A 113833-nucleotide genomic window follows, 5' to 3' on the forward strand; every position below is an offset into this window, starting at 1 on the left:
CGGAAAGGTTGCGCCCTTCGCGTTGACGGCCGGCGGATGCGGGCTCGGCGCGATCACCGGCCTCACCGTGCAGCTCCCGCTCTATTACGAAGCGGTCTACCACCTCAGCGCCAGCGAGGCGGGGCTGGCACTGATACCGCTCGCGGCCGTCTCGACCTGCGGCGCGGCGATTGCCGGCCGCACCATGGCGCGCGCCAGGCACTACAAGCGCGTCGCCATCATCGGCACCTCTTGGGCCGCGATTTGCGCACTGGGCCTCACGCTCACCACCTTGCCGCTGTGGGGGCTTCTGACCTTGATGGCCGCGTTCGCGCTCGGGCTCGGCACGACCTTCCCGGTCTGCGTGGTCTCACTGCAGAATTCGGTTGCCCGTCCCCAGGTCGGCACCATCACCGGCGCCATGAACTTCTTCCGCTCGCTGATGTCCTCGTTCACGGTCGCGGCGTTCGCGGCGATCCTGCTCATCGCGCTCGGCGCCGACGTTCCGCTCGCCGGCGAGCATCACGGCGCCGTCAGCGCGATTCCCGCCGACGACATGCGGCACGCCTTCCGCTACGTGTTCGGTGCCGCCACCGCGCTGATGACCACCGCCGCGCTCTGCCTGATCGCGATGGAGGAGCGGCCGCTGGCCGGCCCCTCCACGGTGCCACCCGTCGAGATGGCGGAGTAGGGACCGCTCATCGCGGCCACGCTGCGGAAAGCTGCTCTTGCACCGCAAGCGGATCGTGAATTCGGTGAACGCGCCGGCTCGTCGGCCCCGCGGATTCCCGCCGGCAAGATATGGTTCACGAACGGTTCCGGCCATCTTGGGCTGGGCCCGGCGCGGTGAACGTCAAAGGAGAATTTAACGCTTGCGCCTTACCTTGCGCTCGCCATGAGTGACCAGGCCGTGCACAGCGAGGTTCAACAGTTTTCGGCGCGTGCGGCGCTCCCCTGGCTGGTGAGCCTTGGCGTCTATACCCTGCTGCTGATCCTTGGCCCGCGGCTGCTCAGTGATCCCGACAGCTATTCCCACATCGAGGTCGGGCGCTGGATCATCGCGCACGGCACCTTGCCGGCGAGCGACCCTTACTCCTTTTCGATGCACGGCGCGCCCTGGATCACCTTCGAATGGCTCTCGGAGGTCATCTACGCCGGAGCCTACATTTTTTTCGGCTGGCCGGGCGTCCTGGTCGTGGCCGCCGCGGCGATAGCGCTCGCCTTTGGCCTGTTCACGTACTTCCTGTTGCGCGAGCTTTCGCCGACCCAGACGCTGCTCATGGTGATCGCGGCCGTCATCCTGTTGGCGCCGCATATGCTGGCGCGGCCACACGTCCTCGTGCTGCCGGTGATGGTGCTTTGGGCGGGAGCCCTGGTACGCTGCATGGATCGTCGCGGGCCGCCGCCATATTGGGCCCTGCCGCTGCTCATCGTGTGGGCCAATCTGCACGGCAGCGTGGTGCTGGCGCTTGGGCTGATCGGCCCTGCGGGGCTCGAGGCGCTGCTGCGCGAGAAGCGCAGCGAATGGCCGCGCGTGGTCCTGCGGTGGCTGCCATTCACGGCCCTCGCGGTCGCAGCGTCCTGCCTGACGCCCTACGGGCCGGAGCCGCTGCTGATGCCGCTGACGACACTCGGCCTCGGCCCCGCGCTCGGTTGGATCTCGGAATGGCGGCCGCAGGATTTCAGCCACGTCGGTTTCTTCGAGTTGCTGCTGCTGGCCGGCATCTTTGCGCTCTCGCGCGGCATGACGCTGCCGGTCGTGCGGGCATTGGTGGTGATCGGCCTGCTCCATTTCGCGCTGGCGCAGATCCGTAATGCGGATCTGCTCGCCATGCTGGCGCCGCTCTATCTGGCGGCACCACTCGGGCGGGCGTTCGGCGGACCGGCCGGGGACGATGCGGCCGGCTCGTCGCGCGGGCTGAACCTGGCCGCGCTCGGCGTGTTGATCGTGGTGAGCGGGGCGGCGCTGGCGCGTGACATACGGCCGGCTTCGGTCATCACCCCTCAGGCTGCCATCGCGCAAGCCAACCTCGCCGAGGCGGGGCCCGTGCTCAATGATTATTCCTTCGGTGGCTATTTGATCTTTGCCGGCATTCCCACCTTCATCGACGGTCGCGGCGAGCTGTACGGGGGAGCGTTCATCAACCGCTACAATCGTGCCCTGGCGCTGGTCGACCTCGGCGATTTTCTCAAACTGCTCGACGAATACAAGATCGGCGCGACGCTGCTTGCGCCGGAGACGCCGGCGATCGCGATGCTCGACCGGCTCCCCCAATGGCAGCGCGTTTACAGCGACGACGTGGCGGTCGTGCACAAGCGGCGAGATACGTCGCCCAAATAGGTCAAGTGGTCCCGAAGGCGGCGTATTGGCCGCCGAGCCACACACCGCTCAGGGCCTCTTCGAGGCGCCGCGCCGGTTTGGTGTCCCAGGGCAGCAGCAGGAAATGGCGCGCACCGATCTCGTGCAGCCCGCCGTCGGCCATCAACTTTCGGGTTGTGCCGGCACCGAGCAGGACCGCGTCCCGGTCGAACTCGCAACGCGCGACGGCAAGGCGCGTCAGCGGGTTGTACGGATTGTGCTCGATGACGCAGACGAGCCCCCCGGGGCGCGTCACGCGCCGCATCTCGGCGATGAATTGCGTCCATTCGGCCGGCACGACGTGGTGCATCACGCAGATGGCCGTGACCAGATCGAAGCTGGCATCGTCGAAAGGAAAGCTGCGACCGTCAAACTCGCGGTAGTCGACCCCGCCGTTGACAGCGCGGGCCTGCGCCAGGCTGGCCGAAGAGACGTCGATACCGCTCAAGCGGCCGACCATGCCGTGCAGCAGGGGATGAAGGCTGCCCACGCCGCAGCCGACGTCCAGCATTTCCGGCCTCTTTGCGTCGAGCCGTTGCGCGATCAGATTGGCCAGCAGATCGGCCTTCGCGCGCATGAAGAAATCATGCGGCAAGCCGGAGAAGTCGATCGAGGATTGGACCACGTCACGGTAGTTGTCATGATAACCGTCGAAGAGCTCAGCCATGCCGGGTCACTCGTTGACGGCGTGGATCGCGGGTGCGGCCGCCGCCTCGTTGCGATCGAAGCCGGCGCGCGTCTGCACCACGTAGAGCGGGCGGCGTTTCACCTCGGCATGGATGCGGCCGACGTAAAGCCCCACAATGCCCGTCATCAGCATGTTCATTCCGCACAGTAGGGACACGACGACCATCGTCGAGGACCAGCCGGTGACGAGATGACTGTCCTTGCTGAGCCACAACAGGATCACCCAGCCGCCGTAGAGCAGTGCCAGGCCCGAGACCGTCAATCCGCACCAGATTGCCAACCGCAAGGGCAGATCGGAAAAGCCGAGCGCGGCGTTCATTGCCAGCCGCACCATCTTGAACAGCGGGTATTTGGTCTCGCCGGCTGCGCGCTCGAGGCGGTGGAAGGCGACCTCGGTCTGCCGGAAGCCGAGCCAGGCGATCATGCCGCGTACGAAGCGGTCCTGCTCCGGCATCTGCCTGAGTGCGTCGAGCACCTTGCGGTCGATGAGGCGGAAGTCACCGACATCGGCGGGGATGCCGACCGAGGACATTTTGCCGAGCAGCCGGTAGAACAGATGCGCGGTCGCGCGCTTGAAAGGGCTTTCGCCCTCGCGCGACAGGCGGCGGGCGTGGACGATGTCGTTGCCTTCCTGCCATTTCGCGATCAATTGCTCGATCACTTCGGGCGGATCCTGCAGATCGGCATCCATGACGATGATCGCCTCACCTTGCGCGGCGTCCATGCCGGCGGTGATGGCGATCTGATGGCCGAAATTTCGCGACAGGCCGATATAGCGAAAGCGCGGGTCGCGCGTGGCGAGCGCCCGTAGCACGATCGAGCTGGAATCGCTGCTGCCGTCGTCGACGAAGATCGCTTCTGCCGGCCCGTCGAGCCGGGACAAGACCAGGTCGAGCCTGCGCAGCAGGACCGGCAGCACGGCTTCCTCGTTGAACACGGGGATGACGAGGCTGTAGCGGATCGACGGGAAAGTGGCCGCCATGCGGGAGAGTCCAACTCGTTGCAGGGGCGGAAGTCTATGTCGGCGGTGGTTAAGGCGGCCTTGCCGCAACCGTTAAGGTATGCGGCGCTGGGGTGGAGTCGGACTGCGGGGAGGGCTATCGCGACGGTGCGGCAATGCCGGATTAACCACGCTGGCAGCCGCGGCCTCGGCCTACGACCTGCGGCGGATCTTGTAGAGAACAAATCGCTCCGAGGCGTCCAGCGCTTCCAGCAGCTCCGGCAGCGGGTTTGCGACCCGCGGCCCAAGGACATAGAGATAGTCGTAATCTTGGTGCCAGGTGCGGACAAACGGCGGAATGCCCGTCGGCGGCGGGCCTGCCGCGATCGCGGTCAGCACGCCCAACGGCATCGGTCCTCCATAGGGAATGGCAAGTCGGCGCACGGCCTCGCGTGGCCGCACGGGCTGCTTGCCCGCTTCCGTGAAGAGATTCGGCACGAACGCGTTGGCATAGTGCACGGCCAGCGTCGGCGCATAATACATTGGATATGAGGTGAGGTCGGCGAATGGCGGATCTCCCTTGTCGTCCGTGCCGGCGACGAGGATTCGTGAGCCGCGATCGATCTTGTGGAACGACTCGATCATGGCCGCATAGTCGGTGCGGTAAGGCAGCCACACCGTGAGGACGACGACGAGATTGATCAGTGTGATGCCGCTGATCGTGGCGAGCGCAGCCATTCGCGATGCTCGACTGGGCAGCGACAGCGAGCAGAAGGCCGGCAGGATCAGAGCCGCCGCGGGAATCACGCGGAGGTCGACGAACGAGGTCCCGAACAGCTTCGAGGGAATGACGACGTAGAGCAACGCAAAGCCGATCGCGAGCCAGATCCCCGCCCGTTCGAGCTTGAGGACGCCGCGTCTTGCGGCGAAAAGCAGCGAGATCATCAGCGCCAGACCGGTCGCCGCCCCGACCGCCAAATTGTAGCCGTTCATGATGCGCAGCGGCCAGATCGGCTTGAATTCGAGGAACCAGCTCGTTCCGTCGCTTCCGATCGATCCCGCGGTGATGCGCATGATCCCGAACAGGGCGAGCGCCGGTATCGCCAGCGCGCCGAGCCGTGCGGCGGCGACCCGGTACGAGATCCGCCGGTGGGGCATGCGCGAGAGCTCGTAAAGGCCAAGCGTTGCGCCGTAGATGCCGAGGGAGAAGAAATGCGCCGCAAACAGCGCAGCGACGAAGACCATGTTGACGACGAAACGCAGGGGCCATTGGCGTTCCGCCAGCATCAGATAGATGGCGATGCCCCAGAGAGCGAGGCCCAGTCCGAACTCGAAGTTCACAAAACCCCAGCTGAACGGCAGGCAGTAAAGGAAGGCGAGCGCCGCAAAGCCGGCGAGATGGACACGTCCCTTCCGGGCCCATTCGAGCAGCAGCGCGCCCCCGACGATCAATGATTGGCTCAGGAGCAGAAACAGCCGCGTGGCGGTCTCGACGCTCATCAGCCGCGCCATCTGCGGGACCAACAGATCCATTCCGAGGTTGGGATAGAAGGCCCAAGCCACCTCGTAATGCGGATTGGCGTCGGGGGTGCCGTTCTGGCTCAGAATGTACATGCGGGCAAGGTGATTGGGATAATCGACCATCGCGGGGATAGGGGTCAGCAGCACCGGGAGAAACGAGACGACCGCCAGCATCGCAAAAACGGCGATCGCCACGGATCGCTCCGAGCCAGGAGGAGCCGACATTGTCAGGATCGGCTTGTCTGAAGAAACCATGTCATCGGGCCGCTGGTTTTGAGCCTACGCTCTGCAATGGTGCCGCTGTACGACCCAACGCCATACTGCGAACATCGTAAACATCAAACCTCATGCAGCGGTTGCGGCCATGGCCGTGCGCTCAACGCTAACGGAAAGGAAATTTCCGCGAGGCAGCGAGCTTGCCAACCGCCACAGCCGCAGGTCGGGTTGGCCCATGGCTCACAAGCATCCTATTTGCAGTTTTTGCAGATCGTCAGCTTTCGTTTCAACGCCTCGTCTTCCTGATCGACCGATGACTGCCCTGTATCCAGATTTAATCTGGAGCCGCTTGCTGCGCGTGACCTCACAGGCGGCGTCGGCTGACTGGACGTGTCATTGCCGTCGACGGTGCCCACGCTGAAGCCATCGTAGTCGGCGGCCGGATTCGGCGCCGGCGGAGGACCGCCGATCACGGGTGTCGAAGCTTCCCTGCCGGAGACCGCCGGGGTAGTTCCGGAGCTTTTGACGCCCGCGCGTGGCGGCGATGCATCCGGCGCAGCAAGTGAGACCGGCGGCCCAGCCGAAGTCTGTCCTCTCGCGCTATCGTGCGGCCAGACGCCCACAAACGTGAGGCTGAGAGCCAGGAACGCCACGCGTCTCATCCGCATCCTTCAAGCAGTTCTGGTTCATCAATTGACAGCATGGCTCGTCGAGCCGCTGAAGAGTATCAGGACTCGGATGATCGTCAAAGCGCCGGAGCCCAAATGGAGCGCAGCGTCATCCTGACAACCACATCCGCAACGGATGTCGCTGCGCTTCCATACGGGCTACGATCCGTTGCGTTGCCCGACGGGCGAAACACGCTAGTGCTGGGTCAACCATCATGGCTCAAAATATTCGTATTTACAGAAATTCTGTTTTGCCGTACAACCCGAAACAGCTCGGCCCGCTACAAGGGGCGTTTCGCGACCGTCACGGGACGCGGGCCGGGATGCGGTGGCCTCGACGGCGTCGGCGCGCTGGGCAGGTTGCAGGGCGGGAATCCCGTGAGCAGCCGGCTCTCGCGATACGACACGGCGCTGACAGCGTCCTCGTTCGGCCTCGACGGTGAGCGCACGCCAGCCATCGGGGGACCGGCGGGGATGTGCGCGGACGGAGAAGTCGTGTGGTCCTGACGCCCGGGGTCTGTGCGTCAAGTCCCAGCGGTGATGTGGCGGCCCGACCGGGAGCGCGCATCAGTCATCCGCGGGGCGACGGGGGCAATAGTGCATCGCTCCCCGAGGAGAGCACGAAGGACACCGTTAAAACCATCCGCGCAGGGAAGGCCGGGATGTCCCGGCGTCACCTGTGGTCCACCCGTGCGCATTTATCCGCACACGGGATCTCGGGTGCCAGCCGGCGCCCGGCCTTCCCTGCGCCCTTTCTTCAAAGAGGGCTGAAGACGACAGCAAAGCTCGGGCGAAAGCCGTCGCGAGAACACGAACCGCGTGTCGGTATGGGCGTGTCTGTATGGGAATGTCGATTGGAAAGAGGAGCCGCATCTGCGGCGCGCTGCACGCGGACTCACGCTGGTCGGATTGTGGCGCGTCGGCCAAGCCGGCTATTTCACCGCCGTGCTGACCGAGTTGAACTTGCTGCTCAGGAGCGCGCTGCCCGTGTTGTTCACGGCGGTGATGATCGCGAGCGCGATGCCGGTGGCGATCAGGCAATACTCGATGGCGGTGGTACCATTTTCGTCGGCCAGAAATGACTTGAGCAAAGTCATCGTCAACTCCTGTTCATCCGTCCAACGTAGGCTGGTGCCGTTTTCGGAATGGTAAATTGATTCACTAATGTTTGCGGGGGCGCGTCAAAACGAAGGTCGGATGGTCCTCACCTGCCGTTTGATATGGTGTCATCGATTGACTTAAGGTTTCGTCACTCAATTCGCACGCATTTGGCGATGGCGCCGTCCCGTCTCAGGACGAAATCGGGCGTCCCGGCGCGGCCTTGCCGGGACGTTTCAGCACCGCGGTAAGGCATCCGACCAGATAGCTCACCACGCGCGGCTGCGCCCGCGCGGTGCTGACGGCGGGGTTCTCTTCCTCGGCCGTGTCGTTCACGATGCCGATGTAGTTCTTTCTGGTGTCCTGCTGCTGCACGAGCCTGCAACCCGGGTTCAATCGAGCGGCGACCATGCTGCGCACAGCAGGAATCGACGGTTAATTTTGTCTTCCGTACGATTACGTGTCGCCCCCGCGACCGCAGGCGGGCGCTGAAAGCGATGGTGCGGTTTAACGGATTGTTGAGGCTGTTCTTGGGCTCCACGCCGGACTCACCCGCGCTGACCGTCCGCGTTCAGCGCCCGCAGCATCGCGATGCGGGCGAACGTCATCCAGCCGCCGCCGGTCTCGGCGGCGTTGATCAGGGTCTCGATCGCGGTCTGCCAGTGGCTCGCGTGCTGCGTATCCTCACGCAGTCGCATGATGTGATCGGCAGCCTCTTGCAGCGTCCGCAGCTTGCGCCCGTCACGCAGGGAAATCGGTTCGTCGAACGCAGCCGACCACGGCATGTCAGGTCGGCCGGTCGGCGAGGGGAGACATCACGGCGTGATGAGACGATGCGATGCTGCTAGCCGGCCTTCTTCGCTCGCACCGGCGCGCGCACCGGCTTGTCGGCTTTCTTGGGAGCGGCCTTCGCAGCAGCGTCCTTGCCGCCCTTGCCTGATATTGGCAGCAGCATCTCGCGCTGGCCTTCGACGCGCTTCTTCGTCTTCTTGCCCTTGACCGTGTCCTTGGCGGTCTCTTTGGCGACCTTGGCCGCGGGGCTCGCGTCCTTCTCGTTTGCGATGCTCTTCTTCAGCGCGTCCATCAAATTGATGACGTTGCCGGTCTTCGGGGTGGCCTTCGCGGTGATGGGCGCGCCGCTGCGCTTCTTGTTGATGAGTTCGATCAGCGCACTCTCGTAATGGTCCTCGAACAGCTCGGGCTCGAACGCGCCGGACTTCTTCTCGACGATGTGCTTTGCGAGGTCGAGCATGTCCTTGGTCAGCTTCACGTCCTGGATGTCGTCGAAATAGTCCTTCTCGCCGCGGACCTCGTAGGGATAGCGCAGCAGCGTCCCCATCAGGCCGCTCTCGAGCGGCTCCAGCGCGATGATGTGCTCGCGGTTGGTCAGCACCACGCGGCCGATCGCGACCTTGTCCATGCTGCGGATGGTCTCGCGGATCACCGCATAGGCGTCGTGACCGACCTTGCCGTCCGGCACGAGATAATAGGGGCGGATCAGATAGCGGTTGTCGATGTCGGCCTTCGGCACGAATTCGTCGATGTCGATCGTGTGGGTCGAATCGAGCGCGATGTCGTCGAGCTCGTCCTTGGTGACCTCGATGTAGGTATCGGTGTCGACCTTGTAGCCCTTGACGATGTCCTCGGAGGTGACCTCGTCACCGGTCTCGGCGTCGACCTTGAGGTACTTGATCCGGTGGCCGGTCTTGCGGTTGATCTGGTTGAACGAGACTTTCTCGGTATCCGACGTGGCCGGATAGAGCGCGACCGGGCAGGTCACGAGCGACAAACGCAGAAAACCCTTCCAATTGGCGCGGGGGGCCATGGGCTACTCCAAACGCAACAGGGACAACTGACGAGGATACCATCGGGGAACAACGAATCATAGCAAGGCGGACTGCGAAATCTTGCAACTGCGTTAATCGGCCGCCGGGCGCGTGGTTGCTGCCTGCCCCCCGTAAATGCCGGAACATCATATCCAATCACGCGTTGCCACGGGACATCACGCCGCAAGGAGGTCGCGGCCATCCGACGCGACAGCCAGAGATTGAGGTCACCATGGCAACCACGCGAGACCAACGTCAGATCGTTGAAACTGCGACCGAGGCCCGTCAGGGCGAACCCGGGCCGTCAGTGGCCGCGCTGCTCGCCATCTCGACCGGGCTCGCGATCCTGATCCTCGCCGTCATCTGGTTCGTGTTCTTCCGGACCTGACGGCCGAGGCCACGTTCGCACCTATCGACTCGCCGCGTAACGCGGCACATTGCGCCCGCCATGCCGTCGGCTCGTCCGGTGGCCTGGCGGGCGCAGTCGCGTCGCAGATCGTAAATGACGAAAAAGTAACGCGGCCCGGTTCCCCGTGTTCATATTCAGTTCACGCCGGAATTGCTCATCTGGCGCGGTGTTTCATGCGGCCTATTTCTGGAGAGAAGCGTGCGCCTGCTCGTTGTTGAGGACGACCCCGATCTCAATCGCCAGCTCACCAAGGCCCTGACCGACGCCGGCTACGTCGTCGATCGCGCTTTTGACGGGGAGGAGGGGCATTATCTCGGCGACAACGAGCCCTATGACGCCGTGGTGCTCGATATCGGCCTGCCGAAGAAGGACGGCATCTCGGTGCTGGAGGCTTGGCGGCGCAACGGCCGCACCATGCCGGTCCTGATCCTCACCGCACGCGACCGCTGGAGCGACAAGGTCCAGGGCTTCGATGCCGGCGCCGACGACTACGTCGCAAAGCCCTTCCACCTGGAGGAGGTGCTGGCGCGCATCCGCGCATTGCTGCGCCGCTCCACCGGCCATGCCCAGAGCGAGCTGAGCTGCGGTCCCGTCACACTCGACACCAGGACGGGCCGGGTCAGCGTCTCCGGCAATCCCATCAAGATGACCTCGCACGAATATCGGCTTCTGGCCTACCTGATGCACCATTCCGGGCGCGTCGTCTCCCGCACCGAGCTGGTCGAGCATCTCTACGATCAGGATTTTGACCGCGACTCCAATACGATTGAAGTCTTTGTCGGCCGCATCCGCAAGAAGCTCGACGTCGACATCATCCAGACCGTCCGTGGCCTCGGCTATCTCCTGACCCCGCCGACTGCGCCGGGCGCTTGAAACGTCCGGGCTTGACGGGCGGCCCGACAGGGGCCTTGTTCCGGTCATGACGTCTGACGCCATGCCACCCCGCGCCTCCGGGATCATTCCGATGCCCGCCAGCTCGCTTGCGAACCGCCTGTTCCTGTCGGCGACTGCGTGGCTCGTGGTGATCCTGGCCATCACCGGCGTGGTGCTGTCGTCGGTCTACAAGAACGCCACCGAGCGCGCCTTCGACCGCCGGCTCAATCTCTATCTGCGCACGCTGATCGCCGAGGTCGCCACCCCCGACGAGCCGCCGGACCGCCAATTCCAATCACTCGGCGAGCCCCTGTTCGAGCTGCCGCTGTCCGGCTGGTACTGGCAGATCACGCGCACCGACACCGAAAAGCCGGAGGTGCGCTCCTCGCGCTCGCTCTGGGACAAGAAGCTGCCGAAGCTGGAAGAGCAGGGCACCGAGCTCCCCGCCGCCGGGATCCGGATCGCTTATGTCGACGGTCCGGAGGGACAGAACCTGCGCATGGTCGAGCGTCCCGTCGATCTCGGCGCGGACGGCAAATTTCTCGTCAGCGTCGCCGGCGACGACACCGAGATTTTCGACGAGACGCGCAGTTTCGATTACTACCTCGGCGGCACCTTCACCGCGCTCGGCATCGTGCTGCTGCTGACCACCGTGTTCCAGGTCCGCTTCGGCCTCGCGCCGCTCAAGCGCATCTCCGAATCCATCGCCGACATCCGGTCCGGACGGGCGGAGCGGCTCGAGGGCGAATTCCCGGTCGAGATCGCGCCGCTGGCGCGCGAGACCAACGCGCTGATCGATGCCAATCGCGAGATCGTCGAACGCGCACGCACGCATGTCGGCAATCTCGCGCACGCGATCAAGACGCCGCTCTCGGTGATCGTGAATGAAGCTGGCGCCCACTCCGCCGATCCGTTCGCGGCCAAGGTGATGGAGCAGGCGCACGTGATGCGCGACCAGGTCGCCCACCATCTCGAGCGCGCGCGCATCGCGGCGCGGGTCTCGGTCGTTGGGACCGTGACGGAGGTCGCGCCCGCCATTGAGGCGCTGCGGCGGACCATGGAGAAGATCCATCGCGACCGCGGCATCGTGGTCGAGGCCGAGGCCGATCCGTCGGCCAAATTTCGCGGCGAACGCCAGGATCTGGAGGAGATGGTCGGCAATCTCGTCGACAATGCCTGCAAATGGGCGGCCTCGCGCGTTTTCATCGAGGTTCTGGTGGAGACGCCGCACCAGGCGGGTGCGGGCCCGCGTCTGCGGATCATCGTCGATGACGACGGCCGCGGCCTGTCGGAGGCCGAGCGCGCCCAGGTCTCCCGGCGCGGTCAGCGGCTCGACGAGTCCAAGCCCGGATCGGGGCTGGGGCTGTCGATCGTGGTCGACCTCGCCGCGCTCTACGGCGGCAGCCTCTCGCTCGGCGGCGCGCCGACCGGAGGCTTGCGCGCCGAACTGGTGCTGCCCGGAATATAATCCTTTGTTCCCAAGGGGTTATTCGCCGCGATCGGCACCCGTTGGGAGCAGACCGGAGGCATTCGGAGCCACGTCCTAAACGGCTTCTTAAGTGGGGACCTCCTAAGATCGCGCCCGGACGCATCCCATGTACCGCCATTTTACCGTGCATTACCCGGACGCATGAGCCAGACATCGATCGAGCGGCTGAGGGAATACCTCGCGCAGCTCCCGCCGCAGTCGCAGGCGCTGCTGATGCGGGAGTTCGAGCGCGCGCTCGAGCGCGGCCAGGACACCGCCGTGGCGACCCTCGTGCTCGAGCAGTTGCGCAAGATCGTCCGCAAGACCGAAGCCGACGACGCTCCGCCGCCACGCACGGACGACCTGTCGCGGGTGCTGTTCCAGGTGCTGGAACCGTTCCTGGTCGAGGCGGGCGTCCCGATCCGGGTCGGCCAGATCCGCCGCTCTTCGCTGCATCCGATCTGGCAATGGCTCGGCCGCGACGGCGCCGCGGACAAGCTGAACGAATTCGAGGCGGCGCTCGCGCGCATGCCGGCCGACAGTGCAGGGCAGGTCGAAGCGCTGGCCTCGAAGCTCCAGGCGGTGGCCGCGGAGGCCATCTTCGAGCTGACGGGCCCGGGCGGCGGCGACAAGTCGCGCGCGCTCGCCCGTGTGGGCCCGCCGAACGTGATTGAGGATCTGTTTTCGGTTGGGGCGGTGCTCCAGGTCCGCGACGCCATCGCCACCCTGAACGAGAAGCTGCCGCGTTCCCTGCGCGCTTTCGGCGATCCCCAGATCGCCTCGGTGACGTCGGCGCTCAATATTCCCGTCCTCCAGACGCCGCAGATGCTGCCCTTCGCGCTGTCGATCGTCGTGCAGCGGATGACCGCGCCGTGGCAGATCATCCGCCTCGCCATCAAGATTGCCGCGTCCGACGACGAGATCCGCGTGGCGGCAACGCCTTATGGCGTCGCCGTCACGATCGCGCTGCATGATCTGTCCTGTGTCGCCGCGATCCTGCGCATGGACATCAAACGCGGCCATTTCGACAACGTCGCCGGCAATCTCAAGTCGCTGCACGACGGCGCCCGCGGCCTGCGCACCGAGCTCGACCTGCGCAACGATTCCGCCTGGGGCAAGCAGTTGACCTCGATCCGGGCCGACATCTCCAATGCGCTGCAATCCGAGATTGACAGCGTTCCCGGCCGCGTCCGCCGCATCCTGCGCCAGCGGGCCGAGAAGGACATTCCGCCAGGGGCGCGGATCGACAGCACCGAGGTCGAGGAAACGGTGGCGCTGATCGATTTCGTCGCGACCTGCCGCAATTACGCGAGCGAGCTCGCGATCAACGAGGTGACGCTGCGCACCTATTCCGACCTTCAGCAATATGTCGAGCGGTCGACCGAGCAGCTTGTGCAGTCGCTGCGCGGCGCCGATCACAAGGTCCGTATCTATCGGCAGCAGCAGGTGCAGGCGGCGATTCGATTCTGTCAGGTGCTGTTCGGCGACGATTACGCCTCGCTGATGAGTCGCGCCGCGGAGAACGCCGCCGCGGGCGAGCGCAAATCGTCGCGCGCGAGCTGATCCAGGCGCATATTTTCGTGATCACAATTTGAGGTTGACGGTGCGGGTGACGGGCCCTACGGTCGCCGTGCAAGTTTTTGGAATTTCTATCTGTGGGCGCATGAAACCCGTTATTAGCTCCATCGAAATCGAGAACCGCGTCCTCGTTGCCAAATATCAAAGGCTGATGGTCGGCGCGAAGATGGTGCTGGTCGAGAAGGCGAGCGGCCGGCAGCTCCCTGAGACCGTCACCAGGGTTGCTTCGACCGTTCCCGTCGGTGCGTTGCGCATCAGGTTGCCTGACGCAATCGAGCCGGGAACTTACTTCCTGAAGGCCTTCAACGGGCACGGCGAGGACGCGGCTCAAAGCGCGGACTTCGAGATCGGCTAAGCCGTTGGATTTTCACCGTTTCGGGACTGTGCGCGGTCGCGGCGAATTGACAATTGTCAATTGCCGCATCGTCCGGCCGTGGTGTAAAGCCACCTGTGGGCGCGGCTTGCGCGCTGCCGGAAGCTTGCCAGATGACGCTATGGTTCGTGTTCGCGCTGATGACGGTCGCGGCGATTTTCGCCGTGCTCTGGCCGCTCGGCCGCAGCGGGCGCGCGCAAAACCAGGGCAGCGAGGTCGCGGTCTACAAGGACCAGCTGGTCGAGATCGAGCGTGATCTCGCTACAGGGCTGATCGCAGCGCCCGAGGCCGCGGCCGCGCGCGTCGAGATCAGCCGCAGGCTGCTCGCCGCTGCCGGAAGCGAGCTTGTGTCGGAGCCGAAATCGAGCCTCAAATGGCGCCGGGCCGCCGCCGTGCTGGCGCTTGCCGGCCTGCCGCTGGTTGCGATCGGCGTCTACATGCCGCTCGGCTCGCCCAGGCTTCCGGACTTTCCGCTGGCGCAGCGGGAGCGTGGATCCGGCATGGCGCAGTCGCTCGAGAACATGGTCGTGCAGGTCGAGCAGCATCTGGAAAAGAATCCGACCGACGGGCGCGGCTGGAACGTGCTCGGGCCGGTGCTGCAGCGGCTCGGTCGCTTCGACGACGCGGTGCGCGCCTATCGCAATGCGCTCACCTACAATGGTGAGAGCGCGGAGCGCCGGTCCGATCTCGGTGAAGCGATCTCGGCCGCGGCCGGCGGCGTCGTGACCGCCGAAGCCAAGACCGAGTTCGAGCGCGCGCACGCGCTCAGCGCCGACGATCCGAAGGCGAACTATTTCCTCGGTCTCGCCGCCGAGCAGGACGGCCGCAAGGACGATGCTGCCAACATCTGGCGCGCGCTGCTGGCGAAAGCGCCGGCGGATGCGCCGTGGCGCCCTCTCGTCCAGACTTCGCTCGCGCGGGTCGGCGGTGGCGGCGCGACGTTGCCGGCGCTGTCGGATGAGACCCTCGCTGCCTCCAAGGACATGAACGAGGGCGACCGCAACGCGATGGTCCGCGGCATGGTCGAACGGCTCGCCACGCGCCTCAAGCAGAACGGCGACGACGTCGAGGGTTGGCTGCGGCTGGTGCGCGCCTATCTCGTGATGGGCGATCGCGACAAGGCGGTGGGCGCATCGACTGATGCCCGCCAGGCGGTTGCCAGCGATGCAGCGCGGCTGCGCCAGCTTAATGAAGGCCTCAAGACACTCGGGCTCGACGGATGACGATGTCAGGGCGAGACGAGCAGGGAACGGATACGCCATGACGCGCAAGCAGCGACGTATGACCATCATCGGCGGCTCGCTCGCCGTGCTCGCGCTCGCGGCCGCGCTGGTGCTCAACGCACTGCGCGACTCCATCGTGTTCTTCTCGACGCCGACCATGGTCGCCGAGAAGCACGTTGCGCCCGGCAAGCGGTTTCGCCTCGGCGGCCTGGTGCAGCCGGGATCGCTCCGGCGCGGCGACAATTTGGCAGTGACGTTCGAGGTCGCCGACGGCGGCGCCAAGCTCCCGGTCGCCTTCAAAGGCATTTTGCCTGACCTGTTCCGCGAAGGGCAGGGCGTCGTGGCCGAAGGCGCGCTCGATGACAACGGCGTGTTCAAGGCCGACACCGTGCTCGCCAAGCACGACGAGACCTACATGCCCAAGGACGTCGCCGATGCCCTGAAGAAGCAGGGGCACTGGAAGGACGATTACGGCGCCCAGGCTTCCGGTGGCGCCAAGCCCGCGGCCACGACCGCGCAGGGCAATTCGCAGGGAGCGGTGCGGTGATTGCGGAAGCAGGACATTACGCGCTGGTGCTGGCACTGGCGTTGGCACTGATCCAGTCCATCGTGCCACTCGTCGGTGCCCGCTTGCGCGATGACGCGCTGATGAATGTGGCGCGCTCCACCGCGCTGGCGCAGCTCCTGTTCGTCGGAGCGTCATTCATTGCGCTTGTGACGTTGCACGTGAACTCGGACTTCTCCGTTGCCAACGTCTATGAGAATTCCCACTCGATGAAGCCGCTGCTTTACAAGATCACCGGCGTGTGGGGAAACCATGAAGGCTCGATGCTCCTGTGGGTGTCGATCCTCGCGTTGTTCGGCGGATTGGTCGCAGCCTTCGGCAACAATCTGCCGTTGTCGCTGCGCGCGCATGTGCTGGCCGTGCAGGCGTGGATCGCCAGCGCCTTCTATCTCTTCATCCTGGTGACCTCGAACCCGTTCCTGCGCATCGCCAACCCGCCGATCGAGGGGCGCGATCTCAATCCGGTGCTTCAGGACATCGGTCTCGCCGTGCATCCGCCGATGCTCTATCTCGGCTATGTCGGCTTCTCGATCTCGTTCTCCTTCGCGATCGCAGCGCTGCTGGAGGGGCGGATCGACGCGGCCTGGGCGCGCTGGGTGCGGCCGTGGACGCTGGTCGCCTGGATATTCCTGACGCTCGGCATCGCCATGGGCTCGTACTGGGCCTATTACGAGCTCGGCTGGGGCGGCTGGTGGTTCTGGGACCCGGTCGAGAACGCCTCGCTGATGCCGTGGCTTGCGGGCACCGCGCTGCTGCATTCGGCGCTGGTGATGGAGAAGCGCAACGCGCTGAAGGTCTGGACCATTCTCTTGTCGATCCTGACCTTCTCGCTGTCGTTGCTCGGCACCTTCCTGGTGCGCTCGGGCGTCATCACCTCTGTGCATGCTTTCGCGACCGATCCGACCCGCGGCGTGTTCATCCTGTTGATCCTGTGCCTCTTCATCGGCGGCAGCCTGTCGCTGTTCGCGGCGCGCGCGACATCGTTGAAGCAGGGCGGCCTGTTCGCGCCGATCTCGCGCGAGGGCGCGCTGGTGCTGAACAATCTGCTGCTCACGGTCGCCTGCGCGGTGGTGCTGTTCGGCACGCTCTATCCGCTGGCGATGGAGATGCTCGCCGACTTCAAGATGTCGGTCGGCGCGCCGTTCTACAACCTCACCTTCGCCCCGCTGTTCACGCTGCTGCTGCTCGCCGTGCCGTTCGGGCCGCTGCTGGCCTGGAAACGCGGCGATCTGCTCGGCGTGACGCAACGGCTGCTTGCGGCGGGCGTTGCCGGGCTCGTCGCCGTCGCCATCGTCTGGGGCTGGGCGCGCGGCGGCAGTGCGCTGGCGCCGCTCGCAATCGGGCTCGGCATCTTCGTCATTGCCGGTGCCGTCACCGACATTGTCGAGCGGACCGGCCTCGTGCGGCTACCGTTCGCAACGGCGCTGCACCGGGCACGCGGTCTGCCGCGCTCGGCCTGGGGCTCGGCGTTAGCCCATGCCGGCCTCGGCGTCGCGCTGATCGGGATCGTCTGCGAGACCACCTGGAACAGCGAATATATCGCGACCATGAAACAGAACGACGTCGCCCATGTCGCCGGTTACGACGTGAAGCTCGACGGTTTGTTTCAGCGTCAAGGTCCGAACTACCGCGAGATGATCGCCGAGTTCAACGTCAGCCACGATGGTGAGGCGCTCAGCGTGATGACGCCGTCCAAGCGCAACTTCACCACGCGCGGCTCGTCGACCACCGAGGCCGCGCTGCTGACGCGCGGCGCAAGTCAGCTCTACATCTCTCTCGGGGACACCACTGCCGAGGGCACCATCGCCGTGCGCATCTATCACAAGCCGCTGGTGCTGCTAATCTGGTGGGGACCGGTGCTGATGGCCTTCGGCGGCGTGCTGTCGCTGTCCGACAGGCGCCTGCGGGTCGGCGCGCCAAAACCGGCGCGGGCCAAGCAGCGCCTGCAGCCGGCGGAGTGATCCGATGCGCCGGATGATGGTCGCGTTCCTCGCGCTGATGCTGCTGGCTTGGCCCGCGGTCCATGCCGTGCAGCCCGACGAGATCATGTCGGACCCTGCGAAGGAATCGCGCGCGCGCGACTTGTCGCGTGAGCTGCGCTGCATGGTCTGTCAGAACCAGTCGATCGACGATTCCGATGCGCCGCTCGCACGCGATCTGCGGCTCCTGGTGCGCGAGCGCATTGCAGCCGGCGACAGCAATTCGCAGGTGCTGGATTTCCTGGTCGCGCGCTACGGCGAGTTCGTGCTGCTCAAGCCGCGCTTCGAGCGCCAGACCATGCTGTTGTGGCTGCTCGCGCCGCTGCTGCTGACTGGCGGCGGCTTGGCGCTGTGGCTGCAAATCCGCCGGCGCGCGCGAAGCGGCGCAGACGTGCCGGCTGCGCCGCTCACGCCCGAGGAAGAGGCGCGGCTCGCCGCATTGATGTCGGACGAGGCCACGTCGCGCTAGCTATTTCGCGTCGCGAGGTCGACACGCGAAAGGCGCAAAGCGCGGTCCCCGGAACCTCGTTAAGTTCCTGCGGAATCACGACTTTCGGGCTGCGATAAACTGCCGCATCGCGTTGCCCCTTTATTACAAAAGTTTAACCCCGCCGCCAGCGCACGGTAAGGCGGGAGCCCCCATCTTCAGGTTCGTAAGGTGCCGCCGCCAGGCACCAAATGGATTTCAAGGCCCTGGAGATCTCTGCATGACCGACCGTCCCGACCTCACGAACCTTCCGTCCTACCGGCAGCCCCGCCGCTCAGTTTTCTCGGCCCGCAGGATTGCGCTGATGGCTTCGGTCGTCGCTGGCCTCGGGATTGCGGTCCACGGGTTCAGCCCGTCGACTTCGCCCTCCGAGCTGTTCTCCAGCCCCGCACATGCGCAGGTCAACAACGAGGTCCGCAAGGTCGAGCGTCCGATCGGCTTCGCCGACATCGTCGAGCGCGTGAAGCCGTCGGTGATCTCGGTGAAGGTCAACATCAAGGAGAAGACCGCGAGCAACGATGACGGCGATGACGCGCAGTCGCCGTTCCAGCCGGGCTCGCCGATGGAGCGCTTCTTCCGCCGCTTCGGCGGTCCGGATGGTGTTCCGGGCCTGAAGGGTGGCGGCCGTGGCCGCGTCGTACAGGGCCAGGGGTCCGGCTTCTTCATCTCGGCTGACGGCTTCGCCGTGACCAACAACCATGTGGTCGACGGCGCAGACAAGGTTGAGGTCACGACCGACGACGGCAAGACCTATACCGCCAAGGTCATCGGTACCGACCAGCGCACTGATCTGGCTTTGATCAAGGTCGAGGGCAGCTCGAACTTCCCGTTCGCCAAGCTTGCCGATGGCAAGCCGCGGATCGGCGACTGGGTGCTCGCGGTCGGCAACCCCTTCGGCCTCGGCGGCACCGTGACCGCGGGCATCGTCTCGGCCAGCGGCCGCGACATCGGAAACGGCCCCTATGACGATTTCATCCAGATCGACGCGCCCGTGAACAAGGGCAATTCCGGCGGTCCGGCTTTCGACACCAATGGTGAGGTGATGGGCGTCAACACCGCGATCTACTCGCCCTCCGGCGGCAGCGTCGGCATCGCGTTCTCGATTCCCGCGAGCACCGTGAAGAGCGTGGTTGCGCAGCTCAAGGACAAGGGCTCGGTCAGCCGCGGCTGGATCGGCGTGCAGATTCAGCCGGTGACATCCGACATTGCCGACAGCCTCGGCATGAAGAAGGCCGAAGGTGCGCTGGTTGCAGAGCCGCAGGCGAATGGTCCGGCGGCCAAGGCCGGCATCGAGTCCGGTGATGTGATCACGTCGGTCAACGGCGAATCGGTCAAGGACGCCCGTGAGCTCGCCCGCACCATCGGCGGCCTGGCGCCCGGCGCGACCGTGAAGCTCAACGTGCTGCACAAGGGCCAGGACAAGGTCGTGAACCTCACCCTTGGCCAGCTTCCGAACACGGTCGAGGCCAAGGCCGACACCGACAAGGACAGCGGCAAGAGTGCGAGCAAGGGCACCGATGTGCCGAAGCTCGGCATGACCGTCGCGCCCGCCGATTCCGTGGCCGGCGCCGGCAAGGACGGCGTCGTGGTCACCGAAGTCGATCCGAAGAGCGCCGCCGCCGAACGCGGCTTCAAGGAGGGCGACGTGATTCTCGAAGTCGGCGGCAAGAGCGTGAGCACCGCCGGCGACGTCCGCGACGCCATCAACATGGCCCGGACCGACAACAAGAATAGCGTCCTGATGCGGGTGAAGAGCGGCGGCCAGTCGCGCTTCGTCGCCGTGCCCATCGCCAAGGGCTAGCCTCAGGAGGCTTACGAGATGAAGGGTGTCGCCCGGCATCGGTCGCCCCCGCCGACGGCGCCCTTCGGGGAAGCAGCGCAACGTTTGCTTCCCCTGTCTACCTTCCGGTGGAATACGCCCCCCTCCGTCGGAAGGCCTAGGGCGGTGAGGTCCCCCCAGCTTCACCGCCCGCCTTTTTGCCGACCCAGGTTCTCGCCCAAGTTATGGCCCAAGTCCCGTTCGCTTGGCTTGCATGCGATTGCCGCCCGCGCCATGTTCAGAGAAGGTTGACCCCCTTGACCGCCGCCGAACGCACGATGCGCCTCCTCATCATTGAAGACGACCGCGAATCCGCCGACTATCTCGTGAAGGCGTTTCGCGAGGTCGGTCACATTGCCGACCACGCCGCCGACGGCGAGGAAGGCCTCGCCATGGCCGAGAACGGCGATTACGACGTGCTGGTGGTCGACCGCATGCTGCCCAAGCGCGATGGCCTGTCGGTGATCGGCGCGCTGCGCGACAACGACGATTCGACGCCGGTGCTGATTCTCTCCGCGCTCGGACAGGTCGACGACCGCATCAAGGGCCTGCGTGCCGGCGGCGACGACTATCTGCCAAAACCCTATTCCTTCGCCGAGCTCCTGGCCCGGGTCGAGGTGCTGTCACGCCGCCGCGGCGGTCCGGCCGAGGACACGCTCTACCGGGTCGGCGATCTCGAGCTCGACCGGCTCTCCCATCGCGTCGCCCGCGGCAAGGACGAACTGACGCTGCAGCCGCGCGAATTCCGCCTGCTCGAATACCTCATGAAGCATGCCGGTCAGGTGGTGACGCGCACCATGCTGCTGGAAAACGTCTGGGACTATCATTTCGATCCGCAGACCAACGTGATCGACGTCCACATTTCGCGGCTGCGCTCCAAGATCGACAAGGGTTTTGAGCGGCCGCTGCTGCACACGATCCGCGGCGCCGGGTACATGATCCGTGACGGCATTCGGTAAGTGGTGCCGGCACCCCATGGTCGACCAACTAGACCTCTTTAAGTTAAGACAAACGGTTGAGCATGAAATCGATGAGTACGTTTATCATGTGCCTGAAGGTGCATACGGCAATTCTTGGTCTCACGAAAAAGTGGAACGGGAGCTTCGTACGTTCAGGGAAGCCCTCGTTGATCCCTATTGGATAGAGGTTATAGACGACGACAAGAAGAGAAAGTGCTGTGTTGCGGTCGCGGACGACAAGAAAAGCTATCTGCTAGTTTTTGATCCTGAAGCTCAAACATTCATGCTTGTTATGAAGAGTAAGCTGAGCAGTGATCTGACTAGCTTTGGCGTGGATGGCGATGCAGTTGGCTGCTTTTTGTCACGTTAGGCGAGGTGCATGATCCGTGACGGCATTCGGTAAACTCGTCCGCACCACGGCATTCCGGCTGACGCTGGTCTACCTGCTGCTGTTCGCGATGTTCGCGGCCTCGCTGCTTGCCTATTTCGCCTGGAATACGCGGCGGCTGATCACCGAGGAGATCACGCAGACGGTCAATGCCGAGACGTCGGAGATCAACGAGATCTACGGCCGCCGCGGCTTGCGTGCTCTCGTGCTCGCGATCGAGTACCGGGCGCTGCGACCGGGCGCTAATCTCTACCTCGTGACCACGCCGACCGGGCAGGCGATCGCCGGCAATGTCGGATCGCTGGCACCGGGCGTGATGGCGACGCGCGGCTGGACCGAGACCGCGTACCGCCGGATCGAAGACGCCGATGACCGCGACCATCGTGCGCTCGTGCGCGTCACCGAGCTCGAAAATGGCTTCCGGCTGCTGATCGGCCGCGACCTCGCGGAGCGGCGGCGGCTGTTCGGCATTGTCGCCAAGGCGGCGCAATGGTCGGTCCTGATTGTCGTCGTGCTCGGCCTCGGCGGCGGCATCTTCGTCGCGCGCCGGGTGCTGACCCGTATTGACGCGATGAGCGGCACTGCTCATCGCATCATGACCGGTGACCTCAGCGAGCGGCTGCCGGTGGGGCGCAGCGGGGACGAGCTCGACCGCCTCGCCGAAAACCTCAACGCCATGCTGGAGCGGATCGAGGCGCTGATGGCGGGGTTGAAGGAAGTCTCCGACAACATCGCCCACGACCTGAAGACGCCGCTGACGCGCTTGCGCAATCGCGCCGAAGAGGCGCTGGCGAAATCGGGCGGCGAGGCCGATTACCGCGCCGCGCTGGAGCGGACCATCGAGGAATCCGACGGCCTGATCCGCACCTTCAACGCGCTGCTGATGATCGCGCGCGCCGAGTCCGGACAGGCGCGCGGCAACATGGACGATTTCGACGCCGCCGAGGTCGCAGGCGGCATCCACGAGCTCTACGAGCCGCTGGCCGAAGACGACGGCATGACCTTGAAGGTCAAGTGCGAGCCGACTCCGGTTCACGCCAACCGCGAATTGATCAGCCAGGCGCTCGCCAATCTGGTCGAGAATGCGATCAAATACGGCAAGCCGGTCGCGCAGATGGCGGGAACCGTGGTCAGCATGGACTCCAGGCAGATCACGATCGAGTCCAGGCGCGAGGGCGACCAGGTGCTGCTCAGCGTCACCGATCGCGGTCCCGGCATCCCCGAAGCCGACCGCAAGCACGTCGTGGAACGCTTCGTGCGGCTGGAAGCGAGCCGCACGCTGCCGGGATCCGGCCTCGGCCTCAGCCTCGCCGCGGCGGTTGCGACATTGCATGGTGGTGAGTTGAGGCTGGGTGACGCCCAGCCTGGTCTCGTCGCCACGCTGGTGCTGCCGGCGCGCGCAGGGGCCGGCGACAGGGTTGCTCCGCCAATGCCGGATGTGCCACAGAAGGTGGCATGAACCACTCCGCGCCGGGAAACGCGGACAAGCATGGTGAGAGCCTGGCCGCACGCTTCGCGGAGGCTCCCCATATTGCCGCTTCCACAACCGACGAACGACGTTTCGAAAACTGGCTGGCCGAGCTCGAGCCGGCACAATCGGCCCGTCTCGGTGCCCTGCTGGCTCATCCCTTCGCGCGGAACATCCTGGCCGGAATCGCGCAATTCTCGCCCTATCTGTTCGAACTGGTGCGCGCTGATCCGCAGCGCCTGATCCGGCTGCTGGAATGCGATCCGGATGTGCATCTCTCCACGCTGATCGCGGAGGCGGGCGGCGCGGTGCTCGCGGCATCCGACGAAGCCGAATTGATGCGGCTGCTTCGCCGCATGAAGGCTGAGGCCGCGCTCCTGACCGCGCTGTGCGACATCGGCGGGGTCTGGCCGGTGATGCGGGTGACCGCGGCGCTCACCGATGTCGCGGTGTCCTCGGTGCAGGCAGCGCTCCAGTACCTGCTGCGGCAGGAAGCCGCACGCGGAAAACTCTCGCCGCCCAATCCCGAGGCGCCGGAGCAGGGCTGCGGGCTGATCGTGCTCGCGATGGGCAAGATGGGCGCAGGCGAGCTGAACTATTCCAGCGACATCGATCTCATCGTGTTCTTCGATCCCGATCACACGACGCTGGCAGCGGATATCGAACCCCAGCCATTCTTCGTGAGGGTGACGCAGGGGATGGCACGCATTCTCCAGCAGCGCACCTATGACGGCTACGTCTTCCGCGTCGATCTGCGCCTGCGTCCCGACCCATCCTCGACGCAGGTGGCGATTTCACGAGACGCCGCGCTGAACTATTACGAGCGGGAAGGGCGTACCTGGGAGCGCGCCGCGATGATCAAGGCACGCGCCTGCGCCGGCGATCCCCGGGCGGGCGAGGCGCTGCTTTCGGAAATCGCTCCCTTCGTCTGGCGCAAGCATCTCGACTTCGCGGCACTTGCCGACGTTCACGACATGAAGCGGCAGATGCAGACCTATCGCGGCCAGAGCGAGGTCGCGGTCGAAGGGCATAATGTCAAGGTCGGGCGCGGCGGCATCCGCGAGATCGAGTTCTTCGCCCAGACCCAGCAATTGATCGCCGGCGGCCGCCATCCCGAGTTGCGCGTGCGGTCGACGCTTGCTGCGCTCGGTGTGCTCGCCTCCAGCAGCTGGATCACGTTCCCGGCGCGCGACGAGCTGACCACGGCGTACGAATTCCTGCGTCGGGTTGAGCATCGTCTCCAGATGATTGCCGACGAGCAGACCCACACGCTGCCCGAGGACAAGGAGGCGGTCGAGCGTTTCGCCTGGTTCTTCGGCTATCCGGATCGCGAGGCCTTTGCCCGCGACCTCTTGCACCAGCTCGAGATCGTCCAGGGCCACTATGAAAAACTGTTCGAGGGCGACGATCCGACCGGAACAGCCAAGCTGCCGGCGCACGACTACAGTGCAGGCCCCGACGATCCGCGGCTGCTTCAGCACCTGGCGACGCTCGGCTTCAAGAAGCCTGCCGCGGTCGCGCAGACGCTACGTGACTGGATCAATGGCGACTACCGCGTGTTCCGCAATGAGCCGACGCGAAACGCATTCGTCGAATTCGTGCCGGCCCTGATCGATGGTCTCGCTCATGCCGAGGAGCCGGATCGGGCCGTCGTGGCATTCGATCATTTCCTCGGGGCGCTTCAGCGCGGCGGCCGGCTGATCACACTGCTCGGCCAGAACCGCGATCTCGTCGCGCTGGTGGCGCTGGTGCTGGGTGCGGCACCGCGGCTCGGCGACATGCTGGCGCGGCAGCCGCAGCTCATGGACGGCCTCATCGATCCGCGCTTCTTCGGCGCCATGCCCGACAGGCAGGAATTGTCCGGGCGGCTCGCGACGACGGTGCAGGATGCCGGCTCCTACGAAGAGTTCCTCGACCGCCTGCGCCTGTTCGGGCAGGAGAGCCTGTTCCTGATCGGCACGCGCATTCTCTCAGGCACGGTCTCGGCGCAGCAGGCGAGCACGGCCTTTGCCGACGTCGCCGAGGGCATCGTCCATACCGTGCACGGCCTCGTCGCCGACCGCTTCGCCGCCCAGCACGGCCGGATCAAGGGGCAAGAGACCGCGATCATCGCGATGGGCCGGCTCGGCAGCCGCGAGATGACCGCGTCGTCTGATCTCGACCTGATCCTGCTCTACGATTTCGACGGCGACAATCCGGACTCCGACGGTTCGAAATCGCTGCAGGGCGCACACTATTTCGCCCGCTTCACCCAGCGCCTGATCAGCGCCTTCACCATACGCACCAATTACGGCGTGCTCTACGAGATCGACATGCGGCTGCGCCCCTCGGGGCGTGCCGGCCCCGTAGCGTCGAGCCTCGTCTCCTTCGCGGATTACCAGGCCAACGAGGCCTGGACCTGGGAGCACATGGCGCTGACGCGCGCGCGCGTGGTGTCGGCTTCGGACGAATTCAGGGAACGGATCGAACGCGTCATCCGCGAGGTCCTGACCCGCCCCCGCGACCAGGCGGTTGTCGCCACCGACGTCGCCGACATGCGCCGCGCGATCGCGCAGGAGAAGGGCGAGAGCGACCATTGGGATCTCAAATATGCCGCCGGCGGCATGGTCGACATCGACTTCATCGCGCAATATCTCCAACTCGTGCATGCTCGGGAGAAGCCGGGGATTCTCGACGTCGGCACCATGCAGGTGCTGGAAAATGCATGGAGGCTTGGCGTGCTCGCACAATCGGAGACCGAGATATTGCGTGCCGCGGCGCGGCTCTATCATGATCTGACGCAGATCCTGCGGCTCTGCGTCAGCGACGGCTTCAAGCCTGATACCGCCGGCACCGACCTCCTGCGCGTGATGGCACGGGCCGGGGACGCGCCGGATTTCTCCTCGCTGGAGGCGCGCGTGAAGGAGACGCAGGGCGAGGTGCGGCGCGTGTTCAGGGCGCTGCTGGAAGGGAAGTAGCCGGCTTCAGCGAGGTGAGCGCCTCGCGCACGTTCGGCTCCAGGCCCGCGCCGCCGGCATCGAGATGGGCGAAAATCGCGCGCTTCATCCGTGGGTCCCAGAACTTCTTGATGTGGTCGGCGATGCCCGGCACGGCCTTGTCGTGGCCCTGGCTGCGGAAGAAGGTGCCGATCTGGTTGGCCATGTAGACGAGGCGGTCAGGCGACGACATCGATAATCTCCGAGGCGCGATGGGCTGCAACGCGGCCGTGGTGCGTGAATATTTCAAACCCGTCGCCGCGGGCAATCGCGATCAACGTGATGCCGGCGGCTTCCGCGGTACGCACCGCGAGTGCGGTGGGCGCGGAGACCGCGACCATCACCGGCGCGCCGATGGCGGCGGTCTTCTGCACCATCTCGACCGAGACCCGGCTCGTCAGCAGCACCATGCCGCTGTTTGTATCCGCCCGGCTGCGCGCCAGCGAACCCGCGAGCTTGTCGAGCGCGTTATGGCGGCCGACATCCTCGCGCAAGGCGGCGATGCCGTTCGCTGGCGACCAGAACGCCGCGGCATGGACGGCACGGGTCTGCATGTTGATCGATTGCAGAGGCGAGATGGCCTGCATCGCCGTCATGATCTGTTGCGGCGTGAAGATCTGGCCCTGCGGCACGACCGCCGCAGGCCGTACGGCCTCCGCGATCGAGTCGATGCCGCAGATGCCGCAGCCAGTCGGGCCGGCGATTTGGCGACGGCGCTCGCTGATGCGCCCGGCATCGTCCGAGGCCAGCCACATGCGCAGCTCGATGCCGTCGTCGAGGCGGACCATTTCGAGCGACTTGATGTCGTCCACCGACTTGACGATGCCCTCGTCCAGGCTGAAACCGACGGCAAAATCTTCCAGGTTCTGCGGCGTTCCCATCATGACGGCGTAGGTGCCGCCATTATAGGTCAGCGCCAGCGGCGTTTCCTCCGGGATCAGCCGCGCCCCCTCGGACGCGACACCGTCGCGCCAGATATCGCGGTCGATGGCCTGGACCGGCACGTGCATGCCGTTACTCCGCGGCCTCGGCCGGCACGATGCGGCGGGAGTGCCGCGCCTGCTCGTCATAGGACTTCTGCCAGTCGGACGGGCCATTCGAGGGCGAGATCTGCACCGCCGTGACCTTGTATTCGGGGCAATTGGTCGCCCAGTCCGAATACTCGGTCGTGATCACGTTGGCCTGGGTGTCCGGGTGATGGAAGGTGGTGTAGACGACGCCGGGCGCGACGCGGTCGGTGATCTCCGCGCGCAAGGTGGTCTCGCCGGCCCGGCTCTTCAGCCTTACCCAGTCGCCGTCGCGCACGCCGCGCTGCTCGGCATCGTGCGGATGGATCTCCAGCCGGTCCTCGGCGTGCCAGACCACGTTTTCGGTGCGCCTTGTCTGCGCACCGACGTTGTACTGGCTGAGGATGCGCCCCGTGGTGAGCAGCAGCGGGAAGCGCGGGCCGGTGCGTTCGTCGGTTGCGATATATTCGGTGACGACGAACTTGCCCTTGCCACGGACAAAGCCGTCGACATGCATCACCGGCGTGCCCTCCGGCGCCTTCTCGTTGCAGGGCCATTGCACCGATCCGAGTTCTTCCAGCTTGGCGTAGGAGACGCCGGCGAAGGTCGGCGTCAGCGCCGCGATCTCGTCCATGATTTCGGACGGATGGCTGTAGTTCATCTCGAGGCCCATGGCCTTGGCGAGGGCGATAGTGACTTCCCAGTCGGCCATGCCGTTCTTTGGCGTCATCACCTTGCGCACGCGCTGGATGCGACGCTCGGCGTTGGTGAAGGTGCCGTCCTTCTCGAGGAAGCTCGAGCCGGGCAGGAAGACGTGGGCGTAGTTCGCGGTCTCGTTCAGGAAGAGGTCGTGGACGATGACGCATTCCATCGCCGATAGCGCAGCCACCACATGCTTGGTGTTGGGATCGGACTGGAGGATGTCCTCGCCCTGCACATACAGACCCATGAACGTGCCTTCGATGGCGGCATCGAACATGTTGGGAATGCGCAGGCCCGGCTCCGGGTTGAGCTTGACGTTCCACAGCGCCTCGAACTGGTCACGCACGGCATCGCCCGAGATGTGGCGGTAGCCGGGCAACTCGTGCGGGAACGAGCCCATGTCGCAGGAGCCCTGCACGTTGTTCTGCCCGCGCAGCGGATTCACGCCGACGCCGGGACGGCCGATATTGCCTGTCGCCATTGCGAGGTTGGCGATCGCGATCACGGTGGTCGAGCCCTGGCTGTGCTCGGTGACGCCGAGCCCGTAATAGATCGCGCCGTTGCCGCCAGTGGCATAGATGCGCGCGGCCTCGCGCAGATCCTTCGGATTGACGCCGGTGAGGATCGCGGTCGCTTCCGGGCTGTTTTGCGGCAGGGCAACGAAGGCCGCCCATTCCTCGAATTCGCTCCAGTCGCAACGCTCGCGGACGAAGGCTTCGTTGACCAGCCCCTCGGTGACGATGACATGCGCCAACGCCGTCACGACGGCGACATTGGTGCCCGGCATCAATGGCAGATGCAGCGCCTTCATATGCGGCGATTCAACCATCTCGGTACGACGCGGATCGATCACGATCAGTTTGGCGCCTTGGCGCAGCCGCTTCTTCAGGCGTGAGGCGAAGACGGGGTGGGCCGAGGCCGGATTGGCGCCTATGATCATGGCGACGTCGGTATTCTCGACCGAGTCGAAATCCTGTGTGCCGGCCGAGGTGCCGAACGTCATCGAAAGACCATAACCGGTCGGGGAATGGCAGACGCGGGCGCAGGTGTCGACATTGTTGTTGCCGAAGCCGGCGCGGATCAGCTTTTGCACCAGATAGGTCTCTTCATTGGTGCAGCGTGACGAGGTGATGCCGCCGATGGCGTCGCGGCCGTATTTCTTCTGGATGCCGCGCATCCTATCGGCGGCAAACGAGAACGCTTCATCCCACGACACTTCACGCCAGGGATCCTCGATCCGCTCGCGGATCATCGGCTTGAGGACGCGCTCCTTGTGGTTGGTATAGCCCCAGGCGAAGCGGCCCTTGACGCAGGAATGGCCGCGATTGGCCTTCCCGTCCTTGTACGGCACCATGCGCACGACTTCCTCGCCGCGCATCTCCGCCTTGAAGGTGCAACCGACGCCGCAATAGGCGCAGGTGGTCACGACCGAATGCTCGGGCTGGCCGATCTCGATCACCGACTTTTCCGTCAGCGTCGCGGTCGGGCAGGCCTGCACGCAGGCGCCGCAGGAGACGCATTCGGAGCCGAGGAAGCTCTCGCTCATACCCGGCGAGACGCGGCTGTCGAAGCCGCGGCCGGAAATCGTCAATGCGAAGGTGCCTTGCACTTCCTCGCAAGCGCGGACGCAGCGCGAGCAGACGATGCACTTCGAGGGATCGTAGGTGAAGTACGGGTTGGACTCGTCCTTCGGCATCCAGGCGGCGTTCACCTCGCCATGGGATTTTGCGAAGACGTGGTTCTCGCCCTCATAGCCGTAGCGCACGTCGCGTAGGCCGACGGCGCCGGCCATGTCCTGCAATTCGCAATCGCCGTTGGCGCCGCAGGTGAGGCAGTCGAGCGGATGGTCGGAGATGTAGAGCTCCATCACGCCCTTGCGCAGCTTTTTCAGCCGTTCGCTCTGGGTGTGGACGACGAGGCCGGGCATGACAGGCGTGGTGCAGGAGGCCGGCGTGCCGGCGCGGCCCTCGATTTCGACGACGCAAAGGCGGCAGGAGCCGAACGCATCGACCATGTCGGTGGCGCAGAGCTTTGGGATCTGGTGGCCGGCGCCCATCGCGGCACGCATGATCGAGGTGCCCTCGGGCACCGTTACCTGGTTGCCGTCAATGGTCAGCGTCACCATCGTTTCCGATTTCGAGCGCGGCGTGCCGAAGTCGATTTCTTCGATCAGAGACATTGTCGTTATCCTATTCCGCGGCCTGGAGCGTGGTCGGTACGGGTGCGAAATCTTCCCGGAAATGCTTCAAGGCGCTGAGCACGGGGTAGGGCGTGAAGCCGCCGAGTGCGCAGAGCGAGCCGAATTTCATGGTGTTGCAGAGGTCTTCGACGAGCGCGAGGTTTTCCCCGACGCGCTCGCCGTTGATGATCTTCTCGATGGTCTCGACGCCGCGGGTCGAACCAATCCTGCAGGGCGTGCACTTGCCGCAGGACTCGATGGCGCAGAACTCCATGGCGAAGCGCGCCTGCTTGCGCATGTCGACGCTGTCGTCGAACACGACGATGCCGCCATGGCCGATCAGACCGTCGCGCGCGGCAAAGGCCTCGTAGTCGAATGGCGTGTCGAACAGCGCGCGCGGGAAGTAGGCGCCGAGCGGACCGCCGACCTGCACGGCGCGGATGGGGCGGCCCGTTGCCGTGCCGCCGCCGATGTCGTCGACGAGCTCGCCAAGCGTCACGCCGAACGCCGTCTCGAACAGCCCGCCCTGGCGGATGTTACCGGCGAGCTGGATCGGCATCGTGCCTCGCGAGCGGCCCATGCCGAAATCGGCATAGGCCTTGGCGCCTTCGGCGAGGATGAAGGGGATCGCGGCGAACGACAGGACATTGTTGATGACGGTCGGCTTGCCGAACAGGCCGTAATGCGCCGGAAGGGGCGGCTTTGCGCGCACCAGGCCGCGGCGGCCTTCGAGGCTCTCCAGCAGCGAGGTCTCTTCGCCGCAGACGTATGCACCGGCGCCGACCCGCACTTCGAGATCGAAGCTGTAGCTGGAGCCGCCGATGTTGTCGCCGAGATAGCCACCGCGTTTGGCCGCAGCAATCGCGGCGTTCATCGCCTCGACGGCATGCGGATATTCGCTGCGGATGTAGATATAGCCCTTGGTCGCACCAACGGTGATGCCGGCGGTCGTCATGCCTTCGATTACCAGGAAGGGATCGCCTTCCATGATCATGCGGTCGGCAAAGGTGCCGCTGTCGCCTTCGTCGGCATTGCAGACGATGAACTTGCGGTCCGCTTTCGCTTGCGCGACCGTCTTCCACTTGATGCCGGTCGGGAAGCCCGCGCCGCCGCGTCCGCGCAAGCCGGACGCTGTCACTTCGTTCAGGATCGCATCGGAGCCGAGCGACAGCGCACGCGCCAGTCCCTTGTAGCCGCCATGGGTGCGGTAATCGTCTAGCGAGCGCGGGTCGATCACGCCGCAGCGGGCGAAGGTGAGGCGGGTCTGGCGTTTCAGCCAGGGAATTTCATCCGCGGCGCCAAGCTGCAGGGGATGTGATCCATTGCTCGCCATCGACTCGAATACGGAGGCAACATCCTCCGGGCCGACCGGGCCGTAAGCGACACGGCCTTTAAGGGTCGCGACCTCGACCATCGGCTCCAGCCAGCAAAGCCCGCGCGAACCGGTCCTGATGATCTCAATCGACAGGCCGCGTTGTGCCGCGACCTGTTCGAGCGCTGTGGCCACCTCATCGGCGCCGACGGCGATTGCAGCCGCATCGCGGGGGACGAATATCCGCATCTTCATCGTTGCGCCTCCGCAACAAGCGCATCGATACGCCTTTCATCGAGCCGACCAATGAGCCGGCCGTCGAACATTGCCGACGGCGCGGTGGCGCACAAGCCGAGGCAGTAGATCGGCTCCAGCGTGACCCGGTCGTCGGCCGTGGTGCTGCCGAGCGACACGCCAAGCTTCGCCTCGGCACGCGCCGCCAGCGCATCGCCGCCCGCCGCCTGACAGGCCTCCGCGCGGCAGAGTTTCAGCACATGGCGGCCGGCCGGCTTGTGGCGGAAATCATGGTAGAACGTGAACACGCCATGCACTTCGGCGCGCGACAGATTGAGCGCCTGCGCCACCATGGGAACGGCCGCCTCCGGCACGTAGCCGAATGCCGCCTGGAGCGCGTGCAGGATGACCAGCGTCGCGCCTTCCTGCTTGCTGTGCTCGGCGATGATCTCGGCGCCGCGTGTCTCGTCCCAACGCTCGTAGCGAGGCTCGTAAACCGCTGTCATTCTTCGTTCTCAAATTGAGCGTCCCTGCATCGCAAACTATTTGGAATCGTTCGAAGATCAATAAAGCTGTCTCATGCTGCGATTGCGAATTCAGATCGATTTGGGAGTGCGATTGATCGATACGAATTCGCAATCAACGCTCTTCTGCGGGGCGGTTTTTACGTGTTGGGAGGGGGAGAGCGTGCTAGCTTGTATGCCACCACAGAATCCGAGGGGACGTCCGGTTGCTCGACAAGCTTGAATTGCTGCTGGCGCTGGCAAAGGAGCGGCATTTCGGACGCGCGGCGGAGATCTGCGGTGTCACCCAGCCGACGATGTCAACCGGGCTGAAGCAACTCGAGGAGATCCTCGGCGTGATGCTGGTCCAGCGCGGCTCCCGCTTCCAGGGGTTCACCCCGGAGGGCGAACGTGCGCTCGACTGGGCCCGCCGGATCGTGGGCGATGCCCGCGCCATGCGCGACGAGATCAACGGGCTGAAGCATCAGCTCTCCGGCGAGATCCGCATTGCCGCAATCCCGACCGTGCTCGGCATGGTTGCCGCGCTGACGACGCCGTTTCGCGCCAGGCATCCCGACGTGCGCTTCAGCATCCGGTCAACGACCTCATCGGAGGTGCTGGGGCTGCTCGAAAATCTCGAGGTCGATGCGGGGCTGACCTATATCGAGAACGAGCCGATCGGCAAGGTGCGCACCATTCCGCTCTACAACGAGAGCTATCGCTTGCTCACCGCGCCCGACGGGATGTTCGGCGATCGCGAGACGGTGACGTGGAAGGAGGTCGGGCAGGTGCCGCTGTGCCTGCTCACGCCCGACATGCAGAACCGCCGCATCATCGACCGCGCGTTGCGCTCGGTCGGCGCGGAGGCGACGCCGACCTTGACGTCGAATTCGCTGCTCGTGCTGTTCACGCATGTGAAGACGGGGCGCTGGGCCAGCGTGATGCCGGCCAAGCTCGCCGAGACGCTTGGCCTTTCCGATACGGTGCGCTCGATCCCGATCACCGATCCCGATGTCAATTACAGCATCGGCATGGTGATCCCGCAGCGCGATCCGATGACGCCGCTGATCGCGGCGCTGGTCAATGTCGCGCGGGAAGTCGCGCCGTCGCTGCAATCGTAGGGTTCAGGCCGCGGCCGATATCCCGGAGGCCGCCTTGATCGCGTCGCGGGGCAGGGTCACGCGCACGACGGTGCCGACTTCGAGCTTGGAGCGCAGCCGCATCGAGCCGCCATGGAGCTGCGCCAGCGAACGGGCGATCGCAAGCCCCAGTCCCGAGCCGTGATAGGTCTTGGTGAGCTGGCTCTCGACCTGCTCGAACGGGCGGCCGAGCCGCGCCAGCGAATGCGGCGCGATGCCGATGCCGGTGTCGGCGATCATCAGCACGATCCTGTCGTCGAGCTGCCGGCTGCGCACCACGATGCGCCCGCCGTCGGGCGTGAACTTTACCGCGTTGGACAGCAAATTGACGATGATCTGCTTGGTGGCGCGACGGTCGGCGACGACGGAGATGGATTTCGCGATGTCGGTGTCGAGCACGAGATGCTTGTCCTGCGCCCGGCCGCTGACCACCCGCAAGGATTCCGCCAGCGTCTGCGCCAGGTCGAGCTCTTCCATGTCGAGCTTCATGCGGCCGGCCTCGATCTTGGACATGTCGAGGATGTCGTTGATGACTTCGAGCAGGTAATGCCCGCTGGTCAGGATGTCATGGCAATATTCCTGGTACTTCTCCGAGCCGAGCTCGCCGAACATGCCTGAGCCCATGATCTCGGAGAAGCCGATGATCGCGTTCAGCGGCGTGCGCAGCTCGTGGCTCATATTGGCGAGGAATTTCGACTTGGTCTGGTTGGCTTCCTCGGCGCGGGTCTTCTCGCGCTGGTATTTCTCGGCGAGATCGGCGAGCTCGCCTGCCTGGCGCTCCAGGGCTGCCTGCGAGCGCTTCAGGTCGATGACGGTCGCGCGAAGGCGCAAATCGTTGTCGACCAACTTCTGCTCATGCTCCTTGATGCGGGTGATGTCGGTGCCGACCGAGACATAGCCGCCGTCCTTGGTGCGGCGCTCACTGATGTGCAGCCAGTTGCCGTCGTCGAGTTGCGCCTCGAAGGTGCGCGCGCCGGGGCCCTGGGTCCCGGTCTCGTTGTGGCGGGTGCGGACCTCCGGCATGCGGCCGACTTCGAGCACGGTCTCGTAGGAGGTGCCGGGGATGACGGCTGAGTCGGGCAGCTTGTGCAGGCGCTGGAAGTGCGAGTTGCAGAGCACCAGGCGGTCGCTCGCATCCCACAGCACGAACGCTTCGGGAATGGTCTCGATCGCGTCGCGCAGGCGCAGATCGGCTTCCACGGTGCGCTCGGCGAGGCTCTTCTGCTCGGTGATGTCGACGGCGATGCCGATCAGGTGCACGCTGGAATCGGTCGCGCCGCGCGTCTTTTCGCAACGGACGCGGAGCCAGATCCAGTGGCCGTCGACATGCTGCATGCGGAAGGTCTGGTCGATGTGGTCGATCTTCTCGGAGATGAGCTGGTCGGCGATCTCGAACAGGTCGATGTCATCGGACTTCACCAGCGCGTTGACCTCGCCGAAGGTGAGAAGCTCGTTGCGGCCGTCGAGGCCGAGCATCGAAAACATCGACTGCGACCAGAAGATCCGGCCGCGCGACAGGTCCCAGTCCCACAACCCGCAGCGGCCGCGGTTGAGCGCGGTGTCGATGCGCCCGCGCACGGCGTCGTTGATCAGGTCGCCCTCGCGGGCGCGGGTCGACTGCCAGTGGAAGGCGAAGCCGAGGATCAGGACGACGAAGCCGGTGGTGGCTGACAGCGTCACCGATAGCGCGGCGTCCGAGCCCCAGATCGGCTCGTTGCGCTCCTGGATCACGGTGACGAAACCGGGCAGCGACTTGATCTGCCGCGAGGTCGCCATCGCGGCGTTGCCGTTCGGCAGCGTCATGTCGGAGATGTTGCCGTCGCGCGGCGGCGCCGCCAGCAGCTGCGCCGTCGTGATCGCGTCGAGCAGGCGGTCGTTGCCGGAGGGATTGTTGTCGACCGGGATGCGGGCGAGGATGCGGCGATCGAGACCGGCCGAGGTGACGATGACGTGGCGGCCCGAGGCGGTGCCCCAGGACGGAATGAGATCGGGCAGCAGCGTCGGTAGGCTCTCGATGTTCTTCAGCCGCTCCTGTCGCGCGGAGGTGAGGCGGTCGATGCGCTCTGCGAGCAGGTCGGCGAGCGCCGAGATGTCGTGGCGGATCACCAGCCGTTTCTGGCGCATCTGGTCGACGACCTGCACGAACGCGCCGAGGCAGATCGTGATCAGGAACGCGATGATGAGCGTCGGCACGGCGCGGCGCAGCGCCGGCTCCGCGATCAGGAGCCGATGATAGGCAGGTTTCGCGATCGATTGCGCCAATCCTTTGATCGAATCGGATTGGACGCACGCGTTCGCGGCGTCTGCACGCGACATGCCTTCTGCCCCCTGGAAAACTAGCTTGCAACTTGAGTGCGGAAGCAGCCCCACGTGGCTTCCGAATCATGCTCGATTTGAATCCAGTTTTCGCGGGCTGTCGAGAGTCAACGAATCGTTAACGCGAATTTATTCTTATCCAACGCGCAGTTTGCGCATCGTGTGTCCGCAAACTTACGTGCGCGGGAGTCCGAAACGAGAACGTTTGACCGCTCGCACATCGGCATCACGCGCGCGGCGGTTCGGCGTGACTGATGACCCGCTTCACGCTCGGGAACGCGCGCCGCAGCGCGCGCTCGATCGCGTCGACATGTTCGTGCACCCTGATCACGCTGATCGACGGCTCGGCGCGGCAGTGGAAGTTGACGATCTCGCCGGCGTCGGTGTTGCGGACGCGGACATTGTGGATGTCGTGGATCTCGCCGCCTGCGGCATATTGTGTCAGAGCTGCGGCGATGGCGTGCACCCGTTCCGGCGCGGCATCGACCCCGAACGGCAGTTCCGGCTCCAATGGCTCGATATGGACGTCGACCTCGACATCCGCGCCGAACTCCTCCTGGATGTTGCGCTCCAGCGTGTTGGCGACGTCATGGGCGGCGTCGAGTGCCATCTCGCCGTCGACTTCGAGGTCGATGCCGACGATCAGCTTGACGTCGAGGGCGTGCACCGTGACGTGGTGGATGGCGAGGCCCGAATTGCGCGCTATCACCATGATGCGGTCGCGTACGGTCTCGTTGTCGCGCGCGACGGGGACCGCGGTGAAGGTGAGGTCGGCATCGCCGAAGGCCTTCTCAACGGCGGCCTGCGCATGGCGCTTGATGTCCTCGACCCGATCGATGGGGTAAGTGCGCGGCACCTTCGCGATGGTATCGATAAACGTGGTCGCACCGACCATGCGCACGCGCAGCCGCTCGACGTCGATCACGCCCGGCACGCTGCGGATCGCGGCCGTGGCCGTCTCATGCGCGCCTTCGGGGGCACGGTCGACCAGCGTCTGCACGGTCGAGCCGGCCATGCGCAGGCCGAGCAGGGCGATCATCACGGCGACCGCGGCGGCGGCCGCCGCGTCGCCCCACCAGAAGCCGAGGGCGGCGAGGATCAGGCCCCCGATCACGGCGAACGAGCCCATCACGTCGGAGGCGAAATGCAGCGCGTCGGCGGCGAGCGCCTGGCTCCGCGTCTCCCGCGCGGCACGGTGCAGGGCGCGGGCGCGCCAGAGATTGACGACGATGTCGATCACCAGCACCACGAATGGCACGGCCGAGATCGTCGGCGGCGGGGTTCCCTCGCGCAGGCGGCTATAGGATTCGACCAGGATGCCGCCGGCGAGCACATAGAGCAGGGCGGTGACGCCCAGCGCCGAGATGCTCTCGAGCTTGCCGTGTCCATAATGATGCTCGTCGTCCGCCGGCTTGTCGGACACCCGCACCACCGCCCAGGTGATGATGGTGGCGACCAGGTCGATCGAGGAATGCAGGGCCTCCGAGATCAGCGCCAGCGAGCCGATCGCGATCCCGACCGCGAACTTGGCCGCGGCCATGCCGCCGCTGGCGAAGATCGAGATCGCGGCGACCGAGGTTTTGTTGTGCTGGGAGCTCATGGCGGGGATTTAGCAGCCCATGGGTGAACATCAAGCTGTGATCCACAGCCGTAGTCGCAAGTGAGTTGCAAGAGCGGGACCGACGATGGCGTCGTTTCTGGAAGGCAGGGACCGATCTCGTCGGGTGGGCAAAGGCGTGCAGCACCGTGCCCACCACCAGGTGTTTCTTGATCAACCGTTTGTGGTGGGCACGCTTCGCTTTGTCCACCCGACGCGACCGGTTCCGAATGCCGTTTACGGCACCGTCACGACGATCTTGCCGAGGTGCTTGTTCGCCTCCATGTGCGCGAACGCCTTGTCGATGTCGTCGAAGGCGAACACCTTGTCGATCGGCAGTTGCAGCTTTCGCGATTCCACCGCGCCCCAGATGTCCTTCCTGACCTCGTCGAAGATCTCGCGGACCTCCTCGATGGTGCGGGTGCGGAAGGTGACGCCGACATAGTCGATGCGGCGCGCCGCGTGCAGGTCGAAGTTGAAATCGGCATGGGTGCCGCCGAGCCGGCCGACATTGACGATGCGGCCCTTGACCCTGGTCGCGGCGAGGTTCTGGTTGGCGATTTTACCTGAGACCTGGTCGATGATGAGGTCGACGCCGTCGCCGTTCGTCGCCTTCAGCACCTCGTCGACCCATGTGGGGTCGGAGGAATCGACGGCGAGGTCCGCGCCATACTCCTTCAGCCGGCCGCGGCGCGTGGCATCGGTCGAGGAGCCGATCACGAGCTTGGCGCCTTTCAGCTTGGCGATCTGCATCGCCATCAGGCCGACGCCGGAGCTTGCGCCCTGGATCAGCACGCTCTGGCCCGCCTGCACGCCACCCACGGTGACGACCGCATTGTGCATGGTCGCGAGCGCGACGGGCAGGGTGGCGGCCTCCTCGAAGTTCATGTTCGAGGGCGCGCGGAACAGCCGGCCGTGATCGGCCAGCGTGTATTCGGCAAACGCGGCGCCGCCCGATCCCATGATGCGGTCGCCGACTTTCACGCCCTTGGCATCCGGTCCGAGCTCGGCGACCTCGCCGGCCCATTCCATGCCGAGCACGGTGCCGGCGCCGCCGGCCGCGCCGTGGGCGTGGCCCTTGCGCATGCCGGTATCGGCGCGATTCAGCCCGCAGGCCCGGACGCGCACCAGCACTTGCGTGCCTTTAGGCTTTGGTTGAGCGACGTCGGAAATCTGAGCGCCGTCAGCGCCGTAGACATAAGCCTTCATGAATTGCTCTCGCTTCTTGCAGTGACTATTCCGCAGCTTGAGCTGTCGGATGAACGATCATGCCTTCGAGCCGGCTGCGGATGATGGCCTCGGCTTCGCGCACGATGCGGGAGATGAGCTCGGCACAGGTCGGGATGTCCTGGATCAGGCCTTGCACCTGGCCCGCCGACCAGATGCCTTCGTCCGAATTGCCAGTGGCATAGACCATCTTTCCGCGGGCCCCCGCGACGAGTTCGCGGATGTCCTCGAACTTGGCGCCTTCCTTCTCCATCGCAACGACCTTGGTCGAGATCTCGTTCCTGGCGACGCGCGAGGTGTTGCGCATGGTCCGGAAGATCAGCTCGGTCTCGCGCTCGTCATTGGCGACGATCTTCTCCTTGATGAGCTGGTGGATCGGGCTCTCCCGGGTCGCCATGAAGCGCGTCCCCATGTTGATGCCCTCGGCGCCCAGCGCCAGCGCCGCGACGAGGCCGCGGGCGTCGGCAAAGCCGCCGGAGGCGATCATCGGAATCTTGATCTTGTTGGCCGCGGCCGGGATCAGGATCAGGCCGGGGGTGTCGTCCTCGCCGGGATGGCCGGCGCATTCGAACCCGTCGATGGAGATGGCGTCGACGCCCATGCGCTCGGCCGACAGCCCGTGGCGGACGCTGGTGCATTTGTGCACGACCTTGACACCGTGTTTTTTGAACTCGTCGACATGTTCCTGCGGCTTGTTGCCGGCAGTCTCGACGACCGTGATGCCGCTCTCGATGATGGCGGCGCGGTATTCGGCGTAAGGTGGCGGCTTGATCGCGGGCAGGATGGTGAGGTTGACGCCAAACGGCTTGTCGGTGAGGTCGCGGCAGCGCGCGATTTCCTTCCTGAGCTCCTCCGGGGTTGGCTGGGTCAGCGCCGTGATGAATCCGAGCGCGCCGGCATTGGCGACCGCGGCGACCAGCTCGGCACGGCCGACCCATTGCATGCCGCCCTGGACGATCGGGTGCTCGACACCGACGAGCTTTGTGAACCGTGTCTGCAACATGATCTTTTTCCCCCTGGGTGGCCGGCAGGCTCTGTTTATCGATTGATGGCGGCAGGATGCCGCCGGGGTCGGGAAAAGTCTATTGCGCGGGCCTGCGGCGGGGGCGGGGCGATCATGCGGGGATGCGGGTGATTCCGCGGGGCGGATAATTGGGTGGCGATGGATGTGGGTAACAACCCCACTCAGTCTCATGTCCCGGACGCGCTGCAACGTTCTTCACGTTGCGGCGCAGAGCCGGGCCCCATGCCCCGCGGATGGTCTGAAAGATGGGCCCGGCTCTGCAGCGCTGCGCTGCGTCCGGGGGCACGGACGGAACAATCTGTTGATCCATTCCTGACCAACTTTCAATCGCAGGCACACCTTCGCTCTCTCGCAGCGCATTCCGCCCGAGCTTTGCTTGATCGCGTCGCCCTCGTCGTAACAAGGGCGCAGGGAAGGCCGGGCGCAGGCTGGCACCCGCAGTCCGTGCGCTGGAAGATGCACACGGGGTGGACCACAGGTCAGCCAATCGCCCGGCCTTCCCTGCGCAATGGTTTACGGCTTACTTCGCGCTCTCCCCGGGGAGCGATGCACTATTGCCCCCGTCGCCTTGCGGATGGCTGATGCGCGTGCCCGGTCGGGCAGCCCACATCACCACAAGACTTGACGCACAGACCCCGGGCGTCAGGACCACACGACTTGGCCGTCCGCGCACGTCTTCGCTGGGACTTCGAGCGCTGGCGTGTGCTCACGCCCGAAGCCATGCCAAGACGCTGTCGGCATCGTGTCGTACGCACGAGAGCCTTTGCTCACGGTTTCCCGCCCTGCAATGCTCGCCGCGCCCGACGCCGTCGCGTCCATCGCACCCCGGCCCGCGGTTCGTGACGATCGCGATCCGCCCCTTGTCTCGGGCCAGGGTGGCTTGCTTGTACGGCAAATCAGAATTTCGGTAAAGTGGAATATTTCTGGTGCGGAGGATTGACAAGCGAGGTGGGGAAATTGTGCGGGGTGTGTTGCCCGACGGTCCCAAAAGGAACGGGACATCTGAGCGTCGGTCCCGGGTATCGCTGCGCTCACCGGGACTACAGCACCGTCGGCGCTACTCCGCGGACAACCGCACCATCTGGCGGCCGCCGTTCGCTTCCCTGAGGCTGTTGACGAAGTTTTCCGGGCGCTGCCAGCGGTTGGGGACCTTCAATCCCATGTACTCAGCGATGTCGCCGATGAAGCCGGTGCAATTGGTGGTCTCGGCATTCCAGACCGGTGAGCTCGCCTGCAATTTCTTGATGTAGGCGAACACGCGTTTGGCGTCGGCCTCGTTGAGATAGACGCGGTAGCTCGCGGTCAGATAGTCGGGATCGAGATCGCCGTAGCTCGCGCCGGTCTCCGACGGCACCCAGGTCAGGTGGCCGAGCACATAGGCCCAGGTGTCGCCGGCTGGCGTCAGGCCAGCGACCTCGACGGCGCGCTCGCTGGTCTTGCCGTACCAGACGAAGGCGTGGCCCCAGCTCGCGGCCGTGCGGGCGCGGAAGTCGACGTAGTACGGACCTTTCTCCGCGCGCGCGATCGGGCGCCGCGTCGATTGCGGCTGAGGTCGTGATGCGGTGTCGGTCGAGGCAAGCGCATTGGCATCGGCCATGCGCTTGCTGGCTTCGTGGGCCGAGGCCGAGGGCGTCGTGCATGCGAGCATCGCCGCCAGGGCAAATCCCGCGAGGATGCAGGATCCCGATCGATCAGGTTTGTTCGTCACGCTGTGCCCCTCGACTGTCGGCCGCTCACGCAGATTTCGCGCTTGGTCTTCTGCGCTTGGTTCGTTGCGCGTCAGTAGCGCGCTGCGACCGGGCCGGGCGCCTTGCCGATCGGGGCCTTGCCAATCGGGCTCTTGCCGATCGGCATCTTGCCGATCGGGGCCTGCTCAGAATAGACCGGCACGGGTTGGCGGCGCGGCAGATCCGCAGCGTTCGCAGCCGTCACCAGAGCAAGCGTAGCACCCACAACAAATACAATCTTCTTCACAGTCATACCCCTAGAAGGTTTGGTCCAAACACGGCACCGCCGTGCCCCCAGACACGCGGCCTAGAAGGGCGACCGAATGCGACCACAGTGCGGCACCCCCGCGACATGTTGGCGGCATATGTCGGGCGCGCGGAGATGTGATGTGTCTGGATGTTTCGTAGTGGCGCCGTGCGCTTCTCAGCGGTCGGCGCTGAGGCGAAAATTCATCTCGATTTTTGCGGACGGCGTTTCGTTCGGAAGGCGCCAGTCCGAATAGCCCGGTGTTGGGTCCGGATCGCCGGAGAGATCGAGCCGCCACGATTGTGCGGGCTGGTTGGGCAGGGTGAGGGTGACGAGGCGGTGGCGTGTCTTGTACATCAGCGAGGCGGAGGTGAGGATCACCTGGCGGTCGCCGTCATGACCGTGCCAGCGGTTGGTCAACTCGGCCACGGTATATCCCTGCCGTTCCTGCACCTCGATCCGCACGTCCTCCCTCGCCGGCAAGGTCATGCCGGCTGGCAGCTTGAACTGGAGCTCGAGCGTCATGAAACCGTGCGAAAGGTAGGGCGAGCGGATGAGCTCGTACCATGCCCACCAGCCGAGCCCCGCGATCAGCAGCAAAAGCGTGAGGGCAAAAGGGAACGAGATGCGGCTGCGTGAGGCCGCCGCGGTGCCGGGCACCTCCCCATCGGGCACAGAGACGCTCTCTCTGACGATGCCGATCCTGCTGAACAGCCATACGCCGACAATAAAGCCGATGACACCGCCGATCGGCCCGATCTGGAAGAAAGCTCCCATGGCGGTGCCGCCATCCCGGTCCGGCCCCGCGAGCGTCGCCACCAGCATTGCAAGCCCGGACCAGCCGGCCAGCATGCCGACGAGACCAGACAGGAGGCCGAGGATGAAGCGCATGTGCGATTGGTCGTGGGGATATTGATCGCGGTTCGAACCCGGTGCCTGTTTCAGGTTGTAGGATGGGTAGAGCGCAGCGAAACCCATCGGTGTTGATCGGGGGCGTCCGGGATGACGGGTTTCGCAAGGGCTCTACCCGTCCTACAAGGTCCGCGCCTTCACCCGATCCGGTTCAGGCTGTTCCGGATCGTCGAGAAGATGCCGCCGATGTCTTTGCGCAAGCCGTCCAGCGCGTTGAAATTGTCGAAGATGCGGGCAAGGCGGTCTTCGACCTCGCGCTTGCTCTTGGTCAGCGCGTCGACGCGCGAGGTGAGGGGGATGTCGCCGCTCGACTCGATCTCGCCGACGGTCTTGGCGAGAAGATCCCGCGTGGTGCCGACCTCCGCGATCAGGGCCTCGATGCCGAACACCGGGGCCTTCAGCGGGACGAGGTCGGCTTGCGACTTCGACAGCTCCGTCTTGAAGCAGTTCAATGTCGCCAGCGTCTCCTGGAGCGCGCCGAGGCGCTGGCGCGACTGGAGAACAAAATCGTTCAGCGCGTTCTGGCGGTCGGCAAGCGTCTTGCCGTCGGCGTCGGTCTCGACACCGGCGAGCGAGTGCTCGAGCTGGGCCTGGCGCTGGCCGAGCTCTTCGAAGTCGAGCCGGATGCCTTTCAGGATGTTGAAGCTGTCGTCGATGCGGGCCAGGCGCTGCTCGATCTCGATCTTGTTCTTCGACAGTGTCTCGACGCGGGCGCCGAGCGGCGTTTCGCCGCCGGTCTCGAGCTCGTCGACGCTCTTGGCGAGGCGCTCATGGCCGATGCTCAGCTCGCCGATCAGGGCGTTGAGGCCGGTGTCGGTTGATCGCAGCGGCACCAGCTCGGCGTGCGATTTCGCCAAATCTTCCTTGTACTGGTTCAGGGTTGCAAACGTTTCCTGGACCGTGCCCACTCTGCTTAGCAGCGTCGATACGTCGCGCGCGATGTCCTTGAGCCGGTCGGCGAGGTTGTTCTTGCGGTCGTCGGTCTCGAGGTCGTGCAGGGAGCGTTCGAGCTGGTTCTGGCGGTCGCGGATCTCGGTGAAGACGGGCTCGACGACGCGGCGCTGATCGGCGACCTTGCCGACCATCTCGCGTACTCCCTGCTGGCGACGGCGGATCTCGGCAAGCTGGTCGTGCATGTCGGTGGATTCATTGCGGCCCTGCTGAAGCAGCGCGCGCTGCTCGATCTCGCCCAGCTTGTCGTGGAGGGCGGAGACGGCCTCCCTTGGATCGCTCTCGATCAGGTGCTGGACGGTGGCATCGAGGTGGTTTTGCAGGGCGTGGGCGACCACGACGTCCTCGCGCGTCTTCTTCAGACGGTCGCGCAATGTGTCGAGGCGCCGGTCCTGGCGCGAGAGCCGCCAGGCGGAGGCGCCGATCAGGGCCAGCGCCAGGGTCAGGATCGCGCCGGTCGAGATGCGCTGCGGGACAGGCAGGCCTCCGAACCAGGCGGGCAGATGGCCGACATCGTAACCGAGCGCCTGCTGGGCGAAGATCGCGATGGCGGCCAGCAGAACAAACCAGGCAAACAGGAAAAACAGCCACATCGTGACTTCCTCACGCCGGCACACATTATCGCCATAGTTGCTATTGGAGAGCGGAACCGAGATCAAGGGCCGCGCGGCTTGCCGGAGGTTTCCACTAGCGCGATCCACGGCTGGTTGCGTCAGCCGATGGGTGGATGGCCTGGTTTTCCCTATTCAGCGTGATGAGTGCGTCATGGCCGGGACGAGCCGGCCATGACGCATGAGGAAGTACGGCAGGACGCCGGCCTATTCGCGCTTTGTCACCAGCTCTTGCCCCAGCCGTAATGGGAATTGTGACCGCCGCCCCATTGGGAGGGGCCAGTGGAGGGGCGCTGCTGGCCGTCACTGCAACGGGGACAGTTGAATGTGGTGTGCGAAGGCGTTTGGGGGGACGCGACAGGGCGGAAGGACGGACGACTCCCATGGTCGGCCCTCCAATAGCGGGCTTCGGCCGAACCGGTCGTGGCCAAGATGGTGCCAACCAGCGCAATGCCGGCCAGAATGCCCGTTATGATCCCCTTGAACATCGTCCTACGTCCCCTCTGAGGTCCAGCGCGGTAGGCGCTGAATAATGAAGGGATCCTACGGCGATGCCGCGAGCGCTTCTGTGCGTTGGGTCACACTCTAGCTACAGCCGAAACTCGTTGGTGAGTTCGCCGATGCCGGCGATCGCGACCGTCACGATGTTCACCGGCTCCTTCATCACGCCGACGCCGACCGAGGTGCCTACGGCAATGAGGTCGCCGGGGAGCAGGGTCATGTCGTGGGAGATCTTGCTGACCAGCACCTGCGCGGTGAAGATCATGTCCGAGATCGGATAGTTCTGCCGCTCCGCGCCGTTGAGGATGGTGCGGACCACCAGCTTGGCCGGATCGAGGCCGGTCGCGATGACGGGGCCGAACGGGCCGTAATCGTCGATGCCCTTGGCGCGGGCCCATTGCGGGAAGGTCGGATCGCTGGTCAGGATGTCGTTGGCGGTGATGTCGTTGACGCAGGTGTAGCCGAAGATGAAGCCGTCTGCTTCCGCCGGCGACACCCGGGCGCAGGTCTTGCCGATGACGATGCCGAGCTCGCCCTCGTAGGTGGTCTTGCCGTCGTAGTAAGAGGGGCGGCGGATCACGGCGCCTGGCGTCGTGATGCTGGTGGTGGCCTTCAGCAGATAGAGCGGCTCCGGCGGTTCGGGCTGGTTGAGCTTGGCCGCGAGCGCGTGGAAATTGTTCCAGAGCGCGACGATCTTGCTGGGCGCGCAGGGCGCCAGCAGCTCGACCTCCGACAGCGCCAAAATCTTGCCGGTGGCTGCATGGCGGCCGAACATCTCGCCCTCATGGACTTTGATGCCTGACGAATTCAGCGTGCCGAAGCCGGTCGCACCGCCATGGCGGAAGCGCAGCCATTTTTTCATCTCGCCCGTCATCACGCCACCGCCAGTGCGCGCGGATCCGATGGCGTCGAGATCCCGTCATAGAGTCCGGCGATGCGGGCGCGCTGGGTCACCATCGCCAGCACGGAGTCGAGCGCGGGGGTGGCGATGCCGGTCAGGCGGCCCATCTCCTGCACCACGGTGACGAGCGGGTCGATCTCCATCGGGCGGCCGCGCTCGAGATCCTGCAGCATCGAGGTCTTGTGCGCGCCGACCTTGCGGGCGCCCTCGATGCGGCGCTCGACGTCGACCCGGAATTTGACGCCGAACGTCTCGGCGATGGCTTGCGTCTCCACCATGATCGCGCGCGACAGGGCGCGGGTGGCCGGATCGGTGCAGATCACGTCGAGCGTTGCATGGGTCAGCGCGCTGATCGGGTTGAAGCAGACATTGCCCCACAGCTTCAGCCAGATCTCGTCGCGGATGCGGTCGAGCACCGGCGCCTTCAGCCCGGCGGCGACGAAGAGATCGGCGAGCCGCTGCACGTCCGAGGTGATCTCGCCGGAGGGCTCGCCGAGCGGAAAATTGTTGCCGTAGACGTGGCGAATCACGCCGGGCGCCTCGATCTCGGTGGCGGGATAGACGATGCAGCCGATGGCGCGCTCGGCCCCGATCTCGCGCCATTGCCGTCCGCCGGGGTCGATGCTCTCCAACGTCGCGTTCTCGTATTGGCCGCCGTGCTTGTGGAAGTACCAATAGGGGATGCCGTTGACGGCGGTGACGATGCGGGTGTGGGGTCCGAGCAGCGGCTGCATCTTCTCGATCACGCCGGTGATCGAGTGCGCCTTCAGCGTGATAATGATGTAGTCCTGCACGCCGAGCTCGGCGGGATCGTCGGTGCAGCGCGGATGCACGGTGTGCGCCTCCTCGCCTGCGCGTAGCGTCAGGCCGCGCTCGCGCATCGCGGCGAGGTGGGCGCCCCGTGCGACCAGGCTGACATCGGCGCCAGCGCGCGCGAGCTGAACTCCGAGATATCCGCCGATCGCGCCGGCGCCGTAGATGCAGATCTTCATGAAGTCCTCGCGAAGGGGCGGAAGCCGGATTTTGGGACGAAAGATCCGTCCGGCTCGGAAGGGTCCGAGCCGGGGCCGGTCGTCGCAGGAGAAGTGTGACGCTTCAGGCCGCTTGCGGCGTGCCGTTGATCGCTTCGTCCATGGCCGTGGCGATGTCGCGCATGCTGACGACCGAGACGAGGCTGTAATCGTCGATGACGGGCAGGTGACGGATGTGATTCTGGTTCATCAAATGGCGGATGTGCTCGATCGTGTCGCTCGACGTGCAGGACACCAGCTGCTGCACCGAGACGAGTTGCGAGACCTTGACGTTGACGGCATTGGCGCCGTGCTCGGCGACGGCGCGCACGACGTCGCGCTCGGTGAACATGCCGACCGCGGTGTTGCCTTCCGAGCGGACCACGTCCTTGACCACCAGTGCGCTGATATTGTTGGCGCGCATCAGCTTGGCGGCGATACCCACCGTTTCGTTCATTCGCACCGTGACAACGCGCGGCGTCTTCTTGCGCAGAATGTCTCCGACCAGCATTGCAACCTCCTTGGGTGAATGATCGCTCAAGTGTGGTATACATAATGCCAATCGTCAAGCGTTCGATTTGGCTGATCCGAAAATTCTTGAGGCAGCAATACTGACGTTTGTCGTCGCGCCGAAACAAACCAAAACAAAAGGGGCGCATCGCTGCGCCCCTGTCTCAACCGTGCAAGTGTGTGGCTGTCACGCCGTCTCGGTCTTGGCGCTACCCGTCGCGGCATTGGCGCTCTCGGCTTCCTTGCCGAGGATGAAGGAGCGGCGCAGGGGCTTGATCACGAACAACGCCATCAGTGCCGCCGTCGCGTTAAGCGCCACCGCGACCACGAACACGGCCTTCCAGCCGTACGTTGCCGAGATCACGCTTGCGAGCGGAACGAGCAGCGAGGCGGTGCCCTTCGCGGTGTAGAGCATGCCGTTATTGGTGGTTGCGTATTTTGAGCCGAAGGTGTCGCCGCAGGTCGCCGGGAACAGCGAGTAGATCTCGCCGAACACGCCGAAATAGACCGCGGTCGCGAGCACGAAGACAACAGGCACGTGACCATAGGCCGACAGCGTCAACAGCATCAAGGCGGCGGTGCCGAACGCGATGAACATGGTGTTCTCGCGGCCGATATTGTCGGAGACGTAGCCGAAGAACGGGCGGCCGAACCCGTCGAAGATTCGGTCGAGCGAGATCGCGAAGGTCAATGCCGCCATCTGGAAGCCGGCAAGCGTCACCGGCGTGTCGGCGATCTTGAAGTCGTGCGCGATCGGCGCGATCTGCGCCGCGGTCATCAGGCCGCCGGAGGCGACCATGACGAAAACGAGGTACATCACCCAGAAAATAGGGGCGCGCAGCACCTGCGGCGGGGTGAAGTCGATCTTGGTCTGCGGCAGATTGAGCTGCTTCTTCTTCGGCGGGATCGAGATCCGCGGCGGTTGGATGAAGAAGGCGAGCACGAACACGATCACGCCCTGGCCGATGCCGAAGGTGAGGAACGCGTGCTGATAGCCGCTGGTTGAGATCATGGTGGCGATCGGCACGATGGTGAGGGCTGCGCCTGCGCCGAAGCCGGCGGCGGTCGCACCGGCGGCGAGGCCGCGGCGGTCGGGAAACCATTTCAGCGCGTTGCCGACGCAGGTGCCGTAGACCGCGCCCGCGCCCATGCCGCCGATGACGGCCGCCGTGTAGAGCAGGGGAAGGCTGTCGGCGTAGGAGTTGAGAATCCACGAGAGCGCGATCATGACGCCGCCGAACATGATGACGATGCGCGGACCGTATTTGTCGACGAACCAGGCCTCGATCGGCACCAGCCAGGTTTCGGTGACGACGAAGATGGTGAAAGCGAGCTGGATCGCGGCGCGCCCCCAATGGTGCGCGTGATCGATCGGATCGACGAACAGCGTCCAGCCATATTGCAAATTGGCAATCATCGCCATGCAGACGATGCCCATGGCGAGCTGAAGCCAACGGAAACCGGTGCGAAGGGGCGCGGCCGTGACGGCGCCATCCGTGCTGGAAATCATCAAGAACCTCCCGAGCGCCTGATTGCTTACGACCTGGGATTGCAAGAGGACCCAGTGTCGCAAATATTGTGGCTTATCGTCGCAAGCGCGGCGGGGAGCTTGGTATACCATATTCCAGATTGCAAGCCCTAACTTGGGCCTCTGGCGACAATTTGCGGAGTTCCGTCCGCACCAGCGGGATCGCGAAGCTTCGCGTAAAACGAAAACGCCCGGCCGTGGGCCGGGCGTCATGCGCGGGAAAGCGCTTTTGGGAGCGCGTCAGACGGTCGATTTTGCGACCACGATCTTGCGCCAGGGCTTGAGCACCGCGATCGCCAGCGCCGAGGCCAGGATGTTGGCGCCCGCCGCGATGATGAACACGTTGTCCCAACTGCCCGACGATTGCTGCATGTAATTGCCGATCGGGACCAGCAGCGCGGCCGTGCCCTTCGCGGTGTAGAGCAGGCCGGCATTGGTGGTCGCGAACTTGGCGCCGAACGTGTCGGTGCAGGTCGAGGGGAACAGCGAGTAGATCTCACCCCAGGCGAAGAACACGAAGCCCGAGAGCAGCACGAACCAAAGGGGATCGTGACCCCAGAGGTAGAGCATCCAGATGCCAACACCTTCCATGCCGAAGGCGATGAACATCGTGTTCTCGCGGCCGATCATGTCGGAGATCCAGCCGAAGAACGGACGCGTCAGGCCGTTGAGCACGCGGTCGATCGTGGCCGCGAAGGTCACCGCCGTCATCGTCACCGCCATCAATGTGACCGGCACGTTGTCGACCTTCCAATCGGCCGCGATCGGCTTCAGGTTTGCCGTCACCATCAGGCCGCCGGCGCCGACGATCACGAACATGAAGTACATCAGCCAGAAGATCGGCTGACGCAGCACCTCGGTCGGCTGGTAGTTGCGTCGCGTCTGCAGCAGATTGGCGTTCGCAACCACGTTCGGCACCTGACCCGGCTTGGGCGCGAGCAGGAAGAAGGCGAGGATGCAGATGATGATGCCTTGTCCGAGGCCGAAATAAAGGAACGTGGTCTGGAAACCGCTGTCCTTGATCATGGCCTGGATCGGCGCGACGGTCAGCGCGGAGCCTGCACCGAAGCCCGCGGCGGTGATGCCCGCGGCAAGGCCGCGCTTGTCTGGAAACCATTTCAGCGCGTTGCCGACGCAGGTGCCGTAGACGCCGCCGGCGCCGATGCCCGCGACGATCATGCCGAGATAGTAGCCGTTGAGCGTGGTGGCCTGCGCGTTGATCGCCCAACCGACGGCACAGAGCACGCCGCCGACCAGCACCACGATGCGCGGACCGTATTTGTCGACGAACCATCCTTCGATCGGCACGAGCCAGGTCTCGAACAGTACGAACAGCGTGAAGGCCCACTGGATCGAGGCGCGATCCCAGCCGAATTTCTTCTGGATGTCGGGGACGAAGAACGTCCAGCCGTATTGATAGTTGGCGATCATCACCATCGCCGCTACACCGACCGCCAATTGCGCCCAGCGATACGTGTCGCTAACGCGCGCGGCTGTAGGGACCGTTGCGTGCACCATGTCCGTCATAAAGCCTCCCGTGGCGCCTCTCATTTTTCTGCGAGCGCTGGAGAGGCATTCTTGTATTCATTATGCCAAGGTTCAAGCGCTGGTCCGGTCACCGTGCGCAAATGCCGCAGCGTTTTTGCTGGCTGCGGCCGTGACTCAAGGACAGCACAAGTAGAAATGGCCCCGTCCTGCGGGGCCATTCATCAAAAGTAGTAGGCGAACTGGAATGAAACCACCGCTGCTCGGTGGCGGTGCCGCAATAGCGCCCGGCTTACAGGCCGAAACGCGGCAGGTCGCCGTTCCGATTCGAGATTTCGGCGCTCGCCATCAGGAGGCGATCAATCGTGGCCATCAGGCGGGCGAACAGCGAAGACGACGGAGCGAGAGCGAGGGCAGCGGACTTGGACATCGGAAATCCCCTTCTTCAGACAGTCAGTATTGCTGTCTCATTTCGAAGGGCAATCTATGTATACCAGATGCCACTGTCTACACGTACCATTGCATAGCAGCATGCGCTATCCCGCATTGCAGCATAACAAGGGGTTAAAGCGGGTCATTCGGGGCTCAAATCGCAAAAAGCCGCGGAAACGAAGCGTTTGATGGTTGGACGGGGTCTTGGCAGGCCCAGTCAAAGCCGTTAGTGGTCTGCCCCCTTCCAATCATCTGTCAGAGTGGTTCATGTCGAGCGCCTCGCCCGCCGTCTCGATCGGTATCGATTTCGGGACCAGCAATACGGTCGTCGCCATCGCGGCGGACGACCGCCGGGTCGAGGCCATTCGCTTCGACCATGGCGGCCAGCGCCACAGCGTCTACGTCTCGGCCCTGTGCTTCTGGGAGGACCGGCCGGGCGCCGGAGCCCAGGCCGAGGGCGGCCCGTGGGCGATCGAGACGTTCCTTGAGGGCCGTCACGTCCACCGCTTCCTCCAGTCGTTCAAGACTTTTGCTGCGAGCAGCAGCTTCAACACCACGCAGGTTTTCCGGCAGCGCTTCAAGTTCGAGGACATTCTCGCGGCGTTTCTGCGGACGCTGGCGCGCCATGGCGGCGATAAATTCGGCTTCGAGACGTCGACCATCACGGTCGGCCGACCGGTCCGCTTCGCCGGCGGCAATCCCGACGAGGCGCTGGCGATGCAGCGCTACCGGGCTGCGTTCGAGCGTCTCGGCGCCGGCCACGCACGCTATGTCTACGAGCCCGTGGGAGCTGCGTTCTCATTCGCCCGCCGGCTGGAGCGCGATGCGACCGTGCTGGTCGCGGATTTCGGCGGCGGCACCAGCGATTTCTCGGTGATGCGGTTCTCGCGCGCGGGAGGTGCCCTGCACGCCGATCCGCTTGGACATGCCGGCATCGGGATTGCGGGCGACACCTTCGACTACCGCATCGTCGATCACGTCGTCTCGCCGCGGCTCGGCAAAGGCTCCAGCTTCCGCTCATTCGACAAGGTGCTGCCGGTCCCAACCGGCCACTACACCAACCTCGCGCGCTGGCATCAGCTCGCGATGATGAAGAGCAACGGCGATTTGCGCGAGCTCCGCGAGCTTGCGCGCTCCGCGCTGAAGCCGGCTCTGCTCGAGGATTTCATCACCATCGTCGATCTCGACCTCGGCTTTTCGCTGTACCGCGCGGTGTCCGACGCCAAGGTCGCGCTGTCGGCGCAGGATGAGGTTGATTTCCGCTTCAAGGGTGGCGGGGTGGATATTGGCGCCGCCATCACGCGGAAAAATTTCGAAGCCTGGATTGTCGACGACATCGCAAGGCTCGGGGCCACCGTCGACAAGGTGCTGAACGAGGCCGGCATCAAAGCGCGCGAGGTGGAGAAGGTGTTTTTGACCGGCGGCACCTCCTTCGTGCCCGCCGTTCGAAAACTGTTTGCCGAGCGGTTCGGCAACGAACGGCTGATGTCGGGCGACCAATTCGAGTCGATCGCCTACGGCCTCGCCTTGATCGGGCACAGTCCCGACCCGGACCGCTGGACCGCAAGCGGCGGGCTCGAGCCGAAGGCGGGCGCGTAAGCCTGAGGTCACGCTGCCGCCCTCAACTCTCGGTCCGATCTGGACTCTATTGCTTGATCTCGGGTTCGACGAGCTTCGCCAGATTGCGCAGAGACTCCTGCCAACCGAGATAACAAGCCTCCGGCGGGATGACGTCGGGGATGCCGGCCTGCGTGATATCGACTTCAGTGCCGACCGAGACCTTCTTCAAGATCACGGTCACCTGGATCTCGCCCGGCAGATTGGGATCGTCGAACTTGTCGGTGTAGCGCAGACGTTCGCCCGGGACGAGTTCGAGATATTCGCCGCCGAAGGCGTGGCTGTTGCCCGTCGTGAAGTTGCGGAACGACATCTTGAACGTGCCCCCGACCTTCGGCTCGAAATGATGGACGGTGCAGGTAAAGCCGTTCGGCGGAAGCCATTTCGCCAGCGCATCCGCCTCCAGGAAGGCGCGATAGACTTTCTCCGGACTGGTGGTGAGCACGCGGTGCAGGCGGACAGTGCTGGGCATGATTGTTCATCCTCTTGAATTGATGGGCCCGACGTTGATGTCGATTGCCCATTCATGCCCCGAGGACGAACGAAACTCTACCGATCCGACATCGCGTCCTGGATTTCCTGTCAGGCCTTGTCGGCGTCCGCAATCGTCATGCGCGCGTCGCGATCGAGGCAGGGCAGGTTTTCACCGCGAGTTCAATGCGGCTGTCGTGCAATTCTTGAGAGAGCAGCTTGCTGGGGGCGAACGATGAGCGCTCGATAGCGCGGATCATGGCGACGCGCTCAGGCCAGCAGAGCTGGCCAGCGTCAAATCGGCGTTTCCGAAGGTAAAGTCGACCTTGCGCCAGGCGCCTTTCTGCCCGAATCTTCCAGCCTGACACCGTACGGCCGGGCCCCTGAGGGGGTTAAATCCCGCCAAGCCTTGCATAAGACGAAGATGAGGTATACGGTAGAGTTGTTCGTTCAGCCGCTGTGCCTTGTTGAATGCGCCCGCGGGCTCCTTTTCCATAGACATCGACGAATTGAATTGGTTCTGCGTGGGTGTCACGCGGACCGCGCGCGTATGCGCTTTGGAGAAGTAAATGACGACAGGTACTGTGAAGTGGTTCAACGGCCAGAAGGGCTTTGGATTCATTCAGCCGAACGACGGCGGTAATGATGTGTTCGTTCACATCAGCGCGGTCGAGCGGGCTGGTCTTGCAGGTCTCGCCGAGGGCCAAAAGGTCAACTTCGAGCTCAAGACCGACAAGATGCGGGGCAAGGTCAGCGCAGAGAATCTCTCGCTCGCCTAAGGCCTTGGTGCCGTTTCACGGATGTACTGAAACGGCCGTGCTACCCGCTTGATCCCCGGATTGAGCGGGTTTTGTCCGTTGTGGAGCAGGGTGAATAATGAGCGCCAGGAAATCGGCCGAACCGTCCCCTGAAGCGATCGCGCGTTCCAATCGTCAGCGCTTGGCTGCTGAAGAGGGAGCGCGAGCGATGGTGGATGCCGAAAAGCAGGCCGTCGATGTTCGCAAGAACATGGCGCGGCTTCGAGAACTCCGCCAGGCCAAGGAAGCGGCCGACGCAACCCTTCAGGCATCGTTGCCGGCGTCCACCCCGGCGAAGCGCAAGAAGAAGGTGCCGCGATAGTGCCTTCAAGTGCGCCGACGAAAATCTGGAGAGGGCCGGTCACATGCCGAAGAGTGCGGGTCTTGCCTAGAATCAAACTGGACGGCGGTGGCACAATTACTTTTTTTCTCGCGCTTGGCGCGGGTCGGCAAATGTGCCGACTTGCGACCACGTTTCTGACGCAGAAGCAGGCCTTCAGCTATCTTCAAAAGAACCGAACGGAATTCGAGCGCATCGCGCGGACCCGGCTGGCCTCGGGGGAGCTCGAAGACGGGATCGTCGTGCTCTCGATGCTCCAGATTTGAGTTTTGACGCGTTTTCTTCACGCGGACCGGTATCCACTTCGCCCGAAGATGCTCTCGCTCGAGGTCAGGCCTCGATTTCGATGCAGGGCGTCCAGCGTGGTCGCGATCTGAACCCGGCCCAAAGCGCTGCTATTCGGGGCGGCTACCTGGCTTGGCCTCGCGGGCCAACCTTTCCGCTTTGAGCCGCTCGCGGTTCTCGTTGAAGGAATGCTGGTCCTTCGCATAGTCATTCATCGGCTTTTGCGTTGGGGCTGGCTTGAACGCCTTGTCAGCTTCACGCTTGGCGCGGTTAGGGGATTGATCTTTCAACATTTCGACCTCACTTTCATGCACGTTCGTGGTCCAACCGGACGCGACGCCTTCCTCTCGCATGCTGCATGTTCAGCCCTCCTCTCCAGGGAGAAGGCGGTCACTTCTTCAGCGTTGGGCAGGTCTTTGCGAGGCGTTCAGTCGCTCGCTAGGGCCGCGGCACGCCCGCATTTGAGAGCATGCCGGTTGAGATGACAATAGCCGGCTGCCGCATCGGTTCCCCAAAATCGGTCTTAAATCGGCTTTAGCCCTTTCAATGCCGGGAGCGGGCCGATTGCGGGACATTGTCCATCTCCGCGGCAACAAAAAAGGCCGCCGAAACCGGCGGCCTTTTGTTGTCTCTGACAGCTCCGCTTACTCCGCGGCCTGCTTCTGCGGCGGGTCGAGTGCGCCGGACTTGTGGATGTCGGCGACCTGGTGATCGCTGAAGCCGAGCACCGAGCGCAGGATCTCGTCGGTGTGCTCGCCGAGGAGGGGCGAGCGCTCGACGTCGCTCGGGGAGTCCGACAGCTTGATCGGGTTGCCGACGGAGATGTACTTGCCGCGGGTGGGATGATCGACTTCGACCACGGTGCCGGTCGCGCGCAGCGACTGGTCCTCGGCGATCTCCTTCATAGACAGGATCGGGCCGCAGGGGATGTCGTCCTTGTTGAGGATTTCCATCGCCTCGAACTTCGTCTTCGTCATCGTCCACTGTTCGATGCGGCCGAAGATCTCGTTCAGGCGCGGCAAGCGAACCGCCGGCTTGGCGTAGTTCGGATCGGTCTTCCAGGTCGGCTCGCCGATCACGTCGCAGATCTTCTCCCAGACCGGGGCCTGGGTGATGAAGTAGATGTAGGCGTTGGGGTCGGTCTCCCAGCCCTTGCACTTCAGGATGCGGCCGGGCTGGCCGCCGCCGGAATCGTTGCCAGCACGCGGCACCGCGTCGCCGAACGGAATGCCTTCGCCGAACTGGCTGTATTCCTTCAACGGGCCATGGGCGAGGCGCTGCTGGTCGCGCAGTTTCACGCGCGCGAGATTCAGGACACCGTCCTGCATCGCGGCGGTGACCTTCTGGCCCTTGCCCGAATGCGTGCGCTGATAGAGCGCGGTGACGATGCCGAGTGCCAGGTGCAGGCCGGTGCCGCTGTCGCCGATCTGCGCGCCGGTCACGAGCGGAAGACCGTCGCGGAAGCCGGTGGTGGAGGCGGCGCCGCCGGTGCACTGCGCGACGTTCTCATAGACCTTGCAGTCTTCGTACGGTCCGGGACCAAAACCCTTGATCGAGGCGACGATCATCTTCGGGTTGATCGCCTGGATCTTCTCCCAGGGAAAACCCATGCGGTCGAGCACGCCGGGGCCGAAGTTCTCGACCAGCACGTCGCACTTCTTGATCAGTTCGGTAAGGACTTCCTTGCCCTTGGGGTTCTTGGTGTCGAGCGTGATCGAGCGCTTGTTGTGGTTGAGCATGGTGAAATACAGGCTGTCCACGTTCGGGATGTCCTGCAGCTGGCCGCGGGTGATGTCACCCACGCCCGGACGTTCCACCTTGATCACGTCGGCGCCGAACCATGCGAGCAACTGCGTGCAGGTCGGCCCGGACTGGACGTGGGTGAAGTCGAGAATGCGAACGCCCTCGAGCGCTTTTGTCATCGTGTTGCTCCGTACTCTGATCTACCCCTGCACCCGCAGGGACCTTGTGGGTTGAAGGGGATGCTTACTTCTTCTTCTGCAGAACGCTCTGCGGATTGAGGTTGCCGATGCGGCCGCTCTCCGAGCCTGCGGCCGGATCGATCACGGCGTTGATGAGCGTCGGCTTGCCCGAGGCCATGGCTTCGTTGACGGCGCGCTTGAGCTCGTCCGGCGAGGTCGCGTTCACGCCGACGCCGCCAAAGGCTTCCATCATCTTGTCGTAGCGGGCGCCCTTGACGAACACCGTCGTCGCCGGATCCGAATTGACGCTGTTGACGTCGGTGCCGCGATAGATGCCGTCATTGTTGAAGATGACGATGCAGATCGGCAGATTGTAGCGGCAGATGGTCTCGACCTCCATGCCGGAGAAGCCGAACGCGCTGTCGCCTTCCACCGCGAGCACGGGGTGACCGGTCTCCAGCGTCGCCGCAATCGCCTGGCCCATGCCAATGCCCATCACGCCCCAGGTGCCGACGTCGAGACGCTTGCGTGGGCGATACATGTCGATGACGCCGCGAGCGAGGTCGAGCGTGTTGGCGCCTTCGTTGACGAGGATCGCCTCGGGATGATCCTTGATCACGTTCTTCAGCACGCCGAGCGCACCGTGATAGTCCATCGGCGATTTGTTGTTCATGAGCTTCGGCGCCATCTTGGCGACGTTCTCTTCGCGCTTGGTCGAAATCGCCTTGGTCCAATCGGCCGGCGGGGCGGTCCAGGTTGAACCCATCGCCTGGTTGAACGCCGCGACGACCGAGCCGATGTCGCCGACGACAGGCGCGACGATCTCGACGTTGGAGTCCATTTCCCTGGGCTCGATGTCGACCTGGATGAACTTCTTGGGCGCTTCGCCCCAGTTCTTGCCCTTGCCGTGCGAGAGCAGCCAGTTCAGCCGCGCGCCGATCAGCAGCACGACGTCGGATTCCTTCAGCACCGTCGAACGCGCAGCACCTGCGCACTGCGGATGCGTGTCGGAGAGGAGGCCCTTGGCCATGCTCATCGGCAGGAAGGGCACGCCGCTCTTCTCGACGAAGGTTTTGATCTCCTCGTCGGCCTGCGCGTAGGCCGCGCCCTTGCCGAGGATGATGAGCGGACGTTTTGCGTTCTTCAAGACATCAAGCGCGCGCTTGATCGAAGCAGGCGAGGGGATCTGCGCGGGAGCAGCATCAATCACCTTGACCAGCGACTTCTGGCCGGCATCGGCGTTCATCACCTGGCCGAACAGTTTTGCGGGCAGGTCGAGATAGACGCCGCCGGGACGGCCGGAGACGGCGGCGCGGATCGCGCGGGCGAGACCGATGCCGATGTCCTGGGCATGCAGCACGCGATAGGCCGCCTTGCACAGCGGCTTGGCAATCGCGAGTTGGTCCATCTCTTCATAGTCGCCTTGCTGGAGGTCGACGATCTCGCGTTCGGAGGAGCCCGAGATCAGGATCATCGGGTAGCAGTTGGTGGTGGCGTGCGCGAGCGCGGTGAGACCGTTGAGGAAGCCGGGCGCGGAGACGGTGAGGCAGATGCCCGGCTTCTTGGTGAGGTAGCCGGCGATGCCCGCCGCATAACCGGCGTTCTGCTCGTGGCGGAACGAGATCATGCGGATGCCTTCGGCCTGCGCCATGCGGCCCAAATCCGTGATCGGGATGCCCGGCACATTATAGATGGTGTTGATGCCGTTCAGCTTGAGCGCGTCGATGACGAGATGAAAACCATCCGTCAATTCCTGCTCGGTGCCCGGTGCTTCGGACTTGGTCGCGGTATTCAGCATGGGCCTTGTCTCCCTGGTCTCAAAGATGCCGTTTAGGCTTTGCGGGCGAATGGCTCGCCCTTCTGGTGAACGTTGCAAGTCAAAAGAGTTCCTGACCGTGCGCTTCGACGTAAGCGGCAAGGCCCAGGGTGTGGTCGCGGGCGCGCTTCTCGGCGAGCTCGGTGTCACGCGCTTCCAGTGCTTCGATCATGCCGAGATGCTCGGGTAGCGAAGTCGCAGTGCGGTCCTTGCGTCCGATGGTCAGTTGCCGGTAGCCGCGCACGTGCAGCAGGAGGTCGTTGGTGAGATCGACCAGCACCGGCGATTCCGACAGCGAGATCAGCGCCTGGTGGAACGCGATGTTGGCGCGCGAATATTCCTCGACGTGATCCTCGGGCAGGCGGTCCTTGCCAAACTCCTTGAAGTAGTCGCGCAGTGCCGTGATGTCCTTCTTGCGCGCGGTGGTGGTGATGAGGCGGGCCGCCATGCTCTCCAGCGCCGCCCAGGCGCGGATCATGTCGACGATTTCGCTCTTGGTCCTGCGCACCACCATGATGCCGCGGCGCGGAACCGTTTTCACGAAACCGTCCTGCTCGAGCATCGCGATGGCTTCGCGGATCGGCGTGCGGCTGACACCCAGGCGCTCTGACAGCGCGCGCTCGTCGAGCATCACCGGCTCGGGCGTCGAATAGATGTCCATCTTGAGGATGGCTTCCTTCAAGGCGTCATACGCCTTGTTCTTGAAGCTGCTCTCCGGGGCAATACGAACGATTGCGATATCTGCCTCGGCCATGTTCGGCAACGCCTTGGTTGGTTTCCGCAGTGACACGACGAATCTCCTCCAGTGGGAGTCGTCTTTTACAGGAATATTAACCGGAAAGTTTTTGGCATACCAAATACCAGAATGTCAAGCTGCCTATTTTTTGCAGCGTTCTAATCGGGGTCGCGGCTTGACAAGTTGGCTTCTGGCATACCAAATGCCATCGCCAGCCATTTTTGATCCAAAGCGGCGGAGTAACGTGGGCTTTATGCCACTGCGTTCCGCGACATGGAACGGAGCGCCGCGAATGGCAAGCATCACGGGCAGCCGCACCACGCGCGCGCTTTGAGAACGCAAGAACTAAGGTCAAGGGAGAAGCCACATGTCCAATTCCAAAGATGCCGTCCGCAAGGTGCTTGACCAGGTCAAGGCGGACAACCGCACCAGCCTGACCGCGCCGGAAGGCAAGCTGGTCTGCGACGCCTACGGCATTCCGGTGCCGAAGGAGGGCGTGGCGAAATCGGCCGGCGAGGCCGGCAAGATGGCCTCGTCCATGGGCTTCCCGGTGGTTATGAAGATCGTCTCGCCGGATATTCTCCACAAGACCGAAGCCGGCGGCGTCATCGTCGGCCTCAAGACGGTCGAAGACGCCGAGAGGGCCTACGAGACCATTCTCGGCAACGCCAGGAAGTACAAGTCCGATGCCAAGATCGAGGGCGTCCAGGTGCAGCAGATGCTGGCCGGCGGCACCGAAGTCATCGTCGGCTCGATCACCGACGCCTCGTTCGGCAAGCTGGTCGCCTTCGGCCTCGGCGGCGTGCTGGTCGAGGTGCTGAAGGACATCACCTTCCGCCTCGCGCCCGCGACCAAGGAAGACGCGCTGTCGATGCTCGACGGTATCCAGGCGCATGAGATTCTGAAGGGCGTACGCGGCGGCGAGCCGGTCAACCGCACGGCGCTGGCGGACGTCATCGTCAAGGTCTCGCAGCTCGTCACGGATTTTCCGGAGATGGTCGAGCTCGACCTCAATCCGGTGTTCGCGACGGCGAAGGATGCGATCGCTGCCGACGTCCGCATCGTCGTTGACTTCGCCTATGTGCCCAAGCCGAAACCGCGCCCGACCGAAGAGATCGTCGCGGCCATGAGCCGCATCATGCAGCCGAAGGCGGTCGCCGTGGTCGGCGCCTCGGCCGAGGACGGCAAGATCGGCAACTCCGTGATGAAGAACCTCATCAATGGCGGCTACAAGGGCGACATCTACCCGATCCATCCCAAGGCCGCCGAAATCCTCGGCTACAAGGCCTATAAGAGCGTCAAGGACGTGCCGGGTGTGATCGACACCGCGGTGTTCGCGATCCCCGCGAAGTTCGTGGCCGGCGCGCTGGTCGAATGCGGCGAGAAGAAAATTCCGGGTGCGGTGCTGATTCCGTCGGGCTTTGCCGAAGCCGGCGCGCCGGAGCTGCAGGCCGAGATCGTCGAGATCGGCAAGAAGTACGACATTCGGCTGATGGGGCCGAACATCTACGGCTTCTACTACACGCCGGCCAATCTCTGCGCGACCTTCTGCACGGCTTACGACGTCAAGGGCCACGCGGCGCTGTCCTCGCAGTCGGGCGGCATCGGCATGGCGATCATCGGCTTCTCCCGTTCGGCCAAGATGGGCGTCTCCGCGATCGTCGGCCTCGGCAACAAGTCCGACATCGACGAGGACGATCTGCTCGCCTTCTTCGAGCAGGATCCGAACACCAATTTGATCGCGCAGCACTGCGAAGACCTCAAGGACGGCCGCGCCTTTGCCGAAGCCGCCAAGCGCGTCTCCAAGAAGAAGCCGGTCATCGTGCTCAAGGCCGGCCGCACCTCGGCCGGCGCCAAGGCGGCCTCGTCGCACACCGGCGCGCTCGCCGGCAACGACAAGATCTACGAGGACGTCCTGGCGCAGTCGGGCGTGATCCGGGCGCGGTCGTTGCGGCAGCTGCTCGAATTCGCCCGCGGCGTGCCGGTGTTGCCGACGCCGAAGGGCGAGAACGTGCTGATCATCACGGGTGCCGGCGGCTCGGGCGTGCTGCTGTCGGACTCTTGCGTCGACAACGGCCTGTCGCTGATGGCGATGCCGCCGGATCTGGATGCTGCCTTCCGCAAGTTCATCCCGCCGTTCGGTGCGGCCGGAAACCCCGTGGATATCACCGGCGGCGAGCCGCCGATCACCTATGTCAACACGGTGAAGCTCGGCCTGACGGACGAGCGCATCCATTCGCTGATCCTCGGCTATTGGCACACTATCGTCACGCCGCCGATGGTGTTCGCCCGCAACATGGTCGAGGTGAAGAAGGAGATGGAGGCCAAGGGCTTCGTGAAGCCGATCGTCGCCTCGCTCGCCGGCGACGTCGAGGTCGAGGAAGCCGCCGAATATCTCTACCAGAACGGCATCCCGGCCTATGCCTATTCGACCGAGCTGCCGGTCGAGGTCTTGGGCGCCAAGTACAAATGGGCGCGCGGGGCAGGGCTGCTCTGAGGCGCTACTTCATCTCTCCTCGCTCGCGGGGAGAGGTGACAATTGTCAGGTCGCGAGGGCAAGAACGTGATCCGGCGTAAATCGCTCGAGCCTCGATCGCCATCGGAGGCCGACCGCGACGGCGGCGTACAATCCGTCGACCGCGCGCTATCGATTCTGGAGACGCTGGCCGAAGACGACGAGGGCTATCGCCTCAGCGACCTCGCCGTTCGCACCGGGCTGTCAGCCTCGACCGTGCATCGCCTGCTGGCGACGCTGGAGAGCCGCCGCTTCGTGCAGTTCGACCGCGCCGAATCCAAATGGCATGTCGGCGTGCGCAGCTTCACGGTCGGCGCGAGCTTTGCGCGGCGGCGCAATTTTTCCGCGCAGGCGATCCCATACCTCCGCAAGCTGCGCGATCTCACCCGCGAGACCGCCAACCTCGCCGTCGTCGACGACGAGTTCATCATCGTGCTGACCCGGATGGAGAGCCGCGAGATCATGCGTTCGCTGACCAAGGTCGGCGGCCGCGTCGCCATGGTGACGTCGGGCGTCGGCAAGGCGGTGCTTGCGACCTATTCGGACGAGGACGTCGCCGCCGTCATCCGTCATCACGGCATGCCCCGCCTGACCGAGAAATCCATCGTGCGACCGAGCGATCTGTTCAAGGAGCTCGCGACCATCCGCAAGCAGGGTTTTGCGATCGACGACGAGGAAGCGGAGATCGGCCTGCGCTGCGTCGCCGCCGTGGTCTACAACGCGCTGGCCGAACCGCTGGCCGCGATCTCGGTGTCCGGCCTGACCAGCCGGGTCACCGACGCGCGGCTGCCGGAGATCGGCTGCGTAGTGCGGGACGTCGCGGCGGAACTGACAGCGGCACTTGGCGGCATGATGCCGGCGGTAAAGTCGGGTTGAGGCAGGCTGGCGCCCCACCGCCACCCCCGTGGACGAAATCAGCTCTGGCGGCAAGAGCCCCGACATCGGTATATCCCTCCGCAATTGTCGCGTCCTTTTGGGGAAAATCATGCCGTCAGAGCTCCGTTCGCCCCGTCTCGCCGTCCTGATCGATGCCGACAATGCGTCGGCAAAGATCGCGGACGGATTGTTCGAGGAGATTGCCAAGATCGGGGAGGCAAGCGTCCGCCGCATCTACGGCGACTTCTCCAATGCCAGGTCCAGGGGCTGGGCCGACATCCTGTCGAAGCACGCCATTATCCCGCAGCAGCAATTCGCCTATACGACGGGAAAGAATGCATCCGACATCACCCTGGTCATCGACGCGATGGACCTGCTTCACAGCGGCCGGTTCGATGGCTTCTGCCTGGTGTCGTCCGACAGCGACTTCACCCGTCTGGCCGCGCGCATCCGGGAGCAGGGCGTCGATGTCTTCGGGTTCGGCGAGCAGAAGACGCCGGAAAGCTTCCGGCAGGCCTGCCGCAGGTTCGTCTACACCGAGAACCTGCTCGCCGCCCCGGCGAATGCCCAGGGCGCCGCCGCGAAGTCGACCTCGCTTCAGCCGCCCGATGCAGCGACCCCCATCATCAAGAAGGTGATCACCCAGATGGAGAGCGAGGACGGCTGGGTTACGCTCGGGGAAGTCGGCCGGCAGCTTGCCAATCTCGCTTCCGATTTCGATCCGAGGACCTACGGGTTCCGCAAGCTGAGCGACCTCGTGCGGAAGACGAATTCCTTCGAGATCGATGAGCCGAAGGGCCGGTCGATGCGGATTCGGGTCAAGCCCGCTGCCGCACCGCCGTCGAGGCCGCGGAGCTCGCGCAGAAGGTCAGGGGCGGCAGGCGGTTCGCCGCCTAAGGCGTAAGCAGAGGTGCCGTTATATTTGACCTTGCCCGGTCTGGCGCGGGGCGTAACCATCGCGGGGTCCTAACGTTACGCGAGAGCCCCCATGACAAAACTCACCCGCTTTGCCGTCGTCCCGCTGCACGCGATGACGCGGCGCCTCGCCGATGTCGCCTCTGCGCGCGTCGCGCCCGATCTCGTCATCTCAGGTGCGCGGGTGCTCTCGACCTATTCCGAGCGCATCCACGCCAACCGCGAGGTCTGGATCACCGGGGGGCGCATCGCGGCGGTGAAGCCGGCCGGGACGGCGAAGAAGGTCTGGCCCAACGTGCCGCTTTACGACGCCGCCGGCGGCATCATCGCGCCGGGGCTGGTCGATCCGCACATCCACATCGAATCCTCGATGGTGACGGCCTGCGCCTATGCGGAGGCGGCACTGCTCAACGGCACCACCACGATCTTCTGCGACAGCCACGAGATCGGCAATGTCATGGACGTCGCCGGCGTCGAGGCGATGCTGGAGGACGCGCGCGAGGCGCCGCTCTCGATCTTTTTGACGGTGCCGAGCACGGTGCCGGCGACGTCGGCTGCGCTTGAGACGGCCGGAGGCGATCTCACGCCGGACAAGATCGCCGGCCTGTTCGATCGCTGGCCCGAAGCTGTCGCGCTCGGCGAGAAGATGGATTTCGTGCCTGTCACCATGGGCGACGAGCGCAGCCATGCGATCCTTGCTGCTGCCTTGAAGCGCGGACGGCCGGTGTCCGGTCATGTCTACGGCCGCGAATTCGTTGCAGCCTATGCGGCGTCCGGCGTCACCGACACCCATGAGGCCATCGACCGCGACATCGCCGACGATCTGCTCGACGCCGGCGTCTGGGTGTTTTTGCGCGGCGGCCCGCCGACCACGCCGTGGCATTCGCTGCCCCAGGCGATCCGCACCGTGACCGAGCTTGGCGCCTCGCACAAGCGCACGGCGGTGTGCACCGACGACCGCGACGCCGACGATCTGCTGCTGTTCGGCCTGGACTGGGTGGTGCGGGAGGCGGTGAAGGCGGGAATGTCACCCGAGCAGGCCTGGTCGATGGGCTCGCTGCATGGCGCGACGCGCTTCAACATGGATAGCGATATCGGCGGGCTCGGCGGAGGGCGCCGCGCCGATCTGGTGCTGATGGACGACAATCTGAAGCCGCAATGCACCTGGTATGGCGGCGAGCTTGTCGTCGAGAACAGCAAGATCACGCCGAAGCTCGATCAGGCGCTGTCACAGCGCTATCAATATCCGAAGGCGGCCTACGTCACCGTCAAGCTGCCGGAGAAGCTGAAGCTGACGCCGGAGCTTCCCTCGACGGCCTGCACCGTCAACGCGATCAAGACTGCGCTGCCCGGTATCACGCTGATCCACGAGAAGATCGCGATCGAGCCCGCAAAGGACTGGCCGTCGGTGTTTGCGCGCTACGGCCTGTGCTTCGTCACGGTGGTCGAACGCCATGGCAAATCGGCCGGCAACGTCGCCTATGGGCTGCTGAAGGATTTTGGCCTGAAGCGCGGCGCGGTCGCCTCCAGCGTCGGGCACGACAGCCACAACATCATCGTTGCCGGAACCAACGAGGCCGACATGCAGGTGGCGGTCGCGGCCATCAAGGCGCATCAGGGCGGCGTCTGCGTCGTCGCCGACGGCAAGGTGAGGGCGTTGGTCCCGCTGCCGATCGCTGGGCTCTTGTCCGACAAGCGCGTCACGGAGGTGGCCGAAGAGGTCAAGGTGCTGAAGAAGGAATGGGTGGAGGCCGGCTGCACCATTCCCTACATGGGCTTCAATCTGATTCCGCTATCGGTCATTCCGGAAATTCGCATCACCGACAAGGGCCTCGTGCTGGTGCCGCAGATGGAGCTGGCGCCGCTGTTCGAGTGATCTGCTTTCACGCATCTCTCGATCTAACCGATTGAGACAACCACGATTTTTCCGCGGCTGCCGCATCGTGGGAAATAAAACCGATCTCGTTGAGATCGTCTATTCCGCGCCCGATGATCTCGCTCGAACGAACCGCAAACCGAGCGAGGTCCGATATGGCGAAGATGCGAGCCATCGATGCTGCCGTGCGAATTCTGGAGAAGGAGGGCATCTCGACCGCCTTCGGCGTTCCCGGGGCCGCGATCAATCCGCTCTACTCGGCGCTGAAAAAGCGTGGCTCGATCCGCCATATCCTGGCGCGGCATGTCGAGGGTGCCTCGCACATGGCCGAAGGCTATACGCGGGCCAAGGCCGGCAATATCGGCGTCTGCATCGGAACTTCGGGGCCGGCCGGCACCGACATGATCACCGGGCTCTATTCGGCGATCGCGGATTCCATTCCGATCCTCTGCATCACCGGGCAGGCGCCGCGGGCGCGGCTCTACAAGGAGGATTTCCAGGCGGTCGACATCGAATCGATCGCGAAGCCCGTGACCAAATGGGCCGTGACCGTGCGCGAGCCGGCGCTGGTGCCGCGTGTGTTCAGCCAGGCCTTTCACGTGATGCGGTCGGGCCGGCCAGGGCCGGTGCTGATCGACATGCCGCTCGACGTGCAGCTCGCCGAGATCGAGTTCGACGACGAGACCTACGAGCCATTGCCAGTCTACAAGCCGGCCGCGACGCGCAAGCAGGTTGAGAAGGCGCTGGAGATGCTCAACGCCGCCGAGCGGCCGCTGATTGTGGCCGGCGGCGGCGTCATCAACGCCGACGCCTCGGACCTGCTGGTCGAGTTTGCCGAGATCGCGAACGTGCCGGTGGTGCCGACGCTGATGGGGTGGGGCGCGATTCCCGATGACCACGTGCTGATGGCCGGCATGGTCGGGCTTCAGACCAGCCACCGCTACGGCAATGCCACGATGCTCGAATCCGATTTCGTGCTCGGCATTGGCAACCGTTGGGCCAACCGCCACACCGGGTCGGTCGAGACCTACACCAAGGGCCGTACCTTCGTGCACGTCGACATCGAGCCGACCCAGATTGGGCGCGTGTTCAATCCCGATCTCGGCATCGTCTCGGACGCGAAGGCCGCACTCGAACTCTTCGTTACCGTCGCCAGGGAGTGGCGCCGGTCAGGCAGGCTCCGCGAGCGCCAGGCGTGGCCCGCTTCCTGCCGCGATCGCAAACGCTCGATGCTGCGCAAGAGCCATTTCGACAACGTCCCAATCAAGCCGCAGCGCGTCTATGAGGAGATGAACAAGGCGTTCGGCCGCGACACCACCTATGTCACGGTGATTGGCCTGTCGCAGATCGCCGGCGCGCAATTCCTCGGCGTCTACAAGCCGCGCAACTGGATCAATGCAGGGCAGGCGGGACCGCTCGGCTGGACGCTGCCGGCCGCGCTCGGCGTGCGTGCGGCCTGTCCGGAGCGCGACATCGTCGCGCTCTCCGGCGACTACGACTTCCAGTTCCTGATCGAGGAGCTCGCGGTCGGTGCGCAGTTCAATCTGCCCTACATCCACGTCGTCGTGAACAATTCCTATCTCGGCCTGATCCGCCAGGCCCAGCGCGGCTTCGACATGGATTATCACGTCCAGCTCTCATTCGAGAACGTCAACGCGCCGGAGCTCAATGGCTACGGCGTCGATCACGTCGCTGTCGCCGAAGGACTCGGCTGCAAGGCGATCCGCGTCACCGACCCCAAGGATTCGCAGGCCGCCTTTGCGACCGCGCGCGAATTGATGGCGAAGCACCGCGTGCCCGTGGTGGTGGAGTTCATCCTCGAACGGGTCACCAACATCGCGATGGGAACGGAAATCGACAACATCGTCGAGTTCGAGGAGGTGCTGGATCTGCCGCTCGACGAGGTCGCGACCGCGCGGCCCGGCGTGCTGCAGCCGGCGGAATAGGGAACAGGATCATGCCGAGATTTGCCGCCAACCTCACCATGCTCTTCAACGAGATGCCGTTTGTCGACCGCTTCGCCGCGGCGAAAGCGGCGGGCTTTTCCGGGGTCGAATATCTCTTTCCCTATGATTTCGACAAGGCGGTGCTGCGCGAGCAGCTCGACAGCCATGGCCTGACCCAGGTGCTGCACAATCTGCCGGCGGGCAACTGGGCCGCCGGTGAACGCGGCATCGCGATCCTGCCCGATCGCGTCGCCGAATTCCGCGATAGCGTGTTCCGCGCCATCGACTATGCCAAGGCGCTGGATTGCGAGCAGCTCAACTGCCTCGTCGGCATCGCGCCCGTCGATGCCGATCCGCGCGAGCTTCAGGAGACGCTGGTCGGAAATCTGCGCTTCGCCGCCTCGACGCTGGCGCGCGAAAACATCAAGCTGCTGGTCGAGCCGATCAACACGCTCGACATTCCCGGCTTCTTCCTCAACGGCACCGAGCAGGCAGTGCAGCTCATTTCCGAGGTGCGGTCGAACAATCTGTTCATCCAGTACGACATCTATCACATGCAGATCATGGAGGGCGACCTCGCCCGGACCATGCAGGAATATCTCCCCCAGATCGCGCACATCCAGCTCGCCGACAATCCCGGCCGCCATGAGCCCGGCACCGGCGAGATCAATTATCCCTTCCTGTTCCGCCATCTCGACGCGATCGGCTATCGCGGCTGGGTCGGCTGCGAATACAAGCCGCGCACCACGACGCTGGAAGGCCTGTCCTGGCACGCCGCGCAAACCTTCGAGACGTGAACACGGCGGCGGTGCGCTCCCTCTCCCGCTTGCGGGAGAGGGCTGGGGTGAGGGTGTCTCCGCGGTGGGGTTCGTTGGGATGGGCGGCGGGACTCCCAGCGCGGAGAGAACCCCTCACCCGGCACTGCGTGCCGACCTCTCCCGCAAGCGGGAGAGGTGCACCGCGCGCGCGGATGAAATTTCGCCAATGCAACTGAGAGAACATCAGACATGATCGACATCGGCTTCATCGGACTTGGTACCATGGGACGGCCGATGGCCGGCCATCTCCTGGCTGCGGGCCATCGCGTTCTCCTGCATGACGTCGCACCGGTCGCGCCCGAGCTGATTGCCGCCGGCGGCGTCGCCCGCGAGTCGGGCAAGGAGGTCGCGGAGGAGGCGGATGCGGTCATCATCATGGTGCCGGATACGCCGCATGTCGAGGCCGTGCTGTTCGGCAAGGGCGGCGTTGCGAGCGGTCTCTCGAAGGGCAAGATCGTTGTCGACATGAGCTCGATCTCGCCGCTGGCGACTAAGGAGTTCGCGAAAAAGATCGAGGCGCTGGGCGCGGACTATCTCGATGCGCCGGTGTCGGGCGGAGAGGTCGGCGCCAAGGCGGCAAGCCTCACCATCATGGTCGGTGGTCCCGAGCGCGCCTTCAACATCATGAAGCCGGTGTTCGACCGGATGGGAAAGAACGTCACCCGGGTCGGCGCCAATGGCGACGGGCAGACGACGAAGGTGGCCAACCAGATCATCGTCGCGCTGACGATCGGGGCGGTCGGCGAAGCGCTCTTGTTCGCATCGAAAGCCGGCGCCGATCCGGCGCTGGTGCGGCAGGCGCTCATGGGCGGCTTTGCCTCCTCGCGGATTCTCGAGGTCCACGGCGAGCGCATGGTGAAGCGTAATTTCGATCCCGGATTCCGGATCGAGCTGCATCAAAAGGATCTCAACCTCGCGCTCGAGGGCGCCCGTGCGCTCGGCCTGTCATTGCCGAGCACGGCGATCGCCCAGCAATTATTCTCGGCCTGCACCGCGCATGGCGGCAAGGGCTGGGATCACTCGGCGATGGTACGGGCGCTGGAACTGATGGCGGGGCACGAGATCGCCGCGGCGTGAACTGTTACGCAGTAACAGTCTCTGGCTTTAGTGCGTCTTTCGCCGCAGCGGAACCGGAACAATGATCCGGCCCTGCGGTTGAAGGCCCATAGCAATCACTGGAGACATAAGCACATGAAAACCCGTCTTGCGATTTCGTTGGTTGCCGCGTCGCTGCTGGCGTCGAGTCCAGCCTTTGCCCAGTCGACGACCGAACAGGGCGCCAGGAACGGCGCGCGTGCGGGTGGCGACGTCGGCGGCCCGGTCGGCGCGATGGTCGGCGGCACCGTCGGCGCGGCCGTCGGCGCCGGTCTGGAAATTCCGAATGCGATTCTGGGCGGACTTCCGCGCAGTGAATCCGTCGTCGTCGAAGACCGCGTCGTGGTCGGCGAGCCGCTGCCCCCGACTGTGGTGCTGCGTCCCGTGCCGAATTACACCGAATATCGCTATGCGGTGGTCAACGATCGCCGCGTGATCGTGGAGCCGCGCACGCGCCGGGTCGTCAAGATCATCGACTGATCGGCGCAAACATCGGCTTGAGAGAAACGGGCCCCGCGGAGTGTTACTCCGCAGGGCCTGCGCTTCTGGTGGTGGAGCTGGCACGAAGCCGCGTCATGACCCAATCGGCGATGGACGCGAGCGCAAACCCGACGCAGGCTGTGGCGGCATCGACCAGAAAATCCTCCAGCCGCGCATGCCGGCCCGGCGCCCAGAATTGCATCAGCTCGAGCACGCCGATCAGGACCACCGCGACGGCCGCGACCGCCACGCGCCGCTGCCGGTAGGCGAGGCCGAAGGCGAGCCCGACCAGAATGAAGGCCAGCGCATGCTCGCCGTCCTGGCCGAGGTCGGAGTGGGGCCGCAAGCCTGGCGGTCCGAGGGTTGAGAAAGTGACGGCAGCTGCCAGCAGCCAGGCAAAAAAGCGAACAAAAATCGACATCCGATGCCGATAGCACGGAATCGCGACAGCCTGTGGCGGCCGGAGGATCAGATCGCCGTGTAGTTAATGACGAAAGGTCAAAGTGGCTCGCGCACGCCGAGGCCGTGCATGAAGCGCTCCCGGATCTGCACAGGATCCCTGCGGGTGGCGCCAACGCCGGGTTTGTCGTCGATGCGGACGGCGATCAGGCTTGGCTCTGAGGCCGACATCGCTTCCTCGACCAGACGCTCGAAATCCTCCTCGTCCGCGGCCCATGCGCTGTTGGCAAGGCCCGAGCCGGCGGCGATGGTGACGATATCGGCCACGTTTGCAGCCGGTGTCGGCTGCGAACCGGTGATCTGGTAGATGCCGTTGTCCATCACGATCATGACGAGGTTCTTCGGCTTCAACATCGCAATCGTCGCGAGCGCGCCGAGCTGCATCAGCAGCGAGCCGTCACCTTCGAGCGCGAAGACACCACGATCGGGCTGCGCCAGCGCCACGCCAAGCGCGATCGGGAAGGCGAGCCCCATGCTGCCGAGCATGTAAAAATTCTGCGGCCGGTGGCCGGCGGCCCAGAGATCGAAATTGGTGTTGCCGATGCCTCCGATCACGGCTTCTTCGTTCTTCAGCTTGGCGATCAGGCGCGACGTCACGTCGAACCGGTTCATGACCTTGGTGTTGCGCGCGTTCATCGCCGGCCTCATTTGTCGAAAGTCTTGCCGCCGGTGAGCAGCGGGTTGAGGATCAGCGCCACCGGCGCCTGCGTGGTGACGGCCTGCTTGATCGAGCGGTCGGCGATGAATTCGAGCTCGTCCAGCCGGGTGATGGTGTGATGCTCCAGTGCCAGCGAATCCAGCACCGGGCGCATGGTGCGGCAGACCAGCGACTGGCCGTAATTGAACTCGCCCAGCGTGCCGCGCTCGGACACGAACATGATCAGCGGGATCTGATAGGGCACCGCGAGCGATGCCAGCACGTTGGCGAGCGTGGCAAAGCCGGATGTCTGCATCAGCACCGCAGCCCGCCGTCCGCCCATCCAGGCGCCCGAGGCGATGCCGACGGCCTCCTCCTCACGGGCAGTTGCAAAGGTGGTGAAGAATGGATCGGCGTGCAGGTTCTTGATCAGCGGCGTCAGCACGCGGTCGGGCACGTAGGGAATGAGGCTGATCTCGTTCCGCTTCAGGGTTTGCAGGACGATGCCATGCCAGCTCTTGTCGCCGGAGGTCTGAGCCGCCTCGGACGAGCTATGTTGCTCCGCAATCGCCATTGCCTTCTCCCTTCAGCCGCGCATGCTTCTTGGTCTTTGACGTCGCGGCGGTCTGCCGAACTTGACGCGGCGGGCGGGATTGTCAACATGTCCGGGCTGCACCGTGATCTGCGCCAGACGGCCTGCCGCGGCCGCTATTACCATGTCATAAGCGGCAATAACGAGAGAACGGAGGACGCATGAAAAGAGCACGCACAGCGCTGATCCTGCGGATCTCCTGAAGAGAGCCAGAAGGGTCCTGATGTCCGTCAACAGCAAGCGTGTCTTCTACTCCAATTACCTCGCCAATCCGATCTACATCGACATCCTGAAGGCGCGGGCCGACGTCCGGCTGGACCGTATCGAGAACGCGAGTCCCGAAGATGTTTATGCTCCGATCCTCTCTGCGGCGCATGTCTATCAGATCGGCGCCGCACGCGACGAGCTGGCGCTGCATTTCCACGTTGATGCCGCCTTCCTGAAGCGCACGCCGAACCTGCTGCTGGTCTCGAGCAATGGTGCGGGCTTCGACCCCGTCGACGTCGAGGCGTGCACCGATGCGGGCGTGCTGGTCGTCAACCAGTCCGGCGGTAACGCCCATTCCGTCGCCGAGCATGCGCTGGCGATGATGCTGACGCTGTCCAAGCGCATCATCCAGTCGGACCGCCGTCTGCGCCGCGAGCGCGACGTCAACCGCAACGAGCTCGTCGGCAACGAGGTTGAGCACAAGACCGTCGGCATCATCGGGCTGGGCAATGTCGGCCGCCGCATCGCCGCGCTGTGCAAGGGCCTCCTCGGCATGAAGGTGCTGGCCTATGATCCCAACCTCACGGCCGAGGTGATGGCCGAGCGGGGCGGGGAGAAGGTGGAGCTCGACGAGCTGCTGCGCCGCGCCGATTTCGTCTCGATCTCCTGTCCGCTCAACAAGGGCAGCCGCAACATGATCAGTGTGCGCGAGTTCGCGCTGATGCAGCCGCATGCGTACTTCATCACAACAGCGCGCGGCTTCATCCACGACGAGGATGCACTGCTCGAGGCATTGCGTGACAAGCGCATCGCGGGGGCCGGGCTCGACGTCTGGTCCAAGGAGCCGCCGCCGCCGGAGCATCCGCTGCTCCAGCTCGACAACGTGCTGGCGAGCCCGCATACCGCAGGCGTCACGATCGAGGCGCGCCAGAACATGGGTCGGATCGCCGCCGAACAGGTTTTGGACACGCTCGACGGCAAGCGCCCGCCGCGCATCATCAATCCCGAGGTCTGGCCGCGTTATGCGGAGCGCTTCAAGCAGGCGTTCGGGGTGATGCCCGGGTAGGGACGCGTGACGTCTGATCGCGCTCCGATCGTTGGTTACGAGCATGAAAACAGAAAGCGGCGGATTTTACCGATGGCGTGAGTGAACGCGTATGACTTGTCCTGTAAAACAGGAGTCATGAGCATATTTTCGATTGCGACATCCGGACTTTCTGCTGCGAGCTTGCGCGTGAACGTGGCCGCGAGCAACATCGCCAATGTCAACACGACTGGCCCGCTGCCCGCGTCAGGCGGATCGGGTACATCGGACGGCGCGGCCACTTCGAACATTGGTCCGACGTTTCCCGCGGCCTATGTGCCGCTGCGAGTCGATCAGGCCTCCCAATCGAGCGGCTCGACTCCCGGCGGAACCATCGCGACCGTGTCGGCGGTTTCGCCGAGCTATACCGCGCAATTCGACCCGAGTGCTCCCTACGCAAATCAAGACGGCCTGGTCGCGGCGCCCAACGTCGATCTCGCCAACGAATTCGTTCAGCTGGCGACCGCAAAGTACAGCTTCATCGCCAATGCGAAGGTCATTCAAGCCTACTCCGAGACGGAAAAGTCGCTGCTCGACATCACGACCTGATGGCTGATGTCGGGTCGCGCGCCCCGTATCGCGCGCCTCCCGCAGGCTCTCGTCCGCAGGTCGACACCGGCGTAGGGCGGGGCGGCTGACGGATCGAGCGGGAGCCTGGATTGGTGGCGGGAACCGTCGCCCGCCTTGATCCGCGTCAAAATCTCCTTCCCTCATTCGGCCTAAATGGGACTAGAGTGCCGCCGGGGCGTGCCGAGGCAGCAGGGAGGTCCCATGTCTACTTATGTCGTCAGGTTTATGAAGGACGTGCTCGGCCAGTACGGCCGGCAGATCGAGGTGTGCCAGGGCACGCTCGAGATCGACGCCACCGACGAGGACGAGGCCAGGGAGCGGGCAAAGGCGAGGTTTTGCAAGGACCAGGCGTTGCACCACTGGTCGCTGCATGCCGACCGCATCCAGATAAGGCCGGCCGATTTTCCCTCGTGAGGTCAGCGGCCGGGCGACGTGACGGGCGGAGGCGCGGTGATGCCGGCGCCGAGCGAGCGCTGCACCATGACGGTGTCCGACCAGTGGCCGTGGCGGTAGGCGACACCGCAGAGCAGGCCGGCGCGCGCGAAACCGAACTTCTCGTGCAGCGCCAGCGAGGGGGCATTGTCGGCATCGATATAGCCGATCATCTGGCGGAAGCCGGCCGCCGCACACGCATCGATCAAGTCCCGGAGCAGCAGCCGTCCAACGCCGCGGCCGACATGCTCGTGGTGGACGTAGATCGAATGCTTGGCCGTGTAGCGGTAGGCCGGACGCTTGCGGAACAGCACCGCATAGGCATAGCCGACGACCTCGCCGCGACAGGTCGCGACCAGATGCGGCAGCCGGGTGTGCTTCAAATTCTTGCGACGGTCGCGCAGATCGTCCGGCTCGGGCGCACCGGTCCCCTCGACGTCGCGCGGCACGCCGTTGCGGACGTGATGGCGGTAGATCGCCAGCATCGCTTCGATATCGGTCTCGCGTGAGGTGCGGACCAGGACCTGCTCGTGATCTGCGCGCGCAACGGCTGCGTCGTTCATCGGCACCTACTCGGCAACGACGTAAGTATAGAGCCCGATGCGGCCCTGCGCATCGATCTCCTTGTAGACGCCCTGGATCTCCACATCGAAGCCCGGAAACGTGTTGAAGCAGGTTTCGAACATCTTGAGATAGTCCACCATGGGTTTGGCCCGCTCGTTCAGCCGCTCGCCGGGCACGATGGTCGCGATGCCGGGGGGATAGACCACGAAGGGCGTGGTGGCGATGCGGCCCATGATAGCCTCGATCGGCAGATAGTCGACATCGTTCTTGAACAGATAGCGCGCGGCTTCGCGGGGCGACATCGCGATCTCAGGCATGTGCTCGGGCATGAACTGCCGCGCCTGGAGCGCGCTGACATCGGCGGCGCGAAAGAAGCGGTGCATCTCGCCGCAGAGATCGCGCAGCCGCACGCCGGCATAGCGCGCCTGCCGCCGCTGGTAGAATTCGGGGATGACGTCGGCCAGCAGCGCATTGTCGTCGTGCAGCCGCTTGAACGCGACGAGGCCGGAGATCAGCGTGCCGGCCTTGCTCGCCTCGACGCCGGGGGTGAGCAGGAAGAGCAGGGAGTTGAGGTCGTTCTTCTCGGGGACGATGCGGTTCTCGCGCAGATATTGCGCGACGACCGGAGCGGGGATGCCGTGCTCGACATAGGCGCCGGTGCTGCGGTCGAAGCCGGGGGTGAGCAGCGTCAGCTTGTTCGGGTCGGTCATGGCAAAGCCCTCGGTGAGACCGGGAAAGCCATGCCAGTTCGTGTCGGGAGAGAGCTGCCACAGTGCTGGATTGGTGGCGAGCTCGTCGGTGGAGAGCGTTTCCCAGGCGACGTTGTGCGCGGCGCCGGCGCGGCTGACGTCGGGAATGGCGACCCGATCGGGGACGAAGGGTTCGAAGAACCAGCGCCGGTCCGGGTTTTGCTCCTTTTCCTCGAACTCCCGGCGCATCGCGCGGATCTTCTTGCGCAGCTCGATGCCGAGCCGGATCGTGTCGTCCCACAGCACTTCGCCTGAGCGGCCCTTCATCATTTGCGCGCCGACGTCGAGGGAAGCAAACAGGGGGTAGAATGGCGAGGTAGAAGCGTGCTGCATGAAACTTTCGTTGAAGCGGCGGTGCTCGACGCGCCGCTTCTGGCCGCGGATGTGACGATCCTTGATGTGGATTTGGGAGGCCTGCGAAAAGCTCGCGAGCTGCTTGTGGGTCGACTGCGTCGCGATGATGCCGGGCGCCTCGGGGGGAAGGTTCGCCAATCCCATAGCGAAGCGGCCAGTATAGAGCGGGTGGAACTTCATGAAGCCGGCCCAGGCCTCGTCGAACAGGATGTACTCGCAGAGATGGCCGATGCGCTTCAAGATCATCTCGGCGCTGTGGATGGTGCCGTCATAAGTGCACTGCTCGACCACGGCGACGCGGAACGGCCGCTCCTTGCGCCAGGCCTCCTTGTCCGTGACCAAGGGATGGTTGCGGATCGCCTCGCGCAAGGTTTTCTCGTCGAGCAGGTCCCAGCGCATCGGGCCGATCAGGCCCCAGGCATTGCGGACGGTCGGCACGTAGACCGGGACACCGCCATTGATCATCAGCGCGCCGTGATGGGCGGCCTTGTGGTTGTTGCGGTCGAACAGCACGAGATCGCCGTCGGTGACGAGGGCACCGAGCGCGACCTTGTTCGAGGTCGACGTGCCGTTGAGCACGAAATAGGTCTTTTCCGCACCGAAAATCTGCGCGGCTTCCTTCTGCGCCTTCAGCGCCGGCCCCTCATGGGTGAGGAGGTCGCCGAGATCGAGCACGGAGTTGTCGAGATCGTCGCGGAATACGGACTCGCCGAGATGTTCGACGAAGACCCGCCCGATCGGGCTGCGGTTGTAGAACACGCCGCCATTGTGACCCGGGCAGGTCCAGAGCTGGTTGCCTTCCTCGGCATAGTCGACCAGCGCGCCGAAGAACGGCGTCTTCAGCGTCTCGGCATATTGCTTGAGCCGGCTGATCAAATTCTTGGCGATGAAGGTCGGCGTCTCCTCGGAGAGGAAGACATAACCGTCGATGAAATCGAGCACCTCGACTGGGAGATCCTCGAAGCGCTTGCGCCGGATCAGCAGGATGATCGGAAAGTCGAGGCCGCGGCGCCGCATCAGATTGATCAGCGCCGAAGTCTTGCCTTCCAGGCCCTTCTTGCCCCAGTCCACCACCATGCAGCCGATCGCGGCATCGGTCTGCACCGCGATCTCGGCATCTTCCAGCTTGCGGGCCCGGACCACCTCGAATCCGGAGCGCTGAATCTCCTCGATGATCTGGCTGAAGCGCATGCCTTCGAGATCGTCGGCGTCGAACACAGGTGCGGCGAACAGGAAGTTGAAGCGCTTGAAATAATCCATGTCAGGTCCCGAATGTGCCAGATTGAAAGGTCTCGGCAAATTCGATGACAATTCGATGACAAAGGCGCGATTGCCGATTGGACCGGCTGAAGGGGTGCCTTTCAGTCGAGGAGCCTGTCCAGCGTGATCGGGAAGCGGCGGATGCGCTTGCCGGTGGCGTGGTAGACGGCGTTTGCGATCGCCGCGGGGACGCCGACGATGCCGATCTCGCCCAGCCCCTTGACACCGAGCGCGTTGATGTGCGCGTCGGGTTCGTCGACGAAGATCACGTCGATGTCTTGGATATCGGCATTCACGGGGATGTGGTACTCGGCGATATTTGGGTTCATGATCCTGCCGAAGCGGGGGTCCATCACCGTCTCCTCGTGCAAGGCCATCCCGATCCCCCAGACGACGCTGCCCATGATCTGGCTGCGACCGGTCTTGGTGTTCAGGATTCGCCCGGCCGCGACAGCACTGACCATCCGTGTCACGCGAATGACGCCGAGCTGCTCGTCCACTTTCACCTCGGCGAACACCGCCGAATGGGTATTGCGCGCATGCTTCTTGTCTTCATCGAACTGATTGAGCTTTTCCTTCTCGATGCGTTCGACGTTGCCATGGCGCATCGCGTCGGCGATCGAGACTGTGCGGCTGTTGTCGCTGGTCGTGGCAATGCGGCCGTCGATCAGCACCGTATCGGCCAGTTCGGCACCAGCGAGCGGCGAGCCCGGCATTGTCCCGGCCAGGCGTAACAGTTCCTTGCGGACCTCCTCGGCGGCTGCGAGCACCGCGTGTGCGCTCGAGGCAGCCATCCACGAGCCGCCCTCGACCGGCGCCTGCGGCAGGGTGGAGTCGGCAAGCCGGACACTGATGTTCTCGATCGGCAGGCCGAGCGCATCGGCGGCGACCTGCGCCACGATGGTGTAGGTGCCGGTGCCGATGTCGGATGCGGCACAAGATACCTCCGCATGTCCGTTCGACGTCAGCACGATGCGGACTGCGACCGGCATCTGGAGCGCTTCCCAGATACCCGTCGCCATGCCCCAGCCGACCAGCTCCTTGCCATCGCGCATCGAGCGCGGTGTGGGACTGCGCCTGCTCCAACCGAAGGCGTCCGCACCGCGGGCATAGCATTCGCGGAGCTGCTTGCTGGTGTAGGGCAGGCCCTCGCTTTGGTCTCGGTCCGAGTAGCACTTCAGCCGGAGCTCGATCGGGTCGAGCTTGAGTGCGACGGCCAGCTCGTCCATCGCGCATTCGAGCGCGCAGACGCCGGAAGCGGCTCCCGGCGCGCGCATGTCGCAGGGGGTGGAGACATCGAGGCGGACGAGCTTGTGCGTGAAGCGTGTGTTCGGGCTCCGGTAGAGCTGATCGGCCCAGCCGGCGTCGTTGCGCGAAAAATCCTCGTAGCGTGAGGTGATGGCGGTGGCTTCGTGCGTGACCGCGTCGAGCGTGCCGTCGGACGTTGCGCCGAGCCCGACGCGCTCGATCGTCGCCGGCCTGTAACCGATGCCATACATCTGCTGCCGCGTCAGCACGACGCGAACGGACCGCTTCAGCGCCAGCGCGGCCAGCGTTGCCAGCACCACCTGATATTGCGGCCGCAAGCCGGAACCGAAGGCACCGCCGACATAGGGCGAGACCACGCGGACGTCATCCGGTTTCCTGTCGAAAACGCCGCAGAGAAACTTGTGGACGTTCTGGACGCCCTGCGTCTTGTCGTAGACCGTCAGCCTGCCGTCTCCGTCCCAGACCGCCGTGGTCGCGAACAGCTCCATCGGGTTGTGATGCTCGGTCGGAATGAAGTAGTCCGCCTCATGCCGCGCGGCAGCCCCGGCCAGCGCCGCTGCGGCATCACCCCGCGGCTTGTGCGGTTTCTTGACCTCGGCGGCCTTGCCCCGCTCGGCTTCGAGATCAGTCGCGAACGCTTGGGCTTCCTGATATTCGACGCGCACCAGGGTCGCGGCGAATTTTGCGGTTTCCCAGTCCTCCGCAACGACCAACGCGATCGGCTGGCCATTGAACTTGACGCTGTCATCGTAAAGCGGACGGAAAGGCGAGCCGTCCTCGGGCGCCACCTCGTCCTTCCAGGCCTCGTCGGCGTCGGCGAGCGGCGGGCGGTTCGCATGCGTGAGCACGTCAAGCACGCCCTTCACCTTCAGCGCCTCGGTGGAGTCGAGGCGGGCAATCCGCCCGCAGGGAATGGTGGCTTCGACGACGAAGCCATGGACGAGCCCGTCCGCCGGGAATTCGCCGGCGTATTTGGCGGCCCCTGTGACCTTGGCTCGGCCGTCGACGCGGGAGGTTGGCGTTCCGACATAGGCGTTCATGGGGCCCTCACGCGATCTTCTTGTGAGCCTGCGATTGCGGCGTGGCGCTCGCGGCTTGCGTCAGCGTCCGCACGATGGCGCGGCGTGCGAGCTCGATCTTGAAGCCGTTATGCGAACGGGCCGCCGCGTCCGCCAGCATCATATCCGCAGCGCGCGAAAAATGATCCACTGTAGCCGCCTGGCCGCGCAACGCCGCTTCGGCTTCGAGGCTGCGCCACGGCTTGTGAGCCACCCCGCCCAGTGCAACGCGCGCCTCACCAATGGCGTTGCCCTCCAGTTCGAGTGCAGCCGCAACCGAAACCAGAGCGAAAGCATAGGACAGCCGGTCGCGGATCTTCAGATAGCTGTAGTTGCGGGAAAAGCCGCGCGGCGGCAGCTCGATCGCGGTGATGATCTCACCCGCGCCGAGATTGGTGTCCATGTGAGGCGTGTCGCCCGGTAGTCGGTGGAAATCAGTCAGCGCGATGCGGCGCTCGCCCGTGGGGCCCGCAATGTGCACGAGCGCACCGAGAGCGACCAGCGCAACACTCATGTCGGACGGATTGGTCGCGATGCAGGAGGGGCTTGTGCCGAGGATCGCGTGATTGCGATTGAGGCCGTCGATCGCCGAGCAGCCGCTACCAGGGGCCCGCTTGTTGCAAGGTGTGGTCGTGTCATAGAAATAGGCGCAACGTGTCCTTTGCATCAAGTTGCCACCGACCGAGGCCATGTTGCGCAGTTGCGCGGAGGCGCCGGCCAGAATGGCGCTGGCGAGCAGGGGATAGCGCTGCTCGACATGCGGATGGTAGGCGAGGTCCGAGTTTGGCACCAAGGCGCCGATGCGAAGGCCGCCATCGGCGGTCTCCTCGATCTTGCGGAACGGCAGGCGGGAAATGTCGATCAGCCGCGAGGGCCGTTCGACATTCTCCTTCATCAAGTCGATCAGATTGGTGCCGCCCGCAATCAGCTTGGCGTCGGGATCGGTGGCAAGCAGGCGGATGGCGTCGTCGACGTCGGCGGCGCGTGAATACTGAAAGTTGTTCATGGTCGGCCCATTGCCTGCTGGATGGCGGCGACGATGTTCGGATAGGCGCCGCAGCGGCAGAGATTTCCGCTCATCAGCTCCCGGATATCGTCGGCATCCTTCGCGTGCCCTTCGGCCAGGAGACCCGCCGCGGAGCAAATCTGTCCCGGCGTGCAATAGCCGCACTGGAACGCGTCTTGGTCGATGAAGGCCTGTTGCAGCGGGTGCAGGGCGCCATCCTTGGCCAGCCCTTCGACGGTGGTGATCTCGGCGCCATCCTTCATGACCGCGAGCGTCAGGCAGGAATTGACCCGCCGGCCATCAACCAGCACTGTGCAGGCACCGCACTGGCCATGATCGCAGCCCTTCTTGGTGCCGGTCAGCTCGAGATGGTCCCGAAGGGCGTCCAGCAGCGTGGTCCAGGGCATCAGGTCGAGCGTGCGCCTGACGCCGTTGATGACGAGATTGATTGGAATGCGCTCGGCGATCTGATGTGCGACATCGGCCATATGTTTTTCCCTGCGACGAAGACCGAGCTGAGAAGTCAGGCATACTGACGCGAGGGCGCGGCAGCTCTGCTGGCTAGTAGCGCCCAACGGACGACCGGCGGCTTGGTTCCAAAGCCGACTATTTTCACGGGAAAGCGGTCAGCGCTTCGCTTCGCCGAACACCACTGGCCGCGTAGCGGTTACGCCGGCTTGCGGTGGCGGCTGCCGAGCGCGGCCTCGATCGTCTCGGGCTTCTCGATGCGTTCGATCAGCATGTCGATACGATCGCCACCCCAGAACAGCTCGCCGTTGAACACCATGCTGGGTACGCCGAACACGCCGAGCGCTTCGGCCTCGTCGATGATGCGGTCATGCTCGGCGCGGGCAGGGCCGTGGACGTAGGCTTCGAACTCACTGGCTGAGCCACCGCATGACGTGATGACGTCGGTGATGGCAGCGAGATCGTCGATCTCCAGCTCATGGCTCCAGAAACGGCGAAACACCGTGTCGTGATATGCGCGAAAGAAGCCGTGCCGTTGTGCAAACAGCATGCCGACGCTGGAATGAAAGGCATCATAGATCCGCCGCGGGCCTTTCATGACGAGCCCCTGCGCGTTGGCATAGCGCCGCGCGTCCATATAGGCGTAGCGGACCTTGCGCCAGAAATGCGGCGTGCGCTCCTCGACCGTCCCCATGAATTCGGCGACCCGTAGCGTGTAGGGCAGCCATTCCAGCTCGACGCCGTGCGTTTCCTCGAGTTCGAACAGGCGCTTGTTGGCGACGAACGCGTAGGGGCTCTTGTAGTCGGTGTAGATGCGGACAAGTGGCTTGGGCATCGCCGACTCCTCCCTTACGCTCACGCCGTCGTCAGCCTGTACTGCCGCAGGTCCGGGTCATGCGTCATGCGCCAATAGTCGACAAAGCGCCAGGGCATCGCCGAAAACACGCGGCCGCTGGAGTTGCGATAGTAGGTGCTCATGCCCGGATGAGTCCAGATCATCGTCTCATGCTCGGCATCGACCTTCCGGACGTAATCGTCGAGCACGTCCTTGCGGACATCGATCGCGGCGACGTCGTGCTCGATCATGTCGGCGAGGCAGGCGGAGATGTAGCGGCTCTGGCATTCCGACTGGAAGATGACGCTGCCGCCATGCGCAGGGCCGGAGTTGGGGCCCAGCATGCAGAAGAAATTGGGAAAATCGGGCACGGTCAGGCCGAGGAATGCGGTCGGGTTGTCGTTGCCCCAGGCCTCACGCAAATCCTTGCCGTCGCGACCGCTGATATTGAGGCGCGCCGCCATTTCGGTGACCTTGAAGCCCGTTGCAATCACGATGATGTCGGCCGGGCGGTGCTCGCCATCCGCGGTGACGATGCCGCCGCGGTCGAAATGGTCGATGGCGTCAGTGACCAGCTCGACATTGTCCCGCGTCAGTGTCTTGAACCAATTGTTGTCGAGCAGGATGCGCTTGCCGTAGGGCGGGTAGGTCGGTACGCATTTGGCGATCAGGTCGGGACGGTCCTTCAACTCGCTATGGATGAAATCGGTCAATTCCTGGCGGTGCCGGTCGTTGCCCTTGTTGACGGCGCGCTCCGGATGCGGCCAGGCCGGATCCTTGCGCAGGAACGGCAGCAGGCCGTCGCCATAGCGCCAGAACATGTTGAAGCGGTACCATTTCACATAGAACGGCAAATGCGCGAGCAGCCAGCGCGCGCCCTCGCTGATCGGATCGGCATAGCCCTTCACCGGCCGCGCCCATTGCGCGCTGCGCTGATAGACCGTGACGGAGGCGACGCCGCCGGCAATCGCCGGCACCAGTTGCATCGATGTCGCGCCCGTACCGATCACAGCGACATGCTTGCCGTCGAACTCGATGTCATCGGACCACAGCGCCGAATGCAGGATCGTCCCCTCGAAATTGTCCTCGCCCTTGAAGTGAGCGCGAGAGGGATCATTGAGCTGCCCGATCGCCGAAACCAGCGCAGTGGATTCGAAGGTTTCCTCGCCATTCTCGGTCTTGAGCGTCGAGATCCAGCGCCGCTTGCCTTCGTCCCAACGCGACGAGGTCAGCTCGGTATTGACGCGCAGATGCTTGCGGATGCCATATTCCTCCGCGACCTTGAGCAGATATCCGTGCAGCTCCTCGCGCTGGCAGAAATAGCGCGTCCATGCATTGCCCGAGCCGAAGGAGTAGGAATAGGAATGGTTCGGCGTGTCGACGCCGCAGCCGGGATAGCGATTGATCCACCAGGTGCCGCCAAGCTCTTCGTTCTTCTCGACGATGGTGTAGGGGATGTCGAGATGGCCGAGCGCCACGCCGAGCGCGATGGCGCAGACGCCGGCACCGACGATCAGCACATGCTGGTCGGCGAGTTTTTCGTCTGAAGGACGCTTGGTCCAGCGCGCCTCGCGCGGCACAAATCCCATCTCCTCGCGCATCAGCGGCGCATATTCAGGCGAGACGTTCTCGCCGAGGCAGGCACGCATCATCTTGAGCAGCATCTCTTCGCCGGGATCGGTAATGGCGGGTTTTGGCGTGCCGTCGGCAAACAGTTTGACCACCGCGGCGCGGATTTCATCCTGGATATCCCGGGGCACGCCGGCCTCGGGATCGGGAATGAGGCGGATGTCGCGCTTGGGCAGATACGGCGGTTCGAGCCATTTCTCGTCCCCGGTCATGTGCACGAGCACCATCAGGAGACAGCGGATGTCGCCCTCGGCGATGGCGGAAGCGATGTCGAGCGGCTTGTGTGGGGCTGCGATGTTCATGGCGTGTCCTGATCTCCGGATGCACTGAAAAGGCCGCGCGTCATCAGCTTGCGATAGGCGGAGATGACGTGCCCGGGCACGGTGGTGACGCCGCCGCCCGAATAGGAGTAGCGGCGGCTGAGATAGCCGCGCGCGCCCATCAGCATGTGGACGATGGCTTCGAATTCCTCGTCGCTATAATCCTGAATCGCGCCCGAGCCTCGCGCGCGACGCAAGATGCGGACATAGGCGACCGAGATGTTGTCGAGATGCTTCTGGTAGCCGTGAGGTGCAAAGAATTCGGCCTCGTTGAGGATGCGCAAGAATTCCGGCACTTCGCGGATGAAGTCGAAGAAGGCGGAAAAGCGCGCGATCTCCTGCCGCGCCGCATCCGCGGTGCCGGTGCGGGCGCGGATGAACTCGACCATGTCGAGGCCGATCTTCGGCAGCAATTGGTCGAGCAACTCCTGCCGGTTCTCGAAATGATTGTAGAAAGTGCCTTGCGCGACGCCGGCCTCTTCGGTGATGCGGGCGACCGAGGCTTCGGCATAGCCATGCTTGCCGACAACCCTGGTGGCGGCCTCGAAAATCTTTTGCTTGGTCCAGGCGTTGCGCTCGACGCGGTTGAGTTTTGAAATCTTCTCGGTGGCGGGGCCTTGCGTCATGCCACGGTCTCCAGTTCGGCGCGCAGCACGCGCTTGAGAATCTTTCCCGAAGGGTTGCGCGGCAGGCTGTCGCGGATGATCAGCTCTTTCGGCACCTTGAAGCTCGCCAGCCGCGCGCGGCAGTGCTCGGTGAGGGCAGGGAGTGTGAGGCTCGCGCCCTCGGCCAGCACGGCGATCGCGACCGGTCGTTCGCCCCAGCGCGCATCGCGCAGGCCGATCACCGCGACCTCGCGCACCTCAGGCAAATCGTAGATGACGCGCTCGACCTCGGAGGAGGCGATGTTCTCGCCGCCGGAGATGATCATGTCCTTCTTGCGGTCGGTCAGATACAGGAAGCCGTCTTCGTCGAGATAGCCGACGTCGCCGCTGCGGAACCAGTCGCCGGAGAAGGCGGCGGCCGTCTTCTCCGGATCCTTCCAATAGCCCCGCGTGATCTTTGGCCCGCGCAGGCAGATTTCGCCATTGACGTTCGGCGGCAGCGTCTTGCCGTTCTCGTCGCGGATTTCGATCTCGACATGGGCGATGGCGCGGCCGGTCGAGCCGATCTTCTCGATCTCGCGGCCGGCCTCCATGAAGGTGTCGCCGCCCACGGTTTCGGTCAGGCCATAGGCATCGATGTAGCGTGCATTGCGGAAGTATTCAGAGAAAGCGCGGATGCGCATCTCCGGCGTCTTCTCGCCGCCGCCGATCGCCCATGTCAGGCTCGACACGTCGTAGCGATCGCGCGTGGGGCAGGTGAGCATCGCGGTGGTCATGACAGGCGCGAACCAGGCGGCGTTGAGCTTGTCGTCCGCGATTGCGGCCAGCGCGCTTTCCGGCTCGAAAGTGCGTTCGATGTGGATGAAGCCGCCATGCCAGAGCACGGCGATGCCGGGCAAATCCAGCGCGCCGACGTGATAGAGCGGGCCGACGACGAGAAGCCGCGTGTCGGCACCGAGGCCCAGCGCGATCGTCTGGTCGGCCGACTTCCAGTAGAAATTATCGTAGGTGAGCATCACGCCCTTGGGGCGGTCGGTGGTGCCCGAAGTGTACATCAGTCGCATCAGGTCGGTCGGCCGGCGGACGTGCATCGGCGCGGGCGGCGCTCCGCCTGCGAGGCGCGCCACGCTCTGCTGCGCGGCCTCGTCGAGCACGACAATCTTCGCGCCGGCTGCGTTCGCTGCCAATTCCTCATCGGCAATCAATAGTCGCGCGCCGGCATTGCCGGCGATGTAGCCGACCTCGTCACGGGAGAGGCGGAAGTTGATCGGCAAGAACACCGCGCCGAGATGGCTCGCGGCGAAGACGAGCTCCAGGAACGCCGCGCTGTTCTTCATCAGCACGGCCACGACGTCGCCGGCGCCGATGCCCTGCGTGGCGAGCCAGCCGGCCACCTTCCGGACGCGCGTGTCGAAGACCCCGTAGGAAATCTCCTCGCCGCGATATTTCAGCGCGGGCCGCTCCGGCGCGCGCCGGGCATGAAAGGCGATGAAGCTCGAAAGGTTGATCATGTCGCGGGCTTTGGGCCGATTGCCGGCGCCGTTTCCTCCCTGATGAATTCTGACTCATAGTTCATCATTGGCTTGACGTCACCCCCTGCCTCTGAAATCCTTGGGAACACGGAGACGAGATGATCTCCGGCAGGGATCAGGGAACGCCGACCCGACAGAGGGAGGGAAAACATGACAAGAACCCGCACGCCGGGCATCAGCCGCCGTTCAACACTGGCGCTGATGGGCGCCGGTGCGATGAGTGTTGCCACGCCGTGGGTGGCGCGCGCGCAAGCCAAGACCATCAAGATCGGCATGCCGACGATTTTGTCGGGCCGCGTCGCGCAGCTCGGCACGTCATCGCGCAATGCGGTGATGCTCGAAGTCGACAAGGTCAACGCCGCCGGCGGGCTCGCCGGCCGTCCCATCGAGATGGTGATCCGGGACTCCAAGGGCCAGCCGCAGGAAGCGGCCCGCGTCGCGCGCGAGCTCGTCAACACCGACGGCTGCGAATGGCTGATCGACGGCGAAGCGTCGTCCGGGTCGTTCGCGGTTCACGAAGTGGCGCGCGATCTCGGTGTGCTCTGCGTCCATACCAACTCGGAAGCGTCCTCGCTGACGGCCGATCCGAAGCAGCACATCCCGAACGCGTTCCGCTGCGTCCGCCAGGGCATCCATGATTCCATCGTCGGCGGCAGCTACGCCGCCGCGATCGCCAAAGCCAAGGGTCTGAAGAAATGGGCGACCTGCTCGCCCGACTATGCCTATGGCCGCGACACCACCGGCGAGTTCACGCTGTACCTGAAGCGCTTCGCGCCCGACATCGAGATCATCAGCGAGTCCTGGCCAAAATTGTTCCAGCCCGACTACACCGAGGTGGTGACGAAGATTTTGCAGGCCAAGCCGCAGGCGCTGTACTCCTGCCTGTGGGGCGGCGATCTCACGTCGTATATCGACCAGGCCAACATCTACGCGATGTTCGGACAGATGGAGGTGTTTGCCGTCAACATGGCCGACTACACTGCGCTCACGGTGGTGAAGAACCTGCCCAAGGGCATCCATTCCGGCAACCGCTACATCAAGACTTACCCGGCTACGCCGGAGAATGCCGCCTGGGGCGATGCCTACAAGGCCAAGTACAACGAGTATCCCACCAACTGGTCCTGGCAGAACGCGACCGCGGTGATGTTTTTGGCCGAAGCCGCGAAGAAGGCGAACTCGACCGACGGCAAGAAGATCGCGGAGGCGCTGGCCGGCCTCACCATCAAGTGCCCGTTCGGCGCCGACGGCACCGTGACCATGCGCGGCGACGACCACACCCTTGTCGGCTACGCCATCGGCTGGGGCACCACCATCCCGCAGGAGCCCTATGTCCCCGAGGTCAAGGCCGGCGACTGGAAGACCATCTTCGAGCTCGAGGCCGAGTGGAAGAAGAGCAAGGGCTACACCTGATCTGACGTGCGGCGGAGACGGGCGACCGTCTCCCCTTCTTTTTTGCGCCAGGACCGGCGCACGACAATGGAAGTGCTCCCCGTGGATCTCGACGCGCTTGCCGGCTGTCTCTCCAGTTCCGCCTGCCTGGTGACGCAAACCACCAGCGGCCTCATCATCGGCATGCTGCTGTTCCTGGTCGCGGTCGGGCTGACGCTGATTTTTGGCGTGCTCAAGATCGTCAATTTCAGCCACGGCGCCTTCTACATGTTCGGCGCCTATTTCGCGATGACCGCCTATCAGCTCACCGGCAGCTTCGCGCTGGCGATGCTTGCCGGTGCTGCCGGCACCGCGACCCTCGGATTGATCTTCGAGCGCGTCTTCATGAGCCGCGTCTATGGCGCCGACGTGCTGATGCAGCTTCTCGTCTGCTACGCCTTCGTGCTGATCTTCGACGATGTGGTGCGGTTGATCTGGGGGCCGGAATTCAAGTCGATGGGCATGCCGGCGGCGTTCCAGGTGATGCCGCTGTTCATCGCCGGTGGCGTGGTGCCTCCTTACTATCTTCTGCTGATTGGCGTGGCGCTAGCCGCGGCGATCGTCCTCGGCATTGGGCTCTCGCGCAGCCGCATCGGCAAGGTGATCCGCGCCGCCGCGCACAATTCTGGAATGGTCTCCGCGCTCGGCATCAACACCGGTCTCATTTACGGCGGCGTATTCGCGCTCGGCGGCGGGCTTGCCGGCCTCGCCGGCGCGCTTGCCGCGCCGGTGCGCTCGCTGACGCCGGGCATGGGATTTTCGGTGCTGATCGAATCCTTCATCGTCACCGTGATCGGCGGCATGGGCTCGATCGTGGGGGCGCTGGTCGGCGCGCTGCTGATCGGCCTGATCCGTTCTTTTGGCTCGCTCGGCTTTCCCCTGTTCACGGAAGGCCTGATGTATCTGTTCATGGTGATCGTGCTGGTCTCAAAACCCACCGGCCTGTTCGGCAAGGAGGCGGCATGACCGAGCTGGAGGCCGGACGCGCGCGGACACTGTTGCCGGTGCGCGGTGGCGCGATGCTTCTGCGCTACCGCGACGTCATGATCGCGCTGATCGCCTTCGCCGTGCTGGCGAGCCTGCCGCTGTTCACAGGCAGCAAGGCGCTGCTCGATTTTGTCATCCGCTGCTCTGCCTATGGCCTGTTTGCGACCTCGCTCAACCTGCTGGTCGGCTACACCGGCCTGACCTCGTTCGGCCACGGCATGTTCTTTGGCCTGGGTGCCTACAGTTTTGGCCTGATCATGCAGAAGCTGAGCGTGCCCATTCCGGTCGCCTTTGTCGCGACGCTGGCGATCACGGCGGTGATCGCCGCCGGCATCGGCGCGATCTGCGTACGGCTGAAGGAAATCTACTTCGCCTTCGTCACGCTGGCGTTCCAGATGCTGATCCACTCGACCATCCTGTCCTGGGCTTCGTTCACCGGCGGCGACCAGGGCCTGCGCGGCGGCATTCCGCGCCCCGCATTCTTCGGGGTCGATCTTGCCAATCACGTCCATCTCTACATCGCGAGCTGCGCGCTTCTCGTCCTTGGCCTGCTGGCGATGCGCCAGATCGCGCAGTCGCCGTTCGGCTACACGCTGCGCATGATCCGTGACAACGCCGCGCGCGCGAGCTTCCTCGGCATCGACGTCTGGCGCGCGAAACTGACCGTGTTCGTGCTGGCGGCGCTGTTCGCGTCGATGGGCGGCATGGTGATGGCGCTGTTCGTCTCCGGCGCCTATCCGGAGTTCGCCTATTGGACCATCTCCGGCGAGGGCATCTTCATCAACATGCTCGGTGGCGTCTCGACCTTCCTCGGGCCGATGGTCGGCACCGTGCTGCTGCTGCTGCTCAACGACACCGTGACGCGCTTCACCGAGTACCACGGCATCGTGCTCGGCGTGGTCATCCTGTTCTTCGCGCTGGGCCTGCGCAAAGGCCTGCTGGATTTCGTCGCTGACTGGTTTTCGCACCGGCGCGACGCAGGCGAGGGGCGCTAACCATGCTCGAGATCCGCAACCTCGCGAAATCCTTTGGCGGCGTGAAGGCGACCAACGACGTCACGCTCGATTTCCCTGACAGTACCCTCACCGCCGTGATCGGCCCGAACGGCGCGGGCAAGAGCACCTTCTTCAACCTGATCACCGGCGCGCTGAAGCCGGATTCCGGCGAGGTGCTGCTTGACGGCGTCGATCTCGCCGGCCGCTCGCCGCCGGAGATCGTCCGTCGCGGCATCGGCCGCGCCTTCCAGGTCGCCAGCATCTTCAAATCGCTCACGGTGCAGGAGACCATGCTCGCCGCCGTCAGTGCCGACCAGCGCTCGTCCGCAGTGCTGCACAAGCGCTTTCCGTTGCCCGAGACGCGCGACCGTGCCGAGCATGTGATGGAGCTGTTGGGCCTCGCCGGCAAACGCAATCGCACCGCCGCGACGCTGTCGCATGGCGACCAGAAGCTGCTCGACATCGCCTTGGCTCTGGTGCTCGAACCAAAGGTGCTGCTGCTGGACGAGCCGACGGCCGGCATGGGGCCGGAGGAGCGCTGGCGCATGATCGACAAGGTGCGCGAGCTCTGGGACACGCAAAAAATCACCGTCGTGTTCATCGAGCACGACATGGACATCGTGTTCAAGATCGCACCAAAAATCGTGGTGCTCTGCTACGGCCGCATTCTCGCGACCGGCGCGCCGGACGAGATCCGTAACAACAGCGCGGTAATCGAGGCCTATCTCGGGACCGAACATGCGGGTGCCGCCGCATGAGCGCAGCCATCATCGAAGTCGCCGATCTCGACGTCTATTACGGCACCAGCCAGATCCTGTTCGGTGTCGGCCTCTCGGTGCGGCAGGGCGAGACCATGGCGCTGCTCGGCCGCAACGGCGCCGGCAAGTCGACGACGATGAAAGCGATCATGGGCCTCGCGCCGCCGCGGCGCGGCAAGGTCAGCCTGCGCGGCGCGGTGATCTCCGGCCAGAAGCCGCATCATATCGCGCGCGCCGGCCTCGGCTTCGTGCCGGAGGACCGCCAGATCTTTCCGGAGCACACGGTCGAGGATAACCTCGTCATCGGCAGGAAGCGCGGACCCGAAGGCCAGGACGAATGGCCGATCAAGCGCATCTACGACGTCTTCCCGCTGCTGGAGCCGTTGCGCCACCGCATCGCGGGCCGCCTGTCGGGTGGCGAGCAGCAGATGCTTGCCATCGCGCGCACGCTGATGGGCAACCCGGCGCTGCTGCTGCTCGACGAGCCGAGCGAGGGCCTCGCGCCGATCATCGTGCAGCGGATCGGTGAACTATTGCGCCAGCTCCGCCAACTCGGCTCGACCGTGCTGATCGCCGAGCAGAACATGCATTTCTGCCTGGGGCTGGCGAGCCACGCCACGGTCATCGACAAGGGACAGATTGTCTATGCCGGCGGAATCGACGAGCTCAAGGCCAACGACGCGATCCGCCGGCGCTATCTGGCGCTGTAGCGGGGTTTTGGACCGCCAAACCGGCCGAAAGAAGAAAACTATTGTCTCGTGGGTGTCAGGCGGAAGGAGTTTCCTCGCCAAGGACCAAAAACGCCAATCGCTTCCATTGCCGTTTGGGGCTGAAACGACGACATTCCATTCAGGATTTGATGGATTGACGACCATGGAACGCACTGGATTTGAGCCCTTCGGCGAGCAGCTGGTGTCCGCAACGGACACCCAGCCGCGGTCGCGCGCGTCAAAACTGCTGCTGCGGGCCGGCACGGGCCTGTTCTGGTCGCTGGTCGCCGGCATCGTGCTCGCGCGTGCGGCCTTTTTCGAGCCGGGCGTCTATGACGGCTTCAGCCGCGTCGCCTCGCTCGCCAGAAGCCTGATCTTCTGAGGCGCATTATTCCGGGCCGAGTACAGAACTTCCCTCGGCCCTGATATGTCGAAAACTTATTCCCCAATCGGACCGGGCTGCGTATAAATCCTTCTCCTCGGGGAGAGATTTGTGTCGCAGAATCAAGCATCGAGCTCGGCCGATACCAAGCCGGCCACCGCCGTGAGCCGCATTGCGGCACTGATTCCAGGCATCCTCCTCTGCATTCTCGTCGCCGGTGTCTCGGCCCTGCTGGAGCGGGCGGAACTGGGCGTTTTCGAACATCCCTATGTCGAGGCGCTGGTGATGGCGATCCTGCTCGGCATGGCGCTACGCAGCTTCTGGAAGCCCGCGCCGCGCTGGCAGGCGGGCATCGCGTTCAGCGCCAAGCAGTTGCTCGAAGTCGCGGTGATGCTGCTGGGGGCCTCGATCAGCTTCGCCGCGATCGCGGCGTCCGGCGTCGCGCTGTTGGCCTCTATCGCAGCGGTCGTGGTAGTCGCGCTCTGCGTCTCCTTCGGCATCAGCCGTCTGCTCGGTCTCTCGGCGCGGTTGTCGATCCTGATCGCCTGCGGCAACTCCATCTGCGGCAATTCGGCGATCGCGGCGGTGGCGCCGATCATCGGCGCCAACAACGACGAAATCGCATCCTCGATCTCATTCACCGCGATCCTTGGCGTGATGATGGTGCTGGGCCTGCCGCTGCTGATCCCGCTGCTGCACTTGACGGCGACGCAATACGGCATCCTCGCGGGGCTCACCGTCTATGCCGTGCCGCAGGTGCTGGCGGCGACGGTGCCGGCGGGGCTTGTCTCGACCCAGATCGGCACGCTCGTGAAACTGATGCGCGTGCTGATGCTCGGGCCGGTCGTCGTCGGCCTCTCGCTGACGGCCTCGCGCTGGCAGAGCGGCGCCAAGAAGACCAATGTCGGCTTCTTCCGCCTGGTCCCGTGGTTCATTCTCGGCTTCCTCGCGCTGGCGACCCTGCGCTCGCTCGAGATCGTGCCGGGCACGGTGGTTGCTCCGATCACGCGGATCACTGGTTTTCTCACAGTGGTGTCGATGGCCGCGCTTGGCCTCGGCGTCGACGTGAAGGTGCTTGCCAATGTCGGCGGCCGGGTGACGGCCGCCGTGACGCTGTCGCTGATGCTGCTGCTCGGCATCAGCATCGCGCTGGTGCATTGGTTCAAGTGACGGGCTGAGGCTCGCGCATTACCTCGCCCGCTTGGGGCGAGGTAAGTTAAATCACATCCGCGAGCGAATGCCCGTGCAACTCGATATTGAGCCCCTGCATGCCCATGTCGGTTAGCTCGCCGCCCATTGCCTTGATGCTTTCTTCGCGGATCAGCGACATCAGTCCGCGGCGCAGCGCCAAAAATTCCGACGACATCATCATTGACTGCTGGCGCGGCCGCTCCAGCGGGATCGGGATTTCGGCCTTGATCGAGCCGGGACGGGCGGTCATGCAGTAGACGCGGTCGGACAGGAAGATCGCCTCGTCGATGTCGTGGGTGACGAACAGCACCGAGATCTTCAGCCGCTGCCACATGTTGGTGAGGATCTGCTGCATGATGACGCGGGTCTGCGCGTCCAGCGCGCCGAAGGGCTCGTCGAGCAGCAGCACCTTCGGCCCGGTCGCGAGCGCACGCACGATGCCGACGCGCTGCTTCATGCCGCCGGAAAGCTTTTCCGGATAATGCTTTTCGAATGCTTCGAGGCCGGCGAGTCCGAGCAGGGTCCGTGCCGCGCGTTCGCGTTGCGAGCGCGGCATGCCGCGCATCTTCAGGCCGAACTCGACATTCTCCCGCACGGTCTTCCAGGGAAACAGCGAATATTGCTGGAACACCATGCCGCGCTCGGCGCTGGGGCCGTTGACCTTCTCGCCGTCGACGGTGACCATGCCCGTGGTCGGCTTGAGGAAGCCCGCGACCGCATTGAGCAGCGTCGACTTTCCGCAGCCGGAGGGCCCGACGATCGAGACGAACTCGCCGGGCTGCACATGGATCTGCGTATCGGTGACGGCCTGAACCGGTCCCTCGATGCTGTCGTAGCTCAGCGAGAAATTCCTGACCTCGATATGGCCCTGCGGCGCCTTGGCAATGATCTCGCTCATCTTGACCTCCACGGCATCACCAATTGCCCGGCGCCCCGGATCAGCATGCTCGATCCAAGGCCGAGCACGCCGATCGCGATCATGCCGAGTGCGATGTCGGCATACTGGACCAGCGAATAGGCCTCCCAGGTGAAATAGCCGATGCCGTATTGTCCCGAGATCATCTCGGCCGCGATCAGCGACACCCAGGCCACGCCCATTCCGACGGTGAGGCCGGTGAAGATGTGCGGCAGCGAGGCCGGGAAATACACGTCGCGGAAGATCGAGCGCTCGCGCGCGCCGAGGCACTGCGCAGCGCGCACCAGCACGGGGTCGACCAGCGACATGCCGTGCAGCGTGTTGATCAGGATCGGGAAGAACGAGCCGAGGAAGGTGATGAAGACGATGCTCTGCTCGTTGGTCGGCCACAACATGATCGCCATCGGCACCCAGGCGATCGCCGGGATCGGCCGCAGCACCTCCGCGACCGGGAAGATGATCTCATGCACCAGCTTGAAGCGGCCCATGATCAGGCCGAGCGGTACGCCGACGATGGCCGCGAGCGAGAAGCCGACGAGAATGCGCCGGCAGCTCAAGACGATGTGCATCAGGAATTTGGGATCGTGGATCGCCTTGGTGAAGCTCGCATAGACCGCGAGCGGCGAGGGCACGTTGGTGAAGCGCACGAAGAACACGACGCGATAGGTCGTGAGCAGGTGCCAGACCAGCAGGAAGGCGAGCAGCGAGACGATGCCGACCGCGGTCGCGCGCAGTCCGCCCCGGTTGAGCCGGTACCAGCGCAGCGCGAGCGTGCCGAAGGTAGGGGTCGCGGGCAGAGTGGCGGGCACGGAGCCCGCCTCGCCGATTGCATTTGCTGCCGGCATGCTGTCCTCGGAATGTCTGAGGAGGGCGGGACTGCTCACGTCTTGCCCCCGCTGACCGCCGCCTTCACCGCGTCCTCGAAGCCGAGCACCTTGCCGCTGATCTTGGCGGCATGGGCTTCGGCGTCTTTCTTCAGCAGGAACGGTGCAACCTCACCACTGCCGACGGCGAAGAAGGCCTGGTCGGCGAACAGCTTGATGCCGCGGGTGGTATCGAAAACGTAGGCGACGTTGATCTTCTTGCCCTTGGCCTTGAAGTCGGCATAGGCGCCGAGCGTGCAGCTGGCCGACGAGAACGGCATGATGCCGGCCTCGTCCACCCAGACCTCACCAGCCTTGCGCGGATCGGTGATCGGCTTCTTGCAGAAAGCGTCTTCGCCGGAGATTTCGTAGTTTTTGGTGTTCGCGAGCTGCGCGTCGTAGTCGAGCTTCATCTCGGCATAGGCCTTGCGGATGTAGCTGTCGTCGACCCATTTCTTGGGATCGAACTCTTTCATGCGGCCGAGGTTTTGCAGCACCTTGACGTCGGTCGCGGCGGCATCGATCAGCGCCGGCTTGACTGTGGGATCGGTGGTCATGTTGCCGCTGGGGCCGAGGAAGATGTAGACGACCTCCTTGTTGATGCCGGTCCATTCCTGGATCTTTTCGGCGGCGAGTTTCGGATCGTCGCGCAGCCACTGGTTGGCGGCGATCAGCGCCTTGAAATAGGCAACGACGACTTCGGGATATTTCTCCGCGAAGTCGGTGCGAACCACGATACCGTGGAAGGTCGGCAGATTGGTCTCGACGCCGTCGAAGATCTTGCGCGCAAAGCCGCGGAACGGCAGCAGCTCGGCGAACGGGACGAAGTCGGCATGCGCGTCGATCTTTTTCTCCTGGAGATTGGTCGAGCCGACCTCCGGGCTCTGGCTGACGAGCTGGAAGAAATCCGACCCGTAGCCGCGGTCCTGCATCGCCTTCAGCACCATGCCGTGCGCGGCGGAGCCGAACGGCACGCTGACGAGCTTGCCCTTGAGATCGGCGAGATCGTAGTAGGGCGACTCCTTGTGGACGACGATGCCGTTGCCGGAGCCGGAGAGGCTGTAGGCGGCGATGCCGATCAGCCGGCTCTTGCTCTCGGGGTTGCTGTCGAAGGTGAAGCCGTTCACGATCAGGGGATAGTCGCCCATCATGCCGATCTGCAGCTTGTTGGCCATCATCGCGTTGGTGACGGGCGGGCCCGACGTAAAGTTCTGCCACTCCATCTCGAATTTGATGTTGGCGTATTTGCCATCCTTCGGCAGGTACTTTTCGAGGAGATGCAGCTGCCGGATGACGACGCCTGCGGTCACCGTGTTGGTCGTGGTGTCCTGCGTTCCGATGCCGAGGGTGACGGTTTCCGCCGAGACCGGCTGCGCCAGGAGAAGCGCCAGCGACGTCACCGACATCGCGATCGAGTGCGTGGAAAGACGGCGGACCATTCTCATCCTCATTCGGTTGGATGTGCTGTGGTTGCCATGATTGGGTGAGGGCGTGGGGAGGGCAAATCCGGAATGAACGCCGCAGTCGATTAGTTGCCGGGAAAAGCTGATTGCATACTCCTTGAGCAGTCCTGCACTATAAAGCCGCTTGCATGAGCATCACCCCTAGTCGGATGCTTGCCCCCGCATCTCTTCCAGCACGTCGGGCCGGCAGACCACGATCTGCGAGCGCTTGGTCAGCACGATTCCCTTCTCCTGCATGCGCTTCAGGCTGATCGTGACCCATTGCCTGGTGGCGCCGACCATGTGGGCGATGTCGGCATGGGTGAAGGCGGCCGCGATCACCCTTCCGTCGGCGTCCTCGACGCCATAGAGCGCGACGAGGTGCAGCAACAGATGCGCAAGGCGCTGCGTGATCGAGCGCGTTCCCAGCATCTGGGCCAGCGCCGAATAGCATTTGCCCTTGAAGGTCAGGCCCTCGATCAGGCCGATCGCGAGGTTCGGGATCTCTACGGCAAGCGCGCGGAGTTCTTTTCCGGGCAGGTGCACGACGCTGCAATTGCTGGATGCAACGCCGGACCATTGATGCACGGTGCCTTCGAATACTTCGGGCCCGCCGACGAAATTGCCGACATGCCAATAGGCCAGCGTGATCTCGCGCCCGAGCGGGGAGATATAGAACACCCGGATGCGGCCGCTCTCGATCAGCCAGATACCGTCGTGCTTGCCGCCCTGGCTGAACAGCGTCTGGCCGCGGTTGAGCACTTTCCGGCGGCCCTGCTTCAGCACCAGTTCGCGCTCGCGCTGGCTGAGCTTGTCCATCAGCGGCGGCGGTCCGCCGATCCATTGCTGGTTCTCGGTGAGCAGCAGCGAGGAGCTGCCGGCAGGCCGGACTGCCGGGGGAACCGAACCGCGAACCGCGTTCGCCGCCTGCAACATCGTCTGCCTCCGGAACGATCAAAATCGTTCTAAAGAGGAGCAATGTCCGTGCCAGATTAACTCCGCTGTCATCGTCCGGCTTGACCGGGCGATCCAGTATTCCAGAGACGTCAGTGGGTTACGGTGGGGCCGCGGCTTACTGGATTCCCCGCCTGCCGCCTTCGCTAAAGCTTCGGCGCCCCTAGACCTTAACCCCGGCGAAGCCTTGGCGTAGCCGGGTCGCGGGGAATGACAGCGGAGTTTGGAAGACGACCTGGGGCGCCTAGCGCCCCGCCAAGCTCAGCAAATACGGCATGGGGTAAATCCCGCGATTATGCCCATCCGAAAACGAGATGTTCAGCCCGTAGCCGAGATCGCCGATCTCCGTGATCGCGATCCCCGGAAACGCTTCCGGGAATCGGCCGTCGAAGCGGGCACGGGTGCAGTGGGCGCATTTGCAGGAGAGGCGGAGTTTTTCCGCGGGCAAGTCCAGCGCGTCGTCCTCGGTGGTGCGGACGCGGAGCGTCGCGAGGTCGGCGCTTGTTTCGTAATCGGCCACGGTCGGTGCCACCAGGGTCATGGTCATGTTCGCTTCTACGCGATCGCAGACGAGCGCGAATAGCAACTAATTGCCGGCGTCGGCGCAACGGCGCTGCCTTCTGTTCGATCATCGCCCGTGAAATGTGAAACTAATCGACCGGGACTTTCAGTTCGGCGTTGCCGGATTCTCCTCTCTCGGAAACCTTGTGCCCCATCGAGGTCAGGAGAGACAATGAGCGCATTTCAGAAGGAAACGGTTTTGTCGGTCACCCATTGGACCGAGTCCCTGTTCAGCTTCACCGCGACGCGCGATCCGGGCTTCCGCTTCCAGAACGGCCAGTTCGCGATGATCGGACTGGAGGTCGAGGGCAAGCCGTTGCTGCGGGCCTACAGCATGGCCAGCGCCAATCACGAGGAGGCGCTCGAATTCTTCTCGATCAAGGTGCAGGACGGCCCGCTGACCTCGCGGCTCCAGACGATCAGGGAAGGCGACATCATCCTGGTCGGCCGCAAGGCGACGGGCACGCTGATCACCGGCAATCTCATTCCCGGCAAACGCCTGTTGCTGCTCTCGACCGGAACGGGGCTTGCGCCGTTCGCCAGCCTGATCAAGGACCCCGACGTCTACGAGAATTACGAGACCATCGTGCTCGCTCATGGCTGCCGCCAGGTCTCCGAGCTCGCTTATGGCGAGCACCTCGTCGAAGGCCTGCGCAATCACGAATTCTTCGGGCCGCTGATCCGCGACAAGCTGGTCTACTACCCGACCGTCACCCGCGAGCCGTTCCGCAATCGCGGCCGCATCAGCGATTTGATCGCCTCGAACCAGCTGTTCGACGACATCGGGCTATCCGGCCTCGATATCGAGACCGACCGCATCATGCTGTGCGGCAGCCCGGCGATGCTGGAGGAACTTCCCGCGATGCTCTCTGCGCGCGGCTTTGTCGAGGGCAATCACAGCCGGCCCGGCCATTTCGTCATCGAAAAGGCTTTTGTCGAGCGCTGAGGCCAAATCGCAGCCCGGCGACAACTAATTGCTATCGCCGGAAAGCCACCTGAACAAATCTGATGCAAAGGCGCCGGACCTGCCGGCGAACCAGGAGCAAGCGATGGCACTAGATCAGATCGTCGACGGACTTTCGGAGGTTTCCTGCGACGTGCTGGTGATCGGCGGCGGCACGGCCGGCCCGATGGCAGCGCTGAAGGCGAAGCTGAAGAACCCGAAGGCCAACGTCGTTCTGCTCGAAAAAGCCAACGTCAAGCGCTCCGGCGCGATCTCGATGGGCATGGACGGGCTGAACAACGCTGTCATCCCCGGCTACGCGACGCCGGAGCAATACACCAAGGAAATCACCATCGCCAATGACGGCATCGTCGACCAGAAGGCGGTCTACAAATACGCGCAAAACTGCTACTCGATCATCGAAGAGCTCGACAGTTTCGGCATCCGCTTCCTGAAGAACGAGAACGGTGACTACGCCGTCAAGAAGGTGCACCATATCGGCACCTACGTGCTGCCGATGCCGAACGGCGAGACCGTGAAGAAGGCGCTCTATCGCCAGCTCCGCCGCGCCCGCATCCTGATCTCCAACCGCTACATGGCGACACGGCTCTTGAAGTCCGCCGACGGCCGCATCGCCGGCGCGATCAGCGTCAACACCCGCACCGCCGAGATGCTGGTAATCAAGGCCAAGGCCGTCATCCTCTGCATGGGCGCCGCCGGCCGGCTCGGTCTGCCGACCTCCGGCTACATGTTCGGCACTTACGAGAACGCCGCCAATTCCGGTGACGGCTATTCCATGGCCTATCACGCCGGCGCCGCGCTCGCGAACCTCGAATGCTACCAGATCAACCCGCTGATCAAGGACTATAACGGCCCGGCCTGCGCCTATGTCGCCGGTCCCTTCGGCGCCTTCACGGCGAACAACGAGGGATCGCGCTTCATCGAATGCGACTACTGGTCCGGTCAGATGATGCTCGAGTTCTACAATGAGCTCTTGTCCGGCAAGGGCCCGGTGTTCCTCCAGCTCAAGCATCTTCACCCCGACACCATCTCCGAGATCGAATCCACCCTGCACAAGGTGGAGCGGCCGACGCGCGGCCTGTTCCAGCAGGGGCGCGGGGTGGACTACCGCAACGAGTCGATCGAGATGCACATCTCCGAGATCGGCTTCTGCTCCGGCCACAGCGCCTCCGGCGTGTTCGTCGACGACAACGCGCGCACCACCGTGCCCGGCCTCTACGCCGCCGGCGACATGGCGAGCGTGCCGCACAATTACATGCTGGGTGCCTTCACCAACGGCTCGGTCGCCGGCATCGACGCGATGGAGTTCGCCGAGAACCATAACTTCGCGGAATTCGACGCTGCCGATATCGCCAGGGAGCGTGACCGCGTGATGGCGCCGACCAAACGCGAGGACGGCATTCCGCCGAACCAGATCGAGTACAAAACCCGCCGCCTCGTCAACGACTATCTCCAGCCGCCGAAAGTCACGCGCAAATACGAGCTCGGCATGCGCCGCCTTGCCGAGGCCCGCGAGGACATGCAGGAGCATATGATCGCGCGCAACGCGCACGAACTGCTCCGTGCCCTCGAAGTGCAATCGATCATGGACTGCGCCGACATGGCCGTGCACGCCTCGCTCTACCGCGAGGAAAGCCGCTGGGGCCTTTATCACTGGCGCACGGATTTTCCGGAGAAGGACAACGAGAACTGGTTCTGCCACACGCTGCTCAGCAAGCAGAACGGCAAGATGACCAGCGAGAAGCGCGCCGTGGAGCCCTATGTCGTGCCGATCGCCGACGACGAGAAGGATCTCTACGACAAGCAGCGCATCCGCGCCACCGCCTGATCCACGGGACAAACAACAGGAGACCTACGATGCCTCTCGCTTCCTATCAGACATCGGTTCCGGTGGTCGTCGACGACGCCAAATGCATCGCCGACAAGGGCTGCACCGTCTGCGTAGACGTCTGCCCGCTCGACGTGCTTCGTATCAGCGACATGACCGGCAAGGCCTACATGGCCTATGACGAATGCTGGTACTGCATGCCTTGCGAGGCCGATTGCCCGACCGGCGCCGTCACCGTCAACATTCCCTATCTGCTGAGGTGATCATGTCGAGCCCGTTCGAATCCTACGACGATCTCGAAGATGCCGACGAGCGCTTGCAGGCTGCCGATCCAGCGGAGCGCCGCGTCGCCATCATCGCGCTCGGTCATTCCGGCGATCCCGCCGCCGTCGGCCATCTCGCCAACATGGTCGCCGATCCCGATGCCGGCGTGCGCCAGCAGGTCGCGATGGCGCTGGGTGAATTCGACGGGCCGGAGGCTGCCAGCGCGCTGGTGAAGCTGCTGGTCGATCCCGAAAGAATCGTGGCAGCGGCCGCGGCCGACAGCATGGCCGAGTTCAAGGATCCCGCCTGTGCCGACATCGTCCTGCCCCTGGTCAAGCACGGCCATGCCTTTGTCCGCATGGGCGCGCTCCGCGCGCTGAAGGAGCTGCGCAACAAGGACACGCTGAAGCCGGCGCTGGAAGCTCTCCAGGATTCCGACGCCGCCGTGCGCGTGCAGGCGATCGGCGTGATCGGCTTTCTGAAGCTGGAAGAGTCCATCCCCGCGCTGACCGCGCTGATCAACGATCCCGACGCGCATGTCCGCCGTGCCGCCGTGAGCGCCCTCGCGTTCTCGCATCTGAAGCCGGCCGCCGAGACGATCACGCGCGCATTGAAGGATTCGGACTGGATGGTCCGCGAGATGGCCGCGGAGACGCTGGGCCTCAACGTCAACGGTTCGATCGCCGCCGACCAACTCGTCGGCTCCCTTGCCGACGAGTTCTGGCAGGTGCGGGTGAAGGTGATCCGCAGCCTCGGCCGCATGAAGATCGAACGCGCGGTGCGGCCGATCGGCAATTGCATCAACCACGACCAGGCCAATCTGCGCAAGGAGGCGGCCGCCGCGCTCGGCGAGATCGCTCATCCCGACGGCGAAGCGTTCCTCGCCCTCATCGCCGACGATCCCGATCCCGACGTGCGCAAGAACGCGCGCTGGGCACTCCAGCAGATCGCCGCTCGAAAGGCGCGGGCAGGGGCATAGAAGCGCGGCACGCTGCCGCGCTGGACTTCCCGTCCCAGACGTTTATTGGTCTTCGCCAACGTGATCGGCCTCTGTGAGCGTGGCCGTTCCGAAAAGAGCGAGGACGCGGCCATGACGACATTGACGGTGAAGGACCTTCTCCCCGAAGACGGAACGCGGGGAACGCTCGTCGGCCGCGTCTGGCTGCCGCAGGCGAATGGCCCGGCCGTGGTCGCCGTGCGCGGTGATGGCGTGTTCGACGTCAGCGCAAAGTTTCCGACCGTCAGCGCGCTCTGCGAAGAGGACGATCCGGCCAAGGCGCTTGCCGCGACCAGGGGCGAGCGCATCGGTGATCTCGAAGCCATTGTCGCCAACACGCCGCCCGATGGGCGCGATCCGAAAAAGCCGTGGCTGCTCGCGCCGGTCGACCTCCAGACCCTGAAGGCGGCCGGCGTCACCTTCGCCATCTCGATGCTGGAGCGCGTGATCGAGGAGCGGGCGAAAGGCAATCCGGCCTCGGCCGAAGCGATCCGGAAAGAGGTGACGCGGCTGATCGGCGACGATCTGTCAAAGCTCAAGCCGGGCTCGGATCAGGCGATGCACTTGAAGCAGGTGCTGATCGACCAGAACGCCTGGAGCCAATATCTGGAAGTCGGCATCGGCCCCGATGCCGAGGTCTTCACCAAGGCGCCGACCTTGTCTTCGGTCGGCACCGGCATGGATGCCGGGCTGCATCCGAAATCGACCTGGAACAATCCGGAGCCGGAACTGGTGCTGTTCGTGTCGAGCCGCGGCAAGATCGTCGGTGGCGCGCTCGGCAACGACGTCAATTTGCGTGACTTCGAGGGCCGCTCGGCGCTCTTGCTCTCGAAGGCCAAGGACAACAACGCCTCGTGCGCCATCGGCCCGCTGCTGCGCCTGTTCGACGACAGTTTTTCGCTCGACGACGCGCGCAAACTCGATATCAGTCTCAATGTGAAGGGCGCCGACGGTTTCGTCCTCGACGGTCATTCCTCGATCAGCATGATCAGCCGCGATCCGACTGATCTGGTCGAGCAGACCATTGGTAAAGTGCACCAATATCCTGACGGCTTCGTGCTGTTCCTCGGGACCATGTTCGCGCCGGTCAAGGATCGCGAGGCGACGGGACAGGGATTCACGCACAAGCGCGATGACATCGTCACGATCTCGGCGCCCCAGCTCGGCAAGCTGGTCAACCGCATGCGGACCAGCGACGAATGCGAGCCCTGGACTTTCGGCATCGGCGCACTGATGAAGAATCTGGCGCAGCGGAAGCTGATCTAGCTCTTCGCCTCTCTCCGCGTGCGGGGAGAGGCCGACACGCGAAGCGTGGCGGGTGAGGGGAGCTTCCGCGAGTCCCGCTCGCACCGTTTCTGCGAGGGAGCGCACCTTCGTCGTGGCGAGCGCTCAGCTGCATTATTTCCTTCATCTCCCCGTTGCATCTCCGGAACAAAATCGCTCTGGGCGAGTCATAAGACCGCCCTCTCGCCCATCCTGCGGTTCATCTAAATAGTCAGATAATATGACTAGTCGGAACCGATCTTCCGTGAAATAGTCCCTCCCGCCGCCCTCAAGGGCGGTCTTCGGGTGCCATTCTACCAATCCGCACCCGGGATAAACACTTGGGAGACACGCCTGATGACCCTGAAAGCCCTTTTTGCGGCCAGCGCCGCGACCGCGCTGCTGCTCGCGCTGCCGGCGAATGCCGCCGAGCTCACCATCGGCTTCTCGCAGATCGGATCGGAATCCGGCTGGCGCGCGGCGGAGACGTCGGTCTCCAAGCAGGAGGCTGCCAAGCGCAAGTTCAATCTCAAGATCGCCGACGCGCAGCAAAAGCAGGAGAACCAGATCAAGGCGATCCGCTCCTTCATCGCGCAGAACGTCGATGCGATCTTCCTCGCGCCCGTCGTCTCGACCGGCTGGGACTCGGTGTTGAAGGAAGCCAAGGAGGCCAAGATCCCGGTCGTGCTGCTCGACCGTGACATCGATCCTTCCGGCAAGGAACTCTATCTCACCGCCGTCACCTCCGACAGCGTGCATGAAGGCGAGGTCGCCGGCGAATGGCTGGCCAAGACCGTCGGGGCCAAGGCCTGCAACGTCGTCGAATTGCAGGGCACGGTCGGCGCAAGCGTCGCCGCCAACCGCAAGAAGGGCTTTGACACCGCGATTGCCAAGCATGCGAACCTGAAAGTGGTGCGCAGCCAAACCGGCGACTTCACCCGCGCCAAGGGCAAGGAAGTGATGGAAAGCTTCATCAAGGCCGAAGGCGGCGGCAAAAACATCTGCGCGGTCTATGCCCACAATGACGACATGATGGTCGGCGCGATCCAGGCGATGAAGGAAGCCGGACTCAAGCCGGGCAAGGACATCCTCACGGTCTCCATCGACGCGGTCCCGGATATCTTCAAGGCGATGGTCGCCGGCGAAGCCAACGCCACGGTCGAGCTGACGCCGAACATGGCGGGCCCAGCCTTCGATGTTGTCGCGGCGTTCAAGGAGAAGGGCACCGTTCCGCCGAAATGGATCCAGACCGAATCCAGGCTGCTTACAGCCGCCGACAATCCGCAGAAGGAATACGACGGCAAGAAGGGCCTCGGTTACTGAGGCGGGCACCTCGCCGGGCCACGGCTTGTGGTCCGGCAACCTCCTTCGAAACCGCAGCGCGAACCAATAGGCTGGGCGCCCGCGTTATCAGCGGGCGCCGCTGGGAGTGACGTCGCAATGGAGAACAGCCTCGATCCTGCTCCGCCGCTGCTGGACGTGCGCGGGATCAGCAAGAGCTTTGGTGCGGTGCGTGCGTTGCAGGAGGTGGACTTCACGCTTCGCGCCGGCGAGATCCATGCGTTGCTCGGCGAGAACGGCGCCGGCAAATCCACGCTGATCAAGGCCGTCACCGGCGTGTTCCCGCGCGATGCTGGCATCGTCAGGATCGGTGGCGAGGAGGTTACGCCGCGATCGGCCAAGGCCGCACTGCAGGCCGGCATCGCCACCGTCTACCAGGAAGTCAATCTGCTGCCGAACCTTTCGGTGGCGCAGAACCTGTTCCTCGATCGCCAGCCGATGCGTTTTGGCGTCGTGCGCGAGGGCGAGATGCGGCGTCGCGCGACGGCGCAGCTTGCGGGTTTCGGTCTTGACATCGATGTGGCCGCACCGCTCGGCAGCTATTCCGTCGCCGTGCAGCACGTTACCGCTATCGCGCGCGCCGTCGATCTCTCCGCGCGCGTGCTGATCCTGGACGAGCCGACCGCGAGCCTCGACCGCCATGAGGTCGAGATTCTCTTCAAGATCATGCGCCAGCTTGCCAAGCGCGGCATCGGCATCGTCTTCGTCAGCCATTTCCTCGACCAGGTTTACGAAATCTCCGACCGCATCACCGTTTTGCGCAATGGTCGCCTCGTCGGTGAGCGCGAGACCGCCTCGTTGCCGCGGCTCGAGCTGATCCGGATGATGCTCGGCCGCGAGCTTGCGGAGACCACCAGCGCGCGCGCAGCTACGCGCGAGCATCAGGCGCGGGAGGTCTGCGCCAGCTTCGAGAATTACGGCAAGGCCGGCTATGTCGCGCCGTTCAATCTCGAACTGCGGCATGGTGAGGTCGTCGGGCTCGCCGGCCTGCTCGGCTCGGGCCGCACCGAGACGGCGCGGCTGGTGTTCGGCGCCGAGCGCGCCGATGGCGGGCAGGTGAAGGTCGAAGGCGCGCCCGTGCGGCTTCAGTCGCCGCGCGACGGTGTGCGCCACGGCTTTGGCTATTGTCCGGAGGAGCGCAAGACCGACGGCATCGTCGCCGAGCTCACCGTGCGCGAGAACATCGTGCTCGCACTCCAGGCCAAACGCGGCCTCTATTTGCCGCTGTCCCGCCGCGAGCAGGACGAGATCGCGCGCCGCTACGTCAGGATGCTTGACATCCGCCCGCCCGATCCGGAGCGGCCGGTCGGCCTTTTGTCCGGCGGCAATCAGCAGAAGGTGCTGCTGGCGCGCTGGCTCGCAACCTCGCCGCGGCTCCTCGTGCTGGACGAGCCGACCCGCGGCATCGACGTCGGCGCGCACGCCGAGATCATCCGGCTGATCCGCGAGCTCTGCGACGACGGGCTGGCGCTGCTCGTGATCTCCTCCGAGCTCGACGAGATCGTGACCTATTCCGATCGGGTGATCGTGTTGCGCGACCGCGCCCATGTCGAGGAGCTCGCCGGCGAGGCCATCGACGTCGGTAACATTCTCGCGGCCATTGCTGCCGATAGCGTCACTGTTGCGCTTGAGGCCCACACATGACCGCGCTGCTGCCGCGCCGCGGCCTTGCCCAGATCCTTGCGTTGATCGTCATCCTGGCGGTCGATCGTGTGGTGTCGCCGCAATTCTTCGATCTGCGCCTCCAGGACGGCCGGCTGTTCGGCAGTCTGATCGACGTGCTCAACCGCGGCACGCCGGTGGCGCTACTCTCGCTCGGTATGGTGCTGGTGATCGCGACGCGCGGCATCGATCTGTCGGTCGGCGCGATCATGGCGATCTCTGGCGCGATTGCGGCCAGCCTTGCCGACAGCCACAGTATGGCCGTCGTGCTGGCGGCAGCACTCGGCGCGGGTCTCGTCTGCGGCCTGTGGAACGGCTTTCTCGTCAGCGTGCTCGGCATGCAGCCGATCGTGGCGACACTGATCCTGATGGTCGCCGGACGCGGTATCGCCCAGCTCATCACCGAGGGGCGCATCGTGACCTTCTCCTCGCCGGATCTGGTCTGGCTCGGCAATGGTTCCATCCTCGGCGTGCCGGTGCCGGTCGCGATTGCCTTGGGCATGCTGGTCCTCACCGGGGCGGTCGTGCGCGGCTCGGCGCTCGGACTGCTGATCGAGGCCACCGGCGGCAACGCGCGGGCGAGCGAGCTTGCCGGTGTCGGCACGCGCGCCATGATCTTGGCGGTCTATGTCTGGTGCGGCATCTGCGCCGCGCTCGCCGGCGTCATTGCCGCGGCCGACATCATGGGGGCGGATGCCAATAATGCCGGCCTTTGGCTCGAGCTCGATGCCATCCTCGCCGTCGTGATCGGCGGTACGTCGCTGTTTGGCGGCCGCTTCAGCCTCGTTCTGGCCGTACTCGGCGCGCTGATCATTCAGACCATGAATACGGGAATTTTGCTGTCGGGCTATCCGCCGGAATTCAACCTGCTGGTCAAGGCGGTGGTGGTGCTCGCGGTACTGCTGCTGCAATCGCCGAAGCTATCAGGCGTTGCCAATGTCGCGACGCGGCTGCGGAGGACCAAGGCATGAAAGGCCTGCCGCCCGTCCTCATCACCGCCATCGTGCTGGTCGCGGGCTTTGCGCTCTGCGCGGTGCAGTTTCCCAACATCGCCTCGACCCGGGTGGTCGGCAATCTTCTCACCGACAACGCCTTCCTCGGCATCGTCGCGACCGGCATGACCTTCGTCATCATCTCCGGCGGCATCGACCTCTCGGTCGGATCGGTGATCGGCTTCACCACCGTGTTCGTCGCGCTGGCGATCGAACGCTGGGGCGTGCCGCCGCTGGTCGCCTTCGTCGCCATTCTCGCGCTCTCGGCGGCCTTTGGCGCGGCGATGGGCGCGGTGATCCATGTCTTCGATCTGCCGCCTTTCATCGTGACGCTCGCCGGCATGTTCCTGGCCCGAGGCGCAAGTTTTCTGCTCTCGACGGAATCGGTGCCGATCACCGCGCCGGTCTATTCCGCCGTGTCGGACTTCGCGTTGCGATTGCCCGGCGGCGGGCGGTTGACGGCGATCGCGATCATCATGCTTGTCATCGTGATCGGCGGCGCGCTGCTGCTGAATCTCACGCGGTTCGGCGCCAACGTCTACGCGCTCGGCGGCAGCCGCGTGGCAGCGAACCTGATGGGCGTTGCAGTCGGACGGATGACGGTGCGCATCTACATGCTGTCGAGCCTGCTCGCAGGCATCGCCGGCATCGTTTTCTCGTTCTACACCAGCGCCGGCTACTCGCTCTCCGCCGTCGGCGTCGAGCTCGACAGCATCGCGGCCGTCGTGATCGGCGGCACGCTGCTCACGGGCGGGCAGGGCTCGGTGATCGGCACCTTCCTCGGTGTGCTGATCCAGGGCCTGATCCAGACCTACATCAATTTCGACGGGACGCTGTCGAGCTGGTGGACCAAGATCGCGACCGGCGTGCTGCTATTCGCCTTCATCGCCTTGCAACAGGGGTTGGTTGCGCTCGCGCGCCGGCCGGTGGCGAAGCGCGCGGGAGCCGTCTCATGACCTCGCGCATCGTCGTCATTCCGACGCGCCGCGCGCACTCCAACCACGCGGAGGTGGCCCGCTCGATCGGCGTCGACATCATCGCCGGCCGTTACGCGGAAGGAACGCGGCTGCCGGGCGATGCCGAGATGATCGCGATGTTCGGGGTGTCGCGGCCGGTGCTGCGCGAGAGCGTGAAGACGCTGGTGGCCAAGGGCCTGCTCACCACCAAGGCACGGGTCGGCACCGTCGTGCGCGAGCGCGTCGCCTGGAACATGTTCGACGCCGATGTGCTGGCCTGGCATCTCGACGCCGGCATCGACAAGCGCTTCCTCAACGACCTCGCCGAGATTCGCCTCGCAGTCGAGCCGCGCGCGGCCGTGCTGGCGGCGGCGCAGCGCTCCGAGCAGGACCTCGCCGAGCTGCGTCGCTGCATGGAGCGGATGCGGCTTGAAGCCTCCGATTCCGTCGGCTTTGCCGACGCTGACCTCGCGCTTCATGTCGCGGTGGCGCGGGCGTCCGGCAATCTGTTCATGCGCTCGATCGGGCACGTCATCGAGGCTGCGTTGCGCGCCTCATTCCTGCTCAGCGCCCCGGTCGAACCGGAGGACCGCGACACCGTGCTGCTCTGGCATCAGAAGATCGTCGATGCCATCGCGGCCGGCGATACCCGGACCGCCGCGGAGGCGATGGTCTATGTCATTCACAACGGCATGCGCCGCCATGAGGGGACGGCGATCGTAACCGCGCCGGCAGAGGCGCTGCCGTCCGCGGACACTGGAGAAAGATCGTGACTGAACTTCGCATCGCCATCGTCGGCTTCGGCAAGATCGCGCGGGACCAGCATGTCGGCGCGATCGCGGCGGTCCCGGGTGCGCGGCTGGCGGCCGTTGCCAGCCGCAACGCCTCCCTGCCGGGAGTGCCGCATTTCGCCACCATCGAGGAGTTGCTGGAGAAGGGACCGCCGATCGATGCGGTGTCGCTCTGTACGCCGCCCCAGGTGCGCCGCGCCCAGGCTGCCGCAGCGCTCGCTGCCGGCAAGCACGTCATGCTGGAGAAGCCGCCCGGCACCGGCGTTGCCGAACTCGATCCGCTGATCGCAATGGCGGCAGAGGCAAAGCGCACGCTGTTTGCGACCTGGCATTCTCGTTATGCGCCCGCGGTAGAGCCGGCGCGCGAGTGGCTCGCTACGCGGCGGATTACCTCCGTGCACATCAGCTGGAAGGAGGACGTCCGCGTCTGGCATCCCGGACAGGGCTGGATCTGGGAGCCGGGTGGGCTCGGGGTGTTCGATCCCGGTATCAATGCGCTGTCGATCCTGACCAAGATCCTGCCAAGGCCAGTCTTCGTCACCGCGGCCGAGCTGGCCTTTCCGGCCAATTGCCAGGCGCCGATCGCCGCAAACCTGACGCTGGCCGACATCAGCGGCCTGCCCGTCACGGCCGAATTCGACTTCCGGCAGACCGGGCCGCAGAGCTGGGATATCGTCGTGGAAACCGTCGACGGGCGGATGACGTTGTCGGGTGGCGGGCGACGTATGGCCGTCGACGGCAGGATGCTTGCCGAAGCCCCCGATGAGGAATATCGCGAGCTGTACCGGCGCTTCGCCACGCTCACCGTAACAGGCGCGAGCGACGTCGATCTCGCGCCGCTTCGTCTCGTCGCCGACGCCTTCCTGATCGGCAAGCGCACTCTGGTCGAACCGTTTGTGGACTGAACATGGCTGGCTCAAAACTGGAAAAAGACGTCTTCGGAACACTGCCGGACGGGCGCAATGTGGAGCGCATCGTGCTGCGCGGCGAGGGCGGGTTCGAAGCGCGCATCATCACCCATGGCGCGGTGATCCAGGCGTTGATCGCGCCGGATGCCAAGGGTGGCACCGACGACGTCGTGCTCGGCCATGATGCGTTCGCCGGCTATCTCGCCGAACGAAAATTCTTCGGCGCCACGGTTGGCCGCTATGCCAACCGCATCGCCAAGGGACAGTTCTCGCTCGACGGCGAGACGGTGCAGCTTCCCGTCAACAACGGTCCCAACGCGCTGCATGGCGGCCTCGACGGGTTCGACCGCAAGCTCTGGGCGATTGCGGAGCTCGACGATGGCGCCGAGCCCGCGGTGACGCTGACCTATGTCAGCCCGCACGGCGAAGAGAACTATCCGGGGCAGCTCGATGTGCGCCTGACCTACCGCGTCACCGGCCCGACCGAGCTGTCGCTCACCATGGAAGCGCGGACCGACCGGCCAACCATCGTCAACCTGACCAATCACAGCTTCTTCAATCTGGAAGGCGCAACGTCAGGCGCACCCATTCTCGACCACAAGCTGACGGTCGCGGCGGAGCATTTCCTTGCCATCGATCCCACCGCCATTCCACTGCAAGAGCCACCGCGTGCGGTGGCGGGTACGCCGTTCGACTTCCGCGAGCCACGGGCCGTGGGAGAGCGCATCCGCGACAGCGACCAGCAATTGCGCAACGGCAAGGGCTACGACCACACCTACTGCCTCGCGCGCGATGGCAAGCTTGCGCTCGCGGCCCGACTGGAGGCGCCGCGCCCCGGGCGCATCATGGAACTGTTCACCAATCAGCCCGGCGTTCAGGTCTATTCCGGCAACTATCTTGACGGCTCGATTTCGGGCAAGGGCGGCAAGCTGTATCGCCAGTCGGACGCGATGTGCCTGGAGCCGCATATGTGGCCGAACGCGCCGAACCGGCCGGATTTTCCGAGCCCGCGCCTCGATCCCGGCGAGATTTATCGCCATCACACGGTCTATCGCTTTGCAGTGAGGTCGCCATGATGGATCAGGTGCCGACATCTGTTCTCTCCGACGACCTCTGCCATCTCGGCGAGGGGCCGACCTATGATTTGACCACTGACACGGCCTGGTGGTTCGACATTCGCGAGGAACGTTTGTTCGAGGCGCAGCTCGGCCGTGGTAGCATCCGCGTCCACGCGCTCGGCCGGATGGCCAGCGCACTCGGACGCATCGATGCGGAGCGGCAGCTGATCGTCGCGGAAGACGGCCTCTATATCCGCAAAATTGCCGACGGCGCGATGACGCTGCTCTGTCCGCTCGAAGCCGACAATCCCGCGACCCGGTCCAATGATGCCCGCGTGCATCCCTCCGGCACGTTCTGGATCGGCACGATGGGGCGCCAAGCGGAAGCGGGGGCGGGCGCGATCTACGCGTTCCATCGCGGCAAGATCTCGACGCTGTTTCCCGGCATCAGCATTCCGAACTCGATCTGCTTCTCGCCGGATGGCGCCACCGGCTACTTCGCCGACACCGCGCGCGCGGTGCTCTACGCGGTGCCGCTCAATCCCGCGACCGGCCTGCCGCGCGGCGAGCCGGAGGTGCTGCTGCGCCACACCGGCATCGGCGGCCTCGACGGCTCGGTGTGCGACGCCGACGGAAAAATCTGGAATGCGTGCTGGGGCGCTGGCTGCATCAATGTCTACAGCCCGCAAGGCGAGCGCTTGCGCTCGCTGAGCGTGCCGGCGAAGCAGGCGAGTTGTCCGGCCTTCGTCGGTCCCGATCTGTCGCGTCTCGTCGTCACTTCGGCCTGGCAGGACATGGACGCCGCGGCGCGCGCCGGCGATGCGCAGGCCGGCTGCACCTTTCTGTTGGAGGTATCCGCGCGCGGTCGCGCGGAGCCCGACGTCAAGCTCGCATAGGAGGCTCGAAGCCGCACACGACAAAATTTCTCGACGACACCAAGAAACAGTCTGACACCCAAGGGAGTGAAACATGCTGCAACTGAAGACCACATTTCTCGCGCTGGCGCTGGCCGGCGCTGCGACGATGGCCTCAGGCCTCACCGCCTCTGCGCAGGACAAGGCGACGGTCGGCATCGCCATGCCGACCAAATCGTCGGCGCGCTGGATCGACGACGGCAACAACATGGTCAAGGTGCTGAAGGAGCGCGGCTACAACACCGACCTGCAATATGCCGAGGACGACATTCCAAACCAGCTCTCGCAGGTCGAGAACATGGTGACCAAGGGCGCGAAAGCGCTGGTGATCGCCGCGATCGACGGCACCACGCTCTCCGACGTGCTCAAGCAGGCCAAGGCCAAGGGCATCACAGTGATCGCCTATGACCGCCTGATCCGCGGCACGCCGAACGTCGACTATTACGCGACCTTCGACAATTTCCAGGTCGGCGTGCTCCAGGCCGAGTCGATCGAAAAGGGCCTTGGCCTCAAGGAGGGCAAGGGTCCCTTCAACATCGAGCTGTTCGGCGGCTCGCCCGACGACAACAACGCCTACTTCTTCTACAACGGCGCGATGAGTGTGCTGAAGCCGTATATCGACAGCGGCAAGCTCGTCGTCGCCTCCGGCCAGATGGGCATGGACAAGGTTGCGACCCTGCGCTGGGACGGCGCCACCGCGCAAGCCCGCATGGACAATCTGCTCAGCGCCTACTACGGCAACAAGAAGGTCAACGCCGTGCTGTCGCCCTATGACGGCCTGTCGATCGGCATCATCTCCTCGCTGAAGGGTGTCGGCTATGGCAGCGCCGACCAGCCGATGCCTGTCATCTCTGGGCAGGACGCCGAGGTACCCTCGATCAAGGCGATGCTCCGCGGCGACCAGTATTCGACCATCTTCAAGGACACCCGCGACCTCGCCAAAGTGACCGCCGACATGGTCGACGCAGCGCTGGCCGGCAAGCAGGTCACCGTCAACGACACCAAGACCTATGAGAACGGCGCCAAGACCGTGCCGTCCTATCTGCTCAAGCCGGTCGTGGTCTACAAGGACAATTGGGAGAAGGTCCTGGTCGACAGCGGCTACTACAAGAAGGCGCAGTTCCAGTAAGACTTTTTTTCCCTCTCCCCGCCTGCGGGGGGAGGGTTAGGGTGAGGGGGAGCCTCCGCAAGGGAGGTGGCCGTGGCACTCGCGGAGACTTCCCCTCACCCGAAATCCGCGCTTCGCACGCATTTCGACCTTGCCCCGCATGCGGGGAGAGGTGAAGTAATGGATGGGATGAAATCATGACCGCAATGCTGGAGATGCGCAACGTCAGCAAGAGCTTCGCCGGCGTGCAGGCGCTGCGCGACGTCAATTTCTCGGTGCACGCCGGGCAGATCCACGCCCTCGTCGGCGAGAACGGTGCGGGCAAATCGACGCTGATGAAGGTCCTGAGCGGCGTCTATCCGGCCGGCAGCTATGAGGGCACCATTATCTTCGATGGCGAGGAGCGCCGCTTCCGCGATATCAACGATTCCGAGGCGCTCGGCATCATCATCATCCACCAGGAGCTGGCGCTGATCCCGCTGATGTCGATCGCGGAGAACATTTTTCTGTCGCATCCGCCGTCGAAACTCGGCGTGATCGACCGCGATGAAGTGTACCGGCGCACGCGCGAGCTGCTCGCGCAGGTCGGCCTCAAGGAATCACCGGATACGCTGATCACCGATCTCGGCGTCGGCAAACAGCAACTGGTGGAGATCGCCAAGGCCCTGTCCAAGCGGGTGCGGATGCTGATCCTGGACGAGCCGACCGCCAGCCTGAACGAGGCTGACAGTGCCGCGCTGCTCGAACGGCTCATGGCGTTCCGCGAGCAGGGCATCGGTGCAGTCCTGATCTCGCACAAGCTCAACGAGGTCGCGCGCGTCGCCGACCACATCACCGTGCTGCGCGACGGCCGCACCGTCGACGGCATCGATTGCCGCGCCGAGCCGATCCAGGAAGACCGCATCATCCGCAGCATGGTCAACCGCGATCTCGCGCACCGCTTCCCGGAGCGTGCCGCGAAGATCGGCGAGGCCGTCCTCACCGTGGAAAACTGGTCGGTCTATCACCCCATTCATCCCGAACGGCAGGTGATCAAGAACATCGATTTCAGCGTGAAGCGCGGCGAGGTCGTGGGCATTGCCGGACTGATGGGTGCCGGCCGCACCGAGTTCGCCATGAGCCTGTTCGGCCGCTCCTGGGGCACCACGATCAGCGGCCGCATCCGGCTGGAGGGCCATGAAATCGTGCTGCCGAACGTCGCAGCCGCGATCGACGCGGGCCTCGCCTATGTCACCGAGGACCGCAAGCAGCTCGGGCTGATCCTCGCCGACGACGTCCGCAAGAACATCACGCTCGCAAGCCTCGACCAGGTCGCTCCTCGCCGGGTGATCGACGACATCGCCGAGCTGAAGGTCGCCAGCGACTACCGCAACCGCATGCGCATCCGCTGCTCCGACGTCTACCAGGAGACCGGTCAGCTCTCCGGCGGCAACCAGCAGAAGGTCGTGCTGTCGAAATGGCTGATGACCGACCCCAAGGTGCTGATCCTGGACGAGCCGACCAGGGGCATCGACGTCGGTGCCAAATACGAGATTTACTGTATCATCAACGAGCTTGCGGAAGCTGGCCGCGGCGTCGTGGTGATCTCCTCGGAGATGCCCGAGCTGCTCGGCATTTGCGACCGCATCTGTGTCATGAACGACGGCGCTTTCGTGGGCGAGTTCAAGGCACGTGATGCGACGCAGGAAAAGATCATGCGCGCCATCATGCGCAACGATAGAAACTTTGGCAGCCGCGCGGTTGAGGCCGCAGAGATGGGAGGATCGCAGCCATGACCGACAAGACGGTTTCGCTGCCCGAGGAGGGCCGGCACGGCAGCTTCATCAAGAACAATCTGCGCAATTACGGCATGCTGATGTCGCTGATCGCGATCATGCTGTTCTTCCAGGTCATGACCGGCGGCACGCTGCTGCAGCCGCTCAACCTCACCAATCTGGTGCTCCAGAACAGCTACATCGTCATCATGGCGCTCGGCATGCTGCTGGTGATCGTCACCGGCCATATCGACCTCTCGGTCGGCTCGGTCGCGGGCTTCGTCGGCGCGGTGGCCGCCGTGCTGATGGTGACCTACAAGGTCGACTACACGCTCGCCTTCATCGCCTGCCTGCTGTTGGGCGCGGCGATCGGCGCTGCGCAGGGCTATTGGGTGGCCTATTTCAAGATCCCGTCCTTCATCGTCACGCTGGCCGGCATGCTGGTGTTCAAAGGACTTGCGCTCGCGGTGTTGCAGGGCCAGTCGCTCGGACCATTCCCGGCGACCTTCCAGAAATTGTCGTCGGGCTTCATTCCGGAGATGCTGCCCGAGGCCGGCACGCTGCATCCGACGTCGATGCTGGTCGGTGCGGTGCTCGCGCTCGGCCTCGTCTACGCCAGCGCCAAGGGGCGCTCGCGCGAGCAGCTGCACGGCATCGAGGTCGAGCCTTACGCGTTCTTCCTCGGCAAGAGCATTCTGCTGGCCTGCGCCGTGCTTTACTTCACCTTTCTGATCGCCTCGCATCGCGGCCTGCCGAACGTGCTGGTGATCATGACCGCGCTGATCGCGCTCTATGGCTTCGTCACCCGCCGCACCGTCATCGGCCGGCAGGTCTACGCGGTCGGCGGCAATGCGAAGGCGGCAAAACTGTCGGGCATCAAGACCGAACGGCTGACCTTTCTCACCTTCGTCAACATGGGCGTGCTTGCAGCGCTCGCCGGCCTCGTCTTCGCCGCGCGCCTCAACACCGCGACGCCCAAGGCGGGGCTCGGCTTCGAGCTCGACGTCATCGCCGCCTGTTTCATCGGCGGCGCGTCGGCCTATGGCGGTGTCGGCCGCGTCGGCGGCGCCGTGGTCGGCGCCATGATCATGGGCGTGATGAACAACGGCATGTCCATTCTCGGCATCGGCATCGACTACCAGCAGGTCATCAAGGGCTTGGTGCTGCTGGGGGCGGTCTGCATCGACGTGTACAATCAGCGGAGGTGAGGCGGGCGACGGTCGTCGGGGGCGGAGTTCGCTGAGCTATTGCTCAGTCCGTGAGTATATGATCGAATGCGCCGATGGATCCCGGCCGGGCCGACCTGATCATCTTTGATTGCGACGGCGTGCTCGTCGACAGCGAGCTGTTGAGTTGTCGGTGCCTGTCGGAGGTGCTGGCGGAATTCGGATTCGAGCTTGGCTTGGAGCAGGCGCTCGGTCTCTTTCTGGGGCGCAGCACGGCTGCGATCGGACAATATTATCGCGAGCGCGGACAGATCCTGCCTGGTGAGTTCCTGCCGCGCCTGAAGGCGCGCGTGCTGGAGATTTTTACGCGGTCGCTCCGACCGATTCCCGGGGTAGGCGCCGTGGTATCCGAATTGAAGGCGCCGTTTTGTGTTGCGTCGTCGAGCGATCTCGATCGCGTCTCGCTGTCGCTGAACGTGACCGGCCTCGCGTCGCATTTCGGTGACCGGCTCTACACCGCGCAGATGGTCCAGCACGGCAAGCCGGCGCCGGACCTCTTTCTCTACGCCGCCGGGAAGATGCGGGCTGATCCCGCGCGCGCGCTGGTCATCGAGGACAGCGTCAGCGGCGTG

At 64.5% G+C, this 113833-nt stretch carries 105 protein-coding genes (1 of these 105 running past the window's edge); 56 read left to right on the top strand and 49 right to left on the bottom strand.

Annotated features, from left to right (window positions below; translation table 11 throughout):
* Both IVB31_RS01885 and IVB31_RS01890 read left to right on the top strand, forming a co-directional pair.
* Positions 1-670 (top strand): MFS transporter (locus IVB31_RS01885; protein WP_247317871.1); only part of this gene is annotated, 670 nt, incomplete at its 5' end.
* Between the two features lie 204 nt (positions 671-874).
* Positions 875-2320 carry a hypothetical protein gene (locus IVB31_RS01890; protein WP_247317873.1) on the top strand — a complete coding sequence of 482 codons (1446 nt, stop codon included), beginning with the start codon at positions 875-877 and terminating at the stop codon, positions 2318-2320.
* 1 nt (position 2321) lies between these two features.
* Here IVB31_RS01890 and IVB31_RS01895 read toward each other — a convergent pair whose 3' ends face one another.
* The 7 genes from IVB31_RS01895 to IVB31_RS01930 form a co-directional block, all read right to left on the bottom strand.
* Positions 2322-3005 (bottom strand): class I SAM-dependent methyltransferase, encoded by a 684-nt coding sequence (locus IVB31_RS01895; RefSeq protein WP_247317875.1) that lies wholly within the window; start codon positions 3003-3005, stop codon positions 2322-2324.
* A gap of 6 nt (positions 3006-3011) precedes the next feature.
* On the bottom strand, positions 3012-4007 hold the full coding sequence (locus tag IVB31_RS01900; RefSeq protein ID WP_247317878.1) for a glycosyltransferase family 2 protein: 996 nt from the start codon (positions 4005-4007) through the stop codon (positions 3012-3014).
* A gap of 171 nt (positions 4008-4178) precedes the next feature.
* Positions 4179-5741 (bottom strand): hypothetical protein, encoded by a 1563-nt coding sequence (locus IVB31_RS01905; protein WP_247317880.1) that lies wholly within the window; start codon positions 5739-5741, stop codon positions 4179-4181.
* Positions 5742-7302: 1561 nt separating this feature from the next.
* Complete coding sequence (locus IVB31_RS01915) at positions 7303-7467, bottom strand: Flp family type IVb pilin (protein WP_247317885.1); 165 nt, start codon at positions 7465-7467, stop codon at positions 7303-7305.
* A 193-nt stretch (positions 7468-7660) separates the two neighbouring features.
* On the bottom strand, positions 7661-7879 hold the full coding sequence (locus IVB31_RS01920; protein ID WP_249802949.1) for a hypothetical protein: 219 nt from the start codon (positions 7877-7879) through the stop codon (positions 7661-7663).
* 137 nt (positions 7880-8016) lie between these two features.
* Entirely contained in the window at positions 8017-8253 is a 237-nt protein-coding gene (locus tag IVB31_RS01925) for a hypothetical protein (RefSeq protein ID WP_247317887.1), read from the bottom strand.
* Between the two features lie 59 nt (positions 8254-8312).
* Positions 8313-9293, bottom strand: a complete 981-nt coding sequence (locus IVB31_RS01930) for a Ku protein (RefSeq protein ID WP_247317892.1) — start codon at positions 9291-9293, stop codon at positions 8313-8315.
* Between the two features lie 233 nt (positions 9294-9526).
* Here IVB31_RS01930 and IVB31_RS01935 point away from each other — a divergent pair, with 233 nt between their 5' ends.
* The 14 genes from IVB31_RS01935 to IVB31_RS02000 all read left to right on the top strand — a co-directional run bounded on the left by IVB31_RS01935 (position 9527) and on the right by IVB31_RS02000 (position 25840).
* The gene (locus IVB31_RS01935; protein WP_247317895.1) at positions 9527-9682 is read left to right on the top strand and encodes a hypothetical protein; all 156 of its coding nucleotides are present in this window, start codon (positions 9527-9529) and stop codon (positions 9680-9682) included.
* A 219-nt stretch (positions 9683-9901) separates the two neighbouring features.
* A complete protein-coding gene (locus tag IVB31_RS01940) occupies positions 9902-10576 on the top strand; it encodes a response regulator transcription factor (protein ID WP_247317897.1) in 675 nt (224 codons plus the stop codon).
* 91 nt (positions 10577-10667) lie between these two features.
* Positions 10668-12044 carry a sensor histidine kinase gene (locus IVB31_RS01945; protein WP_247317899.1) on the top strand — a complete coding sequence of 459 codons (1377 nt, stop codon included), beginning with the start codon at positions 10668-10670 and terminating at the stop codon, positions 12042-12044.
* Positions 12045-12206: 162 nt separating this feature from the next.
* Positions 12207-13607 (top strand): hypothetical protein, encoded by a 1401-nt coding sequence (locus IVB31_RS01950; protein ID WP_247317901.1) that lies wholly within the window; start codon positions 12207-12209, stop codon positions 13605-13607.
* Positions 13608-13707: 100 nt separating this feature from the next.
* Positions 13708-13977 carry a hypothetical protein gene (locus IVB31_RS01955; protein WP_247317903.1) on the top strand — a complete coding sequence of 90 codons (270 nt, stop codon included), beginning with the start codon at positions 13708-13710 and terminating at the stop codon, positions 13975-13977.
* Positions 13978-14108: 131 nt separating this feature from the next.
* Positions 14109-15218 carry a c-type cytochrome biogenesis protein CcmI gene (gene ccmI / locus IVB31_RS01960; protein ID WP_247317904.1) on the top strand — a complete coding sequence of 370 codons (1110 nt, stop codon included), beginning with the start codon at positions 14109-14111 and terminating at the stop codon, positions 15216-15218.
* 37 nt (positions 15219-15255) lie between these two features.
* The gene (ccmE, locus tag IVB31_RS01965; RefSeq protein ID WP_247317906.1) at positions 15256-15765 is read left to right on the top strand and encodes a cytochrome c maturation protein CcmE; all 510 of its coding nucleotides are present in this window, start codon (positions 15256-15258) and stop codon (positions 15763-15765) included.
* Complete coding sequence (locus IVB31_RS01970; RefSeq protein WP_247317908.1) at positions 15762-17744, top strand: heme lyase CcmF/NrfE family subunit; 1983 nt, start codon at positions 15762-15764, stop codon at positions 17742-17744. Before ccmE ends, IVB31_RS01970 begins: the two co-directional genes overlap by 4 nt.
* 4 nt (positions 17745-17748) lie before the next feature.
* On the top strand, positions 17749-18231 hold the full coding sequence (locus IVB31_RS01975; RefSeq protein ID WP_247317909.1) for a cytochrome c-type biogenesis protein: 483 nt from the start codon (positions 17749-17751) through the stop codon (positions 18229-18231).
* Positions 18232-18469: 238 nt separating this feature from the next.
* The gene (locus IVB31_RS01980) at positions 18470-20050 is read left to right on the top strand and encodes a Do family serine endopeptidase (RefSeq protein WP_247317912.1); all 1581 of its coding nucleotides are present in this window, start codon (positions 18470-18472) and stop codon (positions 20048-20050) included.
* A gap of 296 nt (positions 20051-20346) precedes the next feature.
* Positions 20347-21027, top strand: coding sequence for a response regulator transcription factor (locus IVB31_RS01985; protein ID WP_247317915.1), 681 nt, complete (start codon positions 20347-20349; stop codon positions 21025-21027).
* Between the two features lie 16 nt (positions 21028-21043).
* The gene (locus IVB31_RS01990; RefSeq protein WP_247317917.1) at positions 21044-21397 is read left to right on the top strand and encodes a hypothetical protein; all 354 of its coding nucleotides are present in this window, start codon (positions 21044-21046) and stop codon (positions 21395-21397) included.
* Positions 21398-21413: 16 nt separating this feature from the next.
* On the top strand, positions 21414-22874 hold the full coding sequence (locus IVB31_RS01995; RefSeq protein ID WP_247317919.1) for an ATP-binding protein: 1461 nt from the start codon (positions 21414-21416) through the stop codon (positions 22872-22874).
* The gene (locus IVB31_RS02000) at positions 22871-25840 is read left to right on the top strand and encodes a bifunctional [glutamine synthetase] adenylyltransferase/[glutamine synthetase]-adenylyl-L-tyrosine phosphorylase (protein WP_247317921.1); all 2970 of its coding nucleotides are present in this window, start codon (positions 22871-22873) and stop codon (positions 25838-25840) included. Before IVB31_RS01995 ends, IVB31_RS02000 begins: the two co-directional genes overlap by 4 nt.
* On the opposite strand, the gene IVB31_RS02005 is transcribed toward IVB31_RS02000, so the two are convergent.
* Genes IVB31_RS02005 through IVB31_RS02025 form a run of 5 tightly spaced genes read right to left on the bottom strand, consistent with a single transcriptional unit; the run spans position 25815 to position 31798 of the window.
* Positions 25815-26051, bottom strand: coding sequence for a formate dehydrogenase subunit delta (locus IVB31_RS02005; RefSeq protein ID WP_247317923.1), 237 nt, complete (start codon positions 26049-26051; stop codon positions 25815-25817). The two genes, IVB31_RS02000 and IVB31_RS02005, sit on opposite strands and share 26 nt — an antisense overlap.
* Positions 26038-26868, bottom strand: coding sequence for a formate dehydrogenase accessory sulfurtransferase FdhD (gene fdhD, locus IVB31_RS02010; protein WP_247317925.1), 831 nt, complete (start codon positions 26866-26868; stop codon positions 26038-26040). The genes IVB31_RS02005 and fdhD overlap by 14 nt, the downstream gene beginning before the upstream one ends.
* Positions 26869-26872: 4 nt before the next feature.
* A complete protein-coding gene (fdhF, locus tag IVB31_RS02015; protein ID WP_247317928.1) occupies positions 26873-29746 on the bottom strand; it encodes a formate dehydrogenase subunit alpha in 2874 nt (957 codons plus the stop codon).
* A gap of 10 nt (positions 29747-29756) precedes the next feature.
* Positions 29757-31313 carry an NADH-quinone oxidoreductase subunit NuoF gene (locus tag IVB31_RS02020; protein ID WP_247317929.1) on the bottom strand — a complete coding sequence of 519 codons (1557 nt, stop codon included), beginning with the start codon at positions 31311-31313 and terminating at the stop codon, positions 29757-29759.
* Positions 31310-31798 carry a formate dehydrogenase subunit gamma gene (locus tag IVB31_RS02025; protein ID WP_247317932.1) on the bottom strand — a complete coding sequence of 163 codons (489 nt, stop codon included), beginning with the start codon at positions 31796-31798 and terminating at the stop codon, positions 31310-31312. Before IVB31_RS02025 ends, IVB31_RS02020 begins: the two co-directional genes overlap by 4 nt.
* A 224-nt stretch (positions 31799-32022) precedes the next feature.
* On the opposite strand from IVB31_RS02025, the gene IVB31_RS02030 reads away from it, so the two are divergent.
* On the top strand, positions 32023-32916 hold the full coding sequence (locus tag IVB31_RS02030; protein WP_247317934.1) for a LysR family transcriptional regulator: 894 nt from the start codon (positions 32023-32025) through the stop codon (positions 32914-32916).
* Between the two features lie 3 nt (positions 32917-32919).
* Here IVB31_RS02030 and IVB31_RS02035 read toward each other — a convergent pair whose 3' ends face one another.
* The 14 genes from IVB31_RS02035 to IVB31_RS02100 all read right to left on the bottom strand — a co-directional run bounded on the left by IVB31_RS02035 (position 32920) and on the right by IVB31_RS02100 (position 49911).
* Positions 32920-35250, bottom strand: coding sequence for a PAS domain-containing sensor histidine kinase (locus IVB31_RS02035; RefSeq protein WP_247317935.1), 2331 nt, complete (start codon positions 35248-35250; stop codon positions 32920-32922).
* A 226-nt stretch (positions 35251-35476) separates the two neighbouring features.
* A complete protein-coding gene (locus IVB31_RS02040; protein WP_247317936.1) occupies positions 35477-36850 on the bottom strand; it encodes a cation diffusion facilitator family transporter in 1374 nt (457 codons plus the stop codon).
* Positions 36851-37084: 234 nt separating this feature from the next.
* Positions 37085-38056, bottom strand: coding sequence for a zinc-binding dehydrogenase (locus IVB31_RS02045; protein WP_247317937.1), 972 nt, complete (start codon positions 38054-38056; stop codon positions 37085-37087).
* Between the two features lie 25 nt (positions 38057-38081).
* A complete protein-coding gene (locus IVB31_RS02050; RefSeq protein ID WP_247317939.1) occupies positions 38082-39077 on the bottom strand; it encodes a nitronate monooxygenase family protein in 996 nt (331 codons plus the stop codon).
* 1078 nt (positions 39078-40155) lie between these two features.
* Positions 40156-40806 (bottom strand): hypothetical protein, encoded by a 651-nt coding sequence (locus IVB31_RS02055; RefSeq protein ID WP_247317941.1) that lies wholly within the window; start codon positions 40804-40806, stop codon positions 40156-40158.
* A 71-nt stretch (positions 40807-40877) separates the two neighbouring features.
* Entirely contained in the window at positions 40878-41078 is a 201-nt protein-coding gene (locus IVB31_RS02060) for a hypothetical protein (RefSeq protein WP_247317943.1), read from the bottom strand.
* Positions 41079-41249: 171 nt separating this feature from the next.
* The gene (locus IVB31_RS02065; protein ID WP_247317945.1) at positions 41250-42050 is read right to left on the bottom strand and encodes a hypothetical protein; all 801 of its coding nucleotides are present in this window, start codon (positions 42048-42050) and stop codon (positions 41250-41252) included.
* Between the two features lie 71 nt (positions 42051-42121).
* A complete protein-coding gene (locus IVB31_RS02070; protein WP_247317948.1) occupies positions 42122-43528 on the bottom strand; it encodes a hypothetical protein in 1407 nt (468 codons plus the stop codon).
* Between the two features lie 607 nt (positions 43529-44135).
* The gene (locus IVB31_RS02075) at positions 44136-44909 is read right to left on the bottom strand and encodes a fumarylacetoacetate hydrolase family protein (protein ID WP_247317951.1); all 774 of its coding nucleotides are present in this window, start codon (positions 44907-44909) and stop codon (positions 44136-44138) included.
* 11 nt (positions 44910-44920) lie between these two features.
* Entirely contained in the window at positions 44921-45940 is a 1020-nt protein-coding gene (locus IVB31_RS02080; RefSeq protein WP_247317953.1) for a 2-dehydropantoate 2-reductase, read from the bottom strand.
* Between the two features lie 103 nt (positions 45941-46043).
* The gene (locus IVB31_RS02085) at positions 46044-46469 is read right to left on the bottom strand and encodes a CBS domain-containing protein (protein ID WP_247317956.1); all 426 of its coding nucleotides are present in this window, start codon (positions 46467-46469) and stop codon (positions 46044-46046) included.
* A 186-nt stretch (positions 46470-46655) separates the two neighbouring features.
* Positions 46656-47978, bottom strand: a complete 1323-nt coding sequence (gene oxlT, locus IVB31_RS02090; RefSeq protein WP_247317959.1) for an oxalate/formate MFS antiporter — start codon at positions 47976-47978, stop codon at positions 46656-46658.
* 258 nt (positions 47979-48236) lie between these two features.
* Positions 48237-49523, bottom strand: a complete 1287-nt coding sequence (gene oxlT / locus IVB31_RS02095) for an oxalate/formate MFS antiporter (RefSeq protein ID WP_247317961.1) — start codon at positions 49521-49523, stop codon at positions 48237-48239.
* Positions 49524-49773: 250 nt separating this feature from the next.
* Positions 49774-49911, bottom strand: a complete 138-nt coding sequence (locus IVB31_RS02100; RefSeq protein WP_247317962.1) for a hypothetical protein — start codon at positions 49909-49911, stop codon at positions 49774-49776.
* 269 nt (positions 49912-50180) lie between these two features.
* On the opposite strand from IVB31_RS02100, the gene IVB31_RS02105 reads away from it, so the two are divergent.
* Positions 50181-51512, top strand: coding sequence for an Hsp70 family protein (locus IVB31_RS02105; RefSeq protein WP_247317964.1), 1332 nt, complete (start codon positions 50181-50183; stop codon positions 51510-51512).
* 46 nt (positions 51513-51558) lie between these two features.
* Here the strand turns inward: IVB31_RS02105 and IVB31_RS02110 are convergent, their stop codons facing one another.
* Together IVB31_RS02110 and IVB31_RS33505 are read right to left on the bottom strand one after the other, a co-directional pair.
* Positions 51559-52002: an SRPBCC family protein gene (locus IVB31_RS02110; protein WP_247317966.1), complete on the bottom strand. Its 444-nt coding sequence runs from the start codon at positions 52000-52002 to the stop codon at positions 51559-51561.
* A gap of 136 nt (positions 52003-52138) precedes the next feature.
* On the bottom strand, positions 52139-52261 hold the full coding sequence (locus tag IVB31_RS33505; protein WP_256464280.1) for a hypothetical protein: 123 nt from the start codon (positions 52259-52261) through the stop codon (positions 52139-52141).
* A gap of 309 nt (positions 52262-52570) precedes the next feature.
* On the opposite strand from IVB31_RS33505, the gene IVB31_RS02115 reads away from it, so the two are divergent.
* The 3 genes from IVB31_RS02115 to IVB31_RS02125 all read left to right on the top strand — a co-directional run bounded on the left by IVB31_RS02115 (position 52571) and on the right by IVB31_RS02125 (position 53404).
* A complete protein-coding gene (locus tag IVB31_RS02115; protein WP_007593324.1) occupies positions 52571-52780 on the top strand; it encodes a cold-shock protein in 210 nt (69 codons plus the stop codon).
* Positions 52781-52877: 97 nt separating this feature from the next.
* Entirely contained in the window at positions 52878-53120 is a 243-nt protein-coding gene (locus IVB31_RS02120; RefSeq protein ID WP_247317968.1) for a transcriptional regulator, read from the top strand.
* Positions 53121-53173: 53 nt separating this feature from the next.
* Positions 53174-53404: a hypothetical protein gene (locus IVB31_RS02125; RefSeq protein ID WP_247317970.1), complete on the top strand. Its 231-nt coding sequence runs from the start codon at positions 53174-53176 to the stop codon at positions 53402-53404.
* A gap of 129 nt (positions 53405-53533) precedes the next feature.
* Here the strand turns inward: IVB31_RS02125 and IVB31_RS02130 are convergent, their stop codons facing one another.
* From IVB31_RS02130 to IVB31_RS02145, 4 genes are all read right to left on the bottom strand, one after another.
* Positions 53534-53716: a hypothetical protein gene (locus tag IVB31_RS02130; protein ID WP_247317971.1), complete on the bottom strand. Its 183-nt coding sequence runs from the start codon at positions 53714-53716 to the stop codon at positions 53534-53536.
* Positions 53717-54067: 351 nt separating this feature from the next.
* Entirely contained in the window at positions 54068-55345 is a 1278-nt protein-coding gene (gene frc, locus IVB31_RS02135; RefSeq protein WP_211394187.1) for a formyl-CoA transferase, read from the bottom strand.
* A gap of 64 nt (positions 55346-55409) precedes the next feature.
* The gene (oxc, locus tag IVB31_RS02140) at positions 55410-57143 is read right to left on the bottom strand and encodes an oxalyl-CoA decarboxylase (protein WP_247317973.1); all 1734 of its coding nucleotides are present in this window, start codon (positions 57141-57143) and stop codon (positions 55410-55412) included.
* Positions 57144-57222: 79 nt separating this feature from the next.
* Entirely contained in the window at positions 57223-57915 is a 693-nt protein-coding gene (locus tag IVB31_RS02145; RefSeq protein ID WP_247319368.1) for a GntR family transcriptional regulator, read from the bottom strand.
* Positions 57916-58264: 349 nt separating this feature from the next.
* On the opposite strand from IVB31_RS02145, the gene IVB31_RS02150 reads away from it, so the two are divergent.
* The 8 genes from IVB31_RS02150 to IVB31_RS02185 all read left to right on the top strand — a co-directional run bounded on the left by IVB31_RS02150 (position 58265) and on the right by IVB31_RS02185 (position 68418).
* Positions 58265-60394 carry an acetate--CoA ligase family protein gene (locus IVB31_RS02150; RefSeq protein ID WP_247317975.1) on the top strand — a complete coding sequence of 710 codons (2130 nt, stop codon included), beginning with the start codon at positions 58265-58267 and terminating at the stop codon, positions 60392-60394.
* Between the two features lie 42 nt (positions 60395-60436).
* The gene (locus tag IVB31_RS02155; protein ID WP_247317978.1) at positions 60437-61288 is read left to right on the top strand and encodes an IclR family transcriptional regulator; all 852 of its coding nucleotides are present in this window, start codon (positions 60437-60439) and stop codon (positions 61286-61288) included.
* Between the two features lie 109 nt (positions 61289-61397).
* Positions 61398-62192, top strand: a complete 795-nt coding sequence (locus IVB31_RS02160; RefSeq protein WP_247317981.1) for an NYN domain-containing protein — start codon at positions 61398-61400, stop codon at positions 62190-62192.
* 84 nt (positions 62193-62276) lie between these two features.
* Positions 62277-64079 carry an adenine deaminase C-terminal domain-containing protein gene (locus tag IVB31_RS02165; protein WP_247317984.1) on the top strand — a complete coding sequence of 601 codons (1803 nt, stop codon included), beginning with the start codon at positions 62277-62279 and terminating at the stop codon, positions 64077-64079.
* Positions 64080-64234: 155 nt separating this feature from the next.
* Complete coding sequence (gene gcl / locus IVB31_RS02170; protein ID WP_247317987.1) at positions 64235-66025, top strand: glyoxylate carboligase; 1791 nt, start codon at positions 64235-64237, stop codon at positions 66023-66025.
* Positions 66026-66036: 11 nt separating this feature from the next.
* Positions 66037-66822, top strand: coding sequence for a hydroxypyruvate isomerase (gene hyi / locus IVB31_RS02175; RefSeq protein ID WP_247317989.1), 786 nt, complete (start codon positions 66037-66039; stop codon positions 66820-66822).
* A gap of 210 nt (positions 66823-67032) precedes the next feature.
* Positions 67033-67920 (top strand): 2-hydroxy-3-oxopropionate reductase, encoded by an 888-nt coding sequence (locus IVB31_RS02180; protein WP_247317992.1) that lies wholly within the window; start codon positions 67033-67035, stop codon positions 67918-67920.
* Between the two features lie 114 nt (positions 67921-68034).
* Positions 68035-68418 (top strand): DUF1236 domain-containing protein, encoded by a 384-nt coding sequence (locus tag IVB31_RS02185; protein WP_247317995.1) that lies wholly within the window; start codon positions 68035-68037, stop codon positions 68416-68418.
* Positions 68419-68461: 43 nt separating this feature from the next.
* Here the strand turns inward: IVB31_RS02185 and IVB31_RS02190 are convergent, their stop codons facing one another.
* The 3 genes from IVB31_RS02190 to IVB31_RS02200 all read right to left on the bottom strand — a co-directional run bounded on the left by IVB31_RS02190 (position 68462) and on the right by IVB31_RS02200 (position 70088).
* Positions 68462-68839 (bottom strand): VanZ family protein, encoded by a 378-nt coding sequence (locus tag IVB31_RS02190; RefSeq protein WP_247317998.1) that lies wholly within the window; start codon positions 68837-68839, stop codon positions 68462-68464.
* A gap of 77 nt (positions 68840-68916) precedes the next feature.
* Positions 68917-69513, bottom strand: a complete 597-nt coding sequence (locus tag IVB31_RS02195; RefSeq protein ID WP_247318000.1) for a thiamine pyrophosphate-dependent enzyme — start codon at positions 69511-69513, stop codon at positions 68917-68919.
* Between the two features lie 8 nt (positions 69514-69521).
* Positions 69522-70088: a thiamine pyrophosphate-binding protein gene (locus IVB31_RS02200; RefSeq protein WP_247318002.1), complete on the bottom strand. Its 567-nt coding sequence runs from the start codon at positions 70086-70088 to the stop codon at positions 69522-69524.
* A gap of 241 nt (positions 70089-70329) precedes the next feature.
* On the opposite strand from IVB31_RS02200, the gene IVB31_RS02205 reads away from it, so the two are divergent.
* From IVB31_RS02205 to IVB31_RS02215, 3 genes are all read left to right on the top strand, one after another.
* Entirely contained in the window at positions 70330-71379 is a 1050-nt protein-coding gene (locus tag IVB31_RS02205) for a hydroxyacid dehydrogenase (protein WP_247318004.1), read from the top strand.
* A 117-nt stretch (positions 71380-71496) separates the two neighbouring features.
* Positions 71497-71946 carry a flagellar basal body protein gene (locus tag IVB31_RS02210; protein WP_247319370.1) on the top strand — a complete coding sequence of 150 codons (450 nt, stop codon included), beginning with the start codon at positions 71497-71499 and terminating at the stop codon, positions 71944-71946.
* Between the two features lie 222 nt (positions 71947-72168).
* Entirely contained in the window at positions 72169-72381 is a 213-nt protein-coding gene (locus IVB31_RS02215; RefSeq protein WP_247318006.1) for a hypothetical protein, read from the top strand.
* A gap of 2 nt (positions 72382-72383) precedes the next feature.
* Here IVB31_RS02215 and IVB31_RS02220 read toward each other — a convergent pair whose 3' ends face one another.
* From IVB31_RS02220 to IVB31_RS02260, 9 genes are all read right to left on the bottom strand, one after another.
* The gene (locus IVB31_RS02220; RefSeq protein ID WP_247318008.1) at positions 72384-72962 is read right to left on the bottom strand and encodes a GNAT family N-acetyltransferase; all 579 of its coding nucleotides are present in this window, start codon (positions 72960-72962) and stop codon (positions 72384-72386) included.
* Positions 72963-72968: 6 nt separating this feature from the next.
* A complete protein-coding gene (locus tag IVB31_RS02225) occupies positions 72969-75326 on the bottom strand; it encodes an Orn/Lys/Arg decarboxylase N-terminal domain-containing protein (RefSeq protein WP_247318010.1) in 2358 nt (785 codons plus the stop codon).
* Positions 75327-75427: 101 nt separating this feature from the next.
* Positions 75428-77635, bottom strand: coding sequence for a xanthine dehydrogenase family protein molybdopterin-binding subunit (locus tag IVB31_RS02230; RefSeq protein WP_247318013.1), 2208 nt, complete (start codon positions 77633-77635; stop codon positions 75428-75430).
* 7 nt (positions 77636-77642) lie between these two features.
* On the bottom strand, positions 77643-78659 hold the full coding sequence (locus IVB31_RS02235; RefSeq protein ID WP_247318016.1) for a xanthine dehydrogenase family protein subunit M: 1017 nt from the start codon (positions 78657-78659) through the stop codon (positions 77643-77645).
* On the bottom strand, positions 78656-79147 hold the full coding sequence (locus IVB31_RS02240) for a (2Fe-2S)-binding protein (protein WP_247318020.1): 492 nt from the start codon (positions 79145-79147) through the stop codon (positions 78656-78658). The genes IVB31_RS02235 and IVB31_RS02240 overlap by 4 nt, the downstream gene beginning before the upstream one ends.
* Before the next feature lie 179 nt (positions 79148-79326).
* The gene (locus IVB31_RS02245) at positions 79327-79962 is read right to left on the bottom strand and encodes a DsbA family protein (protein ID WP_247318022.1); all 636 of its coding nucleotides are present in this window, start codon (positions 79960-79962) and stop codon (positions 79327-79329) included.
* Between the two features lie 20 nt (positions 79963-79982).
* Entirely contained in the window at positions 79983-81893 is a 1911-nt protein-coding gene (locus IVB31_RS02250) for an NAD(P)/FAD-dependent oxidoreductase (protein WP_247318025.1), read from the bottom strand.
* Entirely contained in the window at positions 81890-82537 is a 648-nt protein-coding gene (locus tag IVB31_RS02255; RefSeq protein ID WP_247318027.1) for a TetR/AcrR family transcriptional regulator, read from the bottom strand. Before IVB31_RS02255 ends, IVB31_RS02250 begins: the two co-directional genes overlap by 4 nt.
* Positions 82534-84027: an AMP-binding protein gene (locus IVB31_RS02260; RefSeq protein ID WP_247318029.1), complete on the bottom strand. Its 1494-nt coding sequence runs from the start codon at positions 84025-84027 to the stop codon at positions 82534-82536. The genes IVB31_RS02255 and IVB31_RS02260 overlap by 4 nt, the downstream gene beginning before the upstream one ends.
* Before the next feature lie 171 nt (positions 84028-84198).
* Between IVB31_RS02260 and IVB31_RS02265 the strand changes: the two genes are divergently transcribed.
* From IVB31_RS02265 to IVB31_RS02295, 7 genes are all read left to right on the top strand, one after another.
* Positions 84199-85458, top strand: a complete 1260-nt coding sequence (locus IVB31_RS02265) for an ABC transporter substrate-binding protein (protein WP_247318031.1) — start codon at positions 84199-84201, stop codon at positions 85456-85458.
* An 81-nt stretch (positions 85459-85539) separates the two neighbouring features.
* Positions 85540-86442, top strand: coding sequence for a branched-chain amino acid ABC transporter permease (locus IVB31_RS02270; RefSeq protein ID WP_346730851.1), 903 nt, complete (start codon positions 85540-85542; stop codon positions 86440-86442).
* The gene (locus tag IVB31_RS02275) at positions 86439-87458 is read left to right on the top strand and encodes a branched-chain amino acid ABC transporter permease (protein ID WP_247318035.1); all 1020 of its coding nucleotides are present in this window, start codon (positions 86439-86441) and stop codon (positions 87456-87458) included. The genes IVB31_RS02270 and IVB31_RS02275 overlap by 4 nt, the downstream gene beginning before the upstream one ends.
* A gap of 2 nt (positions 87459-87460) precedes the next feature.
* Positions 87461-88216, top strand: coding sequence for an ABC transporter ATP-binding protein (locus tag IVB31_RS02280; protein WP_247318037.1), 756 nt, complete (start codon positions 87461-87463; stop codon positions 88214-88216).
* Positions 88213-88926 (top strand): ABC transporter ATP-binding protein, encoded by a 714-nt coding sequence (locus IVB31_RS02285; protein WP_247318040.1) that lies wholly within the window; start codon positions 88213-88215, stop codon positions 88924-88926. The genes IVB31_RS02280 and IVB31_RS02285 overlap by 4 nt, the downstream gene beginning before the upstream one ends.
* 163 nt (positions 88927-89089) lie before the next feature.
* Positions 89090-89308, top strand: a complete 219-nt coding sequence (locus tag IVB31_RS02290) for a hypothetical protein (RefSeq protein WP_247318044.1) — start codon at positions 89090-89092, stop codon at positions 89306-89308.
* A 111-nt stretch (positions 89309-89419) separates the two neighbouring features.
* Positions 89420-90478 carry a putative sulfate exporter family transporter gene (locus tag IVB31_RS02295; protein WP_247318046.1) on the top strand — a complete coding sequence of 353 codons (1059 nt, stop codon included), beginning with the start codon at positions 89420-89422 and terminating at the stop codon, positions 90476-90478.
* A 46-nt stretch (positions 90479-90524) separates the two neighbouring features.
* On the opposite strand, the gene IVB31_RS02300 is transcribed toward IVB31_RS02295, so the two are convergent.
* From IVB31_RS02300 to IVB31_RS02320, 5 genes are all read right to left on the bottom strand, one after another.
* Positions 90525-91397: an ABC transporter ATP-binding protein gene (locus IVB31_RS02300; RefSeq protein WP_247318049.1), complete on the bottom strand. Its 873-nt coding sequence runs from the start codon at positions 91395-91397 to the stop codon at positions 90525-90527.
* On the bottom strand, positions 91394-92260 hold the full coding sequence (locus IVB31_RS02305; protein WP_247318051.1) for an ABC transporter permease: 867 nt from the start codon (positions 92258-92260) through the stop codon (positions 91394-91396). Before IVB31_RS02305 ends, IVB31_RS02300 begins: the two co-directional genes overlap by 4 nt.
* Positions 92261-92295: 35 nt before the next feature.
* The gene (locus IVB31_RS02310) at positions 92296-93717 is read right to left on the bottom strand and encodes an ABC transporter substrate-binding protein (RefSeq protein WP_247318052.1); all 1422 of its coding nucleotides are present in this window, start codon (positions 93715-93717) and stop codon (positions 92296-92298) included.
* Between the two features lie 165 nt (positions 93718-93882).
* Positions 93883-94656 carry a Crp/Fnr family transcriptional regulator gene (locus IVB31_RS02315; protein WP_247318053.1) on the bottom strand — a complete coding sequence of 258 codons (774 nt, stop codon included), beginning with the start codon at positions 94654-94656 and terminating at the stop codon, positions 93883-93885.
* Positions 94657-94918: 262 nt separating this feature from the next.
* Positions 94919-95215 (bottom strand): gamma-butyrobetaine hydroxylase-like domain-containing protein, encoded by a 297-nt coding sequence (locus IVB31_RS02320; protein WP_247319372.1) that lies wholly within the window; start codon positions 95213-95215, stop codon positions 94919-94921.
* Positions 95216-95407: 192 nt separating this feature from the next.
* Here IVB31_RS02320 and IVB31_RS02325 point away from each other — a divergent pair, with 192 nt between their 5' ends.
* From IVB31_RS02325 to IVB31_RS02405, 17 genes are all read left to right on the top strand, one after another.
* Positions 95408-96181 (top strand): ferredoxin--NADP reductase, encoded by a 774-nt coding sequence (locus tag IVB31_RS02325; protein ID WP_247318055.1) that lies wholly within the window; start codon positions 95408-95410, stop codon positions 96179-96181.
* Positions 96182-96284: 103 nt separating this feature from the next.
* Positions 96285-98027, top strand: coding sequence for a fumarate reductase/succinate dehydrogenase flavoprotein subunit (locus IVB31_RS02330; protein WP_247318057.1), 1743 nt, complete (start codon positions 96285-96287; stop codon positions 98025-98027).
* Positions 98028-98056: 29 nt separating this feature from the next.
* Positions 98057-98290: a ferredoxin family protein gene (locus IVB31_RS02335; RefSeq protein WP_008141081.1), complete on the top strand. Its 234-nt coding sequence runs from the start codon at positions 98057-98059 to the stop codon at positions 98288-98290.
* Between the two features lie 2 nt (positions 98291-98292).
* Positions 98293-99270, top strand: a complete 978-nt coding sequence (locus IVB31_RS02340) for a HEAT repeat domain-containing protein (RefSeq protein ID WP_247318059.1) — start codon at positions 98293-98295, stop codon at positions 99268-99270.
* A 111-nt stretch (positions 99271-99381) separates the two neighbouring features.
* Entirely contained in the window at positions 99382-100554 is a 1173-nt protein-coding gene (locus IVB31_RS02345; protein WP_247318061.1) for a fumarylacetoacetate hydrolase family protein, read from the top strand.
* Positions 100555-100908: 354 nt separating this feature from the next.
* Positions 100909-101874: a galactofuranose ABC transporter, galactofuranose-binding protein YtfQ gene (ytfQ, locus tag IVB31_RS02350; protein ID WP_247318062.1), complete on the top strand. Its 966-nt coding sequence runs from the start codon at positions 100909-100911 to the stop codon at positions 101872-101874.
* Between the two features lie 117 nt (positions 101875-101991).
* Positions 101992-103536, top strand: a complete 1545-nt coding sequence (locus IVB31_RS02355) for a sugar ABC transporter ATP-binding protein (RefSeq protein WP_247318064.1) — start codon at positions 101992-101994, stop codon at positions 103534-103536.
* A complete protein-coding gene (locus IVB31_RS02360; protein WP_247318065.1) occupies positions 103533-104525 on the top strand; it encodes an ABC transporter permease in 993 nt (330 codons plus the stop codon). The genes IVB31_RS02355 and IVB31_RS02360 overlap by 4 nt, the downstream gene beginning before the upstream one ends.
* Positions 104522-105502 (top strand): galactofuranose ABC transporter, permease protein YjfF, encoded by a 981-nt coding sequence (yjfF, locus tag IVB31_RS02365; protein ID WP_247318067.1) that lies wholly within the window; start codon positions 104522-104524, stop codon positions 105500-105502. Before IVB31_RS02360 ends, yjfF begins: the two co-directional genes overlap by 4 nt.
* Positions 105499-106275: a FadR/GntR family transcriptional regulator gene (locus IVB31_RS02370; RefSeq protein ID WP_247318069.1), complete on the top strand. Its 777-nt coding sequence runs from the start codon at positions 105499-105501 to the stop codon at positions 106273-106275. The genes yjfF and IVB31_RS02370 overlap by 4 nt, the downstream gene beginning before the upstream one ends.
* Complete coding sequence (locus IVB31_RS02375) at positions 106272-107198, top strand: Gfo/Idh/MocA family oxidoreductase (RefSeq protein WP_247318071.1); 927 nt, start codon at positions 106272-106274, stop codon at positions 107196-107198. The genes IVB31_RS02370 and IVB31_RS02375 overlap by 4 nt, the downstream gene beginning before the upstream one ends.
* 2 nt (positions 107199-107200) lie before the next feature.
* The gene (locus IVB31_RS02380) at positions 107201-108277 is read left to right on the top strand and encodes an aldose epimerase family protein (protein ID WP_247318073.1); all 1077 of its coding nucleotides are present in this window, start codon (positions 107201-107203) and stop codon (positions 108275-108277) included.
* Positions 108277-109155, top strand: coding sequence for an SMP-30/gluconolactonase/LRE family protein (locus tag IVB31_RS02385; RefSeq protein ID WP_247319375.1), 879 nt, complete (start codon positions 108277-108279; stop codon positions 109153-109155). The genes IVB31_RS02380 and IVB31_RS02385 overlap by 1 nt, the downstream gene beginning before the upstream one ends.
* Positions 109156-109228: 73 nt before the next feature.
* Positions 109229-110302, top strand: a complete 1074-nt coding sequence (gene chvE, locus IVB31_RS02390) for a multiple monosaccharide ABC transporter substrate-binding protein (RefSeq protein ID WP_247318075.1) — start codon at positions 109229-109231, stop codon at positions 110300-110302.
* Positions 110303-110478: 176 nt separating this feature from the next.
* The gene (gene mmsA, locus IVB31_RS02395) at positions 110479-112056 is read left to right on the top strand and encodes a multiple monosaccharide ABC transporter ATP-binding protein (protein ID WP_247318077.1); all 1578 of its coding nucleotides are present in this window, start codon (positions 110479-110481) and stop codon (positions 112054-112056) included.
* The gene (gene mmsB / locus IVB31_RS02400) at positions 112053-113243 is read left to right on the top strand and encodes a multiple monosaccharide ABC transporter permease (protein WP_247318078.1); all 1191 of its coding nucleotides are present in this window, start codon (positions 112053-112055) and stop codon (positions 113241-113243) included. Before mmsA ends, mmsB begins: the two co-directional genes overlap by 4 nt.
* Positions 113244-113317: 74 nt before the next feature.
* Positions 113318-113833: the 5' portion of an HAD family hydrolase gene (locus IVB31_RS02405; protein ID WP_247318081.1), read on the top strand. 144 nt of this gene lie beyond the right edge of the window; 516 of the gene's 660 nt are visible here — the first part of the coding sequence; it begins with the start codon at positions 113318-113320; the stop codon falls past the right edge of the window.

This window comes from Bradyrhizobium sp. 21 (assembly GCF_023073335.1).
Classification (GTDB): Bacteria; Pseudomonadota; Alphaproteobacteria; order Rhizobiales; family Xanthobacteraceae; genus Bradyrhizobium.

Bases quoted from the DNA above. Each gene is read 5' to 3' on its own strand.
- IVB31_RS01980 (WP_247317912.1), top strand. From the start codon at position 18,470: ATGACCGACCGTCCCGACCTCACGAACCTTCCGTCCTACCGGCAGCCC.
- fdhF (WP_247317928.1), bottom strand. From the start codon at position 29,746: ATGTCTCTGATCGAAGAAATCGACTTCGGCACGCCGCGCTCGAAATCG.
- IVB31_RS02305 (WP_247318051.1), bottom strand. From the start codon at position 92,260: ATGCCGGCAGCAAATGCAATCGGCGAGGCGGGCTCCGTGCCCGCCACT.
- IVB31_RS02190 (WP_247317998.1), bottom strand. From the start codon at position 68,839: ATGTCGATTTTTGTTCGCTTTTTTGCCTGGCTGCTGGCAGCTGCCGTC.
- frc (WP_211394187.1), bottom strand. From the start codon at position 55,345: ATGACAAAAGCGCTCGAGGGCGTTCGCATTCTCGACTTCACCCACGTC.
- IVB31_RS02205 (WP_247318004.1), top strand. From the start codon at position 70,330: ATGTCCGTCAACAGCAAGCGTGTCTTCTACTCCAATTACCTCGCCAAT.
- IVB31_RS02160 (WP_247317981.1), top strand. From the start codon at position 61,398: ATGCCGTCAGAGCTCCGTTCGCCCCGTCTCGCCGTCCTGATCGATGCC.
- IVB31_RS01915 (WP_247317885.1), bottom strand. From the start codon at position 7,467: ATGACTTTGCTCAAGTCATTTCTGGCCGACGAAAATGGTACCACCGCC.
- IVB31_RS02345 (WP_247318061.1), top strand. From the start codon at position 99,382: ATGACGACATTGACGGTGAAGGACCTTCTCCCCGAAGACGGAACGCGG.
- IVB31_RS02370 (WP_247318069.1), top strand. From the start codon at position 105,499: ATGACCTCGCGCATCGTCGTCATTCCGACGCGCCGCGCGCACTCCAAC.
- oxlT (WP_247317961.1), bottom strand. From the start codon at position 49,523: ATGACGGACATGGTGCACGCAACGGTCCCTACAGCCGCGCGCGTTAGC.
- IVB31_RS33505 (WP_256464280.1), bottom strand. From the start codon at position 52,261: ATGATCCGCGCTATCGAGCGCTCATCGTTCGCCCCCAGCAAGCTGCTC.
- IVB31_RS02255 (WP_247318027.1), bottom strand. From the start codon at position 82,537: ATGACGCAAGGCCCCGCCACCGAGAAGATTTCAAAACTCAACCGCGTC.
- mmsB (WP_247318078.1), top strand. From the start codon at position 112,053: ATGACCGACAAGACGGTTTCGCTGCCCGAGGAGGGCCGGCACGGCAGC.
- IVB31_RS02005 (WP_247317923.1), bottom strand. From the start codon at position 26,051: ATGTCGTCGCCTGACCGCCTCGTCTACATGGCCAACCAGATCGGCACC.
- IVB31_RS02215 (WP_247318006.1), top strand. From the start codon at position 72,169: ATGTCTACTTATGTCGTCAGGTTTATGAAGGACGTGCTCGGCCAGTAC.
- IVB31_RS01895 (WP_247317875.1), bottom strand. From the start codon at position 3,005: ATGGCTGAGCTCTTCGACGGTTATCATGACAACTACCGTGACGTGGTC.
- IVB31_RS01990 (WP_247317917.1), top strand. From the start codon at position 21,044: ATGGTCGACCAACTAGACCTCTTTAAGTTAAGACAAACGGTTGAGCAT.
- IVB31_RS02065 (WP_247317945.1), bottom strand. From the start codon at position 42,050: ATGGGTTTCGCTGCGCTCTACCCATCCTACAACCTGAAACAGGCACCG.
- fdhD (WP_247317925.1), bottom strand. From the start codon at position 26,868: ATGCACGTGCCGGTCCAGGCCATCGACCGCGATATCTGGCGCGACGGT.
- IVB31_RS02180 (WP_247317992.1), top strand. From the start codon at position 67,033: ATGATCGACATCGGCTTCATCGGACTTGGTACCATGGGACGGCCGATG.
- IVB31_RS02385 (WP_247319375.1), top strand. From the start codon at position 108,277: ATGGATCAGGTGCCGACATCTGTTCTCTCCGACGACCTCTGCCATCTC.
- IVB31_RS02330 (WP_247318057.1), top strand. From the start codon at position 96,285: ATGGCACTAGATCAGATCGTCGACGGACTTTCGGAGGTTTCCTGCGAC.
- IVB31_RS02130 (WP_247317971.1), bottom strand. From the start codon at position 53,716: ATGTTGAAAGATCAATCCCCTAACCGCGCCAAGCGTGAAGCTGACAAG.
- yjfF (WP_247318067.1), top strand. From the start codon at position 104,522: ATGAAAGGCCTGCCGCCCGTCCTCATCACCGCCATCGTGCTGGTCGCG.
- IVB31_RS01905 (WP_247317880.1), bottom strand. From the start codon at position 5,741: ATGGTTTCTTCAGACAAGCCGATCCTGACAATGTCGGCTCCTCCTGGC.
- IVB31_RS02260 (WP_247318029.1), bottom strand. From the start codon at position 84,027: ATGATCAACCTTTCGAGCTTCATCGCCTTTCATGCCCGGCGCGCGCCG.
- IVB31_RS02360 (WP_247318065.1), top strand. From the start codon at position 103,533: ATGACCGCGCTGCTGCCGCGCCGCGGCCTTGCCCAGATCCTTGCGTTG.
- IVB31_RS02230 (WP_247318013.1), bottom strand. From the start codon at position 77,635: ATGAACGCCTATGTCGGAACGCCAACCTCCCGCGTCGACGGCCGAGCC.
- IVB31_RS02300 (WP_247318049.1), bottom strand. From the start codon at position 91,397: ATGAGCGAGATCATTGCCAAGGCGCCGCAGGGCCATATCGAGGTCAGG.
- IVB31_RS02195 (WP_247318000.1), bottom strand. From the start codon at position 69,513: ATGAACGCGCGCAACACCAAGGTCATGAACCGGTTCGACGTGACGTCG.
- IVB31_RS02275 (WP_247318035.1), top strand. From the start codon at position 86,439: ATGACCGAGCTGGAGGCCGGACGCGCGCGGACACTGTTGCCGGTGCGC.
- IVB31_RS02120 (WP_247317968.1), top strand. From the start codon at position 52,878: ATGAGCGCCAGGAAATCGGCCGAACCGTCCCCTGAAGCGATCGCGCGT.
- IVB31_RS01900 (WP_247317878.1), bottom strand. From the start codon at position 4,007: ATGGCGGCCACTTTCCCGTCGATCCGCTACAGCCTCGTCATCCCCGTG.
- IVB31_RS02325 (WP_247318055.1), top strand. From the start codon at position 95,408: ATGAGCGCATTTCAGAAGGAAACGGTTTTGTCGGTCACCCATTGGACC.
- IVB31_RS02240 (WP_247318020.1), bottom strand. From the start codon at position 79,147: ATGGCCGATGTCGCACATCAGATCGCCGAGCGCATTCCAATCAATCTC.
- gcl (WP_247317987.1), top strand. From the start codon at position 64,235: ATGGCGAAGATGCGAGCCATCGATGCTGCCGTGCGAATTCTGGAGAAG.
- IVB31_RS02035 (WP_247317935.1), bottom strand. From the start codon at position 35,250: ATGTCGCGTGCAGACGCCGCGAACGCGTGCGTCCAATCCGATTCGATC.
- IVB31_RS02200 (WP_247318002.1), bottom strand. From the start codon at position 70,088: ATGGCGATTGCGGAGCAACATAGCTCGTCCGAGGCGGCTCAGACCTCC.
- mmsA (WP_247318077.1), top strand. From the start codon at position 110,479: ATGACCGCAATGCTGGAGATGCGCAACGTCAGCAAGAGCTTCGCCGGC.
- IVB31_RS01930 (WP_247317892.1), bottom strand. From the start codon at position 9,293: ATGGCCCCCCGCGCCAATTGGAAGGGTTTTCTGCGTTTGTCGCTCGTG.
- IVB31_RS02210 (WP_247319370.1), top strand. From the start codon at position 71,497: ATGAGCATATTTTCGATTGCGACATCCGGACTTTCTGCTGCGAGCTTG.
- IVB31_RS02100 (WP_247317962.1), bottom strand. From the start codon at position 49,911: ATGTCCAAGTCCGCTGCCCTCGCTCTCGCTCCGTCGTCTTCGCTGTTC.
- IVB31_RS02110 (WP_247317966.1), bottom strand. From the start codon at position 52,002: ATGCCCAGCACTGTCCGCCTGCACCGCGTGCTCACCACCAGTCCGGAG.
- IVB31_RS02355 (WP_247318064.1), top strand. From the start codon at position 101,992: ATGGAGAACAGCCTCGATCCTGCTCCGCCGCTGCTGGACGTGCGCGGG.
- IVB31_RS02320 (WP_247319372.1), bottom strand. From the start codon at position 95,215: ATGACCCTGGTGGCACCGACCGTGGCCGATTACGAAACAAGCGCCGAC.
- IVB31_RS01890 (WP_247317873.1), top strand. From the start codon at position 875: ATGAGTGACCAGGCCGTGCACAGCGAGGTTCAACAGTTTTCGGCGCGT.
- IVB31_RS02310 (WP_247318052.1), bottom strand. From the start codon at position 93,717: ATGGTCCGCCGTCTTTCCACGCACTCGATCGCGATGTCGGTGACGTCG.
- IVB31_RS02340 (WP_247318059.1), top strand. From the start codon at position 98,293: ATGTCGAGCCCGTTCGAATCCTACGACGATCTCGAAGATGCCGACGAG.
- IVB31_RS01950 (WP_247317901.1), top strand. From the start codon at position 12,207: ATGAGCCAGACATCGATCGAGCGGCTGAGGGAATACCTCGCGCAGCTC.
- IVB31_RS02315 (WP_247318053.1), bottom strand. From the start codon at position 94,656: ATGTTGCAGGCGGCGAACGCGGTTCGCGGTTCGGTTCCCCCGGCAGTC.
- IVB31_RS01935 (WP_247317895.1), top strand. From the start codon at position 9,527: ATGGCAACCACGCGAGACCAACGTCAGATCGTTGAAACTGCGACCGAG.
- chvE (WP_247318075.1), top strand. From the start codon at position 109,229: ATGCTGCAACTGAAGACCACATTTCTCGCGCTGGCGCTGGCCGGCGCT.
- IVB31_RS01920 (WP_249802949.1), bottom strand. From the start codon at position 7,879: ATGGTCGCCGCTCGATTGAACCCGGGTTGCAGGCTCGTGCAGCAGCAG.
- IVB31_RS02040 (WP_247317936.1), bottom strand. From the start codon at position 36,850: ATGAGCTCCCAGCACAACAAAACCTCGGTCGCCGCGATCTCGATCTTC.
- ccmI (WP_247317904.1), top strand. From the start codon at position 14,109: ATGACGCTATGGTTCGTGTTCGCGCTGATGACGGTCGCGGCGATTTTC.
- IVB31_RS02285 (WP_247318040.1), top strand. From the start codon at position 88,213: ATGAGCGCAGCCATCATCGAAGTCGCCGATCTCGACGTCTATTACGGC.
- IVB31_RS01945 (WP_247317899.1), top strand. From the start codon at position 10,668: ATGCCCGCCAGCTCGCTTGCGAACCGCCTGTTCCTGTCGGCGACTGCG.
- IVB31_RS02265 (WP_247318031.1), top strand. From the start codon at position 84,199: ATGACAAGAACCCGCACGCCGGGCATCAGCCGCCGTTCAACACTGGCG.
- hyi (WP_247317989.1), top strand. From the start codon at position 66,037: ATGCCGAGATTTGCCGCCAACCTCACCATGCTCTTCAACGAGATGCCG.
- IVB31_RS02165 (WP_247317984.1), top strand. From the start codon at position 62,277: ATGACAAAACTCACCCGCTTTGCCGTCGTCCCGCTGCACGCGATGACG.
- IVB31_RS02000 (WP_247317921.1), top strand. From the start codon at position 22,871: ATGAACCACTCCGCGCCGGGAAACGCGGACAAGCATGGTGAGAGCCTG.
- IVB31_RS02150 (WP_247317975.1), top strand. From the start codon at position 58,265: ATGTCCAATTCCAAAGATGCCGTCCGCAAGGTGCTTGACCAGGTCAAG.
- IVB31_RS02050 (WP_247317939.1), bottom strand. From the start codon at position 39,077: ATGTTGCAGACACGGTTCACAAAGCTCGTCGGTGTCGAGCACCCGATC.
- oxc (WP_247317973.1), bottom strand. From the start codon at position 57,143: ATGCTGAATACCGCGACCAAGTCCGAAGCACCGGGCACCGAGCAGGAA.
- IVB31_RS02290 (WP_247318044.1), top strand. From the start codon at position 89,090: ATGGAACGCACTGGATTTGAGCCCTTCGGCGAGCAGCTGGTGTCCGCA.
- IVB31_RS02245 (WP_247318022.1), bottom strand. From the start codon at position 79,962: ATGCCCAAGCCACTTGTCCGCATCTACACCGACTACAAGAGCCCCTAC.
- IVB31_RS02060 (WP_247317943.1), bottom strand. From the start codon at position 41,078: ATGACTGTGAAGAAGATTGTATTTGTTGTGGGTGCTACGCTTGCTCTG.
- ccmE (WP_247317906.1), top strand. From the start codon at position 15,256: ATGACGCGCAAGCAGCGACGTATGACCATCATCGGCGGCTCGCTCGCC.
- ytfQ (WP_247318062.1), top strand. From the start codon at position 100,909: ATGACCCTGAAAGCCCTTTTTGCGGCCAGCGCCGCGACCGCGCTGCTG.
- IVB31_RS02020 (WP_247317929.1), bottom strand. From the start codon at position 31,313: ATGAAGATGCGGATATTCGTCCCCCGCGATGCGGCTGCAATCGCCGTC.
- IVB31_RS01955 (WP_247317903.1), top strand. From the start codon at position 13,708: ATGAAACCCGTTATTAGCTCCATCGAAATCGAGAACCGCGTCCTCGTT.
- IVB31_RS02105 (WP_247317964.1), top strand. From the start codon at position 50,181: ATGTCGAGCGCCTCGCCCGCCGTCTCGATCGGTATCGATTTCGGGACC.
- IVB31_RS02080 (WP_247317953.1), bottom strand. From the start codon at position 45,940: ATGAAGATCTGCATCTACGGCGCCGGCGCGATCGGCGGATATCTCGGA.
- IVB31_RS01925 (WP_247317887.1), bottom strand. From the start codon at position 8,253: ATGCCGTGGTCGGCTGCGTTCGACGAACCGATTTCCCTGCGTGACGGG.
- IVB31_RS01985 (WP_247317915.1), top strand. From the start codon at position 20,347: ATGCGCCTCCTCATCATTGAAGACGACCGCGAATCCGCCGACTATCTC.
- IVB31_RS02250 (WP_247318025.1), bottom strand. From the start codon at position 81,893: ATGAACATCGCAGCCCCACACAAGCCGCTCGACATCGCTTCCGCCATC.
- IVB31_RS02220 (WP_247318008.1), bottom strand. From the start codon at position 72,962: ATGAACGACGCAGCCGTTGCGCGCGCAGATCACGAGCAGGTCCTGGTC.
- IVB31_RS02380 (WP_247318073.1), top strand. From the start codon at position 107,201: ATGGCTGGCTCAAAACTGGAAAAAGACGTCTTCGGAACACTGCCGGAC.
- IVB31_RS02235 (WP_247318016.1), bottom strand. From the start codon at position 78,659: ATGAACAACTTTCAGTATTCACGCGCCGCCGACGTCGACGACGCCATC.
- IVB31_RS02070 (WP_247317948.1), bottom strand. From the start codon at position 43,528: ATGTGGCTGTTTTTCCTGTTTGCCTGGTTTGTTCTGCTGGCCGCCATC.
- IVB31_RS02075 (WP_247317951.1), bottom strand. From the start codon at position 44,909: ATGAAAAAATGGCTGCGCTTCCGCCATGGCGGTGCGACCGGCTTCGGC.
- IVB31_RS02045 (WP_247317937.1), bottom strand. From the start codon at position 38,056: ATGAAGGCTTATGTCTACGGCGCTGACGGCGCTCAGATTTCCGACGTC.
- IVB31_RS02115 (WP_007593324.1), top strand. From the start codon at position 52,571: ATGACGACAGGTACTGTGAAGTGGTTCAACGGCCAGAAGGGCTTTGGA.
- IVB31_RS02335 (WP_008141081.1), top strand. From the start codon at position 98,057: ATGCCTCTCGCTTCCTATCAGACATCGGTTCCGGTGGTCGTCGACGAC.
- IVB31_RS02025 (WP_247317932.1), bottom strand. From the start codon at position 31,798: ATGACAGCGGTTTACGAGCCTCGCTACGAGCGTTGGGACGAGACACGC.
- IVB31_RS02145 (WP_247319368.1), bottom strand. From the start codon at position 57,915: ATGGCCGAGGCAGATATCGCAATCGTTCGTATTGCCCCGGAGAGCAGC.
- IVB31_RS02280 (WP_247318037.1), top strand. From the start codon at position 87,461: ATGCTCGAGATCCGCAACCTCGCGAAATCCTTTGGCGGCGTGAAGGCG.
- oxlT (WP_247317959.1), bottom strand. From the start codon at position 47,978: ATGATTTCCAGCACGGATGGCGCCGTCACGGCCGCGCCCCTTCGCACC.
- IVB31_RS02185 (WP_247317995.1), top strand. From the start codon at position 68,035: ATGAAAACCCGTCTTGCGATTTCGTTGGTTGCCGCGTCGCTGCTGGCG.
- IVB31_RS02085 (WP_247317956.1), bottom strand. From the start codon at position 46,469: ATGCTGGTCGGAGACATTCTGCGCAAGAAGACGCCGCGCGTTGTCACG.
- IVB31_RS01975 (WP_247317909.1), top strand. From the start codon at position 17,749: ATGCGCCGGATGATGGTCGCGTTCCTCGCGCTGATGCTGCTGGCTTGG.
- IVB31_RS02225 (WP_247318010.1), bottom strand. From the start codon at position 75,326: ATGGATTATTTCAAGCGCTTCAACTTCCTGTTCGCCGCACCTGTGTTC.